Source organism: Streptomyces sp. NPDC041784 (assembly GCF_055591025.1).
The window spans coordinates 205733-318002 of record NZ_JBVJAB010000005.1; the positions used below are offsets into that span (position 1 = coordinate 205733).

Sequence of the window (112270 nt, forward strand, 5' to 3'; positions counted from 1 at the left end):
CCCCCACCCCCTCCCCCCCCCCCCCCCCCCCCCCCCCACCCCCCCTCCCCCACCCCCCCCCCCCCCCCCCCCCCCCCCCCCCCCCCCCCCCCCCCCCCGCTCGGCTCAGGTGCTCAGGGCTTGAGCACGAGGGTGTCGCTGGTGCTCTTGTCGACCGCCTTCGCCGAGAAGGACCAGTCGAGCAGTTCGCCCTTGGCCCACTTCCCGGTCTGATCCGTGTAGTGCGCGTTGAAGGCGTGTCCGGAAGCGCCGGTCAGGTTGATCCACTTCGACTTGTCGGGGTCGTCGAGGTTGACCACCATCCGCATCGACGGCACCCACACGACGCCGTAGCCGCCCGCCGCGTTCCAGCCGGTCGCGTCGACCGCGGCCTCGCCGCCGCCGAGCTCCCACGGGCCGCGGTTGAGGACGTACTGGAGGGCGTCCGGACCGCTGGTGCCCAGGGTCTGGTTCTTCAGGAACAGGCGGTGCAGCCGGCCCCAGCTCCAGGTGTCGATGTCCTTGCCGAGCTTCGCGGTCAGCTCCCAGCGCGCGTCGATCATGGCGCGCTTGAGCAGGTCGTCGCGGTTGTGGTCGGCGCCGTCGCGGGTGCCCACCTCGGGCGTCGTCCACCAGTCGCTGTCCGGCTTGCCCATGAGGTCGCGCACGACCTGGAACCAGCGGTCGCCGCCGTCCGGCTGCGCCTGGTCGGGCTCGCGCTGGCCGCACTCGCGGACCTTCTGGGTGTTGTCCACGGCGTTGGTGGTGCTGGCCGGGTCGACCCACAGGCACTCTCCCTCGACCCGCAGCTCCTTGGGCAGCTTGTTGCCGAAGGCCAGCTTGAGGATGTTGCGCCAGACCGCGTTGAAGTAGGCGGCCGGGGCCGAGTCGGCGTCCTGGGTGTAGTTCCAGCCCTGGAGCAGGTCCTGCGCCTCACGGACGTCCGGGTCGTCGATGTTGATCTTCAGCAGGTCGGGCACCAGCTCCTGGGCGATCTCGCTGAAGTTGTCCGTCTGCATCTGGCGCATGTCGTCGGTGGAGATCTTGCCGTCGCCCTTGATCTTCTGCTTGATCAGCTCGGTGATCCGCTGGCTGCGGGTGCCGTAGCCCCAGTCCGTGGTGAGCGTGTACGGGTACTTGTCCGGGTCTATCACGGCCTGGTTGGCGGTGACGATGTAACCGCGCTCCGGGTCGTACTCGTAGGGCAGCTCGTCGAACTCGATGAAGCCGGTCCACTTGTTCTCGGACTCCCAGCCGGCCACCGGGACGGAACCGTCGTCACCCTTCGCGCGCGTGGGGATCCGGCCGGGCATCTGGTAGCCGATGTGGTCCGAGGTGTCCGCGTAGACCAGGTTCTGCGAGGGCACGTCGAAGAGCTCGGCCGCGTCCCGGAAGTCGTCCCAGCCCTTCGCCTTGTTCATGGCGAAGACGGCGTCCATGGTGGTGCCGGCGTCCAGCGCGGTCCACTTCAGGGCGACGCCGTAGCCGTCGCCACGGTCGGGCGCCGCGTTGTCGACGGTGGCCTTCTGGCCGACCTTCACCAGTTCCTTGCTGCGGTCGGACAGCAGGGGCATGCCGTCCTCGGTCTCCCGCACGACGATCTCCTTGGGGTCGCCGCCGGCGACCTTGATCGTCTCCACGCGCGCGGTGAAGGGCTTCACCTTGCCGTCGTACAGGTACCCCTTGCCGGAGAGCTTCTCCAGGTAGAGGTCGGTGACGTCGGCGCCGGAGTTGGTCATGCCCCAGGAGATGTCCTGGTTGTGGCCGATGACCACACCGGGCATGCCCGCGAAGGTGTAGCCGGTGACGTCGTACTGGCACTTGCCGGAGACCGTGCGGCAGTGCAGGCCCATCTGGTACCAGACGGAGGGCAGCGAGGCCGACAGGTGCGGATCGTTGGCCAGCAGGGGCTTGCCGGTGATCGTGTGCTTCCCGGCGACGACCCAGGAGTTGGATCCGATGCCGTTGCCGTTCACGCCGACCGCCGTGGGCAGGTCGTCGAGGACGTCGTAGAGGCCCACCAGCTGGCCCTGGAGGCCCGAGGTGTCCGAGGAGGTGCCCGAGCCGTCCGAGCTGCCGGACGTGCCCGTGGTGCCCGACGTGCCGCTCGTCGCGGACCCGTCACCGGAGGCGTCACCGGACGAGTCGCCGGAGCCGCTCGTGCCGTCGCTCGCCTCGAAGGCCTCGCTCAGGGTGCTGTACGCGCCTTCCTGGACGATCGTGTTGGACTCCTCGCCGACCTTGTACGGGTAGTCCGGGTACAGGTCGGCGATCTGCTGCGGGCCGAGACGGCTGGTCATCAGGGCGCGGTCGATCTCGTCCTGCATGTTGCCGCGCAGGTCCCAGGCCATCGCCTTCAGCCAGGAGACCGAGTCGACCGGGGTCCAGTCGGCCGGCTTGTAGTCGTTGACGAAGCCGAGCGCCGCGTACTCGAGGGAGATCTCCTCGGCGTCCTTGCCCGCGAGGTAGGCGTTGACCCCCTTGGCGTACGCCTGGAGGTACTTCTTGGTGGAGTCCGACAGCTCGGAGTCGTACTCCTTCTTCGCGATGCGGTCCCAGCCCAGGGTGCGCAGGAACTCGTCGTTGTCGACCTGGTCCTTGCCGAACATCTCCGACAGACGGCCGGACGTCATGTGCCGGCGCACGTCCATCTCGTAGAACCGGTCCTGCGCCTGGACGTAGCCCTGCGCCATGAACAGGTCCTCGTCGGAGGAGGCGTAGATCTGCGGGATGCCGTAGCCGTCCCGCTTCACGTCGACGGGCCCGGAGAGGCCCTTCAGCGTGATCGAACCCGTGGTCTGCGGGAAGGAGGCCCGGACGGTACTGATCGACCAGTACCCGCCGAACGCGATGCCGCCGATCACGGCCAGCACCAGTACAAGCACGATAAGACGGGCTTTGCGCCCCTTCTTCCGGCCGGACTTGCCGGGCTTGTCACCCGTTGTGGCGGTGGTGTTGGGGGGCATCGCTGTCCTTGCTGTCCTAACGCGAGCGGCAGGCGGTCCTGGAGTGCTGGAGCAACCATAGGCGCAGGGCCTCGCGGCCCTTGACTCGGAGTGGCGAACCAGCACGGAAGGATGTTCGATCTTGCCTCGCCGAGCGTCAAGAAATCGTCAAGAGTTAGGTAAGGTAACGAAGTAGTTGGGTCCGGAGCGTGCCGCTCCGTGTCCCATGGAGATGTGCGCCCGCGCGCGGGAACGAGATGCGCGCCAGGGAAGGGAACCGCCGCTGACTGTCCACGACCTCAACCAGCTCCTGCTCGTCTGCTCGCTCGTCCTGCTCGTCGCCGTCGCCGCGGTCCGGATCTCCTCGCGCAGCGGGCTCCCCAGCCTGCTCGTGTACCTGGGCATCGGTGTCCTCATGGGCCAGGACGGCATCGGCGACATCAAGTTCGACAACGCCGAACTGACCCAGGTCATCGGCTACGCGGCCCTGGTCGTGATCCTCGCCGAGGGCGGCCTGAGCACGAAGTGGAAGGAGATCGAGCCGGCCCTGCCGGCCGCCTCCGCGCTGGCGCTGGCCGGGGTAGCGGTGAGCGTGGGCGTCACCGCGACGGCCGCGCACTATCTGATCGGGCTGGAGTGGCGGCAGGCGCTCATCATCGGGGCGGTCGTCTCCTCGACGGACGCGGCGGCGGTCTTCTCCGTCCTGCGCCGCATCCCCCTGCCCGCGCGCGTGACGGGCACGCTGGAGGCCGAGTCCGGCTTCAACGACGCCCCGGTGGTCATCCTGGTGGTCGCCTTCTCCACCTCGGGCCCCGTCGAGCACTGGTACGTCCTGGTCGGCGAGATCGTGCTGGAGCTGGCCATCGGCGCGGCCATCGGCCTCGCGGTGGGCTGGCTGGGCTCCTGGGGGCTCCGGCACGTCGCGCTGCCCGCCTCCGGCCTCTACCCGATCGCCGTCATGGCGATCGCGGTCACCGCGTACGCGGCGGGCGCGATGGCGCACGGCAGCGGCTTCCTCGCCGTGTACCTCGCCTCGATGGTCATGGGCAACGCCAAGCTGCCGCACTGGCCGGCCACGCGCGGGTTCGCCGAGGGGCTCGGCTGGATCGCCCAGATCGGCATGTTCGTGCTGCTCGGCCTGCTGGTCACGCCGCACGAGCTGGGCGACGACGTGGTGCCCGCGCTCGTCATCGGGCTGGCCCTGACCATGGTGGCACGGCCGCTGAGCGTGGTGCTGTGTCTGACGCCGTTCCGGGTGCCCTGGCAGGAGCAGACGCTGATGTCCTGGGCCGGACTGCGCGGCGCGGTGCCCATCATCCTGGCGACGATCCCCATGGTGCAGGGCGTCGAGGCCAGCCGCCGCATCTTCAACATCGTCTTCGTGCTGGTCGTCGTCTACACCCTGGTCCAGGGGCCGACGCTGCCCTGGCTGGCCCGCAAGCTCCGGCTGGGCGGCGACAGCGAGGCCACCGACCTCGGCATCGAGTCGGCGCCGCTGGAGCGGCTGCGCGGGCATCTGCTGTCGGTCGCGATCCCCGAGAGCTCGAAGATGCACGGCGTCGAGGTCAACGAGCTGCGGCTGCCGGCCGGGGCCGCCGTCACCCTCGTCGTGCGCGACGGGAAGTCCTTCGTGCCGCTGCCCACCACGGTGCTGCGGCACGGCGACGAACTCCTCGTCGTCGCCACCGACCCGGTCCGGGACGCGGCCGAGCGCCGCCTGCGCGCCGTCAGCCACGGCGGCAAGCTCGCCGACTGGCTGGGCACGAACGGCACCACGCATTGAGAACGGCACCGCACGTCAAGAACGGCGGCCTACGTTAAGTACGTGTTTCGTCCTGTTCACACGGATGCCATTCGGAGGCCGGGGCACTCCTGGTGCTCATTTTCACAGGTACGAGGGTCGGCGCCCCCTGTACGATGAAGGCACACCTGATCGAACCAACTCTGCCTGACGCAGAGCTGGCGCGACCGTATGGCGGCCGGGGCGTCCTCGTCAGTGACACCGGTATCTACCGCAGTAGCGCAAGAGGACAGCTCTCGGCGCCCCCGCACGGGCGCGCTACCAGGCGGCAGAAAGGCACGGGCCGTGGCATCCACGGTCACCACCGAGCCGTCGCAGGAGTCGAAGGACTCGTCGGCTTCCGCCCGTCCGGGATACGGGCAACTGCTGCGCACCCGCGGCGCCTGGACGTTCCTGCTGCCCGGCTTCGCGGCCCGCCAGCCGTTCGCGATGCTCACCATCTCCATCGTGCTGCTCGTGCAGCACACCACCGGCTCCTACGGCGCGGCGGGCGCCGCCGCGGCGGTCACCGGTGTCTCCATGGCGCTGTTCGCCCCCTACAGCGGCCGTCTCGCCGACCGCTACGGCCAGCGCGCCGTCCTGATCCCCGGCGTGCTCGTGCACACGCTGTCGGGCCTGACCCTCACCGCGCTCGCGCTGGCGCACGCCCCCCTGTGGGCGCTGTTCGTCGCGGCGGTGCCCACGGGCGCCTCGGTCCCGCAGGTCGGGCCCATGGTGCGCGCCCGCTGGGGCGTGAAGCTGAAGGGCTCGCCCCTGATGACCACCGCCGCGGCCTTCGAGTCCGTCACCGACGAGCTGACCTTCGTCCTCGGCCCGCTGCTGGCGACCGCCCTGTGCACCACCGTGAACCCGGCCGCCGGCCTGATCACGGAGGCCTCGCTGACCCTGCTCGGCGGGCTGCTGTTCGCCGCGCGCAAGAGCACCCAGCCCTCGGTCGCCCCGGCCGGGCACGCGCGCGTGGAGCACACCTCGGCCCTGCGTATCCCCGGGGTGCGCGTGCTGATCGCGACCTTCCTCGGCATCGGGTCCGTCTTCGGCGGCATGCAGGTCTCGCTGGCCGCGTTCACCGAGTCGATCGGCGACCCCGGCCTCAACGGTGTCCTGTACGGCACCTTCGCCGCCGGCAACATGCTCTCCGGCCTGGTCTGCGGCGCGATCGCCTGGAAGGCGGCCCCGCAGCAGCGCCTCGTCGTCGGGTACGCCGCCCTCGCCCTGACGGCCTCCGGCCTGTGGGCCGCGCACTCGGTGCTCGTGCTGGCCGGCCTCGGCCTCCTGGTCGGCATGTGCATCGCGCCCGCGCTGATCACCGGCTACACCCTGGTCGAGGGGCTGGTCCCGGCCGGAGCCCGGACCGAGGCTTTCACCTGGCTGACCGGCGCGGTGGCGCTCGGCCAGGCGGCGGCCGTGACGGTCGCCGGACAGCTGGAGGACCGCTTCTGGGGCGGCGCCGGCTTCCTGGTCCCGATGGGCGGCACCCTGCTGGCCCTGGCCACCCTGCTGGCCCTGCGCTCACGGCTGGCGACCCGCCCCCGGGGACGCACGGTCGCACGTGGCGTCGGTCACCGCGTGCCGGTGACAGTGGACTGATCCCCGGGAATGCGTCACTATGGACCGTCGTTAGCACTCATCGAGTGAGAGTGCCAGGAGGAAGACAGTGCCGACCTACCAGTACCAGTGCACCGAGTGCGGCGAGGGCCTCGAGGCGGTGCAGAAGTTCACCGACGATGCCCTGACCGAGTGCCCCAGCTGTGGGGGCCGCCTCAAGAAGGTGTTCTCCGCGGTCGGCATCGTCTTCAAGGGCTCCGGCTTCTACCGCAACGACAGCCGCGGCTCCTCGTCGAGCAGCTCGCCGGCGTCGGCGTCGAAGTCGTCTTCGTCCTCCTCCGACTCCTCGTCCTCTTCTTCGTCGTCGTCCTCGTCGTCTTCGTCGTCCTCCTCGGACTCGAAGTCGTCGAGCGCCGGCACCTCGGCGGGCACCTCCGCCGCGTAAGGCCTTCTCCCAGGACCCTGTCGTCGTACGACGGCGGGGTCTTCGGTGTCTGCGGAGGCGGACGCGGAGGCGGACGCGGGGCCTGAACGGCGCGCGTTAGTGTGCTGGGCATGGCGAACGCAGAGATCGGCGTAATCGGCGGGTCCGGCTTCTACTCGTTTCTCGACGACGTGACCGAGATCCAGGTGGACACCCCGTACGGGGCGCCCAGCGACTCCCTCTTCCTCGGCGAGATCGCCGGCCGGCGGGTCGCCTTCCTGCCCCGGCACGGACGCGGCCACCATCTGCCGCCCCACCGCATCAACTACCGGGCCAACCTGTGGGCGCTGCGCTCGGTCGGCGCGCGCCAGATCCTCGGCCCGTGCGCGGTCGGCGGCCTGCGCCCCGAGTACGGTCCCGGCACGCTGCTCGTCCCCGACCAGCTGGTCGACCGTACGAAGTCCCGGGTCGGCACCTACTTCGACGGGATGCCGCTGCCCGACGGCACCGTGCCCAACGTGGTGCACGTGTCCCTGGCCGACCCCTACTGCCCCACGGGACGCGCGGCCGCGCTGAAGGCCGCGCGCGGCCGGGAGTGGGAGCCGGTGGACGGCGGAGCGCTGGTCGTGATCGAGGGGCCGCGGTTCTCGACCCGTGCGGAATCGTTGTGGCACCAGGCGCAGGGCTGGTCGGTGGTCGGCATGACAGGCCATCCGGAGGCGGCGCTCGCCCGTGAACTCGAACTCTGCTACACGTCGTTGACCCTGGTCACGGACCTGGACGCGGGTGCCGAGTCCGGTGAGGGCGTGTCCCACGAGGAGGTGCTGCGGGTGTTCGCGGCGAACGTGGACCGGCTGCGGGGAGTGTTGTTCGACGCGGTGGCCGGGCTGCCGGCGAACGGGGAGCGGGACTGTCTGTGCACGGGGGCGCTGGGCGGGCTGAATCCGGGGTTCGCACTGCCGTAGCCCGGGGATACGGGGGCGGGGCAGGGGCCCGGAGGTGCGAGCGGCGACCAGCGGTGGGGGCCGGGGGCCCAGAGGTGGGGGCGGGGCGCCACAGAAGTGAGGGCGAGGGCGCCACAGAAGTGGGGGCGGAACTCGTCGTTCGGGTGAGGGAGTTGTCCACAACCGGGCGGTGGTCCACCGGCTCCGGCGGGCGGCGGCGGGACGGGGCATCGTGGCTTCGCAGGCCCGATTCCTCGTCGCAGGTGGTGATCCCGTTGTCCCTTCGCCCTCCCCCGCATCCCGTCCCTCCCCCGTGCGAGGTGCCGCCCTTCGCTCCCGTCCGCGTCCACGGCGGCCGGCACCGGCTGGGCCGCCTCGTACGGAACCGGAGGCGCGCCCTCGCGGCCGGTCTCGCGGTCACCGCCGTCGCGTTGGTGGCCGCCGGCCCGCAGCACAGCGGCCCCGCGCGGGGGCACCCGGGCGAGGGCCCGCCTGCCCACGCGCGCTCCTCCTCGCGCGCCCCGGCCCACGATCCGCGCGCCGTGGGAAAGGTGACGGCGCCGGTGCGCATCGCCGACGCGGCCACCGTCCGCCTGCTGCGCCCGGGCGACCGGGTCGACGTCATCGCCGCCGAGCGGACGGCGTCGGGCGGCGAGGCCGAGGTGGTCGCCCGCGGTGCCCTGGTGACGAAGGTGCCGGAGCCGCTGGACTCCGGCACCTTCGGCTCTGCCGCCTCCGTCGGTGCCGGTGACAGTGCCGGTGGCGGTAGTGGTGACGGCGGCGATGGCGCGTTGCTCCTGCTGTCCGTACCCCGTTCCACCGCGGCGCGCCTGGCGGGTGCGAGCGCGACGGCCCGGCTGGCGGTGACCCTGTGGTGAGTCTCCTGGTGCGTGTGTGGCGGGCCGTGCTGTCAAGTCCCTTCTTCGAGCTGCCGAATTGGACACGCCCGCCGCGCATTGACGTAGGTTGCGGAGCTGTTCGTTCCACAACATGTGAAGACGAGGAGTTCCCCCGAGGTGAGCGAGACGAAGAAGCCGGGCGTCCTACAGGGCTTCAAGGCCTTCCTGATGCGCGGGAACGTCGTGGACCTGGCGGTCGCGGTGGTCATCGGCGCCGCGTTCACGAACATCGTGAGCGCGGTGGTGAAGGGCATCATCAACCCGCTGGTCGGCGCGATAGGCACCAAGAACCTCGACGGCTACAGCTCGTGCCTCCAGGACCCGTGCAAGGTCTCGGCGGACGGCACGGTGATCAGCGGCGTACCGATCCTGTGGGGCACGGTGCTCAGCGCCACGCTCACGTTCGTGATCACCGCGGCGGTCGTCTACTTCCTGATGGTCCTGCCCATGTCGAAGTACCTGGCCAGGCAGGAGGTCCGCAGGAAGGCGAAGGAGGGCACGCAGGAGGTGATCGAGGTGACCGAGCTGGAGGTGCTCAAGGAGATCCGCGACGCGCTGGTCGCCCAGCGCGGCTCGGGCCACAGCGAGCGGTAGCGACACTGCTCGGGGCCCTGCGGGGGTGGCACTGCGGAGGGCGGCGAATGCGGAGGGTGGCACTGCGGAGGGCGCTCCGCCTGGCCCCCGGCAGGGCGCTCCGCAGGGCCCCCGGCAGGGCGCTCCGCAAGGCCCGCGGCGGGCTTCAGATGTGGTGCGGCGGCTTCTCGTCGAGGAAGCGCTTGAGGTCGGCCGCGCTGTCACCGGAAGGGCCCGGCCGCTCGCCCCAGCCGCGGTCCGTGTCGTCCGAGGACTGCTGGTCCAGCGGATCGTCGAAGACCAGCGCGGCCTTCGGGGCGGGCGGCTCGGGGGCGGCGGGGTCGGTGGGGGCGGCGGGGGTGCTCATGCCTCCAGAGTACGGTCCCCGGTCTGGCGAACCCCGTCCGCGCCTCCTCCAGACCCCTCTGACCAGCCCTTCTCCGGGTGCAGCGCCCCGTCTCGGACCGTGCGCTCCTCCGCAAGATTTTCCGCCGGTTATCTGCTGTGCTGGGACGCATGACGCCCAGCTCCACACCGCCGGCCTCTCCGCCCGGCCCGCCCGGCCCCGCCGGCCCCCTGCGCAGACTCACCGCGCGCGGACGCGGCGAGGCGCACCGGATCGCCACGCCGCTCGAGCTGTTCTTCGACCTGTGCTTCGTGGTGGCCATCGCCCAGGCGGGCGCCCAGCTGGTGCACGCCGTGGCCGAGTCCCACGCGGGGCAGGGCATCCTCGACTACGCGATGGTCTTCTTCGCCATCTGGTGGGCCTGGATGAACTTCACCTGGTTCGCCTCGGCGTACGACAACGACGATGTCCTCTACCGGGTCGTCACGCTGGTGCAGATCGCCGGTGTCCTGGTCCTCGCGGCCGGTGTCTCACAGGCGTTCGAGGACCACGAGTACCTGGCCGTCTGGCTGGGCTACGCGATCATGCGGCTCGCGATGAGCGCGCAGTGGCTGCGCGTGGCGCTGTCGAGCGAGGGCCCGGAGAGAACGACGGCGCTGCGGTACGCCGGTGGCGTGCTGCTCTGCCAGGTCGGCTGGCTGGGGCTGCTGATCCTGCCCGAGCACGGCAGGGTGTGGGTGTTCCTGGTGATGGCTCTGGTGGAGATGGGTGTGCCGCTCTACGCGGAGAAGGACCACCCGACGTCCTGGCATCCGCACCACATCGCGGAACGCTACGGGTTGTTCACGATCATCGTGCTGGGCGAGACGGTCGCGGCGGCGACGATCGCCGTGAAGACCGGTATCGACGAGAACGACGCCCTGGACGAGCTGCTCCCGATCGCCACGGGCGGCCTGCTGATCATCTTCGCCGCCTGGTGGATCTACTTCGCGGTGCCCATCCACGGCCACCTGCGCTCCAACAAGCGGGCGTTCCTGTGGGGCTACGGCCACTACGTCGTCTTCGCCTCGGCCGCGGCGATCGGCGCGGGCCTGGAGGTGGCGGTCGAGCAGACGGTCGGCAAGGCCCACCTCTCGACGCTCTCCGCGTCGGCGGCCGTGACCCTGCCGACGGCGCTGTACCTGCTCGCCGTGTGGGCCCTGCACGCCCGTCACTTCAAGGCGGGGCTGGTCCAGCAGCTGGTGCTGCCGGTCACCGCGCTGCTGGTGATCTGCTGCACGTTCCTCGGCGAGTGGGCGGTCCTCGCGGCCGGCCTGGTGACGACACTGGCGGTGGCGACCGGGACGACGCTGACGGTCCGGGCCGCGACCCGGGCGAGGGCGGTACGGGCCTCGGGAGCGGCGGGGTAACCCCGTCCCCCGTCTCCCGTCCCCCGTCCCTCCGCCTTCGGTGCTCCGCTCCCCTATCCCCCGTACGGCTGCCCCCCGTACAACTCCGTGTACGAAGGCCACTCGCCACCCGGCCCCTGCGTCGACTCGGCCGCGCGTACGGCACGCACGATCGCGCGGGTCACCACGTCCGCGCCCGCCGCCAGGAGGGCGTTGAGCGCGAGGGGGTGCGTGGAGTCGAGCGGGCGCGTTCCGGTGGCCAGGGTGAACACCGTGTCCCCGTCGTGGAGGAGGTGCACCGGGCGTACGGCGCGCGCGATGCCGTCGTGCGCCGTGCCGGCCAGCTTCTGCGCCTGGGCCTTCGTCAGATCCGCGTCGGTGGCGACCACCGCGAGCGTGGTGTTCAGCGGAGGAGGAGCGCCCTTCGCGGCACTCTCGGCGAGGCGTAGGCGCGCGGCCTCATGAACCCGTGCCTCTGGGTACCGCACGCGCCCCTGGAACAGCTCCCCGTACAGCACGCCCGTCTCCGGATCCGTCACCGATCCGGCCGCGTTGGCGACGACCAGTGCGGCCACCGTGATCCCCGAGTCGAGAACGGTGCTCGCGCTGCCGACGCCGCCCTTCATCAGGCCGACGGCGGCACCCGTGCCGGCGCCCACGCACCCCTGCGGCACCCGGGCGCCCGGCTCGCTCGCCGCGGCCGCCTCGACGGCGGCCCGGCCGGTGGCCGCGTCCGGGCGGGCCCGGAAGTCACCGCCCCGCCCGAGGTCGAAGACGCAGGCGGCGGGCACCACCGGGACGACGTGCGCGGGGTCCGGGCCGACAGGCACCCCGCGCCCCCGCTCCTCCAGCCAGGCCATCACGCCGGAAGCCGCGTCCAGCCCGTAGGCGCTGCCGCCGGTCAGCACGATCGCCTCGACCCGCTGCACGAGGTTGCGCGGATCCAGCGCGTCGGTCTCCTTGGTGCCGGGACCGCCGCCGCGCACGTCCACGGCGGCGACGGCGCCGCCCTCGGGGGCGAGCACGACCGTGGTGCCGGTGAGCCAACCGCCGCCGGTGCGCGAGGCGTGGCCCACCCGCAGACCGGCGACGTCCGTCAGAGCGTCAACTGTCATGGGGGCCAGTGTCGCCGAGGGCTCAGGAGAGACGGGTGATTGTCCCGGTTCTGTCACGTGATGGTGTTCATGACGGAAAGGAGGGAACCCCATCGGCGGCCCGATCCCTCCTTCTCCACGTACTGGAGGTACTGGAGCGGATCACACCGGATCTCGCACATCACACGAAGCTGGAGCAGACCGTGACAACGCCGGACATAGCAGCGCGGCGCGTACTGGGGGCCTGTGCCGCCCTCGTGGTCGGCGCACTGACCCTGACCGCCTGTGGCGGCAGCGCCAACGCCGAGAACGACGACTCCAAGGGCGGCGGCACGGCCGCCAAGACGTCCACGGCGAAGATCGTGATCTCGGCGAAGGACGGCTCGACGGGCGCGTCGATCAACACGACGGGTGTGAAGGTGAGCGACGGCCGGCTCACCGAGGTGACGATGACGGTGGCGGGCGGAGCGTCCGTGCCGGGCACCCTGTCGGCCGACGGCACCAGCTGGAAGCCGAAGGAGCAGCTGGAGCGCGGGACGAAGTACGAGATATCGGCGACCGCGAAGGACGCGAACGGCAAGACGGCCGCGGCCAACTCGATCTTCACCACTGTCAGTTCGTCCAACAGCTTCATCGGCACGTACACCCCGGACAACGGCACGACGGTGGGCGTCGGGATGCCGGTGTCGTTCACGTTCGACAAGGCGATCAGCGACCAGAAGGCCGTGCAGTCACGCATCACGGTCACCTCCAGCAGCGGTCAGCAGGTGGCGGGGCACTGGTTCGGGGCGCAGCGGCTGGACTTCCGGCCCGAGGAGTACTGGAAGGCCGGTTCCAAGGTCACGATGAAGATCGACCTGGACGGCGTGGAGGGCGCGAACGGCGTCTTCGGGGTGCAGAAGAAGACGGTGACCTTCACGATCGGGCGCTCGCAGGTGTCCACGGTCGACGTGAACACGCAGACCATGACGGTGGTGCGGGACGGGCAGACGCTGAAGTCGGTGCCGATCTCGTCGGGCAGCGCGGAGCACACGACGTACAACGGCCAGATGGTGATCACGGAGAAGTTCACGCAGACGCGGATGAACAGCCGGACGGTCGGCCTGGGCGGGGAGTACGACATCCCGGACGTGCCGCACGCGATGCGCCTGACGCAGTCGGGCACCTTCATCCACGGCAACTACTGGTACAACAAGGGCAATCCGCCGTTCGGCCGGGAGGGCACCAGCCACGGCTGTGTGGGGCTCGCGGACGCGCAGGGCGCACAGGGCGACACCCCGGCCAAGTGGTTCTACGACAACTCGCTGATCGGGGACGTCGTCATCGTGAAGAACTCCCCGGACAAGACGGTGTCGCCGGACAACGGGCTCAACGGTTGGAACATGTCGTGGGCCGAGTGGACGGCCGGGAGCGCCGGCTGACCGGAGCGACGGGCGGCCCCTCGTGAGCGCCGGCCGATGCGTGGGCGCCGGCCGATGCGTGGGCGCCGGCCAGCCGTGAGCAAGCCGACCAGGAACCGGGCTCCGACCAGGAACCGGGCTCCGACCGGCGGTTTCTGACGGATCGTCGGGCCGCGCGGGAACATTTGGCGCGGCCCGGCCGTTTTCCCGGCGTACGTTTTCTCGGTTCCCGGACATGATGTCCGACCGAGGGGCTACGGTATGCACCCACAAGGTGACATGCAGCAACGCCGGGAGAAACCTTGAGCGTTCCGTACGAGACCGCAGCGTACGAACCAGCCGAGTCGCCCGAGTCTCCGGAGGAGCACCTCGCGCGACTGCTCGGTCGTGCCCTGAACTCGTTCGAGCTGCCGGACGACACGATAAGGCGGCTCGACTGCGCACTGGCCGATGACAGCTCGCTGCACTCCGCGCACCACAGCGCGGGCCTGCACCGCGAGACCTACCGGCACACCTGGCTGCTGGCCGACGGATGCGCGCTCACTCTGTGGGAGCTGGTCCACAACACCGCGCCGGGCAGCGAACCGCAGCACGAGGTCTACGTCGACGAGGAGGAGCTGCGGGCCGCCACGGCCCGGCTGCCACTCCCGCAGGACGCGCCGGACTTCGAGCTTCCGGTGACGGTGCAGCTCTCACCGGTCCTCGCGCCCCGCCATGTGTACGTGCCGGACGACTCGGCGGACCACGCGCGCCGGCTGCTGCGCCGCGCGGAGAACACCGACCGGCCCGACGCGGACACGGCCGCGCTGCTGACGACGGCGTTCGCGCACCAGATCACCCAGGCCTTCGGGCGTCCGTGCCGGGCGGGGCGTATCGGGCTGGGCTTCTCGCTCTACGAGCACGCGTTCCTGCTGCGGGACGGCCGGGAGATCTCCCTGTGGGAGGTCGAGCACACGGCGACGCCGGACGGGCGGCACATGTGCGAGGTGTACCCGTCCGAGGCCGAGGCCCGCGAGGCGATGGAACGGCGGGCGGCGCAGGTCCCCTAGGACAAGCTAGGAGGAGGCGGGGCCCGGGTGGCCGTCGCTCAGTTGCCGTACGAGGACCGCGAAGGCGTCTCTCTCGGCGGGGGTCAGTTCGACGGCCTCGCGGTGCGGGCCGGGCTGATCCGGGCTCGGGACGGCGGACAGCGCGGGTGACACGGCAGGCGCGGGACTCGTGGGGTGCACGGGACTCGTGGGACTCATGGGATGCACGGGACTCGTGGGGTGCACGGGGTGCGCATGCCGCGCTGCTGCCTCCGTGCGGAAGCGGCGCAGCATGCGGTTCATGCCGATCAGCCAGGCGATGGAGGCCAGGGCGAGGACGGTCATCCCCGTCATCTGGGGAATCGTGAGGTGCAGCGGCATACGGTCCAGTACACACCACGGTCCGGGGCTTACACCCCGGACCGTGACGTATCTCGCAGGTCGTACAGGTCACGCTTATGCCCTGTACAGCCCTGTACAGCGTGAATCAGTTGTAAAAGGGCGGGTGTTACGCCGCCACCGGCTGCTTCGACTGCGCGGCTATGGCAGCCGCGCCGCCCTCGGCCGCAGTCGGGGCCGTGGTGCCCGGGACCGGCTTGCGCAGGCCCTTGAGGACGACGACCAGGGCCGTCGTGACGCAGACGCCCGCGGCGATGGCGACCAGGTAGAGGAACGGGTTGCCGATCAGCGGAACCACGAAGATGCCGCCGTGCGGGGCGCGCAGCGTGGCGCCGAAGGCCATCGACAGGGCGCCGGTGACCGCGCCGCCCACCATCGAGGCCGGGATCACGCGCAGCGGGTCGGCCGCCGCGAACGGGATCGCGCCCTCGGAGATGAAGGAGGCGCCGAGGACCCAGGCGGCCTTGCCGTTCTCGCGCTCGGTCTGGGTGAAGAGCTTGCCGCGCACGGTGGTGGCCAGGGCCATCGCCAGCGGCGGGACCATGCCGGCCGCCATGACCGCGGCCATGATCTTCATCGCGGAGTCGCTCGGGCTGGCGACCGCGATGCCGGCGGTGGCGAAGGTGTACGCGACCTTGTTGACGGGGCCACCGAGGTCGAAGCACATCATCAGGCCGAGCAGGGCGCCGAGCAGGATGGCGTTGGTGCCGGTGAGGTCGTTCAGGCCGTCGGTCAGGGCCTTCTGCGCGGAGGCGATGGGCTTGCCGATGACGACGAACATCAGGAACCCGACGATCGCCGAGGAGATCAGCGGGATCACCACCACCGGCATGATGCCGCGCACCGCCGGCGGGATCTTCACCTTCTGGATCGACAGCACCACACCACCGGCGATCAGACCGGCGGCGAGTCCGCCGAGGAAGCCCGCGTTGATGGTGACGGAGATCGCGCCGCCGACGAAGCCCGGGACGAGCCCGGGGCGGTCGGCCATGCCGTAGGCGATGTACCCGGCCAGGACCGGGACGAGGAAGCCGAAGGAGACGACACCGATCTGGAAGAGCAGCGCGGCCCAGCTGTCGGCCTGTGTCCACACGAAGTGGTCCATGACCGACGGCGCCTTGTTGATCTTGTAGCCGCCGATCGCGAAGCCGAGGGCGATGAGCAGACCACCGGCGGCGACGAACGGGACCATGTAGCTGACGCCGGACATCAGCCACTTGCGGAGCTTGGTGCCGTAGCCCTCGGAGGAGTCGCCGGAGCGCTCCACGGGCGTGCCCGGAGCGGCACCCGCCGTCACCTCGCCGCGCTCGGCCTTGCCGCGCACCTCGGCGATCAGCTCGGCGGGACGGTTGATGCCCGCCTTCACACCGACGTCGACGGTGGGCTTGCCGGCGAAGCGGTCCTTGTCGCGTACGGGGACGTCGTGGGCGAAGATCACGCCGTCCGCGGCGGCGATGACGGCCGGGTCGAGCCGGGTGAAGCCGGCCGAGCCCTGCGTCTCCACGGTCACCTCGACACCCTCGTCCCGGCCGGCGTTCTCCAGGGACTCGGCCGCCATGTAGGTGTGGGCGATACCGGTGGGGCAGGAGGTGACGGCGACGATCCGGAAGGGGCGCGACGCCGGTTCGGGGGTGCTGGCCGTGGCGGCCTCGGGGGAGGCCGCCCCCGACGCCGCCACGGAGTCTTCGGAGGCACCGGGCGTGGCCGGGGCCTCAGCGGCGGGAGCCGCGTCGGCGGCCGGAACCTCGTCGCCCCGGATCAGCGCCGCCGCGGCCGCCGTGTCGTCCACCGAGCGCAGCGCGTCCGTGAACTCGCTGTTCATCAGCTGCCGGGCCAGGGCGGACAGGATCGTGAGGTGGGCGTCGTCGGCGCCGGCGGGCGCGGCGATCAGGAAGATCAGGTCGGCGGGACCGTCGGCCGCGCCGAAGTCGATGCCGGCTGTGCTGCGCCCGAAGGCGAGCGTCGGCTCGGTGACGTGCTCGCTGCGGCAGTGCGGGATGCCGATGCCGCCGTCGAGGCCGGTGGGCATCTGAGCCTCACGGGCGGCCACGTCGGCGAGAAAGCCGTCCAGGTCGGTCACCCGGCCCAGGGCCACCATGCGTGCGGCGAGCGACCGCGCGGCCGCTTCCTTGGTCTCGGCGGACAGGTCGAGATCGACCAGGTCCGCGGTGATCATCTCGCTCATCGCGGGCTCCTTCGCTCGCGTATCGCCCGGAGTGTGGGGTGGGCGGGGGTGGGGACGGGGGTGAGGTGGGGGGAGGTGAGGGGGTCGGCGGGGCGGCTCGGCCGCCCGCGGTGCGTGCCGGATAACAGGAGGGACGTCATGACACCGGCTCCTTCAACTCGCGGTCCACCGGCACGTCCGCCGTGACCGTCACCGCCGCCGGGTCCAGATCGCCCGGGGTCGGCATCACACTGCCCGGCAGCTGGACGGCCGCCGCGCCATGGGCGACGGCGGAGGCGAGCGCCCCCGGACCGCGGCCGCCGGCGACGAGGAAGCCGGCGAGGGAGGAATCGCCCGCCCCGACATTGCTGCGTACGACGTCGACGCGCGCGCTGGCGAACCAGGTGCCCGCGTCCTCCACCAGCAGTTGGCCGTCGGCGCCGAGGCTCGCGAGGACGGCGCGGGCGCCCATCTCCCGCAGTTCCTCGGCGGCCTTCACCGCGTCGCCCACCGTCGCCAGGGGGCGTCCGACGGCTTCCGCGAGTTCCTCGGCGTTCGGCTTCACCACGTCGGGCCGCTCCCGCAGCGCTTCGAGGAGCGCGCGCCCGGAGGTGTCCAGAGCGATGCGCGCGCCCCCGGCGTGCGCCCGGGCGACGACCTCGGCGTACCAGGACGGCGCGAGTCCCCGGGGCAGGCTGCCGCAGCAGGCGATCCAGTCGGCGCCGCGCGACTGCTCGCGCACGGTCTCCAGGAGCAGTTCCTGCTCGGCCCCGGACAGTTCCGGGCCCGGCGCGTTGATCTTCGTGAGGACGCCGTCGGATTCGGCGAGCGCGATGTTCGAACGGGTGGCGCCGACGACCGGCACCGGGGCGACCTCGATGCCCTGCGCGTCGAGCAGGTCGGCGACGAGCGCGCCCGGCGCACCGCCCAGGGGCAGCACGGCGACCGTACGCCGTCCGGCGGCCGCGACGGCGCGCGAGACGTTCACGCCCTTGCCGCCCGGGTCCATCCGCTCGCCGGTGGCACGGATGACCTCGCCGCGGTCGAGGGAGGGGACCTCGTAGGTGCGGTCCAGGGAGGGGTTGGGGGTGACGGTGAGGATCACGCCGGTGCCCCTCGTACCGGTGCCCCTCGTACCGGTGCCACTCGCGCCGGGGTCACTCATGCCCGTACCGCTCATGCCCGTACCGCTCATGCCCGTACCGCTCGCGCTCGTGTCACTCGTGCCCGTACCGCTCATGCCCGTACCGCTCGCGCTCGTGTCGCTCATGTTCGTGCCGCTCATGCTCGTACTACTTCCGTGCCGCCGCGCTCGATCGTGGCCGCGTCCTCGGGGCTCAGCCCGCTGTCGGTGATCAGGAGGTCCACGTCGGCCATGTCGCCGAAGCGGGCGAAGTGCTCCTGGCCGTGCTTTGAGGAGTCGGCGAGCAGCACCACCCGGCGTGCGGCGGCGACGGCCGCCCGCTTCACCGCGGCCTCGGCGAGGTCGGGCGTGGTGAGCCCGTGCTCGGCGGAGAAGCCGTTGGCGGCGACGAACAGGACGTCGGCGCGGATCTCGCCGTACGCGCGCAGCGCCCAGGCGTCCACGGCAGCGCGCGTACGGTGCCGCACGCGCCCCCCGACGAGGTGGAGCTGCATGCCCGGGTGGTCCGCGAGACGGGCCGCGATGGGCAGGCTGTGCGTGACGACGGTCAGCTCGGCCTCCAGCGGGAGGGCGGCGGCCAGCCTGGCGACCGTCGTACCGGCGTCGAGGATCATCGTGCCCTCGGACGGCAGTTCCGTGAGGGCCGCCTTCGCGATGCGGTCCTTCTCGTCGGTGGAGGTGCCCTCGCGTTCGGTGAGGTCCGGCTCGAAGTCGAGGCGACCGGCCGGTATGGCACCGCCGTGGACGCGGCGCACCAGGCCGGCCCGGTCGAGGGCCTTCAGGTCGCGGCGGATCGTCTCCGCCGTGACCTGGAACTCCTCGGCCAGCGACAGGACGTCCACCCGGCCGCCCTCACGGGCGAGCCGCAGGATCTCCTGCTGCCGCTCCGGTGCGTACATGTCCGCTCACCTCCGCTTTATGCCCGAACTTGTGGTTTCGTTCGGAGACTACGCCCGGATTTCCAGAATGTAAACAGGTTCGGGCGTCATTCGGGCATGAACGGACTTCCCTCCCTCCGCCGCGGACACCGCAGACGCGCCGAAGGGCCCGGCGTCCCACGGACACCGGGCCCTTCTGGCGGTCGTCGCCCCGCTCAGCCCGCGAGCGCGCGCTCCCGCTCCTCGGAGGGGGCCGCCTCCGAGGCGTCCGTGGCGCCCTCCAGATGCTGCGCCGGCCGCTTCGGCAGAGCGAACATCAGCAGGAAGATCGCCGCCATCACCGCGGCCACCCATCCCAGCGCGTGCTGGAAGGCGTTCACGAAAGCGGGACCCACCTCGGACCGGGTCAGCCGGTCGCCGATCTCGCCGAAGAAGACCACGGACACCAGGCCCAGACCGAGCGCATTGCCCATCTGCTGCACGGTGTTGATCAGCCCGGACGCCGAACCGGCGTGCTCGCGCGGCACCTCCGACAGCACCGCGTCCGTCAGCGGGGCCACGATCAGACCCATGCCGACGCCCATCACGACCAGCGGGAGCGCCATCTGCCAGGAGGCGATGCCGAGGCCGTAGCGCTCGGACTCCCAGATGTAGAGCAGGACGCCGAGGGTCATGGTCAGCGCGCCCGCCTGGAGCACCTTGCGGCCGAAGCGCGGGACCAGCTTCTGGACGGAGAGGCCCGCGGCCGTGGACACGGCGATGGAGAACGGGACACCGGTCAGCCCGGCGCGCAGCGGGCTCCAGCCCAGGCCGATCTGCATGTACAGCGTCCACACCAGGAAGAAGATGCCGAGGCCGATACCGAAGACGGTCTGCACGGCTATGCCCGCGGCGAAGCTCTTCACCCGGAAGAGGGAGAGCTCGATCAGCGGCGAGCCGTCCCGCGCGGCCTTGCGCCGTTCGTACGCAACCAACGCCCCGAGCACGACGAGCGCGCCGGCCATCGACAGGTGCCCCCACAGCGGCCAGCCCAGCTCGCGGCCCCGGGTGAGCGGGTAGATCAGCATCAGCATGCCGAGCGTCACGAGCGCGACACCGACCAGGTCCAGCTTCAGAGCCTTCGGCGCGCGGGACTCCGTGATGAAGCGGCTGCCGAGGATCAGGCCCAGGATGCCGACGGGCAGGTTGATGAGGAAGATCGGCCGCCATTCGAGTCCGAACAGGTTCCATTCCGTCAGCAGCGCGCCGAGCAGCGGCCCGGAGACCGCGCCGAGGCCGACGATCGCGCCGAACAGCCCGAAGACCTTGCCGCGTTCGTGCGCCGGGAAGGTGGCGTGCACGATCGACAGCACCTGGGGCACCATCAGCGCCGCCATACCGCCCTGGAGGATGCGGGAGGCGACGAGCATCTCCGGGTTCGCCGCGAAGCCGCAGAGCGCGGACGCCAGCGTGAAGCCGCCGATCCCGAGCAGGAACAGCCGCTTGCGGCCGTGGATGTCGCCCAGCCGGCCGCCGGTGATCAGGCCCGCGGCGAAGGCGAGCGCGTATCCGGCGGTTATCCACTGGATCTGGCTGTCGGAGGCGCCCGCCTCCGACTGGATGGACGGGATCGCGATGTTGACGATCGTGACGTCGACGAGGTCCATGAAGGCCGCGGTCATCACGATCGCCAGGGCGAACCAGCGCCGGCGGTCCGGCGCGGGCGCTGCGCTGTCCGCACGATCCGTGCTCGCTGCGATGCCCGCGGCGCCAGCGCTGTCTGCACTGTCTGCGGTGCCTGAGCTGTCTGCGGTGCCTGAGCTGTCTGCGCTGTCCGAAGGGGATGCGGTGGAGGTCATGAGAGAAAACTAGAGCCCCATTAGGTCAGATCGCGTCCTATTTCTGCGGCATCCTCGAAGTCATGACGACGGACACCCCGGCCCGGCTGCTCCAGCTCCTCTCCCTCCTCCAGACGCCCCGCGAATGGCCCGGCGGCGAGCTCGCCGGGCGGCTCGGAGTGTCCCGCCGTACGGTGCGGCGGGACATCGACCGGCTGCGCGAGCTGGGCTATCCCGTACAGGCGACCAAGGGCTCGGACGGCGGCTACCGCCTGGTCGCGGGCAAGGCGATGCCGCCGCTGGTGCTCGACGACGAGGAGGCCGTGGCGATCGCGGTCGGCCTGCGCGTCGGCGCCGGGCACGCGCTCGAGGGCGTGGATGAGGCGTCCGTACGGGCGCTGGCCAAGCTGGAACAGGTCCTGCCGGCCCGGCTGCGTCACCGCGTCTCCACCCTCCAGGCCGCCACCACACCGCTGACCAGCGGGGACGGCGCGAGCATTGCCCCCGAGACGCTGACCGTCATGGCCTCGACGGTGGCCGGGCAGGAGCGGCTCCGGTTCGCCTACCGCGCGAAGGACGGCATCGAGTCCCGCCGCCTCACCGAGCCCTACCGGCTGGTGTCCACCGGCCGCCGCTGGTACCTCGTGGCCTATGACCTCGACCGCGCCGACTGGCGCACGTTCCGCGTCGACCGCGTGAGCGAACCCTTCGCCACCGGCGCCCGGTTCACCCCGCGCGAGCTGCCCACGGGGAGCGCCGCCGAGTACCTGCGGCAGTCCATCCACCGACGGCCGGACGCGAACGAGTACGCGTACGACGTCACTTTCGAGGCACCGGCGGACTGGGTGGCCGCCCGGCTCCCCGCGTGGCTCGGCCGCCCCGAGGAGAACGGCGACGGCGGCTGCAGGCTGCGGGCGTCGACCAGCGATCCGGTGGAGTGGGTGGCGATGCGGCTGGCCCTGCTGGGCTGCGAGTTCTCGGTCCGGGGACCGGAGCAACTGGCGGAGTGTGTAAGGGAGTTGGGAGGACGGTTGGGACGGGCCGCCGGGGGCGACCGGGACCGGGGGGAGGCCGGGGAGCGCCGGGGGACGGGCGGGGGACACCAGGGGACGGCTGGGGGACGTCAGGGCTAGGGGGTGTCCGGAAGCTCGGGTCCGTTCCACGCGAACCCCCGCAGCGCCCGCAGGTTGCGCAGCGCCAGTTCCGCCGGGCCTTGCGGTCCCGTGGGAGGAGTGTCGGTGGCGGCCCAGCTCTCCACGGCGACCCGGACGGCGGCGCTGACCACGGCCGCGGTGAAGAGCTGGTGCGGCTCCACCTGCGATGCCCTCTGCACCGCCCCCTGCGCCGCCCCCTGCGCCGCCCCCTGCTCCGAACCCACCCGCTCCAAGGCCCCCATGTGCCCCACGTGCCCCACGTGCTCCGTGCCCTCCGTCCGCTCCATGCGCTCCATCTGTTCCATCCGCTCCACCAGCACCTCCGCCAGTGCGGTCTCCGACGCGTGGCAGACCTCCGCCCACACCTTGCCCAGCGCCGGGCTGGTCGTGGCCAGCCGGATCAGGGTGCGGACCCATTCCCAGGACGCCGCCGACACCGCGCGGCCGGGGATCAGGGTGTGCCGTACGGCATGTTCCAGGGCCTCCGGTACGGGGAGTTCGGCCGGGGCTTCACGGACCGCCTCCGCCCAGCGCTGGGCGCCCGCCGCGTAGAGGGGAGCGACGGCCTCCTCCTTCGTCGCGAAGTACCGGTAGAAGGTGCGGGGGGCGATGCCCGCGGCCTGGGCGATGTCCTCGGCCCGGGTGGCCTTCAGGCCGCGGTTGACGAAGAGGCCGGCCGCGGCCCGGGCGATGTCCATCCGGGTGGCCGCTTTGCGCCGCTCGGTCAGCGAAGCCGAGGCGGGGGTGGAGCTGATCACGTCGGCAGGCTATGCCCATGTGGCACAATCTGCCATCCGGGCGGGCCACCCCGTGGTTCAGGTACGGGGTGCCCCGCTCTCCCCTGCCCGCCCGCGCGTTGCACACGTTTCCGCTCGCAATCCGTCGCAGGACCGCACACCGCTCCCCGGAATCCGACGCGACGCGCCCCCGCGCCCCCTCTCCTGGCCCGCGCCCCGCGTACAAAAGCGAGCCGGGCCCCGGCGCCCAGGGGGAGGGGCGCCGAAGCCCGACTCGGGGAAAGTCCCGGCGCCGGGGGGGATGTGCGTCGGGACGTGGCTTCGGTGAAACGTGACTCTGGTTCCGGTCGCGTCTGACTCTGGCTCTGGTACTGGTTCTGGCTCTGGTTCCGGTGGAACCAGCTGCGGTGATGTGGTGAGCGTGGCGGTCCGTGGTGTGCCGTCGCGGGTCGTGCCGTAGCTCTCGGGCTCAGGGTCGAGCAGGACTCACTGCGCCGACTGCAGGGTCCTACCGGTCCGAACTCCCGTGCCCTGAAGTCATGTTCCCCCCGTCCCGCCGATTGAAGCGGCGTTGTATCGCCATGTTTGCGCGGGCTTTCGCCACCTGGCGCACGCGGGCGGAAACAGCCGGCCGTGGCCGGCCGCACCCGCCCGACGTCATCGCGCCACGCGGCGGGGCGCGTCAGCGTTACGCCGCCGCCTCGAACCCCGTGTCCCGGGCCAGCTTCTTCAGCTCCAACAGCGCGTGCTTCTCGATCTGCCGGATCCGCTCGCGGGTCAGCCCGTGCTCCTTGCCGACCTCGGTGAGCGTCCGCTCCCGGCCGTCGTCGATGCCGTACCGCATCTTGATGATGGACGCGGTGCGCGGGTCGAGGCGGTCGATCAGGCCGTCGAGCTCCTCGCTGCGCAGCAGCGTGAGGACGGACTGCTCGGGCGAGACCGCGGAGGTGTCCTCGAGGAGGTCGCCGAACTGCGTCTCGCCCTCGTCGTCGACCGGCATGTTGAGGGAGACCGGGTCACGGGCCCAGTCCAGGACGTCGGTGACGCGCTCCGGCGTGGAGCCCAGCTCGGTGGCGATCTCCGCGGGCTCGGGGTCGCGGCCGTGCTCGCGGTTGAACTCGCGCTGGACGCGGCGGATCCGGCCCAGCTCCTCCACGAGGTGGACGGGCAGCCGGATGGTGCGCGACTGGTCCGCTATCGAGCGGGTGATCGCCTGGCGGATCCACCAGGTGGCGTACGTGGAGAACTTGAAGCCCTTGCGGTAGTCGAACTTCTCGACCGCGCGCACCAGACCGGCGTTGCCCTCCTGGATCAGGTCGAGGAGGGGGAGCCCGCTGCGGGGGTAGCGGCGGGCGACCGCGACGACCAGCCGGAGGTTGGAACGGATGAAGACGTCCTTGGCCCGCTCACCGGCGGCGATCAGGGCCTCCAGCTCCTCGCGGGTCGCGTCCGCCCTGGACTCCTCGTATCCCTCGAGAACCTGCCGCGCGAACACACCCGCTTCGATGATCTGGGACAGCTCGACCTCCTTGGCGGCGTCGAGCAGCGGTGTGCGCGCGATCTCGTCGAGATACATGCCGACCAGATCGCGGTCGGCGATCTCGCCGCCGTGGACGCGAACACTGCTTGCCCTGTCGGCCGTCTCGCCAGTGGCGGACTTACGACGGGCGACGGCACGGGTTGCCATGCGTGCTCCCTTGCGATGGTGGGGTCAGCGGGTGGTCCGTGGGCGCCGGACACTCGCTCAGGTGGTCCCCGGACTCTCACCGGGACTCTGCTCGGGTGCCCTGCATCCGATGGAAACAACGACTGGAATCAGGACAGAATTCCCAACCCGCACCCCGATTTTTCTGATCATGCAGTACCCTGTCCGGCCACACGAGGAGGCACGATGGCGCCGGAACGTACAGAGGTGCAGGTCAGGCCGGGAGTCGAGGGGGATCTCGACGCCCTCACCGATCTCTACAACCACTACGTACGTGAGACGCCCATCACATTCGATACCGCGGTTCTCACTCCGGAAGAGCGCCGCCCTTGGCTGCTCTCCCACCCTGAAGACGGCCCGTACCGCCTGAAGGTTGCCGTGAGTGCGAACTCACAGGAAATTCTGGGCTACGCCACATCCAGCCCTCACCGGCCGAAGACCGCCTACTCGACGTCGGTCGAGGTGTCGGTCTATCTCCGCCCGGACGCGGGCGGCCGCGGCATCGGCACACTCCTCTACACGGCGCTCTTCGAGGCGCTGGCCGACGAGGACGTGCACCGGGCGTACGCGGGCGTGGCCCAGCCGAACGAAGCGTCCGTGCGACTGCACGAACGCTTCGGCTTCCGGTACGTCGGCACGTACCGCGAGGTGGGCCGCAAGTTCGGGCGCTACTGGGACGTGGCCTGGTACGAGAAGGAGCTGTAGGCCCGCCCGCCGCCCGCTCGCGGGGAACGTTCGACGGAACGGAACGAGCCACACACCCACCGGCGGCTCAGCCGAACTGCACCGACCGCTTCGCCAGCCCCAGCCAGAACCCGTCGATCACCGATCGCTGCGCGTCCAGCTCGCCGGACACCTCCGCCGCGCCCATCGTCACGAAGAGCGGCGCGAAGTGCTCGGTACGCGGGTGGGCGTAGCGGCCGGCCGGCGCCTTGTGCAGGAAGTCCAGCAGGGAGTCCCAGTCGCGGGCCTCCATGGCACGCCGGCCCCAGTCGTCGAACTCCACCGACCAGCTGGGCACCCCGCCCTGACGCAGGGCGGCGAGGTTGTGGGTGAAGAACCCGGAGCCGACGATCAGGACACCTTCCTCGCGCAGGGGCGCGAGCTTGCGGCCGATCTCCATGAGCTTCACCGGGTCGAGGGTGGGCATCGAGATCTGGAGCACGGGGATGTCGGCGGCCGGGAACATCTCGACGAGCGGCACGTACGCGCCGTGGTCGAGGCCGCGGTCGGGGATGTCCTGGACGGGGATCCCGGGGGCGCGCAGCAGTTTGCGGACGTTGTCGGCGAGCGCCGGTGCGCCGGGGGCGTCGTACTTCACCCGGTAGTAGTGCTCGGGGAAGCCCCAGAAGTCGTAGACCAGCGGGACGGGGTCGACGGCGCCGAGGGCGAGCGGGGCCTCCTCCCAGTGGGCGGAGACCATGAGGATCGCCTTGGGGCGGGGCAGATCGGCGGACCAGGCCGCGAGTTCGCCGGGCCAGATCGGGTCGTCCGCGAGCGGCGGGGCGCCATGGCTGAGGTACAGGGCGGGCATGCGCTCCTGCGGAACGGCGCGTTCCTGAGTGGCGGCGGACATGGCGGTGACTCCCTCCGGCGGCTCGGCCCCGTCCTTCGGGACCGCCAGCCCCGTCCTTCGGGACCGCCGGTCCCGGGCTCCGGGACCATCGCTCGACAGCTTGCTTGAAATCTAAAACGTCAACGTCCCCTCAGAATATGCCGCATTTGTTTAAATTTCAAGGAGCAGACCTTTACAGTGGAGTACATGAAGAAGGCATCCACCCCCGCTGAAGAGCCCCGATGGCTCACCGACGAGGAGCAGCTCGTCTGGCGCTCCTACGTGCACGCGACCACGCTCCTCGAGGACCACATGGACCGCCAACTCCAGCGGGATGCGGGGATGCCCCACATCTATTACGGCCTCCTGGTGAAACTCGCCGAGACCCCGCGCCGCCGGCTGCGGATGACCGAGCTGGCCATGCACGCCAAGATCACCCGCTCCCGTCTCTCCCACGCCGTCGCCCGGCTGGAGAAGAACGGCTGGGTTCGGCGCGAGGACTGCCCCTCCGACAAGCGCGGCCAGTTCGCCGTCCTGACCGACCAGGGCCTGGAGGTGCTCGGGCGCGCCGCGCCGGGGCACGTCACCGCCGTACGCAACGCGGTCTTCGACCGGCTCACCGCCGAACAGCAGAAGTCCCTCGGCGAGATCATGCAGATCGTCGCCGAGGGACTTCAGCCCAACGAAGCGGGTGCGGACCTCCCCTGGCTCCGCTAGGGGCTACCTACCCGGAGCCGTCGTCGTCACGTAGTAGCGAACGTCGTAGTACTGAGCCGTCGTAGTACCGAACGCCGTAGTACCGAACGTCGTAGGTAGTACCGAACGTCGTAGTACCGGGCCGTCGTCCGCGCGTTCCACGCGCGTTTGCGGGTCAGTGGGCGACCACCGGCACCGGCATCGCGTCCTCGGCGCCCTGTTCGCCCGAGCCCGTCACCGCACCCGCGCCCATGTCCGGACGGCCGGCGTTGACGAAGGTGAAGGCGATCGCGCTGGCGACCACCAGGATGCCGACGGCGAACCAGATCGCGCTGGTGTAGCCCTGGACCAGGCCCTCCAGCTGCACCAGCTCCTGCTGCGGCCGGGAGGCGGCGGAGGCGATGTGGTCCTTGATGTACGACGTGGTCGCGGACGCGGCGATCGTGTTCAGCAGGGCGGTGCCGATCGCGCCGCCCACCTGCTGCGAGGTGTTGACCATCGCGGAGGCGACACCGGCGTCACGCGGCTCGATGCCGTACGTGGCCAGGGACATGGCCGGCATGAACGCCGTACCCATGCCGAGGCCGAGCAGCAGCATCGCCGGCAGCAGCACGGCCGCGTACGAGGAACCGATCTCCAGACGGGTCAGCAGCAGCATGCCGAGCGCGGCGACCAGGAAGCCCGGGCCCATCAGCAGCCGCGGGGCGACCCGGGTCATCAGCCGGGTGCCGATCTGGGTGGAACCCGTGATCATGCCCGCGATCATCGGCAGGAACGCGAAGCCGGTCTTGACCGGGGAGTAGCCCTTCACGATCTGCAGGTAGTACGTCAGGAAGAGGAACAGGCCGAACATCGCGATGATCGCGAGGCCGAGGGAGAGGTAGATGCCGCCCCGGTTGCGCTCGGTGATCACGCGCAGCGGCAGCAGCGGCGCCTTGACCTTGGACTCGACGAGCACGAACGCGGCCAGCAGCACGGCGGACGCGACGAACATGCCGACGGTCACGGAGTCGCTCCAGCCGTCCGACTCGGCGCGCGTGAAGCCGTAGACCAGCGCGACCAGGCCGAGGGTGGACAGGATGACGCCCGGGATGTCGAGAGCGGACCGGTTGCGGCCGCCCTCCGGCTCACGGATGACGAAGTACGCGCCGGCCGCGGCGACGATCGCGAACGGGATGTTCACGAAGAACGTCCAGCGCCAGTCCAGGTACTCGGTGAGGAACCCGCCGAGGATCAGACCGACGGCGCCGCCACCACCGGCGATCGCGCCGTAGATGCCGAACGCCTTGGCGCGCTCCTTGGCGTCCGTGAACATCACGGCGAGCAGGGAGAGCGCGGCGGGCGCGAGCAGCGCACCGAACGCGCCCTGGAGCGCGCGGGCGCCGAACATCATCGCCTCGTTGGTGGCCGCGCCACCGAGGGCGGAGGCCACGGCGAAGCCGCCGAGACCGGTGACGAAGGCGCGCTTACGGCCCCACAGGTCGGCTATCCGGCCGCCGAAGAGCAGCAGACCGCCGAAGGCGAGGGCGTAGGCGGTGACGATCCACTGCCGGTTGCCGTCGGAGATGCCCAGGTCCTGCTGGGCGGAGGGCATCGCGATGTTCACGATGGTCGCGTCGAGGACGACCATCAGCTGGGCGATGGCGATGAAGGCCAGGGCTTTCCAGCGGTTGGCGTCCGGGACGCCGGTCGCACCGGGAGCCTTCTGGGCGGTTTGAGACATGGAGGTACCCACTTCGGGACTTCGAGACTTCGTGACGGGAAAAAGGGTGCTGTAAGGGGCGGCGCGTCGTCGGCGACGGCCGTGGCGTCAGCTGATGCAGCTGGTGTTACTGGTGCTACTGAATTCCGCTACTGCTGCTCCGACCGATCGACTCCGACGGAGTCATCGGCTGTTTCGCTGTTCACTGGGCCTTGCGCAGGTCCTCCAGGGTCACGGCCGTGCCCGGCAGGGTGGAGTGGGCCGGAGCCCGCAGCCCGTCCAGGAACAGTTGGAGGTGGCGGTGGACGAAGCGGTCGGCGCTCAGGCACTCCGTACCCGCCGGGGGCCGGCTGAGCTGGGCCACCGCGATCATCAGGTCACCCACGCCGACGTCGGGCCGGAGCTGCCCGGCCGCCTTGGCGCGGTCCATGACCTCCTCGATGATCCGCTCGGCGCGTTCGCGCGCGGCCTCCAGGTCGGGGTGGTGCTGGTTGAAGGTGCTGGCGACCATCGGGCACAGCGCGCTGATCCGCTCGTCCGCGGCGGCGTGCGCGAATCGCTCCAGCGCCCCGAACGCGTCACCGGACTCGGCGAGCGCCAGCTGACCGGCCTGGACCGTACGGTCCAGTACCGAGCAGACGACCTCGCGGACCAGCGCGTCACGGTCGGGGAAGTTGCGGTACACCGTGGCGTTGCCGACGCCGGCCCGGCGGGCGATGTCGTCCAGCGGCACGTCCGGACCGTGCTCGACGAACATCTCGCGGGCGGCGGTGACGATCCGCTCCCGGTTGCGCAGGGCGTCGGCGCGGGGCCGGGGTGCCTTGCGCACTGTGGAGGTCGCGGTCGCGGTCTGCACGGTGTACTCCTCGGGCTTCGAGAGGGTGGATCGCGATCCGGGGAGCCAATCCCCGTTTCACTCGGACACATGGCTAAACGGGGAGGGGGTCCCCGGTTATTTCCCGGACTCGAAACTTTTTCGATGTGACCTGGGTCACACGCCTGGAGTCTCGCACGTACCACCCGATAGCAGCACATATCCAAGCGAGCCCTGACGCACCACGGCCATACCGCCCGGTAACCCACGATCGGTCTCCCCCAACGCGCGCCCGCGCGCACCCCGGCAGAGGGTGATCGCAAGGGTGCAGCCGGTGACCGGCGGCTGCCTGGAGCGAAAGGCCCTGCATGCAGCCGCTGCCCGAGCCCGAGCGACCCGCCCCGGCCGGCGCGGGCGAGCCGCTCCGCCGCCGGATACGCCCGCGCCGCGTCGCCGCCCTCGTCTCCGTGACCGCGCTGACCTTCGCGGTCAGCACCTCCGCCGGCACCGGGCACCTCGTACCACCCGGCGGCTCCACGGCGGCCGGCGCCGGCGCCGTCCCCCTGGCCCGCAGCGCGGCCCTCGCCCCCTGCATGATCACCGGCGACGCGGCCGTCCAGATGTCCGAGGGCGTCCCCACGCCCGGCGGCTACTCCCGCTCCACCGGCACCGTCCGCGCCCTCACCCTGATGATCGACTTCCCGGACGCGCCCGGCCGGGGCAGCGCGCGGTCCCGCTTCCGCGAGTTCTTCCCGCAGACCGAGGAATGGTTCCGCACCGCGTCCTACGGCCGCCTCGACTACCGCGCCGAGACCCCGATCCGGCGCTGGCTGCGGATGCCGAAGCCGTTCCGGGCGTACGGCATAGAGCGCGGCGCACCCTTCGACCCCGGCTACCGGGAACTCGTCCAGGACCTCGTGGCCGCCGCCGACCCGACGGTGGACTTCCGCTCGTACGACCTGCTGAACGTGCTGGTCACCCCGAACGCGGGCCCCTCGGCGCTGGACACGGTCCTGTCGGTGACGTTCGCCGGGAACCGTGAGGCCCCGGTCGCCGACGGCGTGCCGGTCGCCAACGCCTCCTTCGTCTACTCCCGCCAGGACGACGGCTCCGGCTCCTACGACCGCACCGGCTACCGCGTCCTGCCCCACGAGAACGGGCACGTCTTCGGCCTGCCCGACCTCTACACCCAGGAGGGCGGGGGCGCGGTCGGGCACTGGGACATCATGAGCGAGGACTGGGGCACCAACAACGACCTCCTCGGCTGGCACAAGTGGAAGCTCGGCTGGCTGGACGCGGCCCAGATCGCCTGCGCGGCGCAGCCCGGCACGACGACCGAGCACACCCTCACGCCGCTCTCCCGCCCCGGCGGCCCGAAGCTCGTGTTCGTCCCCACGGGCACCCGCACCGGCTACGCCGTCGAGCTGCGCACCCACGGCGGCAACGACGAGACCGTCTGCCGTCCCGGGATCCTGATCTACAAGGTCGACGCGGACGTCGACACCGGCATGGGCCCGGTGACCGTCTACGACTCCCGCACCGACAGCGGCGGCTGCACCCGCAGCCCCAACGTCCACGCGGAACTTTCCGACGCGCCCTTCGCCCCCGGCGAGTCCTTCCGGGACCGGAAACGGGACATCCGGATCTCGGTGGCGGGCGCGGACCTCAAGGGGGACTACCGGGTGCGGGTCACTCGGGGGTGAGGGTGGGGTGGGGTGGGTGAGGTGGGGGTGGGGTGGGGTGGGGTGGGCAGGGGCGTCGAGGCCCCAGTCCGGCGGCGGCAGCTGGGAGGCAAGGCCGGTGCGGCAACGGCGGCAGCAAGGTGAGCCGCGCCCCCGACTACGGTAGGCCTGCCGAACCCGCCGTACCGGACCGGAGAACGGATCGATGCCCGCGAAGACCCCGACGACACCCCCCGCCACCGCCCCGGAGCCGCCTACGCCGACGCCTCCGTCGGCGCCTCCGTCGGCGCCCGCTCCGGCGGAGGCGGTCACCCCGCTGGTGCGCGGGGTCGCGGTGCTGCGGCAACTCACCACGGCGGGCGGCACATCGGCCCTGAGCGTCCTCGAACGATCCACCGGCCTGGCCCGCTCCACCGTGGACCGGGTCGTCGCCACCCTCGTCCGCATGGGGTACGTCCGGATGGACGGCCGGGACGCGATCCTGACCCCCCAGGTGATGGAACTCGGCAACGCCTACCTGGCCGCCCTGCGCCTCCCGTCCCTCCTGGGCGCCCGGGCGGACGCCCTCGCCGACGCACTCGACGAGTCGGTGTCCCTGGCCGTCGCCGACCGCGACGGCATCCGCTTCATCCACCAGGCGACCCGCCGCCGGGCGATGTCCCTCAGCTTCCGCATCGGCGACCTGCTCCCCGCCGAACGGACCGCGCCGGGCCCCCTGTTCGCGACGGAGTGGACCGACGCCGACTGGACCGCCTGGCACACCCGCCGAGCCACGGCCCCCGACAACGCGGCCTTCCCCGCCGTACCCCCGACCCCCCGGCCCACCCCACCCGAAGACTTCCTCCGACGGACGGCGCGGGCGGCGACGGACGGCTGGTCCCTGGACGACCAGCTGATCGAACCCGGCCTGGTGGCGGTCTCCGTACCCGTACGGCACCCGGACACGGGCCGGATCGCCTGCGTGGCGAACGTCGTGAGCCACACCAGCCGCCACACGGCGACGGACCTGCGCGAGACCCTCCTCCCCCACCTGCGCAGTGCGGTCACCGCGATGGAGTCCGACCTGCGCCACGCCTCACCGCCCCACCCCGGCCCGCCCCCGGCCGGCCTGGCCCTGTGGACCGGCGCGTCGAAGCAGGAACTCGGGCGCGAGTTCATCGAGTCCCTCGCCCGCGGCCTCACGGTCCTGACCGCCTTCGGCGAGGGCCGCGCGCACCTGACCCTCTCGGAGGTGGCCAAGGCCACGGGCCTGGCCCGCGCCACGGCTCGCCGCGCCCTGATCACCTACGAGCACCTGGGCCTGACCACCCAGTCCCCCGACCGCACCTTCACCCTCACCCCCCAGGTCCTCTCCCTGGGCTTCCCACCGCTCTCCCGCACCTCGCTCCCGGCGATCGCCGCCCCCCACATGGCGTCCCTGGCGGAACGCATCCAGGAGTCGACCTCCCTGGCGACCCTCACCGACCGCCCGGACGAATTCCAGTACACGGCCCACGTGGCCGCCCACCACGTCATGAGCGCGGACATCAGGGTGGGGACACGGGTGCCGACGGAGGGCCGGGCGGTGGGAAGGGTCCTCCTCGGGGGCCACACCCACGCCCTGGTCGACGAGGAACCGGAGGACGGCCTGCACTCGATCGCGGTCCCGATCCACGACCGCACGGGCCGGGTGATCGCCGCCCTGAACACCACGACGCACGCGGCCCGCCGCACGACGCAGGAGTGCGTACGGGACATCCTCCCCGAACTGACCACCACCGCGTCCCACATCGAATCCGACCTCCACACCACCACCCGCTTCACCCACGTCCCCCTGTCCTGACCCCACACCCCCACCACCCGAATCCGGTACGCTGACGCCTGTGACCCACACGGTCACGACCCCGCCTTCGTAGCTCAGGGGATAGAGCACCGCTCTCCTAAAGCGGGTGTCGCAGGTTCGAATCCTGCCGGGGGCACAAGAAAAAAGGGCCAGCTCAGGAGAGGTTTTCTCCCAGGCTGGCCCTTCGTCGTGTTCGGGGGCGTGCCACACGCGTGCCACTTCGGTCCCACTCGGCGTCTCGTCAGAGCGGCAGGGTTGCCCGCTAATCCGTGACGAAGGGGGCGTACCCGGCCGGTACCTCGCTGACTTGCAAGTCCGAGAAGAGCAGGGTGAGACGGTGCGCGTTGGTCTCGATGCGAACCTCATGGAAGTCGATCCCGACAGCTTGCGTCCAACGGCGGGTCGCTTCCGACTGGGGGAGAACCTTCGCGCCTGGGTACAGGGAATGCCACTTCACACCCCAGACGTATCCGTCGAGGTCGACACCGGTCTCATGGTCGATGAGGCGGTCGTCCAAAGAGACACGCCAGGTCTCCGGGAGCACCGACGACTCGCACCGGGCCTCGACGCAGTACCGGAAGAGATACCGCAGATAGGCCGGCTCGACCTCGGTGCGAGGATCCGCCGTCGCGTAGACGATGACCTCGTAGTCGCGCATGTAGCTGGTGTATCCGTGATGCACGACGGCGTGATCGAAGGTCTCATCCAGCATCTGTTCAAGTACGGCAGCGTCCATGCCGCCGTTTCTACCCCACGTGATCAGCCCCTGACAGCCTGATATCTACAGGTGCCAGGGGCTGAGGACCCCACAAAGATCGCCCGGACATGTCTTAGCCGGGGGCTGCCTCTCCCCCACCTTCGCGGATCATGGCTCCGAGCCGATCAGCGATGGTCCGGTCGCGATCACTGGTCATGTGCTGGTAGATCAGCGCGGCGCGTGAGCTGCTGTGGCCCATGCGGGTCATCAGCTCTCGTGTACTGGCACCGGCGGTCGAGGCCAGGGTGTTGCCGGTGTGGCGGAGATCGTGGAAGTGCAGGTCTGACGTGACGCCCGCGGCATCCCTGGCCTTCACCCAGTCGTCGCGGAAGTTGCTCCGCCGGAGCTGGCCGCCCCGTGGGCCGACGAAGACGTGTCCGTCGCGGCCGGGTGCCGCGAACTGTTCCAGGTGGCCCATCACGTCGTCGAGCAGTTCAGCGGGGAACGAGATGGCACGTACGCCAGCGGCGGACTTCGGCGCTTTGTCGAAGAGGCGGCCGTTCTGCAACTCGGCTTGAGACCGGCGGACGCTGACGGTCAGTCCCTCCAAGTCGATGTCCCGACGGCGGAGCGCTGCGAGTTCACCGAAGCGCAGAGTGGTGAACGCGGCCAGGAGGACGAGCAGCCGGTAGCGCGGCGCGATGGCATCGGCGACGGCGAAGACCTCGGTGACCGAGAGGACCGGCCGCTCAGGCACGTCGTAGCGATCGGCGCCCTTGATGCGGCACGGGTTGCGCCGGATCAGTTCGTCGTCCACGGCCGTGTTCATCAGGGCCCGCAGCAGTTGGTACGCCTTGACCACCGTCGGCTCACCCACGCCGGCGTCGAGAAGCTTGCCGCGCCAACTGCGCACTCGAGCAGTCGTCACGTCGGCGATGGTTCCGGCGGCGAAGGCGGGCATGACGTGCAGCCGCATGACGGACGCGGACCGCTCACGGGTGCGAGCGGCGAGATTCCGGTCTCGAAGCCACGCCGTCGCGTACTCCGCGAAGTTGACCGCCCCGGCGTCCGGATCCGACCACTGGCCACGCGTGATGTCCGCTTCGATCTGGGCGAGAGCAACTTGAGCTTCAGTCTTCGTCGGGTACGTCTTCTTGGCGGGGCGGAGTCGCCCAGTCTCGGGGTCTCGGTAGCGGACCTGCCAACGCCCCGACGGGAGCTGACGGACCGAACCGAACGCCCTGCGCTGCCCCTTCTTGTTGGCCATCAGGCGACCCTCCGCAACGAGCCTCGCCGGTCGCCGATCGGCTGCACCGTGTGGGAGTCGATGAACGCGACCAGCGCGGTCTTCGGGATGCGGACATGCCGACCGACCTTGACGAACGTGATGCGTCGCTCGGCGATCAGGCGGCGCGGGAAACGCTCCGTGGTGCCGAGGAGTTCGGCGACCTGTGCCACGGTGAGGTAGCGGTCAGCCACGGGTGGATTCTCCTTCCGTTCCGGGGGCGGGTTCGATGGATGCGGAGAGCCAGGCTTCGGCGTCGGAGAGGCCGGTGCCGGCGAAGACCCAGTGGGCGAGGACGTATGTCGTCTCAGGCCCTTGGTCGGTTGTGTTGGCTGCGGCTTGTGCTCGGCGCCATTCGGCGCGGGCGTCGCGGAGCGCGCCGAGGGTGGTGGAGTAGCGGCGGGACTTGGTGGAGAAGTGGCCGCGGAAGCCGAGCATGTGGGCCCAGGCGCGCAGGCGAAGGTGTTCGAGGTCCTTGCGTGCGCCGAGGGTCCAGGCGGTTCGGATCAGGCGGCGCGCGTGCTCGCTGATGTCGAGTTGGGCGAGTTCGGCGGCGAACTTCAGCGGCCGGTCGAGAGCACCCGTGGCCGTCTCAGCGCCCTTGGTCGCGTACTTGGCGATGTACGCCGCTACGGCTCGCTCGGTCAGCTCCTGGCCGTCGTCGAAGTCGGCGGATCGGATCGTCCGGACGTCGAGCTGACGGCCGAAAGTGAACGTGTGCGCGCGGCCGTCGAGGGTCGGGCCGTCGACCCGGACCTTGGACGCGGCGGCTCCGATGGCGTCGGTGAGCAGCTCGGCGGTGGCCCAGGGCGGGGGCGGGGTGTCGCCGCCCCCGGTGCCGTCGAGGCGGATCACGGCGTGGAAGTGGACCGCTCCGCGCTTCTGGTACTCGGCGACCTTGGCGAAGGACACGCGGGCGTGGTCGCGCAGGCGGCGTTGGGAGAGGCCGGCGCGCTTGGCGACCTCCCTGCGGAGGTAGGTGGAGAAGCGCCGCCAGAGGGGTCCGGCGTGCGCGTTCCACAGGACGGCCGACTCGTAGTCGTAGGTGTCCGGGTTCAGCGGGGTGCCGAGTGTCTCGTCCTCCTGGCCGTGATGGACGCCGCAGCGGCAGGGGCGCCCGTCGGTGCGGCGGTTGTGGACGGGGCCGAAGCCGGGGGCGGTGAAGGTGGCGAAGACGCGGGGGTGCGCGGCGACGTGTTCGGGGGTGCCCTTGCCGCCGCGCAGTCCGGCGGTGATCAGTTGGAAGGTGTCGCGGCGGTAGACCTCGGCGCAGGCCGGGCAGCGGGTGGTGCGGCGGTTGTTGCAGCGGACGAGGAGTTGGCCGGCCGGGAGGGTGGTCGAGTCGAGGTGGTGGAGGATCCGGCCGATCTCGCCGCTGGTGGTGTCGACGTCGTACTCGGTGCAGTGGCCGTCCAGGCGGATGGGGTGGGTGCAGCCGCCGAGCCCGGAGAGCTGGCGGAGGATACCGGGCAGGGTGCCGTCCGCGGCGAGCTTGGCGAGTTCCGGGAGTGGGGGCGGGGTGAGGCGGGTGAAGATGGCGATCTCCTTCTGACGGGCACTTCGGGAGGAAGTGGCCACCGGGGCGGCCGATGCTTGGGCGTGTCATGCCGCCCCGGAGGCCGGCCGCTGGTCAGCGGCGGTGCTGGTCGCGGAGCAGGGAGCGCAGGACCACGGCGGCGACGGCGACGGAGATGGCCGTGACGGCGACGGCGGCCAGGAGCGCGGTGAGGACGACTCCGCCGACGAGGACGGCCGCGACGGTCTTCTGATCGATGGAGACCGACGGGAGCACGGGGCGCCGGGCCGGGGCCGGGTCGGCGGGGGCGTGGGTGTGCGTGGGCTGTGGGGTGGGGTTGTCCGGTACTTGGGCAGGAACACGGCTGCGAACTCCTGTCTACTCGTCTAGATGTGTTGGCCGTTTATGACGGTCACGCCGGTGCGCGTGCCGGACTCGATGGCGGGGGCGAGGAAGGTGTGCGAGAGCCAGAAGCCGAAGAGGGCGACCAGGACGACGATCCAGGTGCGGACGCCGAGGTACTTGACGGCCGCCCAGGCGAAGAAGCCGAGGACGACGACGAGGGGGAGGTTGAGCGTCACGGGGAGCGGGTCCTTTCAGCGGGCGGGGCAGCGGTGGGTGCGGGCGGCCAGCTCGGCGGCTGCGCGGCTGTCGTAGTCGGCGGAGAAGTTGCAGCGCGGGGCGGTGCAGGCGGCGGTGTGCTTCTCGCGGCCACGGTGGTCGTAGGCGGTGCCGACCTGCACCGGGCCGATGCGGGTGACGTTGCGGAAGCGGCGGTTCGCGGACATCGGGCTTCCTTTCAGAGGCGGGCGGCGATGGCTTCGGCCATGCGTTCCGGGACGCCGAGGCGGGCCCGGAGGGTGGGGGTGTCGATCGGGGCGCCGGTGCGGGTGTGGTGCTCGGCAGCGACCTTGCGGGCGTGGTCGATGAGGGCGGTCGGGACGGGGACGGAAGGATGTTCCGGCGGTGCCTCGATGGCGGGCGGGGCCGGTGCCTCAGGGGTGGGTGCTTCAGGGGCGGGTTCGGGTTCGGGCTCGTCCTCCTGGTCGTCGATCACGTCGGCGGCTGTCGGAGCTGTGGGAGCCCTCTGGGGAGCGGAGTGGGCCAGGAGCGTGCCGCCGAGGAAGGCGACGGCGGGCCAGCCCGCGACGAGGATGCGCAGCCAGGCCGGGACGTCGGCCAGGTCGAGCAGACCGGCGGTGGCCACGTTCGCGCCGAGGGAGGCCGCGAGCGCGATCACGAACCAGCACCAGGCCGCCGCCTTGCCGGTACCGGAGCGCAGTCGACGCCACGCGGCGACGAGCAGCAGGTCTACGGAGACCGGGTAGGCCCAGGCTTTCCAGCCGTCCTGTCCGGCCGCTGTGGCGATGTCGTGGATGTGGGCGAAGGACAGTGCGGCGGCGATGAGCGCCTGGACGAGCACCGCGTCGACCCGGGCCAGTTGGGCGCGCATGAGGGCGTCTCCTTCCGGATGCGGGCATGGAGGGGTAGGGGCGTGGCGCGAGGCGGTCACGCCGACAGGTGGAGCGGTCAGGACGCGTCGGCCACCAGCTCGACGGGCTGGCCGGGCACGTTGGGCCGGAAGGGCTTCAGCGCGGGGACGTCGGGCGCGAGGTGGGCCGTCTCCCGGCAGACGTCGGCGGCATCGCCGAGGGAGAGAAACGGCGTGCGGATGCGGGACCAGCCGCCGGACGTGTCCCCCGCGACGGCGAGGCCGGGCAGCTCAGGAGCGATGGCGCAGGCGGCCACGACGGCTTCCGGGGCGATGTCGCCCAAGGCCATCTTGGCCGAGGCTTCGTCGTTGACGCGGTGGCAGACGCGGCCGGTCAGCTGGGCCCGGAGCATGGTGGCGCCCTTGCCCAGTTCGGCGCCGAAGCGCTGGCCGCACACCTCCAGATAGATGCCGGCGGCGCGGCCGAGCTGGGCGAGGCGGATGAGGTGGGTGACCATCTCGTCCCGTCGCTCTTCGTCCTTGCGGGTGGCGGTGAGGAAGAGTTCGGCCACCTCGTCGACGAACAGGACGACGGGCACGGGCCGCTCACTCTCGGGCAGTCCCCAGACGTCCGAGGTGATCTCTTCGTCAGGGGTACTGGGGGCGATGCCCTGCCGGGCCTTGATCAGGTCGTACCGGTCCTCCATCTCCTTCACGAGCACAGGCAGGAGTTCGGCGGCTTCGTCCGGATCGGTGGCGAGTGCGGACAGGCGAGGGGCGAACGGCGCCAGCTCGACGCCGCGCTTGCAGTCGATGCCGACAAGGGCGACGGGCTGCCGGGCGAGCCCCGATACGAGATGACGCAGGTACATGGACTTCCCCGAGAGCGTGGCGCCCAGGGTGAGTTGGTGAGGCACGGCCCGGTAGTCGCGGACGAAGGGCATGGCGTCCTCCCGCAGCGCGACCGGCACCTTGAGGAACCCGGTGGCGGTCTTGCGCGGCATCCGCACCTTGCGCAGGACGTCGAAGCCGACGAGCCGCAGCTCGACGACACCGGGCTTGACCGTGGTGACGTAGACGGCGTGGACGCCCCATGCGTGCCGCAGGCGTTCGGCGGAGGCGGCGACGTCGGCGGGTTCCTGCCCCGGAGCGAGGCGGAGCCGGATCCGTAAGCCGGTGGTGGTGGGCCGGATGATGCCCCGGCGCGGGGGTACGGGCCGCACCTCCCGTCGGGTGTGACCTTGACCGCGAGGACCCGCAGCCGGGACGGAACCACGGTCAGACCGCAGGCTTCCATGACCGAGGCGTACGAGCCGAGCAGCCGGACGGTGGATATCGGCCCGCCCACCGCCGACCAGTACACGGCCGGATGCTGGGCTCGGGCGTAGGCAGCCGCGCCGCCGAGCGCAGCGACAGGACCACCCCACCTCCAGAAGCGTCGCGAGATCGGTCATCAGGCCGTGACCCCCATGGCGACCGGGAAGGCGGCCGGGGTGACGGCGGCGGCCCGGTAGGCGATCCCGTGACGCTGCTGCCCGTTGAACACGGACTCCCACGGCCGGGCGATCAGCCCCGGCAGCGAGACGGGCGCGCCGAGGTTCAGTCCCTCGGAGACACCGCCCTCGGGAACGGTGACCTTGATCAGCGAGGACTCCCCGTCCTCGATGTACACGACGCCGATGGTCATCAGCGCCTCACCGCTGACGGCGTCCTTGGCGATCTCGCCCGTCTGCCGGTCGCGGACCTTCGGTTCCGGGGCCTCCGTCAGCAGGATCGTGGCGGCGGAGGTCTCAACACGGATGGTGCGCAAGGTTACGTTCCTATCTACTCGTCTATACAAGATGCGATCTGCGAGCCCGATCCTTCGGGCTCACCGACGATCACCTTGCCACACAACTTGCCCACTCGTCTATACGAGTAAGCATGTTGGGGTGTACGAGTTCGGAGAAGCGTCCCCCGCGCACCACCGCCAGTCACCCGCTCACGTGGCCGGGAGCTGGTACGACAGCACGTAGGCGTCCGCTGCCATGACCGTGTCGCAGACCTCTACGGGCCGCCCTTCAGTGTCGAAGGCGGTGCGGATCAGGTGGATCACGGGCACGCCGGCGGCCAGGTGGAGCGTCTTCACCTCGGAGGGCGAGGGCATCCGGGCCCGAATCTCTTCCTCGAAGTGGTCGAGGCGGTGGCCCAGCTCTTCGAGACGGGCGTAGATGCCACCGGGACCAGGGTTGGGCTCGGCGATCTGCGTACCGCGCGCGATGTCGAGCGGCAGGTAGGAAGTGGCGAACTCGACCGGCCGCCCGTCGAGCAGGTACCGGCGCCGCCGGGCGAGCACCCGCCGCACGGAGCCCAGCCGAGTGGAGATGTCCTGACTGGCCTTCTCTTCCTTCACCTCAAGACTGTCGACCTGAGGGTGACTGCCGGCCGCGTCCGCCTCGACGATGAACGCGGACTTCCCCTGCTCGCGGTGGCGTCGGGCGAACCGGTCGGAAGCGAGTCGCCGCACGGGCGGACGCGGCCGGACGAACACACCCTTGCCGTGCTCGGCGTGCACCAGACCCTCACCCTGGAGGATGGAGAAGGAGTTGCGGACCGTCATCCGGGACACTCCGTAGTGGTCCACCAGCTCAGCCTCCGAAGGCAGCTTTTCGCCCTCCCGGAACCGCCCGCGGTCGATGGCTTCACGCAGTTGGTCGGCGATCTGCCGGAAGACCGCACGATCGCTCGTGGGGTCGAGATCACCGAGGAGGCCCGAAGGAAGAGAAGGGCTCACGTGTGTACTCCTTTAGGTATCTAGACGAGTGGGCGAGTGTTGTTGCTACGGTGGAGAGCCTAGTCATCCGAGAGGGCCGAGGAACGTGAGCACAGAACGCCCGCACTCCGTGAGCGTGGCCGGGGTCGTCGTCGACGACCAGGGCCGAGCCCTCCTGATCCAGCGCCGGGACAACAGCAAGTGGGAGCCCCCGGGCGGCGTCCTCGAACGCGAGGAGACCATTCCCGAGGCCCTGCAACGCGAGGTCCTCGAAGAGACCGGCATCAAGATCGCGCTTCCCGCGACCCTCACCGGCGTCTACAAGAACATGACGGGCCTGATCGTCTCCCTGGTCTTCCGCTGCGAGGCCGCCGACGGCACACCCACCACCGGCGACGAAACCCGGGCACTGCGCTGGGCCACCCGTGAAGAAGTCTCCGAACTCGCCGACGAGGCATACGCGATCCGCGTCCTGGACGCACTCGACGCGGCGTCTCCGCCGGCCATCCGCGCCCACGACGGCGTGAAACTCGTCTAGTCCGAACCCGCTGCACATGGCGGCCTACCAGCATGAAGGAACTTGTATGCACGAGTATACGAGTACAGCGAAGGTCTGGGGCCTGTCTTGCCCAGGTTTCCCGGAAGAGGTCAGCCGGGCCCGCCGCTGGACCCGCGACATCCTGCGCGGCTCCCCTTTAGCCGACGACGCCGAACTGATCGTGAGCGAGCTGAGCGCGAACGCGATCCTCCACACGGCCAGCGGCAGCGAGCGGGGCACCTTCCACCTTGCCGTGGCCGTCTCAGCGCAGGTGGTGGCGGTATCGGTGACGGACGACGGGGGTACGGGCACGGCCCCGAAGATCGAGCACCAGGACCAGGACGCCGAACGCGGCCGAGGGCTCGGGATGGTCAGCTCCATCGCCCACCGGGTCGTCGTCCACGACAGCGAGGCCGGCCACACGGTCACCGCGGAGCTCTTCACGGACGTGCGCCGAGGAGTCCACCCATGCTGAGGATCACGTCCAGGAGCGGCTTTTGGTGCGAGTGCTGGACGGAACGGTTGGACGGGCGCCAGCCGCCAGCGCTCCTCGGATCCTTCGACGCCTACTCGGCGGTCGAGGCGAACGACTGGGTGGCGACCATCCTCCGCACCATCTCACCAGCCCTCGACACAGCCGCTTCTCAGAAGGCGTGGGAGCGGCTCTACGACCACCGCGTCGACACGCGACGAGCGCTCCTGCGCCGCGAGCACTTCACTGTGTCCATCACACACGCCAACCTGGGCATCACGTGGACCATCCGACCAGCGCTCTTCCTGCCCCTCCTACACCGCCAAGGCGTCGAACTTCCCTCCTGTAGCAACGACTTCAACCCTCGCAGTGACTAGCCGCTCGTATCAACGAGGCGAAAACTAGGGTGCTCCCATGACGGACGCAGGGAAGACCAAACGCAGTCCCAGACACCTCAGCGAGCTGACCAGCGTGTATGACTTTCTAGAAGAGGTACGGCTGCGCCCGAGCATGTGGGTGCGCCGTAGTTCGCTGCAGCACCTGGACTCCATGCTCTTGGGGTATTTCGTCGCTCTGGAGATCCACGGCGTCGAGGAGCCATTCGACCTTGCACCAGGGAGCCAGGGACCCTTCGCCCAGTGGCTATGGAAACGACTGGGCATGCGCTACCCCAGTGCGTTGGGATGGGCCGTAGAGATCGAGCGCGCGGCAGAGCAAGCCGACAGACCCGCCATGGAGATGTTCTTCGACCTGCTGGACGAGTTCCGCGCCACCGACCAGAGCGACAAGCATCAAGTGGAGCCAGACCGCCAAGCAGCAACCCAGGCTGAGCAGCCCCAAGTCACCGACTGAGTTACAACTTTCTCTACTGGTTCAAGGCGGCCCGCCTGGGGCGAGCCGCGCGCGCTGGCGGCCACGGGCCCCCGCCGCTCCCTGTCTCCGCCACCGCTGCGCCGGCCCCCGGCCACTCAGCGCGCAGTACCGCCAAGGCAGGCAGCCAGGCCAGGAAGTAGCTCGACCAGGCCGAGTCCGACCAAGCGTGACCGCGCGGTCCGGATGGCCGCCGTTTCACAACCGGAAAGCGTGGCTGAGGCCGGAACGGGGTTGCTGGAGACACACGTGACGGGTGCTCGTTCAGCGCTCCCACCGTCGTGGCTGACTTTCGGTGGCTCAGGTCCGAACTGTGCTTCCAGCGACCGAACTTCAACAGACCTCCTCTCTAACTCGGCAACGGCAAGCCGGGGTTGTAGACACACCCGAAGACGCGCACGCCGACGACCCCGGTGCCATCGGCACCGGGGTCCTGATCAGGGCTTCCGCGACCGGGCCACCCGGAATGCTGTCCAGGCTGAGGAGTGGTCCGTGTCGCTCAACGGCGTTGCCTGCGATCTGTGAGCGACAGGTGCCCCGGAGCGGTGGGGACCTGATGACGCCAGTTGTGGGGCAGGGCTTCACCGCGGCGATGCGAAGCCATGCCTCTAATTCGCTTTAGCGGCATCGTTCAGGGGGCCGATGATGGCGAGCGTTGCACCGACCTTCGCGGTCTCGTCCTCATCGACCAAGATCTTCAGCAGCACACCGGAAACGGGCGCCTCGATCTCCGTGTCGACCTTGTCTGTGGAGACCTCCAGCAACGGCTCACCGACCTCAACAACGTCACCGACCGACTTCAGCCAGCGAGTAACAATGCCATCGCTGACGGTCTCGCCGAGGGCGGGCATCGTGACGTTCGTATTCGTTTGAACGGGACACGGAGCAGGACTCGGTTCCTGGATTGGTTGAATATCCGCTGACGTCTGCGCAACGGCAGAGGCGGCGCCCGTTGAGACGGCAAGCATTGCAATCAGGCACGATTCAGCGATGATACGGGGAACGCGTCCCCTGGCTGCCTGGAACATAATCGCCCCTCCGACACGTACATCGAGAGTCCGTCAGTTGGTCGCGAAGATGAGGCTGGGCTGCTCTTAATCACTATCACCCGGTTAGCCCCATGGTGCACTCTGACCACTTCCGTCTCGTGCACAGCACCCAGGGCTTCGGCGTAGTCGCCGGACATCCGGTTCATAGCGGTCTGTCAGGTTGGCCGGCCAGGGAGAGCGGAGCAGTCACGGCTTCCAAGATCATGGACAGAGCGGATCTGAAATGAAGACCGAATCCCCCGTCCCCGGCGTTACTTGCCCTGGTCGACGACACAAGCCAGTTTCGTGGCTGAGGCCGATGGGGGTGCAGCCAGGCACACGCGCGCCTGGCCAGTCGGCAAACCCACCATTGTGGCTGACTGTCGTCGGCTGAGGTTCGTGCCACAACCGTGCCAGATGCAGGGGTCAGCCACGGTCAACAGGGGTGCCTTACGGTCGAGTTGTCGGCCCTCTGACGAGGTGTGGAAGCCCCAGCTCAACGGCACGATCCCCCGCCTCTCTCCTAAAGCGGGTGTCGCAGGTTCGAATCCTGCCGGGGGCACAACGCGTTACGCCGCTGACCTGGGATTTCTCCCCCAGGCGGCGTGGTGGTCGGCCTCGGACTCCCCGTCCGGGGCCGTTTTGCATGAACGGACGGAGAGCTGATCTCCCGAATATCCCCCAAAGGATCTGCATCATCCGGCACGGGCTCCGAACCGGCCAGAGGTGGCATACTTGAAGTATGGCAACCCGAAAGATCACCATCACCGTGCCGGAAGAGCTGGTGGAATCGATCAAGGAGCGCGTCGATGCACGCGGGGTGTCCGGCTACATCGCGGCCGCTGCCGCTCATCAGGACGCCATGGACCGACTGCGCGAGCTGGCCGGACGACTCGAGGAAGAGTACGGGGCCGTGACGGACGACGAGCAGCAGGCAGCGCTGGACCGCATCGCCGCCATTGACGGCTGGCATGACGAGCAGCGATCACATTCGGACGAGGCTGCGTGAGCCGCACCGCCCAGGCGAAGCTGCACCGCCCGCGACAGCGCGTCTTCGTGCTCGACTCCGAGGCTCTCTCCAAGGCAGTTCACGGCGATCAGGAGATGACTGCGCTGATCAAGACAGCTCCGCGGCTCGACATCCCGATCGTCACCTCAGCTCTCACGACCTTGGAAGCATGGAACCCTCGCGAAACGTCGAGGCAGGCACTGTGGAACTGGACGTTGTCCCGGATCCGCGTCGTGCACACGGACGACCAGGTGATCGCCATGGCACGCGACATGCTGAAGACGGCCGGCCTGCATGGGCACAAGTACGCCATCGACGCAATTCTGGCGGCTGTGGCCGGGCGGGAAGCCGCGCAGGGAGCTGAGGCAACCGTCTTCACCTCCGACACCGACGACATGAACCAACTCCTCGAGGGACACTCCGTGCGAGTCGAGAAGGTCTGACGAGACCCCCCCCCCCCGCACCTGCATCCGGCGACTCGCCGGCTCCCCGGCTCCCCGGCTCCCCGACTGTCCGTACACCGACGGGCACCTTCCGTTACAGGTAACGAGCGCCTTGTTGAAGGTGACGAGCAGGGTGCGGCCTGCGATGCCTGGAGCCGTGGCCAGGTAGTGAGCAGCCGAGACTCGCGCACGCTGACGAGTCCCGGCTGTCCCCTGTCCCCGGCTTGCTTCAGGCTGCGACGCGGCCTCCCTGTCACAGCCGCCCCCTCAGAAGCAGCTCAGTTGGTGAAGTAGATGTACTTCCAGGAGCTGTAGGTGGTGGAGTTGACGTTGTCTCCGGAGGAGTCGTTGATGTAGGCCGACCGGACCCGGACGCGGAGGCCTGCCTCGTCGGAGGCGCCGAGGTCGATGACGCTCTTGCCGGTGGTGCCCAGGTCGAAGAACTCCTCGTAGCCGCGGTGCCACGCGCCCTGGTAGTAGACGTCGATGTCCAGCCGGTGGCTGCGGCCCGGGTAGTAGCTCATCGTGGTGGTGAACAGCGGGCCGGTGCTCTTGCGGTACCAGTAGTACGTCGGGGAGTTGGTGCTGACCTTGCCGGTCTTGTAGTACTTCGTCAGCGAGGTGGACACGCTCACCTTGGCGTACGCGGTGACCTTGACCGACTTCGGGGCGGTGCGGGCGTCACCGGCGAAGACCGCGGTGACGGTGGTGTCCCGCTTCATGTCCACCACGGCGGAGACGTTTCCGCTGGAGTTGACGGTCGCCTTCTTCACCAGGACCTTGGGCTTGTCCGAGCCGTAGGGGTCGGCCCAGATCTCCACCGTGCGGCTCTTGTAGGTGGTGCCCAGGTGCGCGGTGAAGGTGACGTCCTGACCGTAGGAGTACACCTTGCCGCTGTTGTTCAGGCTCAGCGTGGTGGCGGTCCGGGAGACGGCCACCGTGTCGGAGCCGGAGGCCGCGGCGCGGGTCGCGTCGCCCGCGTAGGAGACGGTGTACTTCACGTTGCCGCCGGCAGGCGGGGTGTCGGTGAAGGAGAAGGTGCCGTCCGCCTTGGTCTTCACCGAGGCCAGCGCCTTGCCGGAGGGCGACTCCAGGTCCGTGCGCTTGACGGTGAGTGCCGTGCCGGCCGGCAACGCCTCGGCGTTGGCGACCTTGCCGGTGACGGTCAGTGGCTTGGCGCGGGTGGCCGTGGCGGGCGCGCTCACCGTCACCGTGGTGGCGCTGCGGGAGACGACCACGGTCCGCGTGGCGGACGCCGGAGCGTGCCCGGAGTCACCCGCGTAGGAGACGGTGTACTTCGCATCGCCCTCGACCGACGGAGTGTCGGTGAAGGAGAACGACCCGTCCTCACCCGTCGTCACCGGGGCCAGCGCCTTGCCCGACGGCGACTCCGCATCGGTACGGGTGACCGTCAGCGACGTCCCCGCCGGCAGCACATCGCCACCGCTGACCTTCCCGGTGACAGTCAGCGACTTACCGGGAACGACCGAGGAAGGCGCACTCACCGTCACCGTGGTGGGGGCCTTGGTCGGCGCGTTCAGTGTGTTGAGGCGGTACGTGCTGCCGCTCTCGGTGACCGCGAAGAGGTGGTTGCCGTCCGGCTCCCAGGCCAGGCCGTCCGGAACCAGGGTGCCGGTGCCGGTGTCGGCGAAGTCGTACTTCCGGGCCGGCTCGGTGGCACCGGGCTTGAAGATGTAGACGTCCGGCTCGTACGAGCCGTCGATGCCTGCGGCGACGGTGCCGTCCGCGGCGATGTCGACGGCGTTCGGGTAGGCGTCGGTCGGGTAGCTGCCGACTTCCTTCAGGTCGGTGGTGGACAGCACCTGGTGCTTGTAGGGCGAGCCGCTGGCCGTGACGACCTGGTTGCCGTCGGGGGTCACCTCGAGGTCGCGCAGGTTGCTGCCGGCCTGGCCCTGGGCGATGAGCCTGGGCGCGTCGGCGCCGGAGACGTCATAGGTCGCCACGGCGGAGGGGCTGAGGCCCGGCACACCCGCGGCCAGCACACCGGGCGCGGCCGGGTTGGACTCCAGCAGGGGCGCGTAGTACCAGCGGCTGCCGCTGTCCTGGGCCACGGCGAGGACGGGATCCGGGCCCGAGAGGTCGAGGGAGCCGATGTTCCCGTGCGCCACCGTGCCGTAGCCGAACCACAGTTTCCCGCCTGCGCGGGCGAGGGTCGCCGGGCTGTCGGCGGTGCCGGTCGAGTAGCGGGCGGACTCGGTGAGGCCGGCCGTGTCGATGGCCGCGATCTCGTCGCTGCCCGCGACGGCCACGTACAGCGTCTGCGAGTCGGCCGAGAGTTCCAGGCCGCCTGCCTTCGGCAGCGAGCCGAGCGTCCCGACGACGTTGCCGCTGTAGTCGGTGGCGACGACCTTGCCACCGGTCGGGTCACTGACGAAGACGTGCTGGTGCACGCTGTCCACGACGATGTCGGCGACGGAGGCGACGGGCAGGACGGTGTTGCCGTCGGCGTGGGCGACCGTGGACCCGAGGCCCGTCAGTGCCACGGAACTGAAGAGGACGGCGAGTGCCGTCGCGGTGGAGATTCTGCGGTTGCGCAAGGTGGTTCAAACCCCCATGAGCCGTGGGAGGCCGCGCGTCACCGGAGGCTGGAAGGCACCGGGCGCGGCATATTTCGGATGCCTATGACACGGGTGTGACAGCGGAGCCGTCGGAATGGTTGTGCGCGGGAAGAAGGGATTCCGGGGCCTCTCCCACAGCGACGTCCGTTCCTCGCCGGCTCAGTTGGTGAAGCAGGCAGGCCACACTCGCGTGCCGCTGGGGCCGGGTCAGTATCCGATGGTCTCTCGCAGGAGCAGCACGGTGGCGCGGCCCGGGCGGGGTTCCGCGTTGAGGATGAGCAGGCGGTTGACGGCACTGGGCGTCCCGTACACCGCCTGGGCGCGGGCGTTCTCCAGCGGGAGGGCGTGCTCCTCGACGCGGCGCAGCGCTGTGCTCAGGTCGGGCACCACCTTCTGCGCGCCGACGATCCAGACCGCGTGGGCGGCGCCGCCCGCGTTGGCGGGGAGTTGGCTGCCGCTGCCCGAGGCGAGAACGAGCGAGCCGGTCTCGGTGACCGCGGCGACGCTGTTGACGACGAATTCGGGGCTCGCGACCAGCCTTCGGATCTCGTCGGCGCCGGTGGCACGGTCGATGGCCAGGACGCGCGGCCTGATGGCGTCGTACCGGCCGCCGGCGTTGATGTCCTCGTCGATGCCGGACAGCCGGAGGGTCTCGCTGGCTCCGGTGAGCACGCCGGCGCCCTCGGGGAGCAGGTCCTTGATGCGGGCGCGCGCGGCCGCGGCGTCGTCGAGGATCTCGGCGGCGAAGCCGCCCGCACGCAGCGCGGCGGCTGCCCGCTCCAGTTGTTCGGCCGATGCCGGGGCGGCGAAGGACGCGGCCGGAGCCGGGGTGGCCGTGGCGTCTGCCGGATTGGTCCGGGAGCCCTGCGCGGGGTGGGGCGCCGTGCCCGCCAGCGGGGAGGTGTCGAGGTACCTGACCTCGTACACCCGCTCGGCGAACTTCCAGCCCTCCGCGGTGCGCTGGTAGCGGTCGTGGTAGACGGCATAGTTCAGACCCTGGCGTCCGTCGAGGGTGCGCGCGAGTTCCTGGAGGTAGGCGCGGCCGGTCGCGGTGTCGCCGTCGAGGACGATCGTGCCGGGGTGTGTGGTCTGTACGAAGAAGTCCCACTGGCTCTGCAGCCGCTCGCCCCGGGCACGGATCTCCTCGCGGCCCACCAACTCGACGGGGATGTTGGGCATGCGCAGGGCGCCGTCCGGTGTGAACAGCGATGCCAGGCGGGTTCGGTCGCGCATCATGGCCGCGTCGGTGAACTCGCCGCGCAGTGCCTCGATCTCGACGCGGTCCGCGATGGCCTGGAAGTCGTTCATCGAGAGTCACCTCTCCGTCTCGGTCTCGGTCTCGGTCTCGGTCTCGGTCTCGGTCTCGTTGTTGCCGTCCTCACCCGTTACGACAACGCAGCCCTTCGGAATGTGAGGCGGCGCGTCGGCCTCACATTCCGCCGCGCTGTCTTGTCGTAACGGGTAGAGGCACAGCGGCGAGCGAGGGAGACGGCCGGACCATGACCACCAGAGCGGGCCCGGCGACGATCAGCGCGATCCGGGCCTCAGCGCGATCATGAGCGAGCGGCGCCGGCTGATCAACCTCGGCTATCGGCTCCTCGGGTCCCTCGCCGACGCCGAGGATGTCGTGCAGGAGACCTACGCCCGCTGGTACGCCCTGTCCGCACGGGAGCAGCAGGCCATCGAGTCGCCCGGCGCCTGGCTGGTGACGGTCGCCGGCCGCATCTGCCTGAACCTGCTCGGCTCGGCTCGGGCCAGGCGGGAGACGTACGTGGGCGACTGGATCCCGGAGCCGCTGCCCGAGCCCACGGAGTGGATCACCGGGCGCTCCGGCGTCGGCGGGATCGACCCGGCCGATCGGGTCACCCTCGACGAGTCGGTGACGATGGCCTTCCTGGTCGTCCTCGATGCGATGACCCCGGCCGAGCGCGTCGCGTTCGTCCTGCACGACGTCTTCCGCTACCCGTTCGGCGAGGTCGCCGAGATCGTCGGCCGCACTCCGGCGGCATGCCGCCAACTGGCCTCGTCCGCCCGCCGTCGCATCCGCACCGCGCAGACCTCGGCGGGCCCGAGTGCCGGGCAGGCCGGCATCGTCAGGCGGTTCAGAACGGCGTGGGAGGCCAAGGACATCGACGCCCTGATCGGTCTGCTCGACCCCGACGCCACCGCGACCGCCGACGGCGGCGGGCTGGCCGCCACCCATCTGCACCCGATCGTGGGCGATGAGCGGATCGCACGTGCCTACGCCGAGATCGCCCGCCGGTGGGACGGCCGCACGACGTTGCTGGAGTGCACGGTCAACGGCCTGCCCGGCTTGGTGGCGCGGCAGGACGGCAGCATCGCGACCGTGTTCGCGTTCGAGATCGCGGGCGACCGGATCAGGCAGGTGTGGGCGGTGCGAAACCCCGAGAAGCTCCGGCCCTGGCGGATCGGCTGAGGAGCGGTCCGACGAAGCACCGCGGCACATCGGATCGTGGCCGGCACCGACCCGCACCGAGCCCCCATCTCAAGCACGCCCTCATGTCAGGTGGCATCGTCAGGCAGGGAGGGCGAGTGGCAGGTCGGCGGTGACGGTCGCGCCCTGCGGGGTGGGGCGGATGGTGAGGGTGCCGCCGATCTCCTCGACGCGTTCGTACATGGATCGGATGCCCACGCCGGGTGTCCACGTCCCCGTGCAGGGGCCGCTGTCGGCAACGGTCACGCGCAGGAGTGCGGGGTCCGCGAGCTCCAGGGTGAGGGCGGCGGTGACGCCGTCGGAGTGCCGGGCGATGTTGGTCACGGCCTCCACTGCCACCCGGTACGCGGCCACCTCGACAGCCGCGGGGAGCGGCGGCAGCCGTGGCGGGGCGTCGATGGTGATGGTCAGGGGCCGGTCGGCCGCGGCGCACAGCGGGGCGATGCGCTGGCGGACGGCATCGACGAGGCCGAGCTCGTCGAGGGCACGGGGCCGCAGACCGTAGACGATCCGGCGGATCTCGGTGATGGCGTCGCCGATGTCGACGCGTAGCCCGCGCAGCGTCTCCACGGCGCGCTCCGGGTCGGTGGCGATGAGGTTGACGGCCGCGTCGGTGGTGTAGGCGATGCCGGTCAGGGCCGGGCCGAGACCGTCGTGCAGATCCCGGCGCATCCGGCGGCGCTCTTCCTCCAGCGCGGTCACCACCCGGCCGCGGGAGACGCGCAGTTGCTCACTGAGCCGCGCGGCGTGCAGGGCCTGGGCGAGCGGCGCCGCCACCAGCTGGAGCACCGCCGTAGCGGCCCGGGGCAGCCGCAGGTGGCCGGGCGGGAGGCACACCACGAGGTCGCCCGCGTGCTCGGCACCCGCGCGCAGGGCGATGCGCGTCGTGTGGCCGTCGTCCATGACGCCCGCTGTGGCGACCGCGGTCCCGTCCTGTCGCAGGGCGATGCCCGGCACGCCGAGGGTGGAGCGCAGGGTGTGCAGCCACAGCGGGGGCGGGGCGCCGGCGGTGAGGTCCGTGCCGAGCCGGGTCAGCGTCTCGACCGGGTCGGCCGACCTGCCGAACAGCATCTCGTCCATGCTCGCCTCGACCCGCTGCCGTACGGGCTGGTAGCCGGCGGCGATCGCGGCCGCCAGCAGCGCCGGCACCCCCTTGCCGGGCCGCGTGCCCACCACCATCTCCCACACCGCCGCGACCCCTTCGTACACCGCCGCACTCAACGCGAGCATGACGATCAGGACGGAGGCCCCGCGGATCACCACCCGTACGTCGGCCCGGCGTGGCGCGACGAGCGCGACGGTGACGGCGAGGGGCAGCGGCAGCGACAGCGCGCTCGTGGCGACGACGGTATCCACCGGCCCCATGGGCAGGGAGTTCTCGGCGGCGAACAGCAGCATGCCGCCCAGCGTCGTCGCCGCGGCGCCCAGCACCAGCCACAGCACGCGGCGCCGGTCGTCCCCGGTGGTGACCTCGAAGAGCACCCACGTCCCCGCGAGCATCACGGTTCCGGCGGCGATGGCCGCGGCCACCTGAGCGGCTGCCGCACCGGCGACCGCCGCGACCGCGCAGCCGGCGCCGGTGAGGACGACGGCCGCGTCCGCGCAGACCAGCAGCCGGGACGGCGGCCGCTTCGGCACGACGCGCAGGGCCGCCAGCGGCAGGGCCACGGTCGACGCGGTGACGGCCAGGACCACGGCCAGGGAGCGGGTGCCCGCGGTGAGCGCGAGCGGGGCGGCCAGCAGGGCGGCCGCGGACGCACAGAGGTACGGGGCCGCCGCCGTACCGGGGCGGCGGGCGGTGACCGCCCCGCAGCACAGCGCGAGGAACGTGCCGACGATCACCGACCAGATCGTCCACTGCTCGGAGGAGGAGGGTGGGGCGAAGGCGAGGGAGGCGAAGGCCGCGGTGGCGAGAAGCGCGAGAAGCGCGAGAAGATTCCGTGCGCTCAGGCGCTGTGCCGTCACGGCCCCGCCTCCGGCGTGCCGCCGCCCAGCCCGTGCTGCCGGGCCAGGATGACCGCCTCGGTCCGCCCGCTCACGCCCAGCTTCAGGAAGATCGCGGACAGGCGGTTCGCCACGGTCTTCTCGGCCAGCGCCAGGTCGGCCGCGACCCGGGCGTTCGTGTATCCCCGGGCCACGCGGTCGAGCACCTCCCGCTCGCGGGTGGTCAGTTCGGGGAAGGGGGCGGTCGGCGCGGCCGCCGGGGAGAGACGGCCGAGGAGGCGTGCCGCGACACCGGGCGCCATCACGTACTGCCCGGCCGCGACCGACCGCAGGGTGGTCAGGATCTCCTCCTGCTGGGCGCCCTTGAGGAGGTAGCCGCGGGCACCGGCGCGCATCGCGGACACCACCGTCTCGTCGTCTTCGAACATCGTGACGACGAGCACCGACACGTCCGGCAACAGGGCGGTCAGTCGCCGGGTCGCCTCCACACCGTCCAGCGCGGGCATCTGGATGTCCATCACCACGACGTCGGGCCGGCTCAACTGCGCCTCTCGAAGCGCCTCTTCGCCGTTCGCCGCCTCCGCCACCACCTCCACGCCGTCCAGCGAGGCCAGCAGCGCGCTCAGACCGCGCCGTACGACGGGATGGTCGTCGGCGATGAGTACCCGGATCGGACCGGCGGGGGAGGTCATGTCCCGATGATGGCCGACGGGTCTCCCGGCGGGGAGGGTCCGCTCCTCCCTCCGGTCCGGGAAATCCTCCTGGCCGGCCGGGAGGTTCGGAGGATGCGCGCCGAGGGGCCCGGCCGCGATGCTCGGTCCACCGGGTCGCCGCACCGGAGGCCCCAACACCCGTACGGGGGAACCGACATGACCGGGACACAAGCGGTGGGCCCCACGCTCAGCCGCAAGAACAAGGTGGGCCTCGGGCTGGCCGCGGCACTCGGACTGCTCGACATGACCAACCTGGCCGGCGTCTGGGCGCCGGAGAGCGACGAGCCCGGGCCGCCGACGGGCGTGCTCGTCGCCGACGCCGTCCTCGGACTGATCACGGTCGTGGCCGTCGCCTACACCTGGCGCACCGCCAACCGCACCGGCTCCCGCGTCGTCGCCGGGTCCCGGATCCTGTCGGCGATCACCGCGCTCCCGGCGCTGTTCGTCACCGGCGTCCCGGCGTGGGCCGTGGCCGTCGTCGCGGTCTTCATCGTGGTCACCGTCGTCGTGATCGCCCTGGTCCTGTCCCGCCCGGCCCCGGAGCGGGCCACCACGTGACGTGACATGACGTGACGTCACCCGGGGGGTGCGTCTTCGGCGCGGCCGGCACCACGAGGGGAGTACCGGACGCGTCCAGCTGCGGCCCGGCGAACGCCGGGCCGGAAGACGCCCCCCCCAAAAAAAACGACCCCAGAACCACTCTCTCGACGAAGGAGAACCATGAGCGGCAAACGGGGGATCATCAGGACCGCGGTCCTGCTCGCCGTGATCCTGAGCATCGTCGCCCCGGCCGTCACCGCGTGCGCGCCGGTCACCAAGATCGCCGTCAAGGCGATCGCTCGCGGGGCCCCGGCCGCCGCGCCCTTCTTCGCGGAAGCACTCGGACTCGCCGCCGACCGCCCTGTCAGCGACGCGCTCGCCCTCGGGGGAGGCGTGCAGAAGGGCAACCGGCCCGGCCTCTACGGCGGCACGCGGCACGACAAGAGCTGCGACAAGACGAAACTGGTCGAGTTCCTCAAGAAGGGCGCCAACCGGAAGAAGGCGCTGGAGTGGGCCAAGGCGCAGGGCATCGGCATCGACGAGATCGGGGGCTTCGTCGGGAGACTGACACCCGTTCTGCTGCGCAACGACACGCTGGTGAAGAACCACGACTACAAGAAGGGCAGGGCGGTCGCCTTCGACGCGCTGCTGGAGGCCGGCATCGCGGTCCTGGTCGACCTGCACGGCGAGCCCGTGGTGCAGTGCAGCTGCGGCAATCCGCTGGGTGCGTTCGAGCACGATGTCGACAGGACCGACGTCGAGTTCAAGGGTACGAACAAGAAGTGGGCGTCGTACGACCGCGACAAGGTCGTCAAGGTCGAGCCCACCGACGACGGGGACGAGGTGGAGACGTACCGGCTCGTCGATGTCCAGGCGACGGACGCCGGACTGGAACGGCCGGTGGGCTCGGACGGCGCGCAGGACACCGCCCTGCCCGAGGACCCGGGCGAGACCAGCGCCGAGGGCGACGGCGGATACGTCGAGGTGCCCGACGTGACGCAGTCCTCCGCCGAGGAGGCCGCGGGGATCCTGGAGGGTCAGGGCCTGGCCGTCGAAACGACGGAGGAGCCCTCCGAGACAGCCGGACCCGGCACCGTCCTCGGCCAGAACCCCGCCGCGGGCGAAAGGGTCCCGGCCTCCAGCACGGTGACCCTCACGGTGGCCACCGCTCCGGCCACGGCCGACCCACAGGTGACCGATCCAGAGGTGACCGATCCAGAGGTGACCCCCGGGCCCGGCGAGCTCGCCACCCCGACGCCGACGGACGGTGCGACACCGGCAGACACGACGCCCGGACCGGAAGCCCCGCCCTCGGACGGCCTGTTCGGTGGCACCTCTTGAAGCGCACGTCCTGAAGCACACCTTCTGAAGCGCACCTTCTGAAGCCCCGGCCCGCCGCCGTACCGCCCCCTGCTTCTGCCCTGATCGCGGAGGCAGGGGGCGGTTCAGGTCGCACGTCCGGGTTCCCGTCGAGGTTCCCGTCGAGATGCGAGGTGGTTCCCCGCATTGGATCGTGGAGTCATGAACCATCACCACCGTCAGTCCCAGCGGATGATCGAGATCGACACCCGTCTCGTCACCACCGGTGCCGTGCTCACCGCGGCCGGTGCCGTGGTGGCGTGCGCAGGCATGACGATCGCGGCCTTCGCCGTGATCACCGCGGGTCGACGCATGATCCGCAACATGGAGGTGCCCCCGGCCCAGCAGGCGGCCATGAAGTGGCAGCAGGCCAAGGAGGCCTCCCGAGCGGGCCTGCAGGCATGGCATTCCGCGTCCGATGCCGGGAACGGGTCACTCGCCCGCTAGGTCCGCCACAACCGGTCCGCTGTCCGGACCATCACACGGTCGGCTGTCCCCAGCCATGAGTGGCTTGCTGACGGTGGGCGCCATGGTGCTCCGCGGGCGGACCGGTCACCCGGAGGCGGCGGATCGGGTCAGCGGTCCAGGATGGCGTTGCGGCGGGACCACTCCCGACAACGCGGTGGACCCCGGCGGCGCGTGCGGCGGGGATCAGCGTGCGGGTGGCGCGGTCGGCGAGGGTGGACTTGAAGTCCTTGCCCGGGCCGAGGGCGGACAGTACGACGTCGCTGCCGGTCAGGGCGCGGGTGAGGTCGTCGGTGCGGGTGGCGTCGCCGGTGACGACGGTGACGTTCGGATGGTCGCCGGGACGACGTCCGCCACATCGTCCTCACCCGTGGGTTCGCCGCGGCCAAGGAACTCGATGCCATCGCCCCCGGAATCGTCCTGGTCCCGCTGCCCGGCCACACCCGCGGACACGCGTGTGTCGCGGTCGACACCGGCACCCGCCGGCTGCTGCATGCCGGCGACGCCTTCTACCACCACGGCACGATCGACGGCCGTACGCCCGTCCCCGCCGCCCTGCGGGCCATGGAGACCCTCGTCGCCCTGGGACCTGAGAAGGGTGCGGGACAACCACGCGCGCCTCGCCGAGCTGTACCGACAGGCGGATCCCGACCTGGCGGTCTTCTCCGCCCACGACCCAGCCCTGTACGAGAAGGTGCGCGCCGAGGCGTGATGTCCTCCCCGGACACGAGCGGGGCGGCGTACTCCGACGGGGTGTCGGGGTGCGCCGCCCTGGGGTGGGTCGGGTTGCGGGGGTGGCCCGCGTCGTCATGGCGGTTACTTCGGGTCGTCGTTGAACTTCGAGGTCGACCAGCGGTAGCCGAGCACCGTGAGGCCCAGGCACCAGGCGACGGTGAGCCATCCGTTGTGGCCGATCTCCGTGCCGAGCAGCAGGCCGCGCAGGGTCTCGATGGCGGGGGTGAAGGGCTGGTACTCGGCGACCGGCTGGAACCAGCCCGGCATCGCGTCGAGGGGGACGAAGGCGCTGGACAGGAGCGGCAGCAGGATCAGGGGCATGGCGTTGTTGCTGGCGGCCTCGGCGTTCGGGCTGATCAGGCCCATGCCGACGGCGATCCAGGTGAGGGCCATGGCGAAGAGCGCGAGCAGTCCGAACGCGGCGAGCCATTCCAGGGCGGTGGCGTCGGTGGAGCGGAAGCCGATGGCGACGGCGACGGCGCCGACGAGGACCACGCTGGCGATGGACTGCAGGACGCTGCCGATGACGTGTCCGATGATCACGGAGCCGCGGTGGATGGCCATGGTGCGGAAGCGGGCGATGATGCCTTCGGTCATGTCGTTGGAGACGGAGACCGCGGTGCCGATCGTGGTGCTGCCGATGGTCATCAGCAGCAGGCCGGGGACGATGTAGGCGATGTACTCGGAGCGGTCCGCGCCGCCGCCACCGATGCCCGCGCTCATGGTGTCGCCGAAGATGTAGACGAAGAGCAGCAGCAGCATGATCGGGGTGAGCAGCAGGTTCAGGGTGAGGGAGGGGTAGCGCCGGGCGTGCAGGAGGTTGCGGCGCAGCATGGTGGTGGAGTCGCGTACGGCGAGGGAGAGGGTGCTCATCGGGCTGTCTCCTTGGGCTGGTGGGGGATGTCGGCGCTGCCGGTGAGGGCGAAGAAGACGTCGTCGAGGTCGGGGGTGTGCACGGTCAGTTCGTCGGCCTCGATGCCGGCCGTGTCCAGGCGGTCGAGGATCGAGCGCAGGTCGCGCTGGCTGCCGTCGCTGGGGAGTTGCAGGGCGAGGGCTTCGTCGTCCCTGGCGACCTCGCGCAGGGCGGAGGCGGCGTTCTGGTAGGCGGCCGGGTCGGTGAAGCGGAGCCGGACGTGTCCGCCGGGGATGAGCCGCTTGAGTTCGTCGGCGGTGCCCTCGGCGGCGATCTTGCCGTCGTTCAGTACGGCGATGCGGTCGGCGAGTTCGTCGGCCTCCTCCAGATACTGGGTGGTGAGGAAGACCGTCACCCCGTCGGAGACCAGCTCGCGGATGATCCCCCACATGGTGTGGCGGGAGCGCGGGTCGAGGCCGGTGGTCGGCTCGTCCAGGAAGATGATCCGCGGGCCGCCGACCAGGGTCATGGCGATGTCGAGGCGGCGCTTCATGCCGCCGGAGTAGGTGGAGGCGGGCTTCTTCGCGGCCTCGGTGAGGTCGAAGCGCTCCAGGAGTTCGGCGGCGACCCGCCGCCCCTCGCTCCTGGAGAGGTGGTGCAGGTCCGCCATGAGGAGCATGTTCTCCTCGCCGGTGATCAGGCCGTCGACGGCGGAGAACTGACCGGTGACGCCGATCGCGGCCCGTACCGCCTGCGGGTCGGTGGCGAGGTCGTGGCCGCCGACGTTCAGGTCACCGGCGTCGGCGGTGACGAGGGTGGAGAGGATCTTGACGGCGGTGGTCTTGCCTGCGCCGTTCGGGCCGAGCAGGGAGAAGACCGTTCCTTCCGTGACGGCCAGGTCGATGCCGTCGAGGACGGTCTTGTCGCCGTAGGACTTGCGCAGCCCGTTCGCCGCGATGGCCAAGCTGGTCATGAGGAGTGCTCCTTGTGGACGTCGTCTCAGAGGCTGCGGGCGGTGATGTCGCCGTAGGCGGTGGTCGCGTGGAGGGTCAGGCCGGCGGCGGCGCCGTCGGTGTTGCTGAGCGCGTTGTGGATCCGGCCGTAGGAGGTGCCGGCGTCCAGGGAGGCGGAGACTCCGCGGGCGGCGCCGACCGTGATGTCGCCGTGCTCGGTGCGCAGCGTGACCGTGCCGCGCACGGCCTCGGTGATGCGGATGTCGCCCTTCTGGGTGCTGATCTCGGCGGGGCCGCCCAGACGGCCGACCGAGACGTCACCGGCCTGGAGGGTGAGGCGGGCGCCCGCGGTCTCGTCGAGCTTGACCGTGCCCTGCGCGGCCTCGATGGCGACGTCGCCGAGCCGTCCGACGCCGCGGAACTCGGCGCCGGCCGCCTTCGCCTCGACGCGGGAGCCGGCGGGCAGCTGGACGGTCACCTCGACGGATCCGGAGTTGCCGAGGATCCGGTTCGTCGCCGCCGGGGCCTCGATCCGCAGGACGCCGTCGCCGTAGGCGACCTCGATCTGCTCCGCCGCCTTCACGTCGCGGCCCTTGGAGGCGTCGGCGGGCAGGATCTCGACGGTGGTGTCGGCCCGGTCGGCGGCGATGAACCGGATGCGTCCCGCGGGGATGTCCAGGACGGCGGAGACCGGGGCGGGGGTGGCGAACTTCTGCATGGTGCTCTCCTTCTTCTTCTGCAGCGGCGCTCCGTCGGCCCGCTGTTTCTGACGATGGAAAAGCTACGTTGCATTCATAGATCCAGCAACATGCTCGTTGCGCATTATTGCCATCAGTGCAGGTAGAAGCAGATATTTCGTTGCAACGAACTGAAGCCTAATGCAACGACCCTTACCTGGTTCGTTGCAATGGAGTGGAGGTGAACGCTATAGTCGAGCCACCACGGACCACGAAGGAGGCCGCGATGCCGGGAGGCAGACTCACCCAGCAGGAACGCCAGCAGATCGCGCTGGGACTGGCCGACGGCCTCGCCTACGCGGAGATCGCCCGACGCCTCGACCGCCCGACCTCGACCGTCACACGGGAGGTCATGCGCAACGGCGGCCCCACCTCCTACCGCGCGGACCTCGCCCACCGCGCCACCGAACGCCGCGCCCACCGCCGCACACAGACCGCACCCCGGGGCGCGGAGGCGCCCGCGCAGGCCCACGGGCGCGACGCGGAGGCCGTGCGCGAGTACGAGGAGACGCTCACCACCGTCTTCATGCAGTCGGGCACGCCCAAGATGATGGCCCGCGTGATGGCCTGCCTCTGCATAAGCGACACGGGCAGCCTCACCGCGTCCGAACTCGTCCAGCACCTCCAGGTCAGCCCGGCGTCCGTCTCCAAGGCGATCACGTTCCTCGAGAGCCAGGGCCTCGTCCGCCGGGAACGCGACGAACGCCGCCGCGAGCGCTACATCGTCGACGCCGACGTCTGGTACCAGGCGATGATGGCCAGCGCCCGGTCCATCGCCCAGATCGTCGAGACCGCACGGCAGGGCGTCGGCATCCTCGGCCCCGGCACCCCGGCCGCCGCCCGCCTCGAGAACATCGCCCGCTTCCTCGACTTCGTCAGCGAGAGCACCGCCCGCGCCGCGGACCAGGCCCGCGAGATCCTCCACACGAAACCCTGAACCGCGAACTGACGGAAGAGGGAACACCGGCACCGCGTCACCGCCGTCTGCCGTGCCGGCCTCGGACCTGTCCGGCCACGTGTCAGGTGCCCGGCGGCCAGTCGTCCTGATGAGGTGGCGGCGGCGTGGGGCCCGTCGTCACGCGGTGGTACGCCGCGCGGGCGTGGAGGAGGCGGGCCAGGGCGGTGCCGAGCAGGGTGGCGGTGCACAGGCAGGCGAGCCAGAGGGTGTCTCGGTGGACGGCCCAAGTGAGGGTGCCGGCGGGCGGGATGGCGAAGCCGTTGAGGAACAGCCAGCACAGCACGGCCGTGCCCGGCGCCGCCGTGAAGCGGGCGCACAGGCCGAGCAGCGCGGCCAGCAGGGACAACGCGGCCAGGGCGAGGCCGGGGCGGTCCGTGCCCACCAGGGCGTTGTGCAGGGCGACCAGGGTCAGTGCGCCGCCGCAGGCGGTGGCCCAGACCAGCGGGGTGGCGACGGGGCGGGGCACGGGACGCGAGCCGGCCCTGAACGCCACCCACTCGATCATGCTCCACGCCTCCCTCCGGTCCTCCCCCACGCCTGCGGGGCACCGGCCGCCACGCCGTCGTGGACCGCGGACACTCACTGATTCTTCCACCCCGCGACCCCGTGCCCCCGGGGGTCGGGACACGACGGCCGGTATTGTGCGCGCACACGTCGGATGCTGCGGATGCTGGGGGGCAGTTCGTATGGCAGTTCGTATGGCCGTGTCGGGGACCGTTCGGCGGGGTGTGCGGCTGGGGGTGGGCGTCGGGGCGTGGCCCGCCGGGATCGGCGGCTGTCTCTGTCTGGTGGTGGCGATCGTCTTTCTGGCCGGGGGGCACTGGGGGACCGCGCGGGCGCTGCTCACGGCGGGCGTCCTCGCCGTCCTCGGCTGCGTGGCGGCCGGTGGGGCGCTGGGCGCCGCGACCGGGGTCGTCCTGGCGCTCGCACCCCGATTCCTGCTGGAGCGGCCCCTGGTGCGGGGGCTTCTCGTGGCGCTCGTCTCGGGTGTGCCCCTGGTGGTGCTCGTGGTCGCCTCCCTGACGGGGGACGGCTACTCCCTCGCGAGCTACCCTCCCTCGATCCACGTCCTCGTGTGGTCCGTTCCGCTGGTGGTTGCGCTGGTGATGGCCGCGCACAGCGGCACCGTCGCGGGCGGCGACACCGGGACGTCCCAGGACGGGCCGACGCCGGCGTCGTAGCCCTCCGGGCGCCGGTTCCTGTCACCGTCGCGTCACAGGTGCACGGTCGGGAGAACCTACGCTTCGTCCGCTATGCCTGCCTCCATGGGGCGACGAGAGCCGACGCCCCGCGCGATCTGCTTCGGGGGACTCCATGCGGTACGGGATCGGTGCGCGCAGGGCCGTGGTGGCGACGGTGACGGTGGTCGCCGCCACGGTGGGAACGGCCGGATGCCAGCCGGGCGACGACGGGACCGGGGCGGGAGGCCCGTCCACGAGCACGCCACACACCACCGGCACTCCGGGCACTCCGAGCACTCCGAGCACTCCGAGCACTCCGGACACCCCTGCCGCCCCTGCCGCCCCTGGCACTCCGGGTGCATCGGGCGCACCCGCCACACCGGGCGTGAAGAGGTGCGCGGCCGACGGGCTGCGGGTGGCCGCACGTCAGGCGGCCGAGCGGCCGCAGGGCACGGGGACCGGCGCGGCGGTCGTGACGTTCACGAACCTCTCCGGCCGACCGTGCGTCCTCGACGGCCGCCCCTCGGTCGCGGGGGCCGGCAACGGCTCACCCGAACACAACGCCCCGCTGTCGGTGACCCCCACCGGATCGGCGGCGCCGGTGACCCTCGCGGCCTCGGGCGGCCGGGCCTGGGTGAAGCTGACCTTCGTCCAGGTGCAGGGCGAGGCGGACGGCTACTGCGCGTCCGGCGCGGACCCGTCGGTGTACCCCACGCTGGTGATCGGCCTGCCGGGCTCGGGCGCGCACCAGGTCGCCCTGGCCGACGGCGTGTTCGCGGAGTGCGACGACACCGTGACCGTCACCCCGGTGTCGGCGACCGAGCCCGCCTGACGCACGGCCGGGCCCACTACGGCGTACGAACCTCGGCGCGCCCCGACCCACCGAGCCGCTCGGCAGCCCGCTCTCCCCGCCGCTCAGCACCCCGCCCCGCCACCGCCAGCGCCCCCGTCACCCCCACCGACGCCAGTGCCATCGTCGTCATCGCCGTTGCCGGGGAGGTGAGTTGGGCCAGTGAGCCCGCCAGGGCCGCGCCGACGCCCTGCATCGTGAGCATGCCGGACGAGTGCAACCCGAGGGCGTGGCCGCTGAGTTCGGGCGGGGTGAGGGCCATCAGGCGTTCCTGCTGGATCAGGCTCGCGCCGAAGCCGACGGAGGCGAGGCCGGCGCAGGCCGCGGCGAGCGGGAGCGCGGGGCGCAGCGCGAAGAGCAGGTAGGGCGAGGCCAGGAGGAGGAGCAGCGGGGTGGCGAGGCGGGTGCGGACGGCGGGCGGGAGCAGCCGGCCGACGGTCACGTCCCCCGCCAGCATGCCGAGCGCCGCGCACGCGAACAGGATGCCCGCCGCGCCGGGGTCGTACGGCACGAAGAGCGCCTCGCAGCCGACGACCAGGCCGTTGGGCAGCCACAGGCCCAGGTAAGTGAGACGGCGGGGGCGGGAGGACCACAGGACGGCGTTGGTGCGCCGGGTGGCAGCCGGTGAGGGGCGGCCGGAGACGCGTGGCGGGCGGGCGGTCAGGCCGAGGCGAGCGGTCGCGGCGGCGCTCGCGTACAGGAGCGCGGCGAGGAGGAGGACGGAGCGCGGGGACAGGGCGGTGACCAGGGCGCCGCCGGCCGCGTAGCCCGTGATCTGGGTGAGGCCGCTCACGATGTTGAAGAGCGAACGCCCGGGGAGATAGCCGTCCTTGGGCAGGATCTCGTTCAGCAGGCCCCAGCGGACACCGCCGCCGAGGGAGGCGATCAGCCCCTGGAGGAGGACGACCGCGAGGATCGCCCCCACCGGCAGCCCGGGCAGCGCCAGCAGGGCCGTGGCGGCGGCGAAGGAGAGGGAGACGCCGGTCAGCGCGGTCCTCGGGGGCAGCCGGTCGGCGCCGGAGAGGAGCAGGGTCGCGCCCAGCACCTGGGCGAGCGACGGGCCGAACATGCTGAGCGCCGACAGCAGCGGCGAGTCCGTGGCCCGGTAGACGAGCGTGCCAAGGGCGAGCCCGCCGACCGTCTGCGCGGCGGTGTGCGCGGCGGTGGAGAGGAAGAGCGGGGTGAACTCGGGGATGCGGAAGAGCCCTCGGTAGGAGAGCCCTCGGTGGGAGAGCCGTCGCGTGTCGCTGGTCATGGCCGGAGTCTCGGGCGGGCCCGATGGCCGTCGATATTGTTTCGCGGAAGCGCGAAACGTCGGGTCAGGGGGTGGGTGTGGGCTGGTGGCAGGTGAACGCGGACACGCTGGCGGGCAGCCGTTTCGTCGTCTCGCCGCTCGCCGAGACCTTCGCGAGCCTGAAGCTGCTGCACGCGGGCGCGGGCGCGCATCCCGGTGAGCACGAGTGGCTGCGGGCCCACCTCCCCGGCTACCGCGCCCTGCTGGTCGCCGACCCGGTGACCGCGCGGCTGGTGCGGGCCGGGCTCGGGCGGAACTGGATCGCCGACTTCCTCACACCCACGCCGAGGGACGGCGAGACGTTCGCGGACGGCGTGGCCCGGATCCGGGCGGCCCGTCCGGCGGACGCCCGCGCCCATCTGCGGCTCTCGCTCGCCGGCCCGCTCCCGGCCGAGCTGGACCGCGACGACCTGCCCGAGCGCGCGGCCGCGCTGCTGGAAGGGGTGTGGGAGACGGCCGTACGGCCGTACTGGGAGCGTCGGCGGCGGGTGCTGGAGGCCGATGTCGTCGCACGGACCGCGCAGGTCAGCCGGGGCGGCTGGGCCGCCGTGCTGGACTCGCTGCGGCCGGGGACCCGCTGGCTCGGGGAGAGCCGCTTCCAGGTCAATCAGCACGAGTACCCGCCGCGCGAGATCTCCGGCGCCGAGCTGCTGTTCGTGCCGGTCACACCGAAGACGGGGTGGGTGTCGTGGGAGGGCCGGGAGCGGTACGCGGTCGTCTACCCGTGTACGGGGGTGCTCGCCGGGGACCGGCGGGAGCGGGCGGTTCCGGCCGCCCTGGGTGCCCTGCTGGGGCCGGCGCGGGCCGCCGTCCTGGTGCTGCTGGCCACGCCGCTGAGCACGACCCAGCTGGTCGCCCTCACCGGGCAGGGGCTCGGCTCGGTGGGCCGGCATCTGCGGGTGCTGCTGGACGCGGGGCTGGTGGAGCGGCGGCGGGCCGGGCGGTCGGTGCTGTACTCGCGGACGGGGGCGGGCGAGGTGCTGGTGGGGGCCCAGGAGACCCTGGGGACGGCGGAGACCGGCCGACCGGAGGGAGTCCCCGGAAGCCGGGGTGTCACTCGCCGGAGTTAGCATCCGGAGCATGACTACTGATGCCGGTTCCTCCCCCCTCGCCGTCGAGATCGGCGCCCTCAAGGGCGGCTCCGCGGACCTCGAGCAGTACGCGGGCCAGGCCGTCCTGATCGTGAACGTGGCCTCCAAGTGCGGTCTGACCCCGCAGTACACCGGCCTGGAGAAGCTCCAGGAGCGGTACGCCGCCCAGGGCTTCACCGTGCTCGGCGTGCCCTGCAACCAGTTCCTCGGGCAGGAGCCCGGCACCGCCGAGGAGATCGCCGAGTTCTGCTCGGCCACCTATGGCGTGACGTTCCCGCTGACCGAGAAGGTCGAGGTGAACGGCGACGAGCGGCACGCCCTCTACGAGCGTCTCGTCGGTTTCGCGGACGCGGAGGGCCACACCGGAGACATCCGCTGGAACTTCGAGAAGTTCCTGATCGGCCGGGACGGCACGGTCGTCGCCCGCTTCTCCCCGCAGACCGAGCCGGAGTCCGCCGAGGTCGTGGCCGCCGTCGAGGCGCAGCTCGCCGGTTGACCCTGACCCTGGGGCAGGGTCGAGTCTCCTCGTCGCCGGGCGGAGTGGACCGCCCGGTGACGGAGGATGACGTGGTGGACGTACGCAACGACGACGCACTGCTCACGATCGGCGCGTTCGCCGCGCGGGCCCGCCTGTCGGCCAAGGCGCTGCGGCTCTACGACCGGCTGGGCCTGCTGGCGCCGGCGAAGGTCGACGAGGTGAGCGGCTACCGCTACTACCGCGCCGGCCAGGTGGACCGCGCCCGGCTCGTCGCGCTGCTGCGGCGGCTCGACATGCCGCTCGCCCGGATCGCCGAGGTGCTCGACACCCCGGCCCCCGGTGCGGCGGGCGATCTGCTGGCCGCCTACTGGGCGGACGTCGAGAGCCGGTTCGCCGCTCAGCGCGCGCTCGCCGAGTACCTCCGTGGCCGACTGTCGGGGAGGAGCTCCGAGATGTACGACACGTTCGAGATCGCCATGGCCGAGGTGCCCGACCAGGTGATCATCACCGAGATGCGGCATGCCGTCGAGGACGAGCTGCCCGTCTGGATCCCGGCCTCACTGGGCCGACTGGAGGAAGCGGCGGGGGAATGCGGCGGGATCGCGGGCGATCCGTACGTCGTGTACTACGCCGAGATCTCCGAGGAGAGCGACGGGCCCGCCGAGTCCTGCGTCCCGGTCGCGGACGAGGCCGCCGCCCGGGCGTGGGCGGCCGAACAGGGCCGGGCCCGCCAGGTGCGGGCGCGGGTGGAACCGGCCCGGCACCTGGCCTACACCCGGATCACCAAGGCCCAGGTCGCCAACCCCCAGATCCACGCCGCCTACGAGGCCGTGGAGGCGTGGATCGAGCGCGAGGGCTGGGCGTTCGACGGCCCCTGCCGCGAGATCTACTTCGCGGACTGGGAGGCGGCGGGCCCGCAGGACCCGGTGTGCGATGTGGCGTTCCCGGTGAAGCGGGCCTAGGCACTGCCCGGTTCGGGAATCGCCGAGCCCCCTCGGCTAGGACGGCGAGCTGGTCGAGGGGGCTCTTGGGGTGGTGCCTGTGCGGTTGCCGTGCGTAACCGGCCGAGACTCAGGGAGATGCCCTAGGCCTTGACCGACGCCACGAAGACGTTCCAGGCGTCGGCGGGGAACGCCAGGGTCGGGCCGTCGGTGACCTTGGAGTCGCGGACGGCCATCGCCTCCGTGACGGGGGACTTGATCTCGACGCACGCGCCGTTGCCCTGGGAGTAGGAGGACTTGACCCACTCGTTCGCGGCGCCCTGCTGGATTGCCATGTTCGCTCCGGTAGTCAGTTGCTGAGTTGCTGAGTTGCTGTCACCACGCCGTGGGTTGGTCTCCGTCTGCACGGCACGGTTTGCGCCAACGTTGTTGCTCGATGGCGTGATCGACGCTACTCGCCAACATCGTGATACGGAGCGACTATTCACCCGACCGGATGGCATATTCCCCGGGGACTTCCCTCCAGACCGGGCCAGGGTGTACCTTGCGGCGCCTCACCCCGCCGGGCGGCTACGCGGTCGCCTCGCGCGCGTATTCCTTCGCCGCTTTCTGGATGAACTCCCGCGTTTGGTCCGCGTTCAGGGCCTGCGCCCGCAGGTGCTCGTACATGACGCTGTACTTCTGCACGTCCTGCGGCTTCTCCAGGTACAGGTCGCTGGTGACACCCTCGATGTAGACCACGCTGGAGTCGGCCGCGTCCGGGAACTCCAGGATCGCGTACTGCCCGCTCACCCCCGGGTGCGCGCCCATCGTGAAGGGGATCAACTGCACGGTGACGTGCGGCAGCTGGGACATCTCCAGCAGGTACTCCAGCTGCTCGATCATCACCTGACGGTTGCCCACCTGGCGGCGCAGCGCCGCCTCGTCCAGGACCGCCCACAGCCGCAGCGGGTTCTCCCCTGTGGAAATACGTTCCTGTCGGCGCAGGCGCACCTGGATCCGCTTCTCGATGTCCAGCGGCGGAGCCTCCGGCAGCGCGCCCGAGATCAGCGCCTCCGCATAGCTACGGGTCTGGAGCAGCCCGGGCACCACCTGCGGGTCGTACACGCGCAGGCTCGCCGCGTCCGTCTCCAGACCGATGTAGACGCTGTACGGGACATCGCCGAAGGCGTGCCACCAGCCTTGCTGGCGGGAGTCCTTGGCCATCTCCATCAGCGAGTCGACCATCCGCTGGTCCTCGACCTCGTACACCCCGCACAGGTCGCGGACGTCCCGCTGGCTGATGCTGCGCCGGCCGTTCTCCAGCCGGCTGATCTTCGACTGGGAGACCAGCAGCCGCTCTGCGACCTCCTCGGCGGTCATGCCCTTGAGCTCGCGGAGCCGGCGCAACTCCTGGCCCAGCCGGCGTCGCCTGACGGTGGGATTGACATTGGACGCCACGGGACGCGCACCTCCGGCTGCATGCCTGTATCTGACACTTTGCGTATCTGCTGTTGAGCAGACTGCCACCAAGGTGCTTTCTACCGCTGGAAAACGGTGGATATGCGGCCGGTACACGTCAGTTCGGGTCAGGCACCGTCGGAAGTGGCCCCGACCTGCCCCGACATGCGTCCGCGCGGGACGGTGACGACTCACCGCCCCGCGCGGGCCGCGGCGGCTCCCGAACGGGTCATACGGGTCCTGCCGGCAGGCGCGTTCTGTGCGTTCTGCGCGTCCTGCCGTTCGCGTGCGTCGTGGGACTGCGGCTCAGTGGGCCACGACACGCGCCATGGGACCGCGGCGCGGCTGCGCCGGAACGCCACGGGCGGGTTCCGGAGCGGGCCTGGCGCCTGGTCCGGCCTGTCGGCCGGCCGGTGCCGCCGGGTTGCGGCGCGGCTGGGCCGCCGCACCGTTCTGGACGTCCATCACGGCGTGCGCGACGAGTCCGCCCATGGGGTCGTGCCTGATCAGGTCCCGCAGCCGGGAGCGGGACGACCGTCCCTCGTTCCCCGGATACAGGTGCTTGCCGAGGCCGACCGCGTGCGCCAGTGCGGCGAGCGCCGCGGTCCGCGGGTCCGGCGGAACGCCGGTGCGGATCGCGGAGTCCAGCCGGGCCCTGATCTCCCGGCTGATCTCGGTGTCCGTCGCCTGGTAGCGAGTCGTCGGCAGCACCCCGCACATCTGTCCCGCCACGGCATGCACCATGCCGCACCGCTCCAGATGCGAGAGGTAGGTCTGGCGGAGCCCGAGACGCGGCCCGCCGATCCAGTGGACAGCCCGAACCGGAGCGCCACGCCTTCGCAGCAACTCCAACGCGCAGTCCAGTGTCGGATCTCCTGTCGGCCGTGGCGACACCACGGCGATACGATCCCCGTCAGGGGCTATCCGTCCGGCCAGCGCCAGCTCCACTAGCTGTGCTCCGGCCAGACCAAGGTCGAGCGACTGCGGCTGTGCGGTGGTACCCGTGGTCGGGTCCAACGCCAGCAGAAGAAGCTCTTCCGGAATCGTTCTGCGGCTCCTGCCCATCCATGCCTCCCCGCGTGGATGAATGACAGGGTGACCCCTCTCACATTGGTCTGTCGAGGGTGCGTGACCTGTTTGTAGTGGAACCAGTAGGTATGTCGTTCTCGTCTACCGCAGGAGCCAAGCCCTCTACACAGGACACTGGTACATGGTTCGGACAGTGCCATGAGGCGGTTCCGGGCGGGCGGTTCAGGTTCGGCAGCACATGCGGCACAGCAGCACATGCGAGGAGGCATCGGTGGCGGGCGAGTCCCCCGACAGGTCGAAGCAGCGCGAGTCGTCGGCGGAACCGACGTCGGGGAGCGCGGGCATGGTTCCCGAATCGCGCGAGCCCCGCGATCCGCGGCTCGCGGTGGCACGGGAGAGCGAGCCGTCGGGCTCGGCCTCGGCCTCGGAGTCCCGTGGTGGTGTGGACACGGCCACACGGGTCTTCTCCGTACGCGAACTGGAGATCGAGCGGGACGCGGACGACCCCGCCGAGGAGGTGGCCGACTCCGGCACGGACGCGGACGACTCCACGGACGACTCCGCGGACGACTCCGCGAGGGATGCCGAGGAGGCCGCTGAGGCCGAGGGCGCCCGGGACGCCCAGGGCGCCGAGAAGGGCGCTGAGGGCCCCTCTGAGGGCTCCGGGGACGCTGAGAGCGCCTCGGACGCCTCCGACGACTCCGGAAGCGGCGAGGAGAAGCCCTCCGGGGAGGACGAGGAGCCTTCCGGGGAGGACGCCGGGGACTCCGGAGACACCGAGGACACCGAGGACACCGAGGCGGCTGCCGAGGACACCGACGGCGACCCGGAGACCGAGCCCGAGGCCGAGACCGAGCCCGAGCCCGAGGCCGAGCCCGCGCCCGAGCCCAAGTCCGCCTCGAAGCCCGCCTCCAAGCCCGCGCCGAAGTGGGCCACGGTCGACGAGGCCGACGAGGCCGAGGCCGAGGCCGAGAGCAACGACGAGCAGCCCAAGGCCGACAAGGAAGACAAGGACGGCAAGCGCGGCAACGACGACAAGGAGGACGAGCCCGAGCAGGACGCTCAGGCCGCCCCCTCCCCCGTCGACCAGCCCACCGCCGTCTTCAAGGCCCCCCGGCCCAAGCCCACCGTCGACCAGCCGACCACCATGCTCAAGCTGGGCGGCGCGACCAAGCCCAAGCCGGCCGAGACCGAGGCCGACACCGACGACGAGGGCGCCAAGGCCGACAAGGCCGCCAAGGCCGACAAGGGCAAGGCCACCGAAGAGCCCACGCCCAAGCCCGAGCCGAAGCCCGACCCCGAACCCGCCGCCGAGCGGACCAGCAAGTTCGTCGCGCTCAAGCCGCTCGACGAACCCCGCGCTGTCCAGACGCCCGCGGACGTCACCGCGCACGTCCCCCAGGTCGGCCCCGAGCGCACCACGCAGCAGCCGCTGCCGCCGAAGCCGCCGCTGGACCTGCTGGCCGAGCTGACGAACACCCCGCCGCCCCCGCCGACTCCGTTGCGCACGCTCGGCCGACGGGTCAAGATCTGGACGCCGCTGGTCATCCTGCTGGTGATCGTGTTTGCGGTCGTGCAGGCCGTCCGCCCGCTGCCGGCGACCGCGCTGACGCTCACCGCGAAGGACGCGTACACCTTCGAGGGCGGCAAGCTCTCCCTGCCCTGGCCGAACGAGGGCCAGGGCTGGATGGACGTCGACGGCGTCGGCACGATGGACAGCTTCGGCAAGCAGACGCCGGTCGCCATCGGCTCGGTGGCCAAGACGATGACCGCGTACGTCGTCCTCAAGGACCACCCCCTCAAGGCGGGCGAGGACGGCCCGAGCATCACGGTCGACGCCACCGCCGAGAAGGAGGGCGGCTACAACCAGAGCGGCGAGTCCACCCTCGCCAGTGTCAAGGCCGGCGACAAGCTCACGCTCCAGCAGGCCCTCTCGGCCGTCATGATCCCGTCGGCGAACAACATCGCCCGGCTGCTGGCCCGCTGGGACGGGGGCACCGAGGCGGCGTTCATCGAGAAGATGAACGCGGCCGCCAAGGAACTCGGGATGACGAACACGACGTACACCGACCCCTCCGGGCTGAAGGAGACCACCGTCTCCACGGCCGAGGACCAGGTGAAGCTCGGCAACGCGGTGGTGAAGATCCCGGCTCTCGTGGCGATCACCAGCGCGGCCAGCTGGACGGACCCCACCGGATACAACTGGCCGAACTACAACACGCTGCCCTTCCTCATGGGCGCGATCGGCATCAAGACCGGCTCCACCAGCGCGGCCGGCGGCAACCTCCTCTTCGCCGCCCGCAAGAAGGTCGGCGGCGAGACGGTCACCATCGTCGGCGCGGTCCTCGGCCAGCACAAGCCGACCATCCTCAAGACGGTCAACACCGTCAGCAGGACGGCGCTGACCGCCGCCCAGGACGGGCTGACCTCGGCGAAGATCGTGAAGAAGGGCGATGTCGTCGGGTACGTGGACGACCGGTTGGGCGGCCGGACCCCGGTCGTCGTCACCAAGGACGTCACGGCGGTCGGCTGGGCCGGTCTGACGGTGAAGCTGTCGTTCGCCGCCGACGACGTCCCACACACGGCGAAGGCCGGCACCCAGGTGGGCACGCTCACCGTCGGGGACAGCTCGGGTGGCGCGGTGAAGGTGCCGGTGGCGCTCCAGAGCGACCTGGTCGAGCCGGGCTTCCCGGACAAGCTGACGCGCATCGGCTGACCACCGGCCGCGTCCGTAGCGCTCCTCCACCCCGCCGGGCAGCCGTCCGGCGGGGTGCGTGCTAGCGTCGCGAAACGGGACAGGTCGGCGGCCGCTACCGTGCTGCCGTGAAGCGGACGCGAACGGGACGCGACCGAGAACAGAAGACGGGACACGGGGAGTGCCTTCGAGTGGCCACTGCGGAGCCGACACGCGCCGACGACACCGGTCCGGGCCCGGACGCCGGCCCGCGGACACGGGTGCCCGCACCCCAGTCCGGCGACCATGACCGCGACGACCGCACCGGCCGGGACGCCGGTCCGGCCGACCGGGAACCCACGCGCGTGAGATCCGCCGTCGACCGGCTCGGCGCCTTCCTCCGCCGGCATCTCGTGCTCTCCGTGACCGTGCTGTCCGGCCTCCTCCACCTCGTGTGGTTCTTCGCGTTCGCGAACAGTGGCGGCGATCTGGCGGCGCAGGACGCGTGGGCCGAGTTCGTCGGCCGCCACCCCGACTCCGCGTACAACCTCGCCTGGTACGGCGGCATGCACCCGGTGTCGTACAGCGTGGTGTCGCCGTACCTCATGTCCGTCCTCGGTGTCCGGACGACGATGATGATCGCCGGGACGATCTCGGCGGGCCTGCTCACTCTGATCCTGCTGCGCTGCCGGCCCGTGAAGAACCCGGTGTGGCCCGCGCTGGCGGGGGTCTTCGCGCTGCTGTGCAACGCCGCGTCCGGGCGCGTCACCTTCGGCCTGGGCAACATGTTCGCGCTGGGCGCCGTGGCCGTCGTGTTCTGCTGGCCCTACCGCTGGCGCTACAAACGGTGGGCGAAGGCGCTGTGCGCGGCGCCGCTCGCCGCGCTCGCCACGATGGGCTCGCCCGTGGCGGGGCTGTTCGTGGGAATCGTCGCCGTCGCGCTGTTCCTCCAGAAGCGGCGGCCCGGCGCGTGGGCGCTGGGGCTCGCCCCGACGGCCGTGGTCGCCGTCTCCGCCTGGCTGTTCCCGTTCTCCGGCACCCAGCCGATGTCCTTCGGCTCGGCGTCCCTGCCGCTGCTGTACTCGGCGATCGTGTTCGCCGTCGTCCCGCGCGACTGGAAGACCGTACGGATCACGGCGGCCGTGTACGGGCTCGGTGTGCTCGGGGTGTGGCTCGTCAGCTCGCAGATCGGGTCCAACATCACCCGGCTCGCCATGCTGTTCGCGGGGGTCGTGCTGATGGCCGCGCTGCCGTTCGCGGTGCCGCGCAGCCGCAAGTGGTACCTGATCGTGGTGGCGTTCGCCGGGTTCGTCGGCTGGATCGGCTTCAAGTCGGTCGACGACGTCTGGCGGACCACCCCGGCGGCCTCCTGGGCGCGTGAGCTGGCGCCGCTGGTCAACGAACTCCAGGGCGTCGGCGCCGAGAAGGGCCGGGTCGAGGTCGTACCGGCCCGCTCGCACCGCGAGGCGTCCGCGCTCGCGCCGTACGTCAACCTGGCCCGGGGCTGGAACCGGCAGGCCGACATGGAGCGCAACCCCCTCTTCTACGACGACACCCTCAACTCGGCGAACTACCACGAGTGGCTCCAGCGGTGGGCCGTGCACTTCGTCGTCGTCCCGAAGGACGCGCTGGACGGGGACGGCGGCGAGCGGGAGCGGGAGCTGGTGCAGCGCGGGCTGCCGTATCTGGAGCAGGTCTGGGGCGACGCCAACTGGCAGCTGTTCCGGGTGACGGATCCGGCGCCGCTCGCCGAGCCCGACGCGGTGGTGCAGCGCGCCGAGCAGGGCGAGATGACGATCGACGTGAAGAAGGCGGGCCGGATCCTGATCCGGATCCCGTACTCGCCGTGGCTGAGTGTCGTCGACGCGGAGGGCAAGAGCCTGAAGGCTCCGCAGGAGACGGAGGAGTCCAAGCACCGGGCCGAGGGCGAGGCGAAGACGTACGACAACGTCAACGGCTGCCTGTACGAGACGGAGGAGGACGCGGAGGGGGACAAGTGGACGATGCTGCTGGCGCCGGAGGCCGGCGTGTACCGGCTCGCCGCGCCCTATCAGCTGCCGCGGGGCACTCCGTGTCCGGACGCGTTGAAGTGATCCCCCGCCGGCGGCCCCGTGGTCACCTCAGCTCGGAGACATAGGTGTCCGTCCCCGCGATCGTCGGGACGAACGGGGCCACCAGTTCCACTCTGCCCAGTCCGGACGCGGTGACCTGGGTGTCCAGGTCCGTGAAGTGGTCCGCCCAGCACTGCCTGGGGTCCGTCTCCAGGAACCAGAGCAGGGTCAGGCGGGTGCCGACGCCCTCGACCTGCTTGACGTAGGTCATGCGGTCGCCGGGGAGCGGCGTCGGGCGGAAGAGGGTGACCATGGCGGCCGGGGAGCCGGACAGCCGCCGCGGCAGATGTCGGGTGCGCAGCCATTCCAGGAGCCCGGCGCGCTGCTCGGCGGTGTCGGTGTCGATCACCTGGAGGACCAGGCCGGCGTACGGATGGTCCAGGGCGTGGAAGTCCCGCGGTCCCGCCGCGCCGTCCCGGTAGACGGTCGCCTCGTGGTCCTGGAAGGCCGTGAAGACGTGGGTGCGGTCCTGGTAGACGCGGGCGTCCCGGTTGAGGCGCTTGTTGATGGCGACCGTCCAGCGCATGTGGTCGTCGTAGCGGCCGGAGGTGATCCAGTACGTGGAGAGGTAGCAGCCGGCGGTCACCGGCTGGGCGATCGCCGACTTCTCCGGGTAGCGCAGGAGTTGCAGGTCCCTCGTCGCCACCCATCGCCGTCCCGCGTACATCCAGGGCATGGCCATCGCGCCGGCGTAGTAGTGGTCGTCCTCGTACCAGCGGTTGTAGGCATACTCGTGGCCGGGGTGCGGCTCGACCATGGTGATCAGGGCGTGGCCCGGACGGACGCCGTAGGGTCCTACGGCGGCCAGCTCGGCGTACGTCTCGCTGCGGGTCTCCTCGCTCACGGTTGCTCCCCTTCCGTCCTCCTGCACTCACCCCTACTCTGACGCTCCGTCAGATAGGGCGCCAGAGCCGGGAGGCCACCGATGTCACTGCTCGCGGGGAAGACCGTCGTCGTCTCGGGAGTCGGGGCGGGCCTGGGGCACCAGGTCGCCGCGGCGGTCGTACGGGACGGGGGCAACGCCGTGCTGGGGGCACGGACCGAGGCGAACCTCGCCAAGAGCGCGGCCGGGATCGATCCGGACGGCACGCACACGGCGTACCGGGCCACGGACATCACGGACGAGGGGCAGTGCGCGGCGCTGGCGGGGCTGGCGCGGGAGCGGTTCGGGGGGATCGACGCGGTGGTCCATGTGGCCGCCTGGGACTCCCTGTTCGGCGGGCTGGAGGACGCGGACTTCGCGACCTGGCAGTCGGTGCTGGACGTGAACCTGCTGGGGACGCTGCGGATGACCCGGGCCTGTCTCGACGGGCTGAAGGCGGGCGGCGGGTCGGTGGTGTTCATCGGGACGCAGTCGGCGGTGGCCGCGCCCTCGCAGGTGCGGCAGGCGGCGTACGCGGCGTCGAAGGGGGCGCTGACCAGCGCGATGTACTCGCTGGCGCGGGAGCTGGGGCCGCACCGGATCCGGGTCAACACGGTGCTGCCGGGGTGGATGTGGGGGCCGCCGGTGCAGGCGTACGTGCACTTCACCGCGCAGACCGAGGGGGTGGCGGAGGAGGAGGTGCTGGGGCGGCTGACGGGGCGGATGGCATTGCCCGAGCTGGCCACCGACGGGGACGTCGCGGACGCCGCGGTGTTCCTGGCCTCGGACCGGGCGCGGGCCATCACCGGACAATCACTGCTGGTCAACGCTGGCGAGCTGATGCGATGAGTTCACATAGATGAACACAGGACAGTATGCCGAATGATTTTACCTCCCTTTGACCTGACGCTTACTTGTCGTGTTCACGCGGCAACGCCCACGATGAGCGCCGGGCTGAACCCCTGGGAGGGCGCACATGAACGGTCTCGACTGGGCCGTGCTCATCGGCTACTTCGGCGTGATGGTCGCCATCGGCGTCTGGTCGCACAAACGCGTGGACAACGTCAGCGACTTCTTCACCGCCGGCGGCAAGATGCCCTGGTGGCTGTCGGGCATCTCGCACCACATGTCCGGCTACAGCGCGGTGATGTTCACCGGCTACGCCGGCATCGCCTACACCTACGGCGTCACGTCGTTCGTCACGTGGTCCTTCCCGATCGCCCTCGGCATCGCCATCGGTTCGAAGCTGTTCGCGCCGCGCATCAACCGGCTGCGCTCCCGGCTCCATGTCGCTTCCCCGCTGGAGTACCTGAAGAACCGCTACGACCTGAAGACCCAGCAGGCGCTCGCCTGGTCCGGGATGCTGCTGAAGATCGTGGACGTGGGCGCCAAGTGGGCGGCGATCGCCACCCTGCTGTCCGTCTTCACCGGGGTCTCCCTCAACCAGGGCATCCTCATCACCGGCGCCATCACCGCCGTCTACTGCACGATCGGCGGGCTGTGGGCGGACGCGCTCACCGAACTCGGGCAGTTCGTCATCCAGTTGCTGGCGGGCGTCGCGATGTTCGTCGCCGTGGTGATGAAGCTCGACGACAAGGGCATCGGGTTCCTCGAAGCCTGGGACCAGCCCGCGCTCCAGGGACACGACAAGCCGCTGGTCGGCCCGTACGGCACGGTCTTCCTGCTGGCGTTCCTGTTCATCAAGCTCTTCGAGTACAACGGCGGCATGCTGAACCAGGCCCAGCGGTACATGGCCACGGCGTCCCCGCGGGAGGCCGAGCGCTCGGCGCGGCTGTCGGCGGTGCTGTGGCTGGTCTGGCCGCTGGTGCTGTTCTTCCCGATGTGGATGTCCCCGCTGCTGGTCGAGTCGCAGAAGCCGGACGGCTCCGACTCCTACGGCCTGATGACCGAACAGCTGCTGCCGCACGGTCTGCTGGGGCTCGTCATCGTCGGCTTCTTCTCGCACACGATGGCCATGTGCTCCTCCGACGCCAACGCCATCGCCGCCGTCTTCACCCGGGACTGCGCGCCGGTGGTGTCGCGGCGGGCCCGGGAGTGGAGCGAGCGGTCGGGTCTGATCGCCGCCCGGGTCACCACGGTCGTCTTCCTCGGGCTGTCCATGGCGGCGGCCACCCAGGTCAATTCCCCCGCGTTCAAGGACATCATCACCGTCGTCATCAAGTGGGTGGCCGGTCTGATGGGTCCGATGGCCATCCCGATGATGCTGGGCCTGCTGCGCCCGTTCCGGCGCTCGGGACCGACGGCGGCGCTGACCAGCTGGTCGATGGGCCTGTTCGCCTTCTGGCTGGTCAACTACCCGATCAACTGGAACGTCGACGGCGGGGTGCCGCTCCAGTACCAGGTATCGGTACCGCTGGCCGTGTCCCTGATCCTCTACGTCCTCATCGGCTTCCTGAAGCCGGAGGACACCCCGGAACGGCTCGCGATCATCGAGAAGATCAACACGGACGGGGACGGCGGCGCCACGGGCGCGGCAGTCCCGATCCCCGAGCCCCGGGACACGGTCCCCGCGAAGGACTGAACGGTGTCCTACCGCGGATACCTGGCCAGCCACCCCGGTGACGCGCCCGCGGGGTTGTGCAGGGCCGGGCCCTGGGTCAGTTCCATGGCGTAGTCGTCGGCGAGTTCCAGGATCGTGGGGCGGCCCTCCAGTTCGGCCAGCCAGGCCGGCGGGAGGGCCGTTTCGCCGTGCAGGGCGCCGAGCAGTCCGCCGGTGAGGGCGGCGGTCGGGGCGGAGGGGCCGCCCTGGTTCACCGCGAGGCGCAGTCCGTGTCTGACGTCCTCCGCGACGAGCGCGCAGTACACGGCGCCGGAGAGCACACCCGGCGCCGCCCCCTCCCCCACCAGTTCCGCCACGCGTCCCGGCCCCGGCAGCCCCTGCCGTACGGCGCCCAGCGCGCGCTGGAGCGCCTCCGAGACGGGCTCGTGTCCGGGCCGGGCCGCCAGCAGCGCGAGCGTGCGCTGCACCGCGCCGTCCAGGCTCTCGCCCCGGGCGAGCGCCTGCACGGTGACGGCGTACGCGCCCGCCGCGAGGTACGCCGACGGGTGGCCGTGGGTCTGGGCCGCGCACTCGACGGCGAGCTGGGCGACGAGCTGCGGCTCCCAGCCGACGAGCAGACCGAAGGGCGCGGAACGGGCGGTGGGCTCGGGGCCATCGGCGTCGGGGTTCTTGGGCGAGTCCAGCGTGCCCAGGTGTTCGTCGCCGAGCCCCATGAGCAGCGGGCAGGTCGGGTCTCGGCGGGCGTACAGCCACTCCTCGCGGGCCAGCCAGCCGTCGTCCTTGCGCAGGTCCGGCCCCCAGTCGCGCTGGGTTGCCGCCCATCTCAGATACGCCCGGTGCAGATCGGTCGGCGGGTGCCAGGCGCCGGTGTCCCGGCGGACCTGGGCGCGGATCAGCCCGTCCACGGTGAAGAGGGTGAGCTGGGTGAGATGGGTGACGGCGCCGCGCCGGCCGTAGGCGGGGGCGAGGTCGACGACGCCCTCCGGGCCGTGGACCTGCCGGATCTCCTCGATGCCGAGGCCGTCGACGGGCGCCCCGAGCGCGTCGCCGACGGCGGCGCCCAGCAGCGTGCCGCGCACCCGGCTGCGGAAGTCCTGCTGTTCGGCACGGCCCCAGACGGCGCCGGACGTCGCACTCACCAAGTCCTCCCGGGCACCGTCCGTACGTACGACGTTCGTCACTGTAATCGAACGGGACGACACGCAGGCTGTGGCGGCGGAAGGGCTGTGAAGGCCCGGTGGAGATCCCGGGCGTCAGCCGTACCAGGTCACATTGCAGACGTGGACGCACTCGTGCCGCGGAACGGCGAGAAAGCCGGCAGTCCGCCGGTGACGTACTCGGCGCTCGGGTTGTGGTCCCAGGCCCAGTCCGTCACAGGCCTGCCTCCGCCTCTGCCGTCTCCCGGATCGCGCGGATCTCGGTGATGGCCGCCCGGCCGGGTCGTCGGTCGGCGCGATCCGGTTGCCTCCCCAACATGAAGTAACCATAGGCAACTTGATGGGGTGACATGGCCTCCCGACGGGGTAGGGGGACCGGCATGACCACCCCCACCTCACGATTCACACAGACCTCACGTCTTCTCCCGCTGACCGCCGGGCTCCTCACCGGAACGGTCGCGCTCTACATAGCGCTCGTGGCCTTCGGGAACATCACCGACTTCGGCACCAACCAGCAGTTCGTCCGGCACGTGCTGGCGATGGACACCACCTTCAAGGACGACGACCTGATGTGGCGGGCGGTGACGAGCAAGGGTCTGCAGGACGCCGCGTACGTCGCGATCATCGCGTGGGAGACGGTGGCCGCGGTCGTCCTGGCCGCCGGGACGTGGTTCTGGGCGCGCCGGGACCTCGTCCGGGCCCGCGCGTTCTCGACGTACGGCCTGCTGATGCTGATGCTGCTGTTCGGCGCCGGGTTCATCGCGATCGGCGGGGAGTGGTTCGCGATGTGGCAGTCGGACACCTGGAACGGGCTGGAGGCGGCGACCCGCGTCTTCGTGTTCAGCGGGATCGTGCTGCTGGTCAACCACCTGCCGTCCGGGCGGGCGGCCGACGAGCCGGCCGCCTGACCGCCGGCGCCTACTCGACGACGCGGACCTTCGTCCCCAGGTCGCCGAAGGCCCACAGCGCCGCCCCGTCCGCCTCGGGCATGCGGATCCCGCCCGTCCGGGCGTCCGCGGCGGCCGGGGGCGGCGAGGAGCCGTCGACCGCGTTGGAGAAGGCGATGTTCACGCCGGAGACGACCGAGAAGTAGATGATGTGCTCGATCTCGACCCCGTCGGATCCGGTCGTCGCGTCCTTGCGCACGGAGATCGTGTACGTGCCGGGCGCGGGCTCGACGGTGCCCGGCCAGACCGTGAACGTCCGGCGGGCGGTGTCGTCGGCGTCGACCAGCCAGACGCGGTGGTCCGACAGGTCGTAGACGACCCGGCGGCCCGTGCCCGAGGCCCGCGGCACCCCGGTCTTCGCCGGGGAGGCGGAGGGCTTGGGCGCCGCGGACGATCCGGCGCCGGGCGCCGCCGACGCCGAAGCGCTCGGGCGGACCGCCGCCGCCGCCGTGGGATGCGGGCCCTTCTCGGCCTTCACCGTCAGCACGGCGACCGCGGCGATCGCACCCGCCGTCAGACCGGTGACCCAGACCCACGAGGGAAGCCGTCGGGCAGCCACGGGCACGCATCTCCTCAGCTACATGTCCTCATCCAACAGAGGTCGGATCATCGTACTCACTCCAGCACGGGCAGGAGTTCCGGCAGATGCCCGTCCGAGGCCCGCGCCGCCCGCTGCCGCTCCTCGGGGACCTCGCCGTACAGGGTCGTCCGGGGCCTCGCCGGGCGGCCCGCCGCCTCCGCGACCGCGATCAGGTCCTTGACGGACTTGTAGGAGCCGTACGAGGAGCCCGCCATCCGGGAGATGGTCTCCTCCATCAGGGTGCCGCCCAGGTCGTTGGCGCCGGAGCGGAGCATCTCCGCCGCGCCCTCCGCGCCCAGCTTCACCCAGCTGGTCTGGATGTTCGGGATGTGCGGGTGGAGCAGGAGCCGGGCCATCGCCGTCACCGCGCGGTTGTCCCGCAGGGTCGGGCCCGGGCGGGCGATGCCGGCCAGGTACACCGGGGCGTTGGTGTGGATGAAGGGGAGCGTGACGAACTCCGTGAAGCCGCCCGTCTCCTGCTGGATCCGGGACAGGGTGCGCAGATGGCCGAGCCAGTGGCGGGGCTGGTCCACATGCCCGTACATCATGGTCGAGCTGGACCGGATGCCCACCTCGTGCGCGGTGGTGATCACCTCGATCCAGGTCGCCGTCGGCAGCTTGCCCTTGGTCAGGACCCAGCGGACCTCGTCGTCGAGGATCTCGGCGGCGGTGCCGGGCATCGAGTCCAGGCCCGCCTCCTTGGCGGCCGTCAGCCACTCGCGGATCGACAGGCCGGTGCGGGTCGCGCCGTTGACGACCTCCATGGGCGAGAAGGCGTGCACATGCATGCCCGGGACCCGCTCCTTCACCGCCCGCGCGATGTCGAAGTACGCCGTGCCGGGCAGGTCCGGGTGGATGCCGCCCTGCATGCAGACCTCGACCGCGCCCACCTCCCAGGCCTGCTGGGCCCGGTCGGCGACCTGGTCGAGGGAGAGGGTGTAGGCGTCGGCGTCGGTGCGGCGCTGGGCGAACGCACAGAAACGGCAGCCCGTGTAGCAGACGTTGGTGAAGTTGATGTTCCGCGTGACGATGTACGTGACGTCGTCCCCGACCGCCGACCGGCGCACGTCGTCCGCGACCCGGGTGAGCGCGTCCAGCGCCGGGCCGTCCGCGTGCAGCAGGGCGAGGGCCTCGGCGTCGGTGAGTTTCGTCGGGTCGTCGGCGGCGGTCGCGAGCGCCTGGCGGACGTCGGTGTCGATGCGCTCCGGTGCCATGCCGGGGGCGGCCGCCTCACGCAGGGCGCCCCAGTCGCCGTACACCTCGTCGAAGTCGTCGCGGCGGTCGGACGTACGGCCGTCGGTGTCGATGGTGTGGTGCAGATCGGTCCGGCCGGAGGCGGTGAAGACCTCCTCCGGCTCCTGCCACGGGCGGCCCTCGACCACGGCGTCCGGCACGGCCAGTCCCGTCTCCGGGTCGGCGAGCGCGCGGACGTGCGGCAGGAGGCGCGGGTCGAGCCAGGGCTCGCCGCGGCGGACGAACTCCGGGTACACGCAGAGACGTTCCCGCAGCGCGAACCCGGCCGCGCGGGACCGCTCGGTCAGCTCCTCGATCTGCGGCCAGGGGCGCTCGGGGTTGACATGGTCGATGGTGAGCGGGGACACCCCGCCCCAGTCGTCGATGCCGGCGCCGATCAGCCGCTCGTACTCGCTGTCGACGAGGTTGGGCGGCGCCTGGAGGTTGGCGGAGGGGCCCAGGATGTGCCGGGCGACGGCGATCGCGGCGACCAGTTCGTCCAGCTCCGCGTCCGGCATGCCGCGCATCGCGGTGTCCGGCTTGGCGCGGAAGTTCTGGATGATCAGCTCCTGGACGCCGTGGTAGGAGCGGGCGACCTTGCGCAGCGCGAACAGGGACTCCGCGCGCTCCTCGTACGTCTCACCGATCCCGATCAGGATCCCGGAGGTGAAGGGGACGGAGGAACGGCCGGCGTCCTGGAGGACGCGCAGCCGTACGGCGGGCTCCTTGTCCGGGGAGCCGTGGTGCGGGCCGCCGGGCTCGGACCAGAGCCGGGTGGCGGTCGTCTCCAGCATCATGCCCATGCTGGGCGCGACGGGCTTGAGGCGCTGGAAGTCGGTCCACGACAGCACGCCCGGGTTGAGGTGGGGCAGCAGCCCGGTCTCCTCCAGGATCCGGATGGAGATGGCCCGGACATAGGCGATGGTGTCGTCGTAGCCGTGCGCGTCGAGCCATTCCCGCGCCTCGGGCCACCGCTCCTCCGGCTTGTCGCCGAGGGTGATCAGGGCTTCCTTGCAGCCGAGGGCGGCGCCCTTGCGGGCGACGTCCAGCACCTCGTCCGGGGACATGAACATCCCGTGCCCGGCCCGCCGCAGCTTGCCGGGGACGGTGACGAACGTGCAGTAGTGGCACTTGTCCCGGCACAGCCGGGTCAGCGGGATGAAGACACTCTTCGAGTAGGTGATGACACCGGGGCGGCCGGCCGCCGCCAGGCCCGCGTCCCGGACCCGGGCGGCCGACGCGGCGAGGTCGTCGAGGGCCTCGCCGCGCGCCTGGAGCAGGACGGCCGCCTCGCCGACGTCGAGGGCGACGCCGTCCCGGGCGCGTTTGAGGGCGCGACGCATGGAGTTCTCGGTTGGGCCGGTGGCGCCGGGGCGCTCGGTGGGGCCGGTTCCGGAGGTCGCCGAAGTCGTCATTCCTTGAGCATACGTTCGGGCTGGTCAGGGACGACGGGGGCGCCCGATTCGTCCCTCACCGGCGGTCGTTACACGGTGTCACTGGAATCGGTCACGAAGGCGCTGTACTCGTCGAGGAGCCGCAGCACCTCCGTCTCGCCGGCCGGCGGCAACTGGAGCACGGTCTCCTCGATGCCGAGTCCGGCGTAGTAGGAGAGCTTCCCGGCCGACGGGTGGACGGCGTACGGCACGACCTGGAGCGCGGCCGGGTCACGGCCGGCGTCGGCCCACGCGGCCCGCAGCAGCGGCAGGGACTCCGACAGCCCGCGCCCGCCGATCGGCAGCCAGCCGTCGGCGTACTCGCTGATGTGGGAGAAGAGCTTGGGGCCGGCCGCGCCGCCGATCAGGGTACGGGGGCCGACGACCGGGCCGCGCGGCTTCTGTACCGGCTTGGGGTGGGCGTGGCTGGCCCGGACGCTCGCGTACGGGCCGTCGTACGGGGTGGGGTCGTCGCTCCACAGCGCGCGCATCAGCCCCATCCGGTCGCGGACCGACTCCCGCCGCTCGCGCCACGCGACGCCGTGGTCGGCGGCCTCCTCCACGTTCCAGCCATAGCCCAGGCCGAGGGTGAACCGCCCGCCGGACAGATGGTCCAGGGTCGCGATCTGCTTGGCCAGGTCGATCGGGTCGTGCTGGGCGACCAGCGTGATGCCGGTGCCGAGGCCCAGCCGCTCCGTGACGGCGGCGGCCTGGCCGAGGGCGACGAAGGGGTCGAGGGTACGGCCGTACTCGCGCGGCAGGTCGCCGCCCGCCGGGTACGGGGTGGTCCGCTCGACGGGGATGTGCGTGTGCTCGGGGAGGTAGAGCCCGGCGAACCCGCGCTGCTCCAGCTCACGGGCGAGGCGGGTGGGGGTGATCGTCTCGTCGGTGAGGAAGATGGTGACGGCGATGCGCATCGGGGGCCTTTCGTCGCGTACGGCTCTTCTCGGGCGGGTGCGTGTGCTCCCGGGCGGGGCGGGCGCGGGTGTCGACCCCATCTGTACCGGGAGAAGACCCCTCTGTCCATACCGACCGGTCGGAATTGATCTCGGGGTCCGGGTCGACGCCTCCCGATTCCCCTTCCTTCCACGGGAGTTCACGCGCGGCCGCGACACTGCCGGGCATGTGTGACGACACCCAGGAAATCGGAAGACGCGCACTGTTCGTGACGGGCTCCGCCGCCGCCCTTACGTTGGGCAGCGTGAGCTTCTCGTCGGCCGCGACGGACCCGGAACCGGGGTCCCGGGAGACCAGGACCGTCCGCGGCACCCTGCCCACCGGGTCACCGGACTTCGTGTACGTGCCCGTGGACGTCCCGTCGGGCGTCCGGGAGGTGCGGGTCGCCTACCGCTACGACCGCCCGTCCGTCCCCGCCGGCACGCCGGGCAACGCGCTCGACATCGGCCTCTTCGACGAACGCGGCACCGCACTGGGCGGGGAGGGCTTCCGCGGCTGGTCCGGCGGCGCCCGCACGGAGTTCTTCGTCCGGGCGGACGAGGCGACGCCGGGGTATGTCGCGGGACCGGTGCGCAAGGGCACCTGGCACCTCGTCCTCGGCCCGTACACGGTGGCACCGCAGGGCCTGGCGTACGAGATCACCGTCACCCTGACGTACGGCGACCCGGGCGCGGCCGTCCGGCCGGTGTTCCCGCCCTCCCGGGCGAAGGGCCGGGGCCGGGCCTGGTACCGGGGCGACTGCCACCTGCACTCCTGGTACTCCGACGGCCGCCGCACCCCGGCGGAGATCGGCGCCCTCGCCCGGGCGGCGGGCCTGGACTTCGTCAACACCTCGGAGCACAACACGCACGCGGGGCACGGGGCGTGGGCGGAGGTTGCGGGCGACGACCTGCTGGTCCTGCTGGGCGAGGAGGTCACCACGCGCACCGGACACGTCCTCGCCGTGGGCACGGACCCCGGGACCTTCGTCGACTGGCGCTACCGGGCCCGGGACAACCGCTTCGGCCGTTTCGCCCGCCGTATCCGCCGCACCGGCGGCCTGGTGGTACCGGCCCACCCGCACGCCACCTGCATCGGCTGCGGCTGGAAGTTCGGCTTCGGGGAGGCGGACGCGGTCGAGGTGTGGAACGGCCCCTACACGCCCGACGACGAGGTGGCCCTGGCGGACTGGGACGCGATGCTGGTCGCGGGGGTGCGGGACGGACGGCGGGACTGGATCCCGGCGATGGGCAACAGCGACGCCCACCGGGACCCGGACGTGGTCGGCCTGCCGCAGACGGTGGTGTGGGCCGAGGACCTGACGCGGGAGGCGATCCAGGACGGCATCAGGGCGGGGCGGTCGTACGTCGCGGAGTCGCGAACCGTGTCGCTGGCCTTCTCCGTGACGGGCGGCCGGGGCGAACACGCCGGCATCGGCGAACGCCTGGCGGTGGCCGGGAACACCCCGGTGACGGTCCGTCTGGAGGTGCGGGGCGCGCCCGGCTGCACGGTCCGCCTCGTCACGGACCAGGGCGTCCTGTTCACCGGCGGCCCGCTCCCCACCTCGGGCGAGGGCGCCGTGGAATGGCGTACGACACCCTCGTACGCGGCGTACGTACGGGCCGAGGTGCGCCACGCGGCGACGGCGCCCCCACTGCCCGGGGCCCTGGCGGCGTTCACCAACCCGGTGTTCCTGGGCCACTGAGGGCGGGCGGGGGGGCCGCGACGAGGCGATCGGTGTGATCATGTCTGTATGTCGCCCGGGCAAGGAGTGCATCGATGAGGCTGGTACGCGACCCCGGGTTCGGCGAGGTGGCTCTCACCGCTTCGGCGGAGGAACTCCGCGCCCTGGCACGGGCGGTGGCCGAGGGTGAGGGGCTGCTCGGGTGCGCGTCCCCGTCGGGGGTCGACGAGCCGGCGGGGGTCGAGGTGCTGGCGGGGGTCGAGGTGCTGGCGGGGGTCGAGGTGCGGGATTCCCCCGGCCCCGGGGTCCTCATCGGCCTCGACTCCGCGCGGCGGCTCCTGGTGATCAGCGGGGACGGCGAGGCCAGGGCCGTCCTCGCGGACAACCTGCGGGCCCTGGCCGCCGCCGAGGACGGCGGCCATCTGCACGTCGACCACTTCCCCGACCACCCCTACCTCGTCGAGGGGTCGGTACCGCTGGTGGTCGAGAGCCCGCACGGCGGCATGCCCACCCGCTGATCACCGGCGGTTCCTACGCCGTGGGCGGGACGTACAGGAATTCCGGTCCGTAGGTCGACCCGGGGTCCTTGGGCAGGGGGATCTCCATCAGATTTCCCGCGGGCCCCGCGAGGCCGAACATCAGGCCGACCGCCTCCCCCAGGGCCGCGTTGGCCTGCGCCGGGTCGTCCTGCTGCCAGGCCGACTCCAGGCTTCTCAGCATGCCGCTGAACGCCTTGTTGAAGTCGTCCAGTTCACTCTGCACCTGCGGGCTCGGCACGGTGTCCGGGTTCTTCGCCCAGCCGCCCTTGGGCACCCTGCCCATGGGCCGGGCGTGGGGCAGCGGGAGGTCGGCGCCCGTGAAGTCCCACTTCGGGGGATTCTCCTGCACCTTGATCAGCTTCTTGCCGCGGAAGATCTCCCGGAAGACGTAGTAGTGGGACAACTCCCCCTCGAATCCGGGGAACTGGTTGTCCGGCGTCTGCTCGGTGCCCTCGCCCTGCTCCTTGATGATCTCGATCGCCTTCTCCACGTCCGCGATCGTCCTGATGGCGAAAAGGCTGTTGCCCGCCCCGTGATGCTCCATGCGCTTGACGATCTGACGTTTCCCGGTGATCTCCCCCTGGTGCTGCCGGAAGGCTTCCAGGATCGCGGTGTAGAAGTGTCCGATCGAGTGGAACGTCTCGGTGCCGTCCCCGGCGAACTGCGCGAGCGGCTTCTCGGGGGCCTCGATCTCGGAGAACATCCGGACCGAGTCCCTCGTCAGCCCGCTGAGATACACCTCCAGCTCGGGGTTGATGCTGGGCTTGATCCCGCCGGGGAGCGGACAGGGATAGGGCGCCAGTACGCTCTCGTGGGCCAGGCGCGGGATGCCACCGATCGTGGTGAGCATGTTGCAGACATGCCCGAGGTGGGACATCTCGTCGAAGATGATCACCTTGATGGCGGCGCTCGCGGCCTCCCCCGACTCTGTGTCCTCGATGAGCGACCACCAGGCGCACAGGTACGGCGGCAGCGTGGCGAGTTCGAGCATGGCCGCTTGTTGGAGCGCGTTTCTCAGCCACTGCGGGTCGCGGTTCACCACCGGCGTCCTCATCAGCTCGACGATGCCGTCGCCGCTGTAGTCAAGCTCCACGATGGTCATGGCGGTGCCCTTTCTCGAACAGCACATACGGGAGGGGTCCCACCATCACGGGAAATCCGATCCGATGTGCGGCAACCGAGCGCGTGTCCACCAGGTCCACCCGGTCGGCGGGGCGCACGCGGCCGGCGCGGGGTCACCGGCGCGGGGTCACCGGCCCCGCGTCAGCGGTGGGTCCGGTGGCGCAGTTCGATGATCGTGGCGACCGCGCGCAGCCAGCGGGCGGCGGTGTCGGCGATGTCGACGGTTTCCGGACCGGGGGCCACGGAGGCCGCCGCCTCCAGCCACTCGCGTACGAGTGTCGCCGCCTCGGGGCGGGGCAGGGGCTCGGGCAGGGCCGCCGCGGGCGCCGGACCGCCCGCCCGGACCACCTCCGCCAGGAACGCCACCGAGCGCGGCTCGGTGCCGAGGCGGTCGAGGAGCACCGCCGCGCCCACCGCGCCGTCGCCGAAGAGGGACGTGCGCAGGGGGCCGGGGGCGGCGGTGAGGCCGTAGCGCAGGAGGGCGGTGATGTCGAGGCCGGCCAGTTCGTCGTCGGTGTGGTTCATGACGGGCCTCACGCGACCGTGACCTTGTAGGTGACCCGCTCCGGCTCGGTGGGCGCGGCGGCGCCCGTGGGCGTGGGGGCCGGGGTGCCCTCGCCCGTGTCGCAGGTGCTGGTGAACGTGCAGTGCATCAGCACGATCTCGGTGTCGCCCTTGCCGGTCGCCTCGAAGGTGAAGGTGAGTTCGGTGCTCGCGCCCGGCAGCACCTCGTCACCCGATTCCGATCCGGTGTCCCGGCCCGTCGCCCGTACCACCGCACCGTCCGGCTCGGGGTCCACCAGGTACCAGTGCGAGCGCGTCGACGCGTTCTCGTCGACCGTGAGCGTGAAGCGTTCGCCCACGCTCGCGGTGATCGTGGTGTCGTCGGTGGGGTGGCTGGTGGGCCCGTCGTCGCTCGATCCGCACCCCGCCGCCAGGGTCAGCAGCGCGGCCGCGCCCAGCGCACCGACCGCCCTACTCCGGGACATAGACCTGGTACGCGTTGTTGAGTTCACTGTTCGAAGCCTTGCCCATGTTGCCGTTGATGAAGTCGTCCTCGCTGACCCACGTGGTCGTGCCCCAGGGGTTGTAGATCTGGAGCTTGTCGCCGTCCTGGCCGATGATCATCATCGCGTGGGCGCCCTTGTCGCCGGAGACGTCGACCGGGACCGGCTTGCCCTCGGCGACCGCCTTCTCGACGTCGTCCAGGACGGCCCTGCGGTCGTCGGCGCTCTCGAGGTCGTGGCGCTTGTAGTCGTCGCCGGTGGCGCTGCCGAGGGTGGAGTCGGCGATGCGTTCCTGGCCCTCCTGGCCCATGCCGGTCCAGTTCTCGCCGCCCTCGCCCTCGGTGTGCAGCCGGTGCTGTTCGGCGATCAGGCGCTGTTTGAAGGCCTGGGGGTCGTCCTCCTGGCCGCTGGGGCCGCCGGTGAGGTCGAGGGCGTAGATCGGGTCGAGCATGGCGCGGGCGTTGACGGTGGAGGAGGCCACGCAGGTGCCCTCGGCGCCGTTGCCGCCCTGGACCCACAGCTGGTTGTGGAAGAGGACCTGGTCCTTGTTGTTGTTGGAGCCGTTCTGGGCGAGGCCCTCGTCGTTCATGCTGTCCTCGGCGGTGACCACCGGAGTCAGGTGCCGGCGCAGCCACTCGGGGTCCTTGCCCGCGATCTTGCCCTGGAACTCCTCGATCTCCCTGACGCTGTGGCCGGCGGCCAGCGACTTCATCAGGTAGGCCCGCTCCTCGGGGCTGCCCGCCTGCGCCAGCATGCGTTCCATGGCCGCCTCGTCGGCGTTGTTCAGCTGGTCCATGCGCTGTCCGGCACGTGCCAACTCGTTGGCGCTGAGGATCTCGTTCAGCTCGGTGGGGGTGTTCGCGGCGCCGGTGTCGGCGAGCATCAGCTTGTCGACTGCGGTCAGCTCGCTGGTGTCCATCTTCCCGGCGCGTGCCTCGGCCGCCCACTTGTTCAGATCGCGGACCGCGGCGCGGACGGCGTCCTCGGCGGTGACGGCGGCCTTGTGCATCAGCTCGACGCCGTCGGAGGCGATGGTGCGGGCGGTGAGCCGCGCGGCCTCCTCCTCGTCGTCCTCGTGCCAGTCGTCGAAGAAGCCGTCCCGGCCGCCGAGGGTGCTCTTGGCCTGCCCCAGCCTCGCGCGGCCGTCGGCGTCCTGCTTCTGCGCGCCGGCGAGCGAGTCGGCCAGCGTGAGCAGCACCAGGGCGCCGCCCCCGAACGCCTCGCCCATCTGGAGCACGGCGCGGTTGGCGGCGGACACCACCTCGGAGGCGAGCACGCTGGTGTCGCCGACCCACACCTCGGGCAGCCCCTTGCGGGCCACTCGCTCCACCCGGTCGTACACCGCGCCGACCTCGTCGATCTGGTCGCGGTACCGCTTGCTCAGCGACTCCAGCGTCCCCGGCTCGCCCTTCGGCGCGTCCACGGAGAGCGCGCTGTCGATCATGTCCAGCAGGTCGTTCTTGCTGCCGGCCCCGGGGATCTTCTCGCGCAGTCCGGCCAGCCAGGCACGCCGGCCCGCCGGGGAGTCCACGGGTCGCAGAGTTCCCGTCATCGCCTTGTTCCGCCCCGTCCTCGTGTCTCGCTCTGTCCTCGGCCTCGGTCGGCGCTCAGTAGCTCGACAGGACGGAGGGGCGCTCGGCGTACGCCGGCATGGTGCTCACCTGGCTCTCGCTCACGGCGATGCTGTTCACGCCGGTCTCCACCAGACCGTCGCTGCCGGTGTAGGCGCCCTTCGCGAGGTGGACCTTGCCGGCGAGTTCGTGCAGCGCCGACTCCAGGGTGCGGGCCTCCGCCTCCCAGGCGGCGATGAACGCGTTGACGGCCGTGGCGGCGTCGGTGCCGCCGAGGGTGTCCGAGGCGTAGCACGTCGAGGCCGCGACGGCAGTGCGGACCTTGCCCATGTCGTCGCCTGCGCCGGCGAGTTCCTTGGCCTGGCCGGTCATGCCGGACTTCTTGATCTGGTAACCGCTTGAAGAGGCCATCGACTTTCCCCCGTACCTGTCGTCGATCACGACCGCGGGGAGGCTAACACGCCAACGGCGGCCGCACATGGCCGGATCACACACCTCGCACACACCTCGCACACGTCTCGGGGACGCTCGGCGAGGTGGCTCACGGCGTCGCCAGGTCCGCCACCACCGCCGCGTGGTCCGACGGCCAGACCCCGTCCACGGGGCCGTGTCCCGCCCGCCGTACCGAGCGCACATGGCCCTCGCCGACCGGGCCGGGCGGGCCGACGTGGATGTAGTCGATACGGACGGCGGGCTCCAGGAGGCGGGCCGCGTAAGGGTTTTCGGGGCTCCAGGTGGCGGAGGGGGCGGCCGGGTCGGCGTACTCCCAGGCGTCGTAGAGGACCTGGCCGGGTACGGCCGACGTGGTCTTGTAGCCGCCGAACAGCCGGATCTCGTCGGAGTCCGGCCGGGCGTTGAAGTCGCCGGTGACGACGGCCGGGAACGGGGTGTCGCCGCGGTGGCGGGCCACGAACTCCGCGAGCGCGGTGACCTGTTCGCGGCGGACGGCCGAGGCGCCGAGCGCGGAGGTGAGGTGGGTGGTGAAGAACGGCACGTCGTACGCCGGGGTGGCCAGCCGGGCGTGGAGGGCGAGGCGGCCGTCGGCGAGGTGGTCGGGGGCGGGCAGCAGCAGGGTCTCCTGCCCGGTCACCGGCCAGCGGCTGAGGACGGCGTTGCCGATGTCGACGGGACCCTCGGCGGAGTCCGGGATCCGTCGGCGCCAGCGTTCGGGGGCCGGGGAGGGGGCCCAGGCCCAGTGCAGGCCGAGTTCGTCGGCGAGCCAGCCGGCGAGGTTCTCACCGCCGGCCGCCCACACCTCCTGGAGGCCGACCACGTCGGGCCGCAGCTCGCGCAGGACCGTCAGGATCGCCTTCTGCCGGGCCTCCCACGGGCCGAAGCGCCACCACAGGTTCCAGGTCACCACTCGCACGCCCAGCACCCGCTCTCGTCGCACCGACGGCCGACAGCGTCGTCGGGGACCATCAGGTCCTAGCCAGGGGACGCCCCGCTTCGGCGGGGTGGGAAATGGCCTCTGAGTCCTGCTCCGACCTCAATCGGATGCGCGGGTCTGCACTGTCCACCTGGGCCCACCTTTCCGCCGCACTAGACCTGCGGCATGTGTATAGTGATCGCGTGACCGTGACCAGGAAGGCTCGCCAGTTCTCCGGCGGCGTGCACGACCTCGGGCTCCACGTGGTGTGGTGCCCGAAGTACCGCCGTCCGGTCCTCGACGGCCAGGTCGCGGAACGCCTGGACGAACTGATCCGACAGAAGGCGGAGGAGCGCGACTGGGAGATCATCACCCTTGAGGTGATGCCCGACCACGTCCACCTCTTCGTGAAGCACGACCCGAAGTCGTCGGCCTCGTACGTGGCCAACCAGTTCAAGGGCTTCACCTCCCGCGTCCTGCGTGAGGAGTTCCCGCACCTGAAGTCGCGGATGCCCACGCTGTGGTCGTCGTCGTACTTCGCAGCATCGGTCGGTGCCGTGTCGGCGGCAACGGTCAAGAAGTACATCAGTACCCAGTGGGAACGCCCTCGGAAGAAGGGGGACGACTCGTGATCCTCGCGTACAAGTTCCTCCTGCGTCCCACAGCCCGTCAGACGGTTGCGCTAGGCGAAATGCTGCGGGACCACTGCTCGCTGTACAACGGCGCCCTTCAGGAGCGCCGAGGCGCCTACCGGCACGCCTCGAAGACGAGCATCACGTACGGGGGCCAGTCCGCGCAGCTCAAAGAGATCCGCGCATTCGATCCCGAGCGTCAGGGCCGCTGGTCGTTCTCCTCGCAGCAAGCCACCCTGCGCCGCCTCGACAAAGCATTCGCCGCGTTCTTCCGCCGCGTCAAGGCCGGGCAGACGCCGGGCTACCCCCGCTTCAAGGGCACCGGCCGCTTCGACACCGTGATCTTCCCCAAGGACGGCGACGGCTGCCGCTGGGACTCCACCCCCCACAACCCCGTCACCCGCGTCCGTCTCCAGGGCGTCGGGCACATCCGTGTGTACCAGCACCGGGCCGTCCAGGGTCACGTCAAGACGATCTCGGTCAAGCGTGAGGGACACCGCTGGTACGTCGTCCTCGCCTGCGACGATGTCCCCGCCAAGCCGCTTCCGCCCACCGGGGCGATGGTCGGCATCGACATGGGTGTCACCCACTTCCTGACCACCTCCGACGGCGCGCACATCGCCAACCCCCGCTTCCTCGAAGCGGGGGCCGACGAACTCGCCGAAGCACAACGGCACCTCGCCACCTTCCCCAAGCGCACCAGGCGGCGCACCAAGAAGCACCAGGCCGCCGCCCGCCGCGTGGCGAAGTCGTACGCGAAGATCCGCCGCCAGCGCCTAGACCACGCGCACAAGACCGCGCACGCCCTCGTGCGGGACCACGACGTGATCGCGCACGAGCGGCTGAACACGGCGGGCATGACCCGCACCCCCAAGGCCAGACCCGACCCCGAGCAGCCCGGCAGCTTCCTGCCGAACGGCGCCGCCGCCAAGACCGGGCTCAACCGCAGTATCCTCGACGCGGGTTGGGGGGTGTTCCTCGCGATCCTCACCAACAAGGCTGAATGCGCCGGTCGGACCGTCATCGCCGTGGACCCCCGCAACACCTCCCGCACCTGCCCCGCCTGCGGGCACACCGCGAAGGAGAACCGCGCCACCCAAGCGAGGTTCCAGTGCACGGCGTGCGGGTTCGCGGCCAACGCGGACCACGTCGGCGCGACGAACGTCCTCAACAGGGCCGGGCTGGCCCTCTGCGACGTGGCCTAGCCACCGACACAGGAAGCCCGCGCGTGTACGCGTGGGTGGAGTCACTGAAGCAACAGTGCCGCGTGCGAAGGAGACCCACGGACGATGTCCAGGCCGCCCACCGACCTCCGTTTCCGCGCGACCACCGCCTTCCAGCGGTACGTCGCCAACCCGCTCCTGCGCCGCCTGCCGTTCCACACGGTCCTGGAGACCACCGGCCGCGTCTCGGGCCTGCCCCGGCGCACCCCGCTGGGCGGCCGCCGGGTCGGCGACTCCTTCTGGCTGGTCTCGGAGTTCGGCGAGCGGTCCCAGTACGTCCGCAACATCCTGGCCGACCCCCGGGTGCGGGTCCGCCTGCGCGGCCGCTGGTATCCGGGCACGGCCCACCCGCTCCCCGACGACGACCCGGTCGCCCGCCTGCGCACCCTGCCCCGCCTCAACAGCACGGGCGTCCGGGCCCTGGGCACGAACCTGCTGACGATACGGGTGGATCTGGACGACAGCGGGACGTGACCGGGAGGACGGCTCTCACCCCGGCCACACGATCGCCTGTACCTCGCTGTACGCGTGCAGGGCGTAGGAGCCGACGTCGCGGCCGACGCCGCTCTTCTTGAAGCCGCCGAACGGGGCCTCCATGTTGCGGGCGACGGTGTTGATGCCGACGCCGCCGGCGCGCAGGCGGCGGGCGGTGCGGAAGGCGCGGGCGACGTCGCCGGACCAGACGTAGTCGATGAGGCCGTAGTCGCTGTCGTTGGCGAGGGCGACGCCCTCGTCCTCGTCGTCGAAGGGGACGACCGTCACGACCGGGCCGAAGATCTCCTCCCGGGCGACCCGCATGTCGTTGGTGCAGTCGGCGAGAAGGGTGGGGGCGACGTAGAACCCCCGCTCCAGGGGCGGGCGTTCGCCGCCCGCGACGACCACCGCCCCCTCCTTGCGGCCGAGTTCGACGTACGCCTCCACCCGGTCCCGGTGCGCGGCGGAGATGACCGGGCCGACGACCGTGTCCCGCTCGCGCGGGTCGCCCACCTTCAACCGGCGGGCGTAGGCGGCGAGTTGGTCGACGAGCCGCTCGTACACCCCGCGCTGCGCCAGCACCCGGGTCGGCGCGGTGCAGATCTGGCCGCTGTAGAAGGAGAAGGTGGTGCCGATGCCCGCCACCGCCGACGCCAGGTCCGCGTCGTCGAAGACGACCGCCGCCCCCTTCCCGCCCAGCTCCATCAGCTGGCGTTTCATACCCCGCCCGCACACCTCGGCGATGCGCTGCCCGACCGCCGTCGAGCCGGTGAAGCTCACCATGTCCACGTCCGGCGAGTCCACGGCGGCCTCGCCGACCTCCACGGCCCGCCCGGAGACGACGTTCACCACCCCGCGCGGCACCCCCGCCGCCTCCAGGGCCTCCGCCATCCGGTAGACGGAGAGCGGATCCTGCGGCGCGGGCTTCACGACCACCGTGTTGCCCATGGCGAGGGCCGGGGCGATCTTCCCGGCCGGGTTCGCCCAGGGGTTGTTGTACGAGGTGACGCAGGTGACGACCCCGACGGGCTGGCGGACGGCCAGCGCGCCCATCACACCGGCCCTCCCCATCGGCCCGGCCTCGTTGATCTGCGGCGGGATCGCCCACTCGGCCGGCTCCACGCGCGCGTAGCGCCGGAAACGGGCCGCGCCCACCCCGACCTGCATCCCGCGCGCGGTGCCCGTCGTCGCCCCGGTCTCCGCCCGCGCCAGCGAGGCGTACGGCTCCAGGTGGCCGCGGATGATGTCCGCGGCCCGGCCGAGCACCGCCGCCCGCTCCTCCGGCGCCGTGCGCGACCACGGCCCGAAGGCCTCGCGGGCCGCGGCACAGGCCTCGCGCACCTGGTCAGGCGAGGCCTCCGGCGCCCGTCCGACGGTCTCCTCCGTCGCCGGGTCGGTGACCTCGTAGTACCCGCCGTCCGGCTCGGTCCACGTGCCCGCGACGAACAGCCGCTGCCCGTCACCCCCTGGGGAACTCACCTGGTGCTCACCGTCCTGGTGTCCCGCCCCGAGCGCAGGACGCGCCCCGGCACCGCGCCGGTCACCACGTCGTCCCGGATCGCCGCCACCCCGTTGACCCAGACCGCGCGCACCCCGATCGCCCGGGAGTCCAGCCGCGGACTGTCACCCGGCAGGTCGTGCACCAGGGTGGCCTTGTCCGCGTCGATCCGCTCCGGGTCGAACAGGACGAGGTCGGCATGGAAGCCCTCCTGGATCCGGCCCCGCTCCCGCAGCCCGAAGAGCCGCGCCGGATCGTCGGTCAGCATCTTCACCGCCTGCTCGAGACCGACCAGCCTCCGCCCGCGCAGACAGTCCCCGAGGAACCGGGTGGTGTACGGGGCTCCGCACATGCGGTCCAGGTGCGCACCGGCGTCGGAGCCGCCGAGCAGGACGTCCTCGTGCTGCCAGGTCTCCGCGCGCAGCGCCCAGGACGCGGGATCGTTGTCGGTCGGCATGGGCCACAGCACCGTACGGAGGTCGTCGTGGGCGCAGATCTCGACCAGGCAGGCGAAGGGGTCCAGGCCGCGTTCGGCGGCGATGTCCCGGACGACCCGCCCGGTGAGGCCCTCGTTGGCGGCGCTGTAGGTGTCGCCGATGACGTAACGCCCGAAGTTGGTGAGCCGCCGGAAGACGCCGGCCTCCTTCGAGTCCGCGCGGCGGAGCATCTCGGCCCGGACGGCCGGGTCGCCCAGGCGCTCGATGCGCTCGGGGACGGGCAGGCCGAGGATCTCGCCCCAGCCCGGGATCAGGTTCAGCGCGCAGAACGTGCCCAGGGACATGTTCATCGGCGTGAGGATCGGCATGGTCAGCGCCACGACCCGGCCGCCCGCCTTGCGCGCCCGCTCGCTCGCCACCAGCTGCCGTGGCACCCGCTCCGGGACGGCCGCGTCGACGGTGAGGACGTTCCAGTTGAGGGGACGCCCGGCGACCGCGCTCATCTCCACGAACAGATCGATCTCGGCGTCGCTGAACTGGTCCAGGCAGCCCGCGACGATCGCCTCGATCTGGGTGCCCTCGTGCTCCCCGACGGCCCGGGACAGGGCGATCAGCTCCTCGGGCCGGGCGTGCCGGGAGGCCACCGGCTGCCCGTCGCCGTCGGAGTGGGTGGACGACTGGGTGGTGGAGAACCCCCAGGCGCCGGCGTCCATCGCCTCGTGCAGCAGCCGGACGATCTCGGCGAGCTGCTCCTCGCTGGGCTGCCCGCCGACCGCGTCCGGACCCATCACGTACCGCCGCAGCGCGCAGTGCCCCACCATGAAGCCCGCGTTGACGGCGATCCGCCCGTCGAGCGCGTCCAGGTACTCGCCGAACCCGTGCCAGCCCCAGGGCGCCCCCTCCTCCAGGGCGACCAGGGACATGCCCTCCACCTTGGACATCATGCGGCGGGTGTAGTCGGCGTCCTCGGGCCGAGCCGGGTTCAGCGGCGCGAGCGTGAACCCGCAGTTCCCGGCCGCGACGGTCGTCACCCCGTGGTTCAGGGACGGGGTGGCGTACGGGTCCCAGAACAGCTGCGCGTCGTAGTGGGTGTGCGGGTCGACGAACCCGGGGGCGAGGACGAGCCCGGCGGCGTCCTCGCTGGTACGGGACTCCTCGGTGACCGCCCCGATCACGGCGATACGACCGTCCAGGATGCCGACGTCGGCGGTGTGGGCAGGCGCACCGGTCCCGTCGACGACGGTCGCGCCCTTGATGACGTGATCGAGCATGGGGGTCACTCCTAGAGATGCGTGCGGTACCTAGGGGCGCGGGGAACTGCGCGACCAGCCACAACCGGACCCGCACCCGCCGACGGCGCTTACGCGGCAGCCCGGAACCGCGACGTCCGATGAACGGGATCCGTGTCGATCTTCGGAATCACGTGCTCCCCGATCAGCCGGATCGTCTGCAACGTCTCCTCCTTCGGCACCCCCACCGGCAGCCCGAACGACAACTGGTCCGCGCCCGCCTGCTCCCACCGCTTGCACTGCCGCAGCACCTCGTCCGGATCCCCGCAGATCAGCAGCTCCTCCTCCACCAGGAGTTCGACGAACTCCGCGGTGTACTCGGGCAGCGTCTCCGGCCACACGGGGAAGCCCTCGGGCCGCGGGAAGGTGTCGTGGTACCGGAAGACCAGCGACGGCAGATAGTGCAGCCCGCCCTCGACGGCGATCCGGATCGCCTCGTCGTGCGTGGGCGCGCAGATCGCCGTGGTCGTCACCATCACGTTGTCGTTGACGAAGTCCCCGATCGGCTCGGCGTTCACGATCGCCGTCTTGTACTGCTCGAGGACCCACTCCATGTCGGCGACCTTCTGGATGCTGAAGCCCAGCACCCCGAGCCCCTTGCGCGCGGCCATCGCGTACGACGGCGGCGACCCGGCCGCGTACCACATCGCCGGGTGGGACTTCCCGTACGGCTTCGGCAGGATCTTGCGCGGCGGGAGCTGCCAGTGCTTGCCCTGGAAGCCGACGTACTCGTCCTGCGTCCACATCTTGGGGAACTCGGCGATCGTCTCCTCCCAGATCTCCTTCGTGTAGTTCATGTCGGTGATGCCGGGGAGGAACCCGAGGATCTCGTGGGAGCCGGCGCCGCGTCCGCTGCCGAACTCAAAGCGGTTGCCGCTGAGGTGGTCGAGCATGGCGACCTTCTCGGCCACCTTCACCGGGTGGTTGACCTGGGCCAGCGGGTTGAAGATGCCCGAGCCGAGATGGATGCGCTCCGTCGCGTGCGCAAGGTAGCCCAGGAACACGTCGTTGGCGGAAAGGTGGGAGTACTCCTCCAGAAAGTGGTGCTCGGAGGCCCAGGCGTACTTGAAGCCCGACCGGTCCGCCTGGATGACGTACTCGGTCTCCTCCATCAGCGCCTTGTGCTCGGCGAGCGGATCGGTCTCGGCACGCTTGCCCACGTATCCCTGTACAAAGAGCCCGAATTCCAAGGCGGTTCACCGTCCCCAGTCCTGGATCACGTGTACTGACGGTTCGACCTGAACGACTTACTGACGGTCCGTCAGATTCAGCGGATGCCGCCGACTCTGGCACCGGGCCCCTGGATGGTCAAGAGCTGACGATGGGTCAGATGACGGAGACTCCCGCGAGCCAGCCCCCGTCGATCACGAACGGCTGCCCGGTGATGTACGAGGAGTCCTCCGAGGTGAGGAAGAGCGCGAGCCGGGCCACCTCCTCGGGCCTGCCGATCCGGCCGAGCGGCACGAGCTTGCGGTAGAGCGTGTCCAGGGCCCGGCTCGTCTCCTCCGGGTCGGCGTCCGGGTCCAGCAGCGCCGGGTTGGACATCGCGGTGTCGATGGCGCCGGGGCACACCGCGTTGACCCGGATCCGGCGGGGCGCCAGCTCCAGCGCGGCGACCCGGGTGAGTCCCAGCACGGCGTGCTTGCTGGCCGCGTACGCGCCGACGGCCGCCATCCCGGTGAGCCCGGTGTAGGAGGCGGTGTTGACGATCGTGCCGCCGTCGGCCAGCTCCGGCGCGACGGTCCTGATCCCCAGGAAGCAGCCGACCTGGTTGACCTGGACGACCTGCATGAACTCGTCGAGCGGAGTGTCGACGAGGGCGTTGAAGCGCAGGATGCCGGCGTTGTTGACGAGCCCGTCGAGCCGGCCGTACGCCTGCTTGGCGGAGCGTACGGCGGCGGCCCACTGCTCCTCGCGGCCGACGTCGAGGTGGACGTAGAGCGCGCCGATCTCCTCGGCGAGGGCGGCACCCCGGTCGTCCAGGACGTCGGCGACGACGACCTCGGCGCCCTCCGCCCGGAACAGCCGCGCCTCCTGCTCCCCCTGGCCGCGCGCGGCGCCGGTGACGAGGACGACCCGTCCGTCGAGCTTGCCCATGCGGACCCCCTTCACAGCGGTGGATCCCCGCATCGTAGCGCCGTAACTGACACAGCGTCAGATGCCGGTTCGGTTGCCGTGCGGATGCCGTGCGGCCCGATGGCGGATTGCACAAGCACACATCAAGTGACCCGGAAGTAGGGACATTTGACTCTGTCCGCGACCTGTACGCGACCCCAATAATTCTTCACGGCCAGGCAAAGACACCACCAAGAGCGGAGGCCGGAATGGCCAGGCGGAGACTGAAGAACAGGAAGGTCCGTTTCGTGGCGATCGGCGCGGCGCTGGCGACCGGCGGGGGCATCATCGCCCTGCTTCCCTCGGCCAACGCGGCCGACGACAAGACGCCGGATCAGATCATGAGGATGTGCCAGAGGTCCGCGGTGCTCAACGGCAAGCAGCAGTCGGTGGAGGATTTCGGAGGCGCTTTCGCCGACGGTTTCGAGTCCGACAACTGCGATTTCGTCGAGACGAAGTTCGAGACGTTCGACGGCCCCACCGAGAAGGCGTCCATCGACTTCCCGAACTGCGAGCCGAACGCCGCCGCACCGTCGAAGGTCTCGATCACCTGGTCGGCCACGGCGGCCCAGGGCCAGGGCAAGTACACGGTGACCCAGCAGGGCGGCGGCGGAGGCCTCTTCGGATTCCTCAGCGGCTCCTGGCTCAAGCACAAGGGCACCCTCGACATGACCGTGAAGTCGGCCACGGCCGGCGCCACGGAACAGCGGGAGGTGCCGGTCGGCAAGGTGCTCCACATGGAGTTCACGCCGAAGATGCAGCGCATGACCGGAGAGTGGCGGGTCCGCATCGACGCCGACCCCGGCAGCTTCGCCGTGAACCCCTCCCCCGAGCAGAACTTCGTGGCGCCTGACGTCGTCGAGGGGCCCGTGATCCTGCCGGGCGCGGCGGGCGCGCCCGGTGTCGTGGACGGCACCTCCGAGGCGGTCCTCGAGGACTGCTGACCGCCGATCTCACCCCTCCCCCCAGCCCATACCCCCAGCCCGTACCCCCAGCCCGTACCCCCAGCCCGTACCCCCACAGGAGACCTTCATGACCCGCGCCGACCGTCCGAGAAGCCACCGCAGCCGGAAGAAGCGCGTCACCCTCGCCCTGGCCCCGTTCGCGGCGCTCGCCGTGGCCGTTCCGCTGATGAACTCGGCCGGCGCCGCCACCCCCTCCGAGGTGACCGCCGACTGTGCCGCCGACTCGGACACGTTGGAGAACTGCGAGTTCGTCGACGTCCAGTTCAAGGCGAACAGTCTCGGGCCCAATCAGCGCGTCTCGCCCGTGACCCAGAACTGCGGATCGACGACGGCGGCGACGAACACCTTCAGCGTGAGCACGTCCGTCACCAGGACGATTCAGCTGGAGGACGGGTTCACCGCCGACGCCGGCACCAAACTCGGCAACTCGTTCTTCGAGATCGGCCTGAAGTTCAACACCTCGGAAATCAACATCACGCGTGACGACAAGACGACCGGACTGGCGTTCAGCCGCTCCGACACCGTCCAGCCGGACAGCATCGGCTTCTTCATGTGGTCCGCCAAACGCACCGACGTGAGCGGATTCCTGCGGGCCACCTACAAGGAGGCGCAGGACGGCCAGAAGGTGTTCTTCGCGCCGAGCGAGGGCGGCACGAGCGTCCACGTCTTCTATCCGCAGCTTCTGAAGAACGGAACGCCCGACGGCCGGCTGTGGCTGCGCAACGTGAAATGCGGGACGCCCGAGGCCAATGGAATCCTGAACTCGGGGAACAGCCTCCGGGCCGAACCCGGATTCGGTGAAGGCGGCGCCAACGTCACCGACGCCGAGATCCCGCTCACCGAGATTCCGGCACCCTGACCCTTTTCAGGTGCGAAGCACGGGCGTGGCTGGTGTGGCTCCCAGCCACCGCAGCACCGCGTCCGTGCTGCCCCTCGCGTCGAGCTTGGCGTAGATGTTGCTGAGGTTGTTGCGGACGGTCTTCTCGCTGAGCCGTAATCTCAGCCCGATCTCCTGGGCGCCGAGGCCGGTCGACAGCAGCTCCATGACCTCGCGTTCACGGGGCGAGAGCAGTGCGCGCAGGCGTTGCATCGTGGCGTCCGCCGCGGACATCCGGCGGGCGCCCTCGCGCAGGGCCGCGCAGGCGGACGGCGAGAGATAGGTGTGCCCGACGGTGGACGCCATGACCGCCGAGGACAGCATGTGGGCGCAGTAGTCGTCCTCGACCAGATAGCCCGCCCCTCCCTGGAACACCTCCAGCACGGCCTCGGTGTCCCCGCGCGGACTGACCACGATCACCGGGAGGCTCGCCTCCCCCGGCGCCTCCCCCAGCACCGCCAGCGCCGCCAGCAGCGGCGGCAGGGACACCACCGGGTCCTGGCAGCGCAGCACGACGGCGTCGACGTCCGCCGTCCCCTCCCCCAGCTCCCGGTACGGCGGGGTCATCCGCACCGTCCGGCCCACGTACGGATCGTCGGGGGCCGGCCAGTCCTCGTGCGGCCAGTCGCCCTCCGCGCAGGCGAGGGCGACGGAGAGGTGCTGGGAGGAGCGCATGTCACGGGTCCTTCCGCCGGAACCATCACGTCCGTACGTTCGTACATACGCGGCCCGGCGTGGACATGTTCAAAGATTCAAGGAGAGCGCTGTCATACGGGCGCCTGTCATACGGGCCCTGTCATACGGGCGCCTGTCATACGGGCGCCGGACCCAGCAGCGGACCCACCTCGGCTCCGAACGCACCGATCTGGTCGGTGAGTTCGGCCCGGTCCCGGCACCGGAACCGCACCTGGATCTGGTCCACGCCCATGGCCGCGTAGGCGCGCAGCGACTCGGCGAGAGCCTCCGGCGGACCGGTGAGCGTACGGCGGCCGACGTCCCAGGCGGGCGTGCCGACATAGAGCGGCTCGGTGATGGCACCGATGGTGAGCGGTTCCGCGATCCCCGCGCCCTCGCGCAGCCGCCGGATCCGCTCGATCTGGGCGGGCAGCCGGTCCCTCGGATCGCCCTGGGGCAGCCAGCCGTCGCCCTTGAGCGCGGCCCGGCGGACGGCCGCGGGCGAGGATCCGCCGACCCACAGGGGGACCCTGGGCCGGGCCGGCCGGGGCCGCTGCCCGAGCCCCTCGAAGTCGAACCGCTTCCCGTGGTGGGCCGGGAACTCCTCCGGCCCGAGGGCGGCCCGCAGCGCGTCGATCGTCTCGTCGAGGACCGCGCCCCGCTGCTCGAAGTCGACGCCGAGCGCCTCGAACTCCTCCCGTACGTGCCCGGCGCCCACCCCGAGGATCAGCCGGCCGCCGCTCAGGTGGTCGAGGGTGGCGTACTGCTTGGCGGTGACGAGGGGGTGGCGCAGACCGACCACCGCGACGTGCGCGAGCAGCTGGACGCGCTCGGTCACGGCCGCGAGATGGGCGAGGGTGGCCACGGGGTCGTACCAGACCGTGCTCATCGCGTCCGCGAGCCGGCGCGGGATCGCCACATGGTCGCAGGCGGCGACGTAGGCGAAGCCGGCCCGGTCGGCGGCCCGCGCGATCGCGACGAGATCACCGGGCCCGGCGGCGGCCTCCCAGGGCTCGGCGTAGAGCGTGGACTGGGACTGGATCGGGAGCTGGATGCCGTGGGCGAGGCTCACCGCGGGCTCCACAGGCCGTCCGGGGTCAGCCCCAGCAGGTCGATCGCGTTGCCGCGGACGATCCGTTCGACGACCGCCGGGTCCAGGTGGCCCATCTGGGCCTCGCCGACCTCGCGGGACTTCGGCCAGGTGGAGTCGGAGTGCGGGTAGTCGGTCTCGTAGAGGACGTTGCCGACGCCGATCGAGTCCAGGTTCCGCAGCCCGAAGGCGTCGTCGAAGAAGCAGCCGTAGACATGGCCGGCGAAGGTCTCGGACGGGGGCCGGTGGACCTTGTCGGCGACGCCGCCCCAGCCGCGGTTCTCCTCCCAGACGACGTCGGCGCGCTCCAGGATGTAGGGGATCCAGCCGATCTGGCCCTCCGCGTACATCACCTTCAGGTCGGGGAACCGCTCGAACTTGCCGCTCATCAGCCAGTCGACCATGGAGAAGCAGCAGTTGGCGAAGGTGATGGTGGAGCCGACGGCCGGCGGGGCGTCCTCGGACGTGGAGGGCATCCGGCTGCTGGAGCCGATGTGCATGGCGACGACCGTGCCGGTCTCGTCGCAGGCGGCGAGGAAGGGGTCCCAGTAGTCGGTGTGGACGGAGGGCAGGCCGAGGTGCGGGGGTATCTCGGAGAAGGCGACCGCCCGGACCCCGCGCGCGGCGTTGCGCCGGACCTCCCGCGCCGCCAGCTCGGCGTCCCACAGGGGGATCAGGGTGAGCGGGATCAGCCGGCCCTGCGCCTGGGGGCCGCACCACTCCTCCACCATCCAGTCGTTGTAGGCGCGCACGCAGAGAAGGCCCAGCTCGTGGTCGGCGGCCTCGGTGAAGGTCTGGCCGCAGAAGCGCGGGAAGGTGGGGAAGCAGACGGCTGACTGGACATGGTTGACGTCCATGTCGGCGAGCCGGGACGGCACGTCGTACGAGCCCGGCCGCATCTGCTCGTAGGTGATGACCTCCAGCTTGATCTCGTCGCGGCTGAAGCCGACGGCGGTGTCGAGGCGGGTGAGGGGGCGGTGGAGGTCCTCGTAGACCCACCAGTCGCCGAGCGGACCGGCGTCGCCGGGCCGGCCCATGACGGGCTTGAACCGGCCGCCGAGGAACGTCATCTCCTTCAGCGGGGCACGGACGATCCGGGGGCCGGTGTCGAGGTACTTCTTCGGCAGCCGGTCCTGCCAGACGGTCGGGGGTTCGACGGTGTGGTCGTCGACGGAGATGATCGGAGGGAGGGGCGTCGGGGTCGTCGCTGTGGTCTCCATGGGGGCACGGTAGCGCTGATCTGACGGATCGTCAGCTAGCGTGCGGAGCCCGGACCCGATCGTCTCCGCGATGATGTGCGCCCGCCGCTTGTGAGGGGTCTGTGGACTCTCGTGCGCCTCCCGTGCACCTCACGTGAACCGCGCGCGTTCCGCCCGCGTCCGGTACCCGGGGAAGCTGACGGTTCCGGCATGGACAGGGCAAACTGACCTAGTAGTGCAGATGCTTAAAGGGGAGCCTGATGGACGACCGTGTAGGACACGGCGGCCCGCGCGTGCCGGAGCAGTGGCGTCCCGGCCCCTCCGGGGAGCCGGCGGCGCTCCGCTTCGACGTGCTCGGGCCGGTGCGCGCCCAGCGCGGCGAGGAGCGGCTGGCCACCGGCTCCCCCCAGCAACGCGCGCTGCTGGCGGCCCTGTTGCTGCGCGAGGGCCGCACGGCGACGGCGGCCGAGCTGATCGACGCGCTGTGGGGCGAGGAGCCCCCGTCGCAGGCGCTGGCGGCGGTGCGGACGTACGCCTCGCGGCTGCGGAAGGTACTGGGCCGGGGCATGCTGGTGAGCGAGTCCGGCGGGTACGCCGTGCGGGGCCTGGGCGAGGGCGCCCTGGACCTGACGATGGCCCAGGAGTGGGCCGCGGAGGCGGAGAAGGCGAAGGGCGCCGGCGATCTGACGCTGGCCCGGGAGGTGCTGAACCGCGCGCTCGGCCTGTGGGACGGCGAGGCGCTGGCCGGTGTGCCGGGCCCGTACGCGGAGGCGCAGCGGGTCCGGCTGGAGGAGTGGCGGCTGGGGCTGCTGGAGTCCCGGCTGGACCTGGACCTGGAGCAGGGCTGCCACGCCGAGGCCGTCTCCGAGCTGACGGCGCTCACGGCCGCGTACCCGCTGCGCGAGCGCTTCCGTGAGCTGCTGATGCTGGCGCTGTACCGGTCCGGCCGGCAGGCGGAGGCCCTCGCGGTGTACGCCGACACCCGGCGCCTGCTGGCGGAGGAGTTGGGGGTGGATCCGCGGCCGGGGCTCAAGGAGTTGCAGCGCCGGATCCTCCAGGCCGACCCGGAGCTGGCCGAGCCGTCCGCACCGGCGGCGGAACCGGCGGTGGTCCCGGTCCGGCCCGCGCAGCTCCCGGCGAACGTCCCCGACTTCACGGGCCGTACGTCGTCCGTGAAGGAGCTGAGCGAGGTGCTCGCCGGGGCCTCCGAGGGCGGGGGCGGCGCCGGGGGCGGCCGGGTGATGGCGGTCTCGGCGCTGGCCGGGATCGGCGGCGTCGGGAAGACGACCCTGGCCGTGCACGTGGCGCACCGCGCCCGCCCGGCCTTCCCCGACGGGCAGTTGTACGTCGACCTCCAGGGCGCCGGGGCGCGGGCGGCCGATCCGGAGACCGTGCTGGGCTCCTTCCTGCGGGCGCTGGGCACGGCGGACTCGGCGATCCCGGACTCCCTGGAGGACCGGGCGGCCCTGTACCGCTCGGTGCTGGACGGGCGGCGGGTCCTGGTGCTGCTGGACAACGCGAAGGACGCGGCCCAGGTACGGCCGCTGCTGCCGGGCACGGAGGGCTGCGCGGCGCTGGTCACCTCACGGGTGCGGATGGTGGACCTGGCGGGCGCCCATCTCGTCGACCTGGACGTGATGTCCCCGGACGAGGCGCTCGCGCTCTTCATCCGGATCGTCGGCGAGGAACGGGTCGTCTCCGAGCGGGAGGCGGCGCTGGACGTGGTGGCGGCCTGCGGTTTCCTGCCGCTGGCCATCCGTATCGCCGCCTCGCGGCTCGCGGCCCGGCGGACCTGGACCGTCTCCGTGCTGGCGGCCAAGCTCGCGGACGAGCGGCGTCGGCTGGACGAGCTCCAGGCCGGGGACCTCGCGGTGAAGGCCACGTTCGAGCTGGGCTACGGACAGCTGGAGCCGGCCCAGGCGCGGGCGTTCCGGCTGCTGGGGCTGGCGGACGGCCCGGACATCTCGCTCACGGCGGCCGCGGCGGTCCTGGACCGCACCCCGGAGGACACCGAGGACATCCTGGAGTCCCTCGTCGACACCTCCCTCCTGGAGTCCGCGGCCCCCGGCCGCTACCGCTTCCACGACCTGGTCCGCCTCTACGCCCGCGCCTGCGCGGAACGCGACGAGTGGCCCCCGGCGGAACGGGCGGCGGCACTCTCCCGCCTGCTGGACTTCTATCTGGCGACGGCGGCGGGGGTGTACGCGATCGAACGGCCGGGGGACCGGCTGGTGGACCATCTGGAGGCCACCGAGTATCCCGGGCTGACCTTCACCGACGGGTCGGCGGCCCTGGACTGGCTGTACAGCGAGGCGGCGGCGCTGCTGGCCTGCGTCCGGCAGGCGGCGGGCACCGCACGGCTGCGGCGGGCGGTCGACCTGCTGTGGGCGTCCGGGGACCTGGCGGAGTCGGGGGCGAACTCGCACCAGTACGAGGCGACGGCGGTGGCGATGTGCGAGGCCACGCAGGCGGCCGGGGACCCACGCGCCGAGGGGCGCGCGCACAACGCCCTGACCAGTGTGCTGCTCGTCTCCGGTCGGATCCAGCGGGCCGCGCACGAGTCACGGCTCGCGATGGAGCGTGCCACCGCCGCCGGGGACCCCACCGCGGCGAGCTGGGCGGCTCAGGACCGGGGGCTGGCTGCCCTCCACCAGCGCCAGTACGCCGACGGCAAGGCGTTCTTCGACCAGGCCATCGAAGGGTTCCGGGCCACCGACAACGGGCTGTGCGAGGCCGCGGCCCTGTGCAACCTCTCGCGCGCCTACATGGGGCTGGGCAACATGGCGGAGGCCGTCGAGTTCGCCCAGCAGGGGCTCGCCGTGCACATCGAGGTCGGCAGCACGGTGCGGCTGGCCAACGCCTACTACGCCCTGGGGGTCGCGCTGACCGCGGCCGGCCGGGACACGGAGGCGCTCGCCCAGTTCTCCGAGGCCCTGACGATCTTCGCCGAGCACCGGCAGCGGCTCTGGGTGGGCACCACCCACTTCCGGGTCGCCCACGCGCATCTGTCCGCCCGGCGCCCGGCCCAGGCGGCCCAGCACGCGGAACAGGCGCTCGCCATGGGGTGCATCGGCGGTGACCGGATGCGCGGGAACGTCCTCACCCTGCTCGGGCGGGCGCTCTCCCGGCTGGGCCAGGCCGACCGGGCCGGGGCGTGCTGGAAGGAGGCGCTGCACCTCTACGAGGAGCACGGCGCACCCGAAGCCGACGAGGTGCGCGAACTGCTCGCCGACAGCCCGAAGTCCTCCTGCCCGTAGGGCCGGTGAGAGGCGTTCAGCGTTCGTTTATGCGCGCCCGGCATGCTCGTACGCGTCACACCGTCGCGTCGGGGGGCAGACGGTCTGACCAGGAGCCCGACCGGTTATGGTGCGGCTCCGAACGCCCGTCCAGCAGCCCACGGGGGAGCCTCTGGACGGGCGTTCCTCACTCATCAGCACCACATCAGAGGAGTCAGGCCATGAGCGACGAGAAGCCGCAGGTGGAGCCCGTCCCCGCGACGGACACCGCCGACGCCGAGACCACCGACGCGCAGCAGCCCAAGGACGACACCATCACCCCGCTCGACCACTACATGCCGAGGTCGCCGGGCAAGGACGACATCACGGCGAAGGACCACTACATGCCCGCCCCGCCCGTCCTGGGCCTGGACGGCAAGTAGTCGTCACCCCGGCGGGGGCCGGTCACGGCGGTTCGGAGGGGGAGCCGCCGCGGCCGGGGCATACGGAAAGGCCGCCCCGACGCACTGTGCGTCGGGGCGGCCTTCGGCATTCGTGGGGTCAGTCCGTGCCGAATTCCATGGCCGCGCGGTCCAGGAGGGCGTCGTCCTCGTCGACCTCGCCGCGGGAGGCGATCGCCTCGGCGCCGCCCTCCGGCATCTCCGGCATGGTGCCGATGAGGCCGGTCGCGGCCGCCTGGGCCGCGCCGATCGCGGGGCTGCCGGTGCCGATCAGGCCCAGGCCGGCGTACTGCTCCAGCTTGGCGCGCGAGTCGGCGATGTCGAGGTTGCGCATGGTGAGCTGGCCGATCCGGTCCAGCGGGCCGAACGCGGAGTCCTCGGTGCGCTCCATCGACAGCTTGTCCGGGTGGTAGCTGAACGCCGGGCCTGTGGTGTCGAGGATCGAGTAGTCCTCGCCGCGCCGCAGCCGCAGGGTGACCTCGCCGGTGATGGCGGCGCCGACCCAGCGCTGGAGGGACTCGCGGATCATCAGCGCCTGCGGGTCCAGCCAGCGGCCCTCGTACATCAGACGGCCCAGGCGCCGGCCCTCGTTGTGGTACTGGGCGAGGGTGTCCTCGTTGTGGATCGCGTTCACGAGGCGCTCGTACGCCGCGTGCAGCAGGGCCATGCCGGGCGCCTCGTAGATGCCGCGGCTCTTGGCCTCGATGATCCGGTTCTCGATCTGGTCCGACATGCCCAGGCCGTGCCGGCCGCCGATGGCGTTGGCCTCCATGACCAGGTCGACCGGGGAGGAGAACTCCTTGCCGTTGATCGTCACCGGGCGGCCCTGCTCGAAGCCGATGGTCACGTCCTCGGCGGCGATCTCGACCGACGGGTCCCAGAACCGCACGCCCATGATCGGCTCGACGGTCTCGACGCCCGTGTCGAGGTGCTCCAGCGTCTTCGCCTCGTGGGTGGCGCCCCAGATGTTGGCGTCGGTGGAGTACGCCTTCTCCGTGCTGTCCCGGTAGGGCAGCTCATGGGCGAGCAGCCACTCCGACATCTCCTTGCGGCCGCCCAGCTCGGTCACGAAGTCCGCGTCCAGCCAGGGCTTGTAGATCCGCAGGTGCGGGTTGGCGAGCAGACCGTAGCGGTAGAACCGCTCGATGTCGTTGCCCTTGAAGGTCGAGCCGTCGCCCCAGATCTGGACGTCGTCCTCGAGCATCGCCCGCACCAGCAGCGTGCCGGTGACGGCGCGGCCGAGCGGCGTGGTGTTGAAGTACGCCCGCCCGCCCGAGCGGATGTGGAACGCGCCGCAGGTGAGCGCGGCCAGGCCCTCCTCGACCAGGGCAGCGCGGCAGTCGACCAGGCGCGCGATCTCGGCACCGTAGGTCTTCGCGCGACCGGGCACGGAGGCGATGTCGGGCTCGTCGTACTGGCCGATGTCGGCGGTGTACGTGCACGGGATGGCGCCCTTGTCGCGCATCCACGCGACCGCGACCGAGGTGTCGAGGCCGCCGGAGAAGGCGATACCGACGCGTTCCCCCGTGGGAAGGGAGGTGAGGACCTTGGACATAGGAAGAGTATGCATGAGAACGCATGATCATGCAAAGCCTTTCTCGCGAAGCTCCCCCTTCACCACCTTCCCGCTCGCGTTCCTCGGCAGCTCGCCCAGGAACTCCACCGCCCGCGGCACCTTGTAGTTCGCCATCTCGCGCCGCGCCCAGGCGATCAGGTCGTCCCCGGTGAGCACCGAACCCCGGCGCCGCACCACGTACGCCTTGCCCACCTCGCCGAGCCGGGCGTCCGGGACGCCGACCACGGCGACGTCCGTGACATCGGGGTGCAGTCCGAGCAGCTGCTCTATCTCCGCCGGGTACGCGTTGAAGCCGCCGACGATGTACATGTCCTTGATCCGGTCGGTGATCCGCAGGTTGCCCGCGCCGTCCAGCACCCCGACGTCCCCGGTACGCAGCCAGCCTTCCGCCGTGAGGACCTCGGCCGTGGCCGCCTCGTCCTCGTAGTAGCCGCTCATCACGTTGAAGCCGCGCACCAGCACCTCACCGGGCCGCCCCGGGGGCGCCTCCACCCGCACCTCGACGCCGGGGATCGCGCGGCCCGAGGTGGCCGCGATCACCGTGGGGTCGTCGCCGCGACGGCACATCGTGACGATCCCGCTCGCCTCCGAGAGGCCGTACGCCGTGAGGACCGTGCCCACGCCCAGTTCGCCCCGCAGCCGCTCGACGAGCCGCAGCGGGACGACCGCCGCGCCGGTCACCACCAGCCGCAGCGCCGACAGGTCGTGGGCGTCCCGCGAGGCGTGGTCCAGGAGGGACTGGTGCAGGGTGGGCGGGCCGGGCAGCACGGACACCCGTTCCGCCGCCAGGTTCGCCAGGACCGTGTCCACGTTGAACACCGGCTGCGGGATCATCGTCGCGCCCCGCATCAGACAGGCGATCACGCCGGCCTTGTAGCCGAAGGTGTGGAAGAAGGGGTTGACGATCAGATAGCGGTCCCCGCGCTCCAGGCCCGCCAGATCGCTCCAGATCTCATAGCCCCGCAGCGTCTGCGCGTGGGTGATCACCGCGCCCTTGGGACGGCCCGTCGTGCCGGAGGTGAAGACGATGTCGGACGGCCAGTGCGCGCGGACCGCGTCCGCCCGCGCCCGCACCCGCGCCCCGCTCACGCCCTCCCCGCTCGCCAGGAAGTCCTTCCAGGTGCGGAAGTCCGCGGGGGCGTCGTCCGAGAGGACGACCACCTGCTCCAGCGCCGGCAGCCCGGGCAGCGGACCGGGGCCGCCCGGTACGCCCTCCCCCGCCGCCCGCCGCAGCGAGGCCACGTACGAGGTGCCGAGGAAGGTGCCGGTCACGAAGAGCAGCCCGGCCCCGCTGCGGCGCAGCACGTCCGCCGCCTCCGTCCCCTTGAAGCGGGTGTTGAGCGGCACCAGCACCGCCCCCGCCGAGACCGCGCCCAGCGCCGCGACCATCCAGTCCAGGGAGTTCGGCGCCCAGATCCCCACCCGGTCGCCCGGCCCGACCCCGTTCGCGAGGCACGCGGCCGCCGCGCGTTCGACGCGGGCGCCGAGGTCGGCGTACGAGATCCTCGTGCGGCCCTCCACCACCGCCTCGGTGTCCGCGTACCGTTCGGCCGCCCAGCGGACCAGACCCGGGATGCTCTCCCACTCCACCGTTGTGCCCACAGCACACCTCCCAGCCTGCGGAGAACGGGTAGCTGACTACCCGTCAGATTAGCTGTAGCCTGACGGCCTGTCAGCTCGCTCGTCCGTCTGCGGAGGTGTGCGCACGGTGACCGGAGGACCAGGGATCAAGGACGCCACCGCGATCGTCGGCATCGGCCAGACGCCCTTCGCCAAGAGGCTTCCCGAGGACGAGCGGACGCTCGCCTGCCGGGCCGTCCTCGCCGCCCTCGACGACGCCGGGATCGCCCCCGGCGAGGTCGACGCGCTCGCCTCCTACACGATGGAGGAGACCGACGAGGTGGAGCTGGCCAAGGCCGTCGGCTTCGGCGACCTCACCTTCTTCAGCAAGGTCGGCTTCGGGGGCGGCGGTTCCTGCGCGACCGTGGCCCACCTGGCCACCGCGATCGCCGCCGGGCAGGCGACGGTGGGGGTGGCATGGCGGTCGCGCAAGCGCGGCAGCGGACCCCGCCCGTGGACCAGTACGGCCGTCCAACTGCCCACCCCGGCCCAGTGGACCCGCCCCTTCGGCCTGCTCCGGCCCGCCGACGAGATAGCCATGCTCGCCCGCCGCTACATGCACGAGTACGGCGCCACCCGCGACCACCTCTTCAACGTCGCCCTCGCCTGCCGCAACCGGGCCAACCAGAACCCGGCCGCGATCATGTACGAACGCCCGCTCACCCGCGAGATGTACATGACCTCCCGGTGGATCAGCGAGCCGCTCTGCCTCTACGACAACTGTCTGGAGACGGACGGCGCGCTGGCCTGCGTGGTCGTCTCCCGCGAACGCGCCCGCGACTGCCGCCGGCGCCCCGTGTACGTCCACTCCGCCGCCCAGGCGCTGCCCGCCCAGCACCACGGCATGGTCAACTACTGGAACGACGACCCCCTCACCGGACCCGCCTGGGCGGCCGCCCGGCATCTGTGGAAGCACGCCGACCTCACCCCCTCGGACGTCGATGTCGCCCAGATCTACGACGCGTTCACGCCCCTGGTCCCGCTCTCCCTGGAGGGCTACGGCTTCTGCGGCCGGGGCGAGGGCGGCGCCTTCACCGAGGGCGGCGCCCTGGAGATCGGCGGCCGGCTGCCCCTCAACACCGGCGGGGGCGGGCTCAGCGAGGCCTACGTCCACGGCTTCAACCTGATCAACGAAGGCGTCAAGCAGCTGCGCGGCACCAGCACCGCCCAGGTCCCGGACGCCGCCACCTGCCTCGTCACCGCCGGCGAAGGCGTCCCCACCTCCGCCCTGCTGCTGAGGAGCTGACCCGTGCTGACCCCTGTCACCGACCCCGACGGCGGCCCCTTCTGGCAGTACGCCGCCCTGGGCGAACTCCGCGTCCAGACCTGCTCCGACTGCGCCGAGCCCCGCTTCCCGCCCCGCCCCTGCTGCCCGCACTGCCAGTCCTTCGCGAGCGAGTGGCGGCCGACGTCGGGACGGGGCCGGGTCTGGTCCTACGTCGTCCCGCACCCGCCCCTGCTCCCCGACTACGCGGCGCAGGCCCCGTACAACGTGATCATCGTCGAACTCGCCGACGCGCCCCGGATACGGCTGGTCGGGAACCTGGTGACCGAGGCCGGTGCGCCGCTCGGCTCGTTCCCCCCGGACCGGATCAGGATCGGCGCCCGCGTCCACGCCGTCTTCGACGACCAGGGGCTGCCGAGCTGGGTCCTGGAACGGCCGTGAGCGTACGTCTCGACACCGACAAGGACACCGGCGTCGCCGTCGTCACCCTCGACCGGCCCGCCCGGCTCAACGCCATCGACCTCGCCATGGCCGCCGGACTCCGGGACGTCTGGCGGGCGTTGCGGTTCGACGACACCGTACGGGCGGTCGTGCTCACCGGGGCGGGCGGCCGGGCGTTCAGCACCGGTCTCGACCGGGACGCCGTGGTCCCGCAGCCCGGCTCCCCGTACATGCAGGACGATCCGCTGCTCACCGTCGGGCCGAAGGCGAACGACCTGTGGAAGCCGGTCGTCGCCGCCGTGGAGGGGATGGCCTGCGGGGGCGCCTTCTATCTGCTCGGGGAGAGCGAGTTCGTGGTGGCCGGCGCCGGGGCCGTGTTCTTCGACCCGCACACCACGTACGGCATGGTCAGCGCGTACGAGTCGGTGCTGATGGCCCAGCGGATGCCGTACGGCGAGGTCGCCCGGATGATGCTGATGGGCACCGCCGAGCGGATCTCGGCCCGGCGGGCCCACGAGATCGGGCTGGTCTCCGAACTCACGGAGCCGGGAGGCGCGGTGGCCGCCGCCACCGCCTGCGCGGCCGTCGTCGCCGGGTATCCGCCCGCCGGCGTCCAGGGCACGGTACGGGCCCTGTGGGCGGCGAAGGAGACGGCACGGGCGACGGGATTCGCGCAGGCGCCGCACCTCATCGCGCTGGGCAACCTGCCCACGGAGGACCAGACGCGACTGTTCGCCGGGCGCCCGGCCACGGAACCCAGGGTCCGTTAGGACCTGTTCACACCGACGGTGCCACCGGGGGCGCCTCGCAGTGCTCCACCTCGGCCGCGTCGGTCGCGGAGAGGTTCACGTGCACGGTCGTCACACTGCGCGCGGCCACCTCGACCTCCATGCGCCGCTCCTCGACGGTGCCGCCGGCCGCGTCCGTGAACGTGATCTCGACGACGAAGGTGCCGTCCTGGTCGTTGTAGTTGCTGATGTCGAGTCTCGCCTGCGGGGCGTCCTTCGTCGCGCACTCCACCAGTGCGACGTCGGCGACGTCCCCGGCCGGGGCGGTCGCCCCGCCCGAGCCGCCCGAGCCGCCCGAGGAGGCGTCGTCATCGTCGTCGTGCGACCCCGAGCCCGAGGAGCCCCCGGACGTCGAGGAGCCCCCGGACGTCGAGGAGCCGCCGGACGTCGATGACGAGCCGTCGTGGTCCTGGCCGGAGCTGCTGCACCCGCCGCCCCCGCGCCCGTCGCCGCCGCTGCCGTGCCCCCGGCCCGTGGAGAAGCCGGTGAGTGCCAGCACGACCAGTACCGACACCGCCGCGAACCTGAGTCTGTTCCCCCGTCGTTCCATGACCGCGACCCTAGGCAGCGGCTGTCACGGTCATGTCATCGTCTGGCCACCAGGCCGCCCCGGGCGTAGCGTCTGGGGTGAGTGGCCGATGGGCCGCTCCCCGCAGTGACGGCCGCCGGCTGGATCCCCTTCCGTGCACCCGGCACGACGGCCGTCCCGGGCCGCCGCGGGCCGCCCGGGTCAGGCGGTGCGCGCCGTGCCCGTGCCCTTCTCCGCGTCCAGCGCGTACACGCAGCGGTCCTTGCTGCACGCGTACACGACGCCGTCGCGCACCACCGGGGAGCCGGTGATCTCGCCGCCGGTCGCCAGCTTCCAGCGCAGCCGGCCGTCGTCGGCCTTCAGGGTGTAGAGCAGGTGGTCCGTGGAGCCGAAGTGGATACGGCCCTCCGCGACCGCCGGGGCGCCCACGATGTCGCCGCCCGCCTGGAAGCGCCACTTGGGCGTGCCCGTGACCGCGTCCAGGGTGTACAGGCCCTTGCCGCTGCCGACATGGACATGGCCCGCCGCCACGAGCACCGGGTCGATGGAGGCCCGTGCCTCGGTGGCGATGCGCCAGCGGTCGCGGCCGTCGGTGGCGTCGAGGGCGTACACCGTGCCGAGGTAGTCGGCCAGGTACACCCCGCCGCCGGTCACCGCGGGGCCCGGCACGAAGGCCGGCGGGGAGAGGAACACCGCCGGGGCCTCGAAGTGCCAGCGCACCATGCCGCTCGCCACGTCCACGGCGAGCACGCGGGTGCCGGCCGAGAGGTAGACGTAACCGTCGGGGGCGGGTGTGACCCGGACCGGGACGCCGCCGCAGGAGGCCGCGTCGCCGATGGGATACGCCCAGCGCTCTTCACCCGTTCGGGCGTCCAGGGCTCTGAGCCGGGCGTCCTGCCAGACGAAGACCGTGCCCTCGTGCA

104 protein-coding genes, 2 tRNA genes and 3 pseudogenes (1 of these 109 only partly in view) are annotated in these 112270 nt (G+C 71.3%); 49 read left to right on the forward strand and 60 right to left on the reverse strand.

The genetic code is table 11. The features are described from left to right. Positions 1-113: 113 nt before the first annotated feature. Complete coding sequence (locus ACZ6D7_RS13185; RefSeq protein WP_469488618.1) at positions 114-2945, reverse strand: penicillin acylase family protein; 2832 nt, start codon at positions 2943-2945, stop codon at positions 114-116. Positions 2946-3156: 211 nt separating this feature from the next. Between ACZ6D7_RS13185 and ACZ6D7_RS13190 the strand changes: the two genes are divergently transcribed. From ACZ6D7_RS13190 to mscL, 6 genes are all read left to right on the forward strand, one after another. Next, the gene (locus tag ACZ6D7_RS13190; RefSeq protein WP_469488621.1) at positions 3157-4707 is read left to right on the forward strand and encodes a potassium/proton antiporter; all 1551 of its coding nucleotides are present in this window, start codon (positions 3157-3159) and stop codon (positions 4705-4707) included. 303 nt (positions 4708-5010) lie between these two features. Beyond that, on the forward strand, positions 5011-6312 hold the full coding sequence (locus ACZ6D7_RS13195; protein WP_469488624.1) for an MFS transporter: 1302 nt from the start codon (positions 5011-5013) through the stop codon (positions 6310-6312). Between the two features lie 67 nt (positions 6313-6379). After that, positions 6380-6715 (forward strand): FmdB family zinc ribbon protein, encoded by a 336-nt coding sequence (locus ACZ6D7_RS13200; RefSeq protein WP_469488627.1) that lies wholly within the window; start codon positions 6380-6382, stop codon positions 6713-6715. A 110-nt stretch (positions 6716-6825) separates the two neighbouring features. After that, positions 6826-7659 (forward strand): S-methyl-5'-thioadenosine phosphorylase, encoded by an 834-nt coding sequence (locus tag ACZ6D7_RS13205; protein WP_469488630.1) that lies wholly within the window; start codon positions 6826-6828, stop codon positions 7657-7659. A gap of 299 nt (positions 7660-7958) precedes the next feature. Beyond that, positions 7959-8516 carry a hypothetical protein gene (locus tag ACZ6D7_RS13210; RefSeq protein WP_469488633.1) on the forward strand — a complete coding sequence of 186 codons (558 nt, stop codon included), beginning with the start codon at positions 7959-7961 and terminating at the stop codon, positions 8514-8516. Positions 8517-8654: 138 nt separating this feature from the next. Next, positions 8655-9131: a large conductance mechanosensitive channel protein MscL gene (gene mscL / locus ACZ6D7_RS13215; RefSeq protein ID WP_469488640.1), complete on the forward strand. Its 477-nt coding sequence runs from the start codon at positions 8655-8657 to the stop codon at positions 9129-9131. A gap of 145 nt (positions 9132-9276) precedes the next feature. Here mscL and ACZ6D7_RS13220 read toward each other — a convergent pair whose 3' ends face one another. Beyond that, a complete protein-coding gene (locus ACZ6D7_RS13220; RefSeq protein WP_469488647.1) occupies positions 9277-9477 on the reverse strand; it encodes a hypothetical protein in 201 nt (66 codons plus the stop codon). 149 nt (positions 9478-9626) lie between these two features. On the opposite strand from ACZ6D7_RS13220, the gene ACZ6D7_RS13225 reads away from it, so the two are divergent. Beyond that, complete coding sequence (locus ACZ6D7_RS13225) at positions 9627-10865, forward strand: low temperature requirement protein A (protein WP_469488653.1); 1239 nt, start codon at positions 9627-9629, stop codon at positions 10863-10865. Positions 10866-10918: 53 nt separating this feature from the next. Here the strand turns inward: ACZ6D7_RS13225 and ACZ6D7_RS13230 are convergent, their stop codons facing one another. Further along, on the reverse strand, positions 10919-11959 hold the full coding sequence (locus tag ACZ6D7_RS13230) for a P1 family peptidase (protein ID WP_469488657.1): 1041 nt from the start codon (positions 11957-11959) through the stop codon (positions 10919-10921). A gap of 182 nt (positions 11960-12141) precedes the next feature. Between ACZ6D7_RS13230 and ACZ6D7_RS13235 the strand changes: the two genes are divergently transcribed. After that, positions 12142-13359 (forward strand): L,D-transpeptidase, encoded by a 1218-nt coding sequence (locus ACZ6D7_RS13235; protein ID WP_469488661.1) that lies wholly within the window; start codon positions 12142-12144, stop codon positions 13357-13359. A 281-nt stretch (positions 13360-13640) separates the two neighbouring features. Then, a complete protein-coding gene (locus ACZ6D7_RS13240) occupies positions 13641-14387 on the forward strand; it encodes a DUF6227 family protein (RefSeq protein WP_469488664.1) in 747 nt (248 codons plus the stop codon). A 6-nt stretch (positions 14388-14393) separates the two neighbouring features. On the opposite strand, the gene ACZ6D7_RS13245 is transcribed toward ACZ6D7_RS13240, so the two are convergent. The 5 genes from ACZ6D7_RS13245 to ACZ6D7_RS13265 form a co-directional block, all read right to left on the reverse strand. Further along, the gene (locus ACZ6D7_RS13245) at positions 14394-14720 is read right to left on the reverse strand and encodes a hypothetical protein (RefSeq protein ID WP_469488668.1); all 327 of its coding nucleotides are present in this window, start codon (positions 14718-14720) and stop codon (positions 14394-14396) included. 154 nt (positions 14721-14874) lie between these two features. Continuing rightward, positions 14875-16950 carry a PTS fructose transporter subunit IIABC gene (locus tag ACZ6D7_RS13250; RefSeq protein ID WP_469488671.1) on the reverse strand — a complete coding sequence of 692 codons (2076 nt, stop codon included), beginning with the start codon at positions 16948-16950 and terminating at the stop codon, positions 14875-14877. A gap of 136 nt (positions 16951-17086) precedes the next feature. Continuing rightward, the gene (pfkB, locus tag ACZ6D7_RS13255; RefSeq protein ID WP_469489406.1) at positions 17087-18034 is read right to left on the reverse strand and encodes a 1-phosphofructokinase; all 948 of its coding nucleotides are present in this window, start codon (positions 18032-18034) and stop codon (positions 17087-17089) included. Between the two features lie 176 nt (positions 18035-18210). Beyond that, entirely contained in the window at positions 18211-18972 is a 762-nt protein-coding gene (locus ACZ6D7_RS13260; RefSeq protein WP_469488674.1) for a DeoR/GlpR family DNA-binding transcription regulator, read from the reverse strand. A gap of 194 nt (positions 18973-19166) precedes the next feature. Next, positions 19167-20612: an MFS transporter gene (locus tag ACZ6D7_RS13265; RefSeq protein ID WP_469489409.1), complete on the reverse strand. Its 1446-nt coding sequence runs from the start codon at positions 20610-20612 to the stop codon at positions 19167-19169. Between the two features lie 239 nt (positions 20613-20851). On the opposite strand from ACZ6D7_RS13265, the gene ACZ6D7_RS13270 reads away from it, so the two are divergent. Next, positions 20852-21901 (forward strand): helix-turn-helix transcriptional regulator, encoded by a 1050-nt coding sequence (locus ACZ6D7_RS13270; RefSeq protein ID WP_469488678.1) that lies wholly within the window; start codon positions 20852-20854, stop codon positions 21899-21901. Here ACZ6D7_RS13270 and ACZ6D7_RS13275 read toward each other — a convergent pair. Both ACZ6D7_RS13275 and ACZ6D7_RS13280 read right to left on the reverse strand, forming a co-directional pair. After that, positions 21898-22620, reverse strand: a complete 723-nt coding sequence (locus tag ACZ6D7_RS13275; protein WP_469489414.1) for a TetR family transcriptional regulator — start codon at positions 22618-22620, stop codon at positions 21898-21900. The two genes, ACZ6D7_RS13270 and ACZ6D7_RS13275, sit on opposite strands and share 4 nt — an antisense overlap. Before the next feature lie 727 nt (positions 22621-23347). Next, positions 23348-24346 (reverse strand): sigma-70 family RNA polymerase sigma factor, encoded by a 999-nt coding sequence (locus ACZ6D7_RS13280; RefSeq protein WP_469488684.1) that lies wholly within the window; start codon positions 24344-24346, stop codon positions 23348-23350. A gap of 204 nt (positions 24347-24550) precedes the next feature. Between ACZ6D7_RS13280 and ACZ6D7_RS13285 the strand changes: the two genes are divergently transcribed. Further along, complete coding sequence (locus ACZ6D7_RS13285; protein WP_469488687.1) at positions 24551-25069, forward strand: GNAT family N-acetyltransferase; 519 nt, start codon at positions 24551-24553, stop codon at positions 25067-25069. A gap of 67 nt (positions 25070-25136) precedes the next feature. On the opposite strand, the gene ACZ6D7_RS13290 is transcribed toward ACZ6D7_RS13285, so the two are convergent. Continuing rightward, positions 25137-25940: a dioxygenase family protein gene (locus ACZ6D7_RS13290; protein WP_469488691.1), complete on the reverse strand. Its 804-nt coding sequence runs from the start codon at positions 25938-25940 to the stop codon at positions 25137-25139. Between the two features lie 186 nt (positions 25941-26126). Here ACZ6D7_RS13290 and ACZ6D7_RS13295 point away from each other — a divergent pair, with 186 nt between their 5' ends. Further along, a complete protein-coding gene (locus ACZ6D7_RS13295; RefSeq protein WP_469488694.1) occupies positions 26127-26636 on the forward strand; it encodes a MarR family winged helix-turn-helix transcriptional regulator in 510 nt (169 codons plus the stop codon). A gap of 154 nt (positions 26637-26790) precedes the next feature. On the opposite strand, the gene ACZ6D7_RS13300 is transcribed toward ACZ6D7_RS13295, so the two are convergent. Next, positions 26791-28338, reverse strand: coding sequence for an MFS transporter (locus ACZ6D7_RS13300; RefSeq protein ID WP_469488697.1), 1548 nt, complete (start codon positions 28336-28338; stop codon positions 26791-26793). Between the two features lie 181 nt (positions 28339-28519). Beyond that, positions 28520-29173: a TetR/AcrR family transcriptional regulator gene (locus tag ACZ6D7_RS13305; protein ID WP_469488700.1), complete on the reverse strand. Its 654-nt coding sequence runs from the start codon at positions 29171-29173 to the stop codon at positions 28520-28522. A gap of 326 nt (positions 29174-29499) precedes the next feature. Here ACZ6D7_RS13305 and ACZ6D7_RS13310 point away from each other — a divergent pair, with 326 nt between their 5' ends. From ACZ6D7_RS13310 to ACZ6D7_RS13320, 3 genes are all read left to right on the forward strand, one after another. After that, positions 29500-30834, forward strand: a complete 1335-nt coding sequence (locus ACZ6D7_RS13310) for a M6 family metalloprotease domain-containing protein (RefSeq protein ID WP_469488703.1) — start codon at positions 29500-29502, stop codon at positions 30832-30834. 184 nt (positions 30835-31018) lie between these two features. After that, complete coding sequence (locus ACZ6D7_RS13315) at positions 31019-32635, forward strand: IclR family transcriptional regulator domain-containing protein (RefSeq protein WP_469488706.1); 1617 nt, start codon at positions 31019-31021, stop codon at positions 32633-32635. A 63-nt stretch (positions 32636-32698) separates the two neighbouring features. Next, positions 32699-32771, forward strand: a tRNA-Arg gene (locus tag ACZ6D7_RS13320). A 126-nt stretch (positions 32772-32897) separates the two neighbouring features. On the opposite strand, the gene ACZ6D7_RS13325 is transcribed toward ACZ6D7_RS13320, so the two are convergent. The 11 genes and pseudogenes from ACZ6D7_RS13325 to ACZ6D7_RS13375 form a co-directional block, all read right to left on the reverse strand. Then, positions 32898-33371, reverse strand: coding sequence for a YxiG-like protein (locus ACZ6D7_RS13325; RefSeq protein ID WP_469488711.1), 474 nt, complete (start codon positions 33369-33371; stop codon positions 32898-32900). A gap of 94 nt (positions 33372-33465) precedes the next feature. After that, a complete protein-coding gene (locus tag ACZ6D7_RS13330; RefSeq protein ID WP_469488714.1) occupies positions 33466-34599 on the reverse strand; it encodes a tyrosine-type recombinase/integrase in 1134 nt (377 codons plus the stop codon). Continuing rightward, on the reverse strand, positions 34599-34811 hold the full coding sequence (locus ACZ6D7_RS13335; protein ID WP_469488720.1) for an excisionase family DNA-binding protein: 213 nt from the start codon (positions 34809-34811) through the stop codon (positions 34599-34601). The genes ACZ6D7_RS13330 and ACZ6D7_RS13335 overlap by 1 nt, the downstream gene beginning before the upstream one ends. Then, entirely contained in the window at positions 34804-36090 is a 1287-nt protein-coding gene (locus ACZ6D7_RS13340) for a replication initiator (protein ID WP_469489416.1), read from the reverse strand. Before ACZ6D7_RS13340 ends, ACZ6D7_RS13335 begins: the two co-directional genes overlap by 8 nt. A 157-nt stretch (positions 36091-36247) precedes the next feature. Further along, positions 36248-36495 (reverse strand): annotated as a pseudogene (locus ACZ6D7_RS13345) (SpdD protein). Between the two features lie 24 nt (positions 36496-36519). Further along, positions 36520-36714, reverse strand: coding sequence for a hypothetical protein (locus ACZ6D7_RS13350; RefSeq protein ID WP_469488725.1), 195 nt, complete (start codon positions 36712-36714; stop codon positions 36520-36522). A gap of 15 nt (positions 36715-36729) precedes the next feature. Continuing rightward, positions 36730-36921, reverse strand: coding sequence for a mobile element transfer protein (locus tag ACZ6D7_RS13355; RefSeq protein ID WP_469488731.1), 192 nt, complete (start codon positions 36919-36921; stop codon positions 36730-36732). A gap of 11 nt (positions 36922-36932) precedes the next feature. Further along, a complete protein-coding gene (locus tag ACZ6D7_RS13360) occupies positions 36933-37586 on the reverse strand; it encodes a DUF2637 domain-containing protein (RefSeq protein ID WP_469488735.1) in 654 nt (217 codons plus the stop codon). A gap of 77 nt (positions 37587-37663) precedes the next feature. After that, positions 37664-39019: pseudogene (locus ACZ6D7_RS13365) on the reverse strand (FtsK/SpoIIIE domain-containing protein). After that, on the reverse strand, positions 39019-39375 hold the full coding sequence (locus ACZ6D7_RS13370) for an SCO3933 family regulatory protein (protein WP_469488739.1): 357 nt from the start codon (positions 39373-39375) through the stop codon (positions 39019-39021). Before ACZ6D7_RS13370 ends, ACZ6D7_RS13365 begins: the two are co-directional and overlap by 1 nt. Before the next feature lie 171 nt (positions 39376-39546). Beyond that, positions 39547-40338: a GntR family transcriptional regulator gene (locus tag ACZ6D7_RS13375; RefSeq protein ID WP_469488742.1), complete on the reverse strand. Its 792-nt coding sequence runs from the start codon at positions 40336-40338 to the stop codon at positions 39547-39549. A 109-nt stretch (positions 40339-40447) separates the two neighbouring features. Here ACZ6D7_RS13375 and ACZ6D7_RS13380 point away from each other — a divergent pair, with 109 nt between their 5' ends. Genes ACZ6D7_RS13380 through ACZ6D7_RS13395 form a run of 4 tightly spaced genes read left to right on the forward strand, consistent with a single transcriptional unit; the run spans position 40448 to position 42179 of the window. Beyond that, positions 40448-40855 (forward strand): NUDIX hydrolase, encoded by a 408-nt coding sequence (locus ACZ6D7_RS13380; RefSeq protein ID WP_469489420.1) that lies wholly within the window; start codon positions 40448-40450, stop codon positions 40853-40855. 46 nt (positions 40856-40901) lie between these two features. Continuing rightward, positions 40902-41330, forward strand: a complete 429-nt coding sequence (locus ACZ6D7_RS13385; protein WP_469488745.1) for an ATP-binding protein — start codon at positions 40902-40904, stop codon at positions 41328-41330. Beyond that, entirely contained in the window at positions 41324-41704 is a 381-nt protein-coding gene (locus tag ACZ6D7_RS13390) for a hypothetical protein (protein WP_469488748.1), read from the forward strand. Before ACZ6D7_RS13385 ends, ACZ6D7_RS13390 begins: the two co-directional genes overlap by 7 nt. A gap of 37 nt (positions 41705-41741) precedes the next feature. Then, a complete protein-coding gene (locus ACZ6D7_RS13395; protein WP_469488750.1) occupies positions 41742-42179 on the forward strand; it encodes a hypothetical protein in 438 nt (145 codons plus the stop codon). A 626-nt stretch (positions 42180-42805) separates the two neighbouring features. Here ACZ6D7_RS13395 and ACZ6D7_RS13400 read toward each other — a convergent pair. Beyond that, positions 42806-43048 (reverse strand): biotin/lipoyl-containing protein, encoded by a 243-nt coding sequence (locus ACZ6D7_RS13400; RefSeq protein ID WP_469488753.1) that lies wholly within the window; start codon positions 43046-43048, stop codon positions 42806-42808. Between the two features lie 665 nt (positions 43049-43713). Here ACZ6D7_RS13400 and ACZ6D7_RS13405 point away from each other — a divergent pair. The 3 genes from ACZ6D7_RS13405 (at position 43714) to ACZ6D7_RS13415 (ending at position 44677) form a co-directional block, all read left to right on the forward strand. Further along, positions 43714-43787, forward strand: a tRNA-OTHER gene (locus ACZ6D7_RS13405). 180 nt (positions 43788-43967) lie between these two features. After that, positions 43968-44234 carry a hypothetical protein gene (locus tag ACZ6D7_RS13410; protein ID WP_469488758.1) on the forward strand — a complete coding sequence of 89 codons (267 nt, stop codon included), beginning with the start codon at positions 43968-43970 and terminating at the stop codon, positions 44232-44234. Then, positions 44231-44677: a PIN domain-containing protein gene (locus tag ACZ6D7_RS13415; protein WP_469488762.1), complete on the forward strand. Its 447-nt coding sequence runs from the start codon at positions 44231-44233 to the stop codon at positions 44675-44677. Before ACZ6D7_RS13410 ends, ACZ6D7_RS13415 begins: the two co-directional genes overlap by 4 nt. A 278-nt stretch (positions 44678-44955) precedes the next feature. On the opposite strand, the gene ACZ6D7_RS13420 is transcribed toward ACZ6D7_RS13415, so the two are convergent. Together ACZ6D7_RS13420 and ACZ6D7_RS13425 are read right to left on the reverse strand one after the other, a co-directional pair. Next, positions 44956-47235: an Ig-like domain repeat protein gene (locus ACZ6D7_RS13420; protein ID WP_469488765.1), complete on the reverse strand. Its 2280-nt coding sequence runs from the start codon at positions 47233-47235 to the stop codon at positions 44956-44958. 228 nt (positions 47236-47463) lie between these two features. After that, positions 47464-48564 carry a nuclear transport factor 2 family protein gene (locus ACZ6D7_RS13425; RefSeq protein ID WP_469488767.1) on the reverse strand — a complete coding sequence of 367 codons (1101 nt, stop codon included), beginning with the start codon at positions 48562-48564 and terminating at the stop codon, positions 47464-47466. A 247-nt stretch (positions 48565-48811) separates the two neighbouring features. On the opposite strand from ACZ6D7_RS13425, the gene sigJ reads away from it, so the two are divergent. Then, complete coding sequence (sigJ, locus tag ACZ6D7_RS13430) at positions 48812-49693, forward strand: RNA polymerase sigma factor SigJ (protein ID WP_469488772.1); 882 nt, start codon at positions 48812-48814, stop codon at positions 49691-49693. A gap of 99 nt (positions 49694-49792) precedes the next feature. Here the strand turns inward: sigJ and ACZ6D7_RS13435 are convergent, their stop codons facing one another. Beyond that, positions 49793-51676, reverse strand: a complete 1884-nt coding sequence (locus ACZ6D7_RS13435) for a sensor histidine kinase (RefSeq protein ID WP_469488775.1) — start codon at positions 51674-51676, stop codon at positions 49793-49795. After that, positions 51673-52347 (reverse strand): response regulator, encoded by a 675-nt coding sequence (locus ACZ6D7_RS13440; protein WP_469488777.1) that lies wholly within the window; start codon positions 52345-52347, stop codon positions 51673-51675. The genes ACZ6D7_RS13435 and ACZ6D7_RS13440 overlap by 4 nt, the downstream gene beginning before the upstream one ends. 177 nt (positions 52348-52524) lie before the next feature. Between ACZ6D7_RS13440 and ACZ6D7_RS13445 the strand changes: the two genes are divergently transcribed. The 3 genes from ACZ6D7_RS13445 (at position 52525) to ACZ6D7_RS13455 (ending at position 54714) form a co-directional block, all read left to right on the forward strand. Beyond that, complete coding sequence (locus tag ACZ6D7_RS13445) at positions 52525-52926, forward strand: hypothetical protein (RefSeq protein WP_469488781.1); 402 nt, start codon at positions 52525-52527, stop codon at positions 52924-52926. A gap of 162 nt (positions 52927-53088) precedes the next feature. Further along, on the forward strand, positions 53089-54249 hold the full coding sequence (locus tag ACZ6D7_RS13450) for a DUF6777 domain-containing protein (RefSeq protein WP_469488784.1): 1161 nt from the start codon (positions 53089-53091) through the stop codon (positions 54247-54249). Between the two features lie 180 nt (positions 54250-54429). Then, positions 54430-54714, forward strand: a complete 285-nt coding sequence (locus ACZ6D7_RS13455; RefSeq protein WP_469488789.1) for a hypothetical protein — start codon at positions 54430-54432, stop codon at positions 54712-54714. Between the two features lie 31 nt (positions 54715-54745). On the opposite strand, the pseudogene ACZ6D7_RS13460 reads toward ACZ6D7_RS13455, so the two are convergent. The 4 genes and pseudogenes from ACZ6D7_RS13460 to ACZ6D7_RS13475 form a co-directional block, all read right to left on the reverse strand. Continuing rightward, positions 54746-55057 (reverse strand): annotated as a pseudogene (locus tag ACZ6D7_RS13460) (NAD(P)H-binding protein); the annotation flags it as partial. Between the two features lie 491 nt (positions 55058-55548). After that, positions 55549-56340, reverse strand: a complete 792-nt coding sequence (locus tag ACZ6D7_RS13465) for an ABC transporter permease (RefSeq protein WP_469488794.1) — start codon at positions 56338-56340, stop codon at positions 55549-55551. After that, a complete protein-coding gene (locus ACZ6D7_RS13470) occupies positions 56337-57293 on the reverse strand; it encodes an ATP-binding cassette domain-containing protein (RefSeq protein ID WP_469488797.1) in 957 nt (318 codons plus the stop codon). The genes ACZ6D7_RS13465 and ACZ6D7_RS13470 overlap by 4 nt, the downstream gene beginning before the upstream one ends. A 26-nt stretch (positions 57294-57319) precedes the next feature. Then, on the reverse strand, positions 57320-57991 hold the full coding sequence (locus tag ACZ6D7_RS13475; RefSeq protein ID WP_469488801.1) for a DUF4097 family beta strand repeat-containing protein: 672 nt from the start codon (positions 57989-57991) through the stop codon (positions 57320-57322). A gap of 245 nt (positions 57992-58236) precedes the next feature. Between ACZ6D7_RS13475 and ACZ6D7_RS13480 the strand changes: the two genes are divergently transcribed. Next, the gene (locus tag ACZ6D7_RS13480) at positions 58237-58947 is read left to right on the forward strand and encodes a GbsR/MarR family transcriptional regulator (protein WP_469488804.1); all 711 of its coding nucleotides are present in this window, start codon (positions 58237-58239) and stop codon (positions 58945-58947) included. Between the two features lie 82 nt (positions 58948-59029). On the opposite strand, the gene ACZ6D7_RS13485 is transcribed toward ACZ6D7_RS13480, so the two are convergent. After that, complete coding sequence (locus ACZ6D7_RS13485; RefSeq protein WP_469488807.1) at positions 59030-59473, reverse strand: hypothetical protein; 444 nt, start codon at positions 59471-59473, stop codon at positions 59030-59032. 181 nt (positions 59474-59654) lie between these two features. On the opposite strand from ACZ6D7_RS13485, the gene ACZ6D7_RS13490 reads away from it, so the two are divergent. After that, positions 59655-60149, forward strand: a complete 495-nt coding sequence (locus ACZ6D7_RS13490; protein WP_469488809.1) for a hypothetical protein — start codon at positions 59655-59657, stop codon at positions 60147-60149. A 385-nt stretch (positions 60150-60534) separates the two neighbouring features. After that, on the forward strand, positions 60535-60981 hold the full coding sequence (locus tag ACZ6D7_RS13495) for a DUF4232 domain-containing protein (RefSeq protein WP_469488812.1): 447 nt from the start codon (positions 60535-60537) through the stop codon (positions 60979-60981). Between the two features lie 16 nt (positions 60982-60997). Here ACZ6D7_RS13495 and ACZ6D7_RS13500 read toward each other — a convergent pair whose 3' ends face one another. Next, on the reverse strand, positions 60998-62254 hold the full coding sequence (locus ACZ6D7_RS13500) for an MFS transporter (RefSeq protein ID WP_469488816.1): 1257 nt from the start codon (positions 62252-62254) through the stop codon (positions 60998-61000). A 77-nt stretch (positions 62255-62331) separates the two neighbouring features. On the opposite strand from ACZ6D7_RS13500, the gene ACZ6D7_RS13505 reads away from it, so the two are divergent. Genes ACZ6D7_RS13505 through ACZ6D7_RS13515 form a run of 3 tightly spaced genes read left to right on the forward strand, consistent with a single transcriptional unit; the run spans position 62332 to position 64824 of the window. Then, positions 62332-63363, forward strand: coding sequence for an ArsR/SmtB family transcription factor (locus ACZ6D7_RS13505; protein WP_469488822.1), 1032 nt, complete (start codon positions 62332-62334; stop codon positions 63361-63363). 10 nt (positions 63364-63373) lie between these two features. Beyond that, a complete protein-coding gene (locus ACZ6D7_RS13510) occupies positions 63374-63880 on the forward strand; it encodes a glutathione peroxidase (RefSeq protein ID WP_469488825.1) in 507 nt (168 codons plus the stop codon). A 56-nt stretch (positions 63881-63936) separates the two neighbouring features. Then, complete coding sequence (locus ACZ6D7_RS13515) at positions 63937-64824, forward strand: MerR family transcriptional regulator (protein ID WP_469488829.1); 888 nt, start codon at positions 63937-63939, stop codon at positions 64822-64824. Positions 64825-64946: 122 nt separating this feature from the next. On the opposite strand, the gene ACZ6D7_RS13520 is transcribed toward ACZ6D7_RS13515, so the two are convergent. The 3 genes from ACZ6D7_RS13520 to ACZ6D7_RS13530 form a co-directional block, all read right to left on the reverse strand. After that, positions 64947-65138 carry a DUF397 domain-containing protein gene (locus ACZ6D7_RS13520; RefSeq protein WP_469488832.1) on the reverse strand — a complete coding sequence of 64 codons (192 nt, stop codon included), beginning with the start codon at positions 65136-65138 and terminating at the stop codon, positions 64947-64949. Between the two features lie 235 nt (positions 65139-65373). Next, complete coding sequence (locus ACZ6D7_RS13525; protein WP_469488836.1) at positions 65374-66243, reverse strand: helix-turn-helix domain-containing protein; 870 nt, start codon at positions 66241-66243, stop codon at positions 65374-65376. Positions 66244-66549: 306 nt separating this feature from the next. Next, a complete protein-coding gene (locus ACZ6D7_RS13530; RefSeq protein WP_469488839.1) occupies positions 66550-67308 on the reverse strand; it encodes a GOLPH3/VPS74 family protein in 759 nt (252 codons plus the stop codon). A gap of 307 nt (positions 67309-67615) precedes the next feature. Between ACZ6D7_RS13530 and ACZ6D7_RS13535 the strand changes: the two genes are divergently transcribed. Together ACZ6D7_RS13535 and ACZ6D7_RS13540 are read left to right on the forward strand one after the other, a co-directional pair. Next, the gene (locus ACZ6D7_RS13535; protein WP_469488844.1) at positions 67616-69988 is read left to right on the forward strand and encodes a serine hydrolase; all 2373 of its coding nucleotides are present in this window, start codon (positions 67616-67618) and stop codon (positions 69986-69988) included. Positions 69989-70158: 170 nt separating this feature from the next. Further along, positions 70159-72039 carry an MFS transporter gene (locus ACZ6D7_RS13540; RefSeq protein WP_469488847.1) on the forward strand — a complete coding sequence of 627 codons (1881 nt, stop codon included), beginning with the start codon at positions 70159-70161 and terminating at the stop codon, positions 72037-72039. A 22-nt stretch (positions 72040-72061) separates the two neighbouring features. Here ACZ6D7_RS13540 and ACZ6D7_RS13545 read toward each other — a convergent pair whose 3' ends face one another. After that, positions 72062-72901 carry a hypothetical protein gene (locus ACZ6D7_RS13545; protein WP_469488852.1) on the reverse strand — a complete coding sequence of 280 codons (840 nt, stop codon included), beginning with the start codon at positions 72899-72901 and terminating at the stop codon, positions 72062-72064. An 81-nt stretch (positions 72902-72982) separates the two neighbouring features. Between ACZ6D7_RS13545 and ACZ6D7_RS13550 the strand changes: the two genes are divergently transcribed. Together ACZ6D7_RS13550 and ACZ6D7_RS13555 are read left to right on the forward strand one after the other, a co-directional pair. Next, a complete protein-coding gene (locus ACZ6D7_RS13550) occupies positions 72983-73768 on the forward strand; it encodes an SDR family oxidoreductase (protein WP_469488859.1) in 786 nt (261 codons plus the stop codon). Between the two features lie 127 nt (positions 73769-73895). After that, entirely contained in the window at positions 73896-75461 is a 1566-nt protein-coding gene (locus ACZ6D7_RS13555) for a sodium:solute symporter family protein (RefSeq protein WP_469488862.1), read from the forward strand. 8 nt (positions 75462-75469) lie between these two features. Here ACZ6D7_RS13555 and ACZ6D7_RS13560 read toward each other — a convergent pair whose 3' ends face one another. Further along, the gene (locus tag ACZ6D7_RS13560) at positions 75470-76579 is read right to left on the reverse strand and encodes an ADP-ribosylglycohydrolase family protein (RefSeq protein ID WP_469488866.1); all 1110 of its coding nucleotides are present in this window, start codon (positions 76577-76579) and stop codon (positions 75470-75472) included. 398 nt (positions 76580-76977) lie between these two features. Here ACZ6D7_RS13560 and ACZ6D7_RS13565 point away from each other — a divergent pair, with 398 nt between their 5' ends. Continuing rightward, complete coding sequence (locus ACZ6D7_RS13565) at positions 76978-77505, forward strand: DUF2165 domain-containing protein (protein WP_469488869.1); 528 nt, start codon at positions 76978-76980, stop codon at positions 77503-77505. 10 nt (positions 77506-77515) lie between these two features. Here the strand turns inward: ACZ6D7_RS13565 and ACZ6D7_RS13570 are convergent, their stop codons facing one another. From ACZ6D7_RS13570 to ACZ6D7_RS13580, 3 genes are all read right to left on the reverse strand, one after another. Continuing rightward, positions 77516-78109: a L,D-transpeptidase gene (locus ACZ6D7_RS13570; RefSeq protein WP_469488873.1), complete on the reverse strand. Its 594-nt coding sequence runs from the start codon at positions 78107-78109 to the stop codon at positions 77516-77518. Between the two features lie 50 nt (positions 78110-78159). Further along, a complete protein-coding gene (locus tag ACZ6D7_RS13575) occupies positions 78160-80772 on the reverse strand; it encodes a bifunctional FO biosynthesis protein CofGH (protein ID WP_469488876.1) in 2613 nt (870 codons plus the stop codon). Between the two features lie 68 nt (positions 80773-80840). Continuing rightward, on the reverse strand, positions 80841-81707 hold the full coding sequence (locus tag ACZ6D7_RS13580; RefSeq protein ID WP_469488878.1) for an LLM class F420-dependent oxidoreductase: 867 nt from the start codon (positions 81705-81707) through the stop codon (positions 80841-80843). A gap of 206 nt (positions 81708-81913) precedes the next feature. On the opposite strand from ACZ6D7_RS13580, the gene ACZ6D7_RS13585 reads away from it, so the two are divergent. Together ACZ6D7_RS13585 and ACZ6D7_RS13590 are read left to right on the forward strand one after the other, a co-directional pair. After that, positions 81914-83431 carry a CehA/McbA family metallohydrolase gene (locus tag ACZ6D7_RS13585; protein ID WP_469488881.1) on the forward strand — a complete coding sequence of 506 codons (1518 nt, stop codon included), beginning with the start codon at positions 81914-81916 and terminating at the stop codon, positions 83429-83431. Between the two features lie 74 nt (positions 83432-83505). Beyond that, complete coding sequence (locus ACZ6D7_RS13590) at positions 83506-83928, forward strand: Imm32 family immunity protein (protein ID WP_469488884.1); 423 nt, start codon at positions 83506-83508, stop codon at positions 83926-83928. A 13-nt stretch (positions 83929-83941) separates the two neighbouring features. Here ACZ6D7_RS13590 and ACZ6D7_RS13595 read toward each other — a convergent pair whose 3' ends face one another. The 6 genes from ACZ6D7_RS13595 to ACZ6D7_RS13620 all read right to left on the reverse strand — a co-directional run bounded on the left by ACZ6D7_RS13595 (position 83942) and on the right by ACZ6D7_RS13620 (position 89018). Beyond that, positions 83942-85051, reverse strand: a complete 1110-nt coding sequence (locus ACZ6D7_RS13595) for a ferritin-like domain-containing protein (protein ID WP_469488887.1) — start codon at positions 85049-85051, stop codon at positions 83942-83944. A gap of 161 nt (positions 85052-85212) precedes the next feature. Beyond that, positions 85213-85596 carry a hypothetical protein gene (locus ACZ6D7_RS13600; protein ID WP_469488890.1) on the reverse strand — a complete coding sequence of 128 codons (384 nt, stop codon included), beginning with the start codon at positions 85594-85596 and terminating at the stop codon, positions 85213-85215. Between the two features lie 8 nt (positions 85597-85604). Beyond that, complete coding sequence (locus ACZ6D7_RS13605; RefSeq protein ID WP_469488894.1) at positions 85605-86060, reverse strand: protease inhibitor I42 family protein; 456 nt, start codon at positions 86058-86060, stop codon at positions 85605-85607. Next, on the reverse strand, positions 86047-87630 hold the full coding sequence (locus ACZ6D7_RS13610) for a cysteine peptidase family C39 domain-containing protein (RefSeq protein WP_469488897.1): 1584 nt from the start codon (positions 87628-87630) through the stop codon (positions 86047-86049). The genes ACZ6D7_RS13605 and ACZ6D7_RS13610 overlap by 14 nt, the downstream gene beginning before the upstream one ends. A gap of 55 nt (positions 87631-87685) precedes the next feature. Further along, positions 87686-88060, reverse strand: a complete 375-nt coding sequence (locus tag ACZ6D7_RS13615; protein WP_469488902.1) for a hypothetical protein — start codon at positions 88058-88060, stop codon at positions 87686-87688. Positions 88061-88190: 130 nt separating this feature from the next. After that, a complete protein-coding gene (locus tag ACZ6D7_RS13620; protein WP_469488906.1) occupies positions 88191-89018 on the reverse strand; it encodes an endonuclease/exonuclease/phosphatase family protein in 828 nt (275 codons plus the stop codon). 209 nt (positions 89019-89227) lie between these two features. Between ACZ6D7_RS13620 and tnpA the strand changes: the two genes are divergently transcribed. The 3 genes from tnpA to ACZ6D7_RS13635 all read left to right on the forward strand — a co-directional run bounded on the left by tnpA (position 89228) and on the right by ACZ6D7_RS13635 (position 91347). Beyond that, positions 89228-89650, forward strand: a complete 423-nt coding sequence (tnpA, locus tag ACZ6D7_RS13625) for an IS200/IS605 family transposase (protein WP_469489423.1) — start codon at positions 89228-89230, stop codon at positions 89648-89650. Beyond that, on the forward strand, positions 89647-90855 hold the full coding sequence (locus ACZ6D7_RS13630) for an RNA-guided endonuclease InsQ/TnpB family protein (RefSeq protein ID WP_469488910.1): 1209 nt from the start codon (positions 89647-89649) through the stop codon (positions 90853-90855). The genes tnpA and ACZ6D7_RS13630 overlap by 4 nt, the downstream gene beginning before the upstream one ends. Before the next feature lie 84 nt (positions 90856-90939). Further along, on the forward strand, positions 90940-91347 hold the full coding sequence (locus ACZ6D7_RS13635) for a nitroreductase/quinone reductase family protein (protein ID WP_469488914.1): 408 nt from the start codon (positions 90940-90942) through the stop codon (positions 91345-91347). A gap of 15 nt (positions 91348-91362) precedes the next feature. Here the strand turns inward: ACZ6D7_RS13635 and ACZ6D7_RS13640 are convergent, their stop codons facing one another. The 4 genes from ACZ6D7_RS13640 to ACZ6D7_RS13655 all read right to left on the reverse strand — a co-directional run bounded on the left by ACZ6D7_RS13640 (position 91363) and on the right by ACZ6D7_RS13655 (position 96668). Then, complete coding sequence (locus tag ACZ6D7_RS13640; RefSeq protein WP_469488918.1) at positions 91363-92826, reverse strand: aldehyde dehydrogenase family protein; 1464 nt, start codon at positions 92824-92826, stop codon at positions 91363-91365. Continuing rightward, complete coding sequence (locus ACZ6D7_RS13645) at positions 92823-94553, reverse strand: N-acyl-D-amino-acid deacylase family protein (RefSeq protein WP_469488921.1); 1731 nt, start codon at positions 94551-94553, stop codon at positions 92823-92825. The genes ACZ6D7_RS13640 and ACZ6D7_RS13645 overlap by 4 nt, the downstream gene beginning before the upstream one ends. Positions 94554-94642: 89 nt before the next feature. Next, positions 94643-95761 (reverse strand): LLM class flavin-dependent oxidoreductase, encoded by a 1119-nt coding sequence (locus tag ACZ6D7_RS13650; protein ID WP_469488925.1) that lies wholly within the window; start codon positions 95759-95761, stop codon positions 94643-94645. A 136-nt stretch (positions 95762-95897) separates the two neighbouring features. Further along, positions 95898-96668 carry an SDR family NAD(P)-dependent oxidoreductase gene (locus ACZ6D7_RS13655; protein WP_469488929.1) on the reverse strand — a complete coding sequence of 257 codons (771 nt, stop codon included), beginning with the start codon at positions 96666-96668 and terminating at the stop codon, positions 95898-95900. Between the two features lie 227 nt (positions 96669-96895). Here ACZ6D7_RS13655 and ACZ6D7_RS13660 point away from each other — a divergent pair, with 227 nt between their 5' ends. Further along, positions 96896-97630 carry a hypothetical protein gene (locus ACZ6D7_RS13660; protein WP_469488932.1) on the forward strand — a complete coding sequence of 245 codons (735 nt, stop codon included), beginning with the start codon at positions 96896-96898 and terminating at the stop codon, positions 97628-97630. Between the two features lie 88 nt (positions 97631-97718). Beyond that, positions 97719-98510 (forward strand): hypothetical protein, encoded by a 792-nt coding sequence (locus ACZ6D7_RS13665; RefSeq protein WP_469488935.1) that lies wholly within the window; start codon positions 97719-97721, stop codon positions 98508-98510. 6 nt (positions 98511-98516) lie between these two features. Here the strand turns inward: ACZ6D7_RS13665 and ACZ6D7_RS13670 are convergent, their stop codons facing one another. From ACZ6D7_RS13670 to ACZ6D7_RS13680, 3 genes are all read right to left on the reverse strand, one after another. Continuing rightward, entirely contained in the window at positions 98517-99203 is a 687-nt protein-coding gene (locus ACZ6D7_RS13670; protein WP_469488938.1) for a LuxR C-terminal-related transcriptional regulator, read from the reverse strand. 136 nt (positions 99204-99339) lie between these two features. Next, a complete protein-coding gene (locus ACZ6D7_RS13675; RefSeq protein WP_469488941.1) occupies positions 99340-100275 on the reverse strand; it encodes a TIGR03619 family F420-dependent LLM class oxidoreductase in 936 nt (311 codons plus the stop codon). Further along, positions 100272-101513 carry an amidohydrolase family protein gene (locus tag ACZ6D7_RS13680; protein WP_469488944.1) on the reverse strand — a complete coding sequence of 414 codons (1242 nt, stop codon included), beginning with the start codon at positions 101511-101513 and terminating at the stop codon, positions 100272-100274. The genes ACZ6D7_RS13675 and ACZ6D7_RS13680 overlap by 4 nt, the downstream gene beginning before the upstream one ends. A 239-nt stretch (positions 101514-101752) precedes the next feature. Here ACZ6D7_RS13680 and afsR point away from each other — a divergent pair, with 239 nt between their 5' ends. Both afsR and ACZ6D7_RS13690 read left to right on the forward strand, forming a co-directional pair. After that, positions 101753-104749 carry an SARP-family global regulator AfsR gene (afsR, locus tag ACZ6D7_RS13685; RefSeq protein WP_469488947.1) on the forward strand — a complete coding sequence of 999 codons (2997 nt, stop codon included), beginning with the start codon at positions 101753-101755 and terminating at the stop codon, positions 104747-104749. A gap of 200 nt (positions 104750-104949) precedes the next feature. Then, positions 104950-105150 (forward strand): hypothetical protein, encoded by a 201-nt coding sequence (locus ACZ6D7_RS13690; protein ID WP_469488951.1) that lies wholly within the window; start codon positions 104950-104952, stop codon positions 105148-105150. A 118-nt stretch (positions 105151-105268) separates the two neighbouring features. Here ACZ6D7_RS13690 and argG read toward each other — a convergent pair whose 3' ends face one another. Continuing rightward, positions 105269-106723, reverse strand: coding sequence for an argininosuccinate synthase (gene argG / locus ACZ6D7_RS13695; protein WP_469488954.1), 1455 nt, complete (start codon positions 106721-106723; stop codon positions 105269-105271). 27 nt (positions 106724-106750) lie between these two features. Beyond that, the gene (locus ACZ6D7_RS13700) at positions 106751-108334 is read right to left on the reverse strand and encodes a FadD3 family acyl-CoA ligase (RefSeq protein ID WP_469489426.1); all 1584 of its coding nucleotides are present in this window, start codon (positions 108332-108334) and stop codon (positions 106751-106753) included. A 118-nt stretch (positions 108335-108452) separates the two neighbouring features. Between ACZ6D7_RS13700 and ACZ6D7_RS13705 the strand changes: the two genes are divergently transcribed. Genes ACZ6D7_RS13705 through ACZ6D7_RS13715 form a run of 3 tightly spaced genes read left to right on the forward strand, consistent with a single transcriptional unit; the run spans position 108453 to position 110800 of the window. Next, entirely contained in the window at positions 108453-109610 is a 1158-nt protein-coding gene (locus tag ACZ6D7_RS13705; RefSeq protein WP_469488957.1) for a lipid-transfer protein, read from the forward strand. 3 nt (positions 109611-109613) lie between these two features. After that, positions 109614-110030: a Zn-ribbon domain-containing OB-fold protein gene (locus ACZ6D7_RS13710; RefSeq protein ID WP_469488962.1), complete on the forward strand. Its 417-nt coding sequence runs from the start codon at positions 109614-109616 to the stop codon at positions 110028-110030. Further along, complete coding sequence (locus tag ACZ6D7_RS13715; RefSeq protein WP_469488965.1) at positions 110027-110800, forward strand: enoyl-CoA hydratase/isomerase family protein; 774 nt, start codon at positions 110027-110029, stop codon at positions 110798-110800. The genes ACZ6D7_RS13710 and ACZ6D7_RS13715 overlap by 4 nt, the downstream gene beginning before the upstream one ends. 7 nt (positions 110801-110807) lie before the next feature. On the opposite strand, the gene ACZ6D7_RS13720 is transcribed toward ACZ6D7_RS13715, so the two are convergent. After that, entirely contained in the window at positions 110808-111368 is a 561-nt protein-coding gene (locus tag ACZ6D7_RS13720) for a hypothetical protein (protein ID WP_469488968.1), read from the reverse strand. Between the two features lie 180 nt (positions 111369-111548). Beyond that, on the reverse strand, positions 111549-112270 hold the end of the coding sequence (gene afsK / locus ACZ6D7_RS13725) for a protein serine/threonine kinase AfsK (RefSeq protein ID WP_469488971.1). It continues 1672 nt past the right edge of the window; only the last 722 of its 2394 coding nucleotides appear in the window; its start codon lies off the right edge, out of view — the gene reads right to left on this strand; its stop codon occupies positions 111549-111551.

Excerpts from the sequence above, each read along its gene's own strand:
- ACZ6D7_RS13400 (WP_469488753.1), bottom strand. The coding sequence starts at position 43,048 with ATGCCCGCCCTCGGCGAGACCGTCAGCGATGGCATTGTTACTCGCTGG.
- sigJ (WP_469488772.1), top strand. The coding sequence starts at position 48,812 with ATGAGCGAGCGGCGCCGGCTGATCAACCTCGGCTATCGGCTCCTCGGG.
- ACZ6D7_RS13465 (WP_469488794.1), bottom strand. The coding sequence starts at position 56,340 with ATGAGCACCCTCTCCCTCGCCGTACGCGACTCCACCACCATGCTGCGC.
- ACZ6D7_RS13660 (WP_469488932.1), top strand. The coding sequence starts at position 96,896 with ATGGCCAGGCGGAGACTGAAGAACAGGAAGGTCCGTTTCGTGGCGATC.
- ACZ6D7_RS13325 (WP_469488711.1), bottom strand. The coding sequence starts at position 33,371 with ATGGACGCTGCCGTACTTGAACAGATGCTGGATGAGACCTTCGATCAC.
- ACZ6D7_RS13445 (WP_469488781.1), top strand. The coding sequence starts at position 52,525 with ATGACCGGGACACAAGCGGTGGGCCCCACGCTCAGCCGCAAGAACAAG.
- ACZ6D7_RS13295 (WP_469488694.1), top strand. The coding sequence starts at position 26,127 with ATGAAGAAGGCATCCACCCCCGCTGAAGAGCCCCGATGGCTCACCGAC.
- ACZ6D7_RS13410 (WP_469488758.1), top strand. The coding sequence starts at position 43,968 with ATGGCAACCCGAAAGATCACCATCACCGTGCCGGAAGAGCTGGTGGAA.
- ACZ6D7_RS13190 (WP_469488621.1), top strand. The coding sequence starts at position 3,157 with ATGTGCGCCCGCGCGCGGGAACGAGATGCGCGCCAGGGAAGGGAACCG.
- ACZ6D7_RS13480 (WP_469488804.1), top strand. The coding sequence starts at position 58,237 with ATGCCGGGAGGCAGACTCACCCAGCAGGAACGCCAGCAGATCGCGCTG.
- ACZ6D7_RS13220 (WP_469488647.1), bottom strand. The coding sequence starts at position 9,477 with ATGAGCACCCCCGCCGCCCCCACCGACCCCGCCGCCCCCGAGCCGCCC.
- ACZ6D7_RS13565 (WP_469488869.1), top strand. The coding sequence starts at position 76,978 with ATGACCACCCCCACCTCACGATTCACACAGACCTCACGTCTTCTCCCG.
- argG (WP_469488954.1), bottom strand. The coding sequence starts at position 106,723 with ATGTCCAAGGTCCTCACCTCCCTTCCCACGGGGGAACGCGTCGGTATC.
- ACZ6D7_RS13230 (WP_469488657.1), bottom strand. The coding sequence starts at position 11,959 with ATGACAGTTGACGCTCTGACGGACGTCGCCGGTCTGCGGGTGGGCCAC.
- ACZ6D7_RS13500 (WP_469488816.1), bottom strand. The coding sequence starts at position 62,254 with ATGACCAGCGACACGCGACGGCTCTCCCACCGAGGGCTCTCCTACCGA.
- ACZ6D7_RS13450 (WP_469488784.1), top strand. The coding sequence starts at position 53,089 with ATGAGCGGCAAACGGGGGATCATCAGGACCGCGGTCCTGCTCGCCGTG.
- ACZ6D7_RS13330 (WP_469488714.1), bottom strand. The coding sequence starts at position 34,599 with ATGGCCAACAAGAAGGGGCAGCGCAGGGCGTTCGGTTCGGTCCGTCAG.
- ACZ6D7_RS13635 (WP_469488914.1), top strand. The coding sequence starts at position 90,940 with ATGTCCAGGCCGCCCACCGACCTCCGTTTCCGCGCGACCACCGCCTTC.
- ACZ6D7_RS13605 (WP_469488894.1), bottom strand. The coding sequence starts at position 86,060 with ATGTCCCGGAGTAGGGCGGTCGGTGCGCTGGGCGCGGCCGCGCTGCTG.
- ACZ6D7_RS13600 (WP_469488890.1), bottom strand. The coding sequence starts at position 85,596 with ATGAACCACACCGACGACGAACTGGCCGGCCTCGACATCACCGCCCTC.
- ACZ6D7_RS13535 (WP_469488844.1), top strand. The coding sequence starts at position 67,616 with ATGGTTCCCGAATCGCGCGAGCCCCGCGATCCGCGGCTCGCGGTGGCA.
- ACZ6D7_RS13665 (WP_469488935.1), top strand. The coding sequence starts at position 97,719 with ATGACCCGCGCCGACCGTCCGAGAAGCCACCGCAGCCGGAAGAAGCGC.
- ACZ6D7_RS13265 (WP_469489409.1), bottom strand. The coding sequence starts at position 20,612 with ATGACCGCGGCCTTCATGGACCTCGTCGACGTCACGATCGTCAACATC.
- ACZ6D7_RS13285 (WP_469488687.1), top strand. The coding sequence starts at position 24,551 with ATGGCGCCGGAACGTACAGAGGTGCAGGTCAGGCCGGGAGTCGAGGGG.
- ACZ6D7_RS13185 (WP_469488618.1), bottom strand. The coding sequence starts at position 2,945 with ATGCCCCCCAACACCACCGCCACAACGGGTGACAAGCCCGGCAAGTCC.
- ACZ6D7_RS13270 (WP_469488678.1), top strand. The coding sequence starts at position 20,852 with ATGACGACGGACACCCCGGCCCGGCTGCTCCAGCTCCTCTCCCTCCTC.
- ACZ6D7_RS13475 (WP_469488801.1), bottom strand. The coding sequence starts at position 57,991 with ATGCAGAAGTTCGCCACCCCCGCCCCGGTCTCCGCCGTCCTGGACATC.
- ACZ6D7_RS13485 (WP_469488807.1), bottom strand. The coding sequence starts at position 59,473 with ATGATCGAGTGGGTGGCGTTCAGGGCCGGCTCGCGTCCCGTGCCCCGC.
- ACZ6D7_RS13550 (WP_469488859.1), top strand. The coding sequence starts at position 72,983 with ATGTCACTGCTCGCGGGGAAGACCGTCGTCGTCTCGGGAGTCGGGGCG.
- ACZ6D7_RS13275 (WP_469489414.1), bottom strand. The coding sequence starts at position 22,620 with ATGGACATCGCCCGGGCCGCGGCCGGCCTCTTCGTCAACCGCGGCCTG.
- ACZ6D7_RS13595 (WP_469488887.1), bottom strand. The coding sequence starts at position 85,051 with ATGACCATCGTGGAGCTTGACTACAGCGGCGACGGCATCGTCGAGCTG.
- ACZ6D7_RS13585 (WP_469488881.1), top strand. The coding sequence starts at position 81,914 with ATGTGTGACGACACCCAGGAAATCGGAAGACGCGCACTGTTCGTGACG.
- ACZ6D7_RS13250 (WP_469488671.1), bottom strand. The coding sequence starts at position 16,950 with ATGAGCGAGATGATCACCGCGGACCTGGTCGATCTCGACCTGTCCGCC.
- ACZ6D7_RS13355 (WP_469488731.1), bottom strand. The coding sequence starts at position 36,921 with ATGTCCGCGAACCGCCGCTTCCGCAACGTCACCCGCATCGGCCCGGTG.
- ACZ6D7_RS13455 (WP_469488789.1), top strand. The coding sequence starts at position 54,430 with ATGAACCATCACCACCGTCAGTCCCAGCGGATGATCGAGATCGACACC.
- ACZ6D7_RS13225 (WP_469488653.1), top strand. The coding sequence starts at position 9,627 with ATGACGCCCAGCTCCACACCGCCGGCCTCTCCGCCCGGCCCGCCCGGC.
- ACZ6D7_RS13490 (WP_469488809.1), top strand. The coding sequence starts at position 59,655 with ATGGCAGTTCGTATGGCCGTGTCGGGGACCGTTCGGCGGGGTGTGCGG.
- ACZ6D7_RS13245 (WP_469488668.1), bottom strand. The coding sequence starts at position 14,720 with ATGACGGGGATGACCGTCCTCGCCCTGGCCTCCATCGCCTGGCTGATC.
- ACZ6D7_RS13720 (WP_469488968.1), bottom strand. The coding sequence starts at position 111,368 with ATGGAACGACGGGGGAACAGACTCAGGTTCGCGGCGGTGTCGGTACTG.
- ACZ6D7_RS13425 (WP_469488767.1), bottom strand. The coding sequence starts at position 48,564 with ATGAACGACTTCCAGGCCATCGCGGACCGCGTCGAGATCGAGGCACTG.
- ACZ6D7_RS13385 (WP_469488745.1), top strand. The coding sequence starts at position 40,902 with ATGCACGAGTATACGAGTACAGCGAAGGTCTGGGGCCTGTCTTGCCCA.
- afsR (WP_469488947.1), top strand. The coding sequence starts at position 101,753 with ATGGACGACCGTGTAGGACACGGCGGCCCGCGCGTGCCGGAGCAGTGG.
- ACZ6D7_RS13360 (WP_469488735.1), bottom strand. The coding sequence starts at position 37,586 with ATGCGCGCCCAACTGGCCCGGGTCGACGCGGTGCTCGTCCAGGCGCTC.
- ACZ6D7_RS13590 (WP_469488884.1), top strand. The coding sequence starts at position 83,506 with ATGAGGCTGGTACGCGACCCCGGGTTCGGCGAGGTGGCTCTCACCGCT.
- ACZ6D7_RS13530 (WP_469488839.1), bottom strand. The coding sequence starts at position 67,308 with ATGGGCAGGAGCCGCAGAACGATTCCGGAAGAGCTTCTTCTGCTGGCG.
- ACZ6D7_RS13580 (WP_469488878.1), bottom strand. The coding sequence starts at position 81,707 with ATGCGCATCGCCGTCACCATCTTCCTCACCGACGAGACGATCACCCCC.
- ACZ6D7_RS13510 (WP_469488825.1), top strand. The coding sequence starts at position 63,374 with ATGACTACTGATGCCGGTTCCTCCCCCCTCGCCGTCGAGATCGGCGCC.
- ACZ6D7_RS13440 (WP_469488777.1), bottom strand. The coding sequence starts at position 52,347 with ATGACCTCCCCCGCCGGTCCGATCCGGGTACTCATCGCCGACGACCAT.
- ACZ6D7_RS13655 (WP_469488929.1), bottom strand. The coding sequence starts at position 96,668 with ATGGGCAAGCTCGACGGACGGGTCGTCCTCGTCACCGGCGCCGCGCGC.
- ACZ6D7_RS13520 (WP_469488832.1), bottom strand. The coding sequence starts at position 65,138 with ATGGCAATCCAGCAGGGCGCCGCGAACGAGTGGGTCAAGTCCTCCTAC.
- ACZ6D7_RS13645 (WP_469488921.1), bottom strand. The coding sequence starts at position 94,553 with ATGCTCGATCACGTCATCAAGGGCGCGACCGTCGTCGACGGGACCGGT.
- ACZ6D7_RS13555 (WP_469488862.1), top strand. The coding sequence starts at position 73,896 with ATGAACGGTCTCGACTGGGCCGTGCTCATCGGCTACTTCGGCGTGATG.
- ACZ6D7_RS13670 (WP_469488938.1), bottom strand. The coding sequence starts at position 99,203 with ATGCGCTCCTCCCAGCACCTCTCCGTCGCCCTCGCCTGCGCGGAGGGC.
- ACZ6D7_RS13690 (WP_469488951.1), top strand. The coding sequence starts at position 104,950 with ATGAGCGACGAGAAGCCGCAGGTGGAGCCCGTCCCCGCGACGGACACC.
- ACZ6D7_RS13610 (WP_469488897.1), bottom strand. The coding sequence starts at position 87,630 with ATGACGGGAACTCTGCGACCCGTGGACTCCCCGGCGGGCCGGCGTGCC.
- ACZ6D7_RS13280 (WP_469488684.1), bottom strand. The coding sequence starts at position 24,346 with ATGGCAACCCGTGCCGTCGCCCGTCGTAAGTCCGCCACTGGCGAGACG.
- ACZ6D7_RS13310 (WP_469488703.1), top strand. The coding sequence starts at position 29,500 with ATGCAGCCGCTGCCCGAGCCCGAGCGACCCGCCCCGGCCGGCGCGGGC.
- ACZ6D7_RS13575 (WP_469488876.1), bottom strand. The coding sequence starts at position 80,772 with ATGACGACTTCGGCGACCTCCGGAACCGGCCCCACCGAGCGCCCCGGC.
- ACZ6D7_RS13470 (WP_469488797.1), bottom strand. The coding sequence starts at position 57,293 with ATGACCAGCTTGGCCATCGCGGCGAACGGGCTGCGCAAGTCCTACGGC.
- ACZ6D7_RS13615 (WP_469488902.1), bottom strand. The coding sequence starts at position 88,060 with ATGGCCTCTTCAAGCGGTTACCAGATCAAGAAGTCCGGCATGACCGGC.
- ACZ6D7_RS13205 (WP_469488630.1), top strand. The coding sequence starts at position 6,826 with ATGGCGAACGCAGAGATCGGCGTAATCGGCGGGTCCGGCTTCTACTCG.
- ACZ6D7_RS13260 (WP_469488674.1), bottom strand. The coding sequence starts at position 18,972 with ATGTACGCACCGGAGCGGCAGCAGGAGATCCTGCGGCTCGCCCGTGAG.
- ACZ6D7_RS13390 (WP_469488748.1), top strand. The coding sequence starts at position 41,324 with ATGCTGAGGATCACGTCCAGGAGCGGCTTTTGGTGCGAGTGCTGGACG.
- ACZ6D7_RS13290 (WP_469488691.1), bottom strand. The coding sequence starts at position 25,940 with ATGTCCGCCGCCACTCAGGAACGCGCCGTTCCGCAGGAGCGCATGCCC.
- ACZ6D7_RS13315 (WP_469488706.1), top strand. The coding sequence starts at position 31,019 with ATGCCCGCGAAGACCCCGACGACACCCCCCGCCACCGCCCCGGAGCCG.
- ACZ6D7_RS13300 (WP_469488697.1), bottom strand. The coding sequence starts at position 28,338 with ATGTCTCAAACCGCCCAGAAGGCTCCCGGTGCGACCGGCGTCCCGGAC.
- ACZ6D7_RS13680 (WP_469488944.1), bottom strand. The coding sequence starts at position 101,513 with ATGGAGACCACAGCGACGACCCCGACGCCCCTCCCTCCGATCATCTCC.
- ACZ6D7_RS13395 (WP_469488750.1), top strand. The coding sequence starts at position 41,742 with ATGACGGACGCAGGGAAGACCAAACGCAGTCCCAGACACCTCAGCGAG.